This window comes from Shewanella sp. KJ2020 (genome assembly GCF_024197625.1).
Lineage (GTDB): Bacteria > Pseudomonadota > Gammaproteobacteria > Enterobacterales > Shewanellaceae > Shewanella.
This window is the reverse complement of the sequence record NZ_JAKUKD010000030.1, coordinates 1-115,343: the sequence shown is the minus strand read 5'-3', so window position 1 is coordinate 115,343 and position 115,343 is coordinate 1. Positions and strand designations below refer to the sequence as shown.

Sequence of the window (115,343 nt, the reverse complement as noted above, 5' to 3'; positions counted from 1 at the left end):
CGCCCTCGGGCATTTTGGGGTTCGCCACACGGATAAGCACTGTCATAAAACCAATCAGCGCGCCGTAGGCAAATTTGCCCGGGCGAGTGTAGGAGGTCGTCACGGGATCGGTCGCCATAAACATCATCGCGATAGCAAAACCACCTGTGACTAAATGCCATGTCCAAGGCATTGCCATCATTTGGTTAGTGCTTGAGCCGATAACATTACATAAAGTGGCAGTGGCTATCATGCCTAGCATAACGCCGACCACAATGCGCCAATCGGCTAGGCGAGTCAGGATCAGCAACAAACCACCCAGCAATACCGCCAGCGTGCTGGTTTCACCAATGGCACCCACGGTAAAGCCGAAGAAGTTATTCCACCAGTTAGGATCGCTAAAGGCGCTATACCAAGCGTAATCGGCAAACTCAAGCTTGCCCGCCGCCGCTTGTGCCAGCGCCGTTGCCCCGGAAAATCCATCAACCGCCACTAACTGCTTAACTGTGGTGACTTCGGATGGATAGGCAAAATAGATAAAGGCAAGGCCCGCCAGTGCAGGGTTGAGGAAGTTATACCCCATACCACCAAACAGCTCTTTGGCCACCACAACCCCAAAACTAATTCCCATGACCACCAGCCAGAGCGGAATTGAAACGGGTAAGATTAAGGTAAATAGCAGTGCGGTAACGAAGAAGCCTTCGTGCAACTCTTGGCCACGCACCCGCGCAAACACCACTTCCCAAAATAAACTGGTGAGCAATGCCGTGAGGTAAATCGGCAAATAAAAACTTAAGCCATAGAGGAACAGGCCAATCACGCCAGTCTCTGCTGTTAAGCCGCCGCTTAAGGCGTTAAACAGCGCCAGCTTCCAAGTGTCCGGTGTCGTTAATCCACCCGCTAGGGCAAGTTGAGCCTGTAAGCCTACGTTATATAAGCCAAATAAAATGGCGGGCAATAAACACAGGCCCACTAAGGTCATGGTACGTTTAACGTCAATGGCATCACGTACGTGTACTTTGCCCTTAGTGCTGCGGCCACTGGCGATCACCAATGAGCGCACAAAGCCCTTCATGGATTTGCCTGTGGCGTAATACTCTTGCTGCAAATCTGGGGCTTCCTGTAAATCAGGTTTTTTAGGTTGTGTCGTCATTAACCTTCCCTCTCGATAACATCTAGACAGGCACGTAGTTCTTTACCAAAGTCATATTTGCCGGGGCACACAAAGGTACAGAGTGCTAAATCTTCTTCATCTAGCTCCAATGCGCCTAAGGCCTGCGCCTCATCGGTATCTCGCACCACTAAATCTCGAACTAACAAGGTGGGTAAAATATCCAGCGGCATTACGCGATCGAGCTGACCAAAGGCCATCATGGCGCGCTGAGAGCCGCCTTGATGCGTAGTAAATTCAAAGGACTTAGTCATACCAAATAAACGGGACGTCACAGTACGAGTAATGGAAAATTTATCCGAACCACCCCGTACCCAAGGCAATACATGGTGCTGCGCATCTTCGGCGAGCACCGACACTTGGTTATGAAAACGCCCTAAAAAATCATGCACATCAGTAGCGGTATGGCCGGATAATACTGAGCCAGACACCACACGGTTATGGCCGGGTTTAATCTCGTCCGCCACGAGCGTGCTTAACTGAGCGCCAAGCTGAGTGCGCAGTAAACGCGGATTGAGCACGCTGGGGCCGCCCAAGGCAACGATACGGTCGGTATATAACTCACCGGTTTGGAATAATTTGCCATAGGCAATCACGTCCTGATAACCGATATGCCACACCTGACGCTCAATGCTAACGGGTAGAGTGAAATGAATATGGGTGCCCACTAATCCGGCAGGGTGTACGCCCGCAAAACGGCGCACTTCAACCTTAGGTAAATCGGTACCAACTAGGGCTTCACCCTTATCTTGGCAGAGGTAAACCTGACCTTCGGTTAAGCGAGTCAACACTTGTAGCCCAAGCTTAAAGGCATCGGTTTGCTCGGCAATAATCAACCGAGGATCTGCTGCCAATGGATTGGTATCCATTGCCGTCACAAAAATTGCCGCAGGTTGTGTGTCAAGCTCAGGTACCCTAGAGAACGGGCGAGTGCGAAGCGCGGTCCACAAACCGCTCTGCACCAGTTGCGCTTTAACCACATCGGCAGAAAGCGCCTGCACATCGTCGTGGATATCGAAACGGATCTGCTCATCGGCGTCTAAGCCATCACAGCGGATCACCACAGACTGCAATACCCGGCGCTCACCGCGGTTTATCGCCACGATTTCGCCGCTGGCGGGGGCCGTAAATAACACACCTTTAGTTTTTTTATCCTCAAACAAAGGTTGGCCTTTTTTGACCTTGTCGCCCACTTCAACCAACATAGTCGGTTTTAAGCCAACATACTCCTCGCCGAGCAGTGCCACTTGGGATGGCCTGTTACCGGGTTCGATGATCTGCCTAGGCTCACCCGCAATAGGCAAGTTGAGGCCTTTTTTGATCGTGATAATTTGGTTTGAAAGATCTGCCATCACAAATATCAACCATGAAAATTTTTAGATAAATTTAGGGTAGTGGTTTGTTAACAGATATTCCGATATTGGCGTCACATTCCGCGGCAAATTCGTAAGTTAGATACAAAATTTCACGCAATTTTGTGATGCTGATTCACTTGCTCAGGCACGCTAATCGATAAATGTAGTTTAATAACAATTTATTCATAAATTGTTTTCCACGGCTTAGCCGTGCCTAAGATCATCGAAAATAAGCAAAAATCCAGGTTTGGGGAATTGTTAGCGACATAAGTGCTAAAAAGACCACTTGGCGTATAAAATTCAACCTGCCATGCGCGTCAACATGGTGCAATATGGCCCTTGTCCATTGGTTGTTTTTCACGCAGTAGCATTTAGCCACATGCTTTAACCTTTGCTTTACCGCAAAAGCTTGATAGCCTCGAACTAAGAAGGTTTTCGTAGGAGAAATAGATGGAATACAGACGCATACCGCATTCTAATCTCGAGGTCAGCAAAATCTGTTTGGGCACTATGACTTGGGGCGAACAAAATACCCAAGCAGAGGCGTTTGCCCAACTGGATTACGCCATAGGTAATGGCATTAATTTTATTGATACGGCAGAAATGTATCCTGTGCCGCCTAAGCCGGAAACCCAAGGAGAGACGGAGCGGATCCTAGGCCAATATATCAAGGCCCGTGGTAATCGCGATGACCTAGTGATCGCCACTAAAATTGCCGCCCCGGGGGGCAAGAGTGATTATATTCGCAAGAATATGGCGCTGGACTGGAACAATATCCACCAAGCGGTCGATGCCTCACTCGAGCGGCTACAAATCGATACTATCGATCTCTATCAACTCCATTGGCCTGATCGTAATACCAATTTCTTCGGCGAACTTTTTTACGACGAGCAAGAAATTGAGCATCACACCCCGATCCTCGAAACCCTTGAAGCCCTTGCCGAAGTTATTCGCCAGGGTAAAGTGCGCTATATCGGCGTGTCGAACGAAACCCCATGGGGCTTGATGAAGTATCTGCAACTGGCTGAAAAACATGGCTTGCCGCGGATTGTGAGTGTGCAAAATCCCTATAACTTGCTCAATCGCAGCTTTGAAGTGGGCATGAGTGAAATCAGCCACCGGGAAGAATTGCCGCTGCTCGCTTACTCGCCTTTAGCCTTTGGCGCCTTAACGGGCAAATATTGCAATGGCCAATGGCCTGAAGGTGCGCGCTTAACCCTGTTTAAACGCTTCGCCCGCTATACAGGCTCGCAAATGGCTCTCGATGCCACGGCTGCTTATGTGGATTTAGCCCGTGAGTTCAAACTCACGCCGGCGCAAATGGCCTTAGCCTTTGTTAACTCACGTAAATTTGTCGGTTCAAACATCATAGGCGCCACGGATTTATATCAGTTGAAAGAGAATATCGACAGCCTAAAAGTCACGCTATCGCCTGAGTTGTTAGCGCGATTAAACGAACTGTCCGATCAATTTAGATTACCCTGCCCTTAGTCGATCAGCGGTTTAAATGTTGGATCAATAGCACCGGGCAAATGCACCTGATGCTATTGATTTTATTTAAATAAGCTCAAGGCCATTATTCACCCCTTTTCTCGTAGTCTCTATCTGGTTATAGCTTAATGGAAAAGCACGAACCTTATTCCGCTATTGCTGACTCAGCGCAACACTGCTGCATGAACCTCCAAAAATCTCCCAAGCAGAACCCTCAACGCAATCTTAAACGGTACCTCTAGGACCAAAAAGCCTAGGTTACATTCGGATACAAAGTCCTTTTAAGAACTGAAATATAGTGACCCCACAGTCACTAGACAGATATTTTAAGGATAGAAAATGAAAAAACTTTGCTTTGTCATCACAAGTATTTTGCTCTCCACTCATGCGTTTGCAGAAAGCAATACCTACATTCGTAACGGTAATATTTATAGTCATGAAAATCAGTTTTTTGCAGGTGTTGGTGTCGTTACTGGCAGCCAGTTTTATAAGGGACAAGATCACCAAACGCGTGCCTACCTCAATGGCGGCTACCACGGTGAAGACTTCAATGCCGATCTATCCGGTATTAACTATCGCATTTTAGGCACTAACGATAGTGCCATCAATTTCAGTGCTTTTGTAGTTGCCAATCCAGGTTTTAATGCCGATGATGCCGATATTTTAACTGGCATGAAGGATCGCAAATTCAGCGGCGATTTAGGGTTAAACGCCGACATTCATTTAGGTGCTGGTACACTCTCAACCAAATTCCAACACGATGTGACAAATGTTTATAATGGTTTTCAGGCAGATATTACCTATTACCATCCCATCAATCTGGGCTTTGGGGATCTCGTGCCCTATGCCGGTGTACATTACTTTAGTGAAGACTTTGCCAACTACTACACAGGTGTAAAGTCATCCGAAGCAACTGCGCAGCGCCCTGCATATCAGGCAGACGGCACCTTCGCCTATAAACTAGGTTACACCTTGGTCATGCCTGTCACTCAGCATTTAGACATTACACAAGCCACAGGTTACTCACTCATAAGTGCCAATATGGCCAATTCTCCGCTAATCGGCAGTCGTAACCAGTTGGCGACATACCTTGGTATTAGCTATAGTTTCTAAGCAACATCAAGATACAACATTATGATATATATCGGAAATTTTTATGTGAAGAATTAGTGCTGATGCTTTAAGCTTGCGCCACTTTCTATAGATACCGAAAAGCAATTTTGATCTTTCGGGAAGGAATTTGAAACCGTACAAATGGTGCCCAATAGCTGGCAGATAAGTGTTGTTGGCAATACCAACACAGACCGTGCATTGGCTCGAAAATACGTTATACGTAAATCAGCTAAGGTGTGCAGACAAGCGGGTTATCGCTACTTATCTTGTACTCGCGAGCAAACAGATCTTGGCACCGTGGACCAATTTGGCGTAGGTGCAACCGCAAATAAGGATATTCAGTGGGGCGTCGACGGTGAATAAGAAGACCTCTGTCATGGTTGAAGTCGCGGGTTTACAAAGCAAGCCAGAAAATACCCATTCACGTGTCTACGACACGGATTACATACTGAACAATGTCGACATAAAAAGTTAATTGTCACCCAAAGTGCATCAGTTTATATGCTAGCTGGTGCACTTTAATTCCCATCCGGCATCCCCCATGTGCGAATTCTGCTAAGTTATCGATTCTGAAGCGTAAACTTTAGTGACATGCGAGCACCACCGAGATCAGCAGAGCGTCCAATACATAATGGTGTGCCCATCCAACAGCCAATTCTATCGACAATTGCCAACCCCATACCATGGCCGGAATTGCCCCGGCTATGTTGACCACGTATAAAAGGTTTAATCACTTGAGCGGATTCATGTTCATCAATCCCCGGCCCATCATCGTCAACATGTAACCAAGTAGTGCCCTGTTCTACAGCTAAGCTCAGCCGGATCTTCGATTTACCAAAACGCAGTGCATTACTGAGTAAATTATTCACTTGCATGGATAAATACTTGGGATCCGTTTTGATGACAAGTGATGTGGGATAAGTAACCAATTCAACCGAAAAACCGGGGTATTCTTGGCCTTGGTATGTGGCAAGCAACCATGTATTTAGCTCAATCGACTGCCAATCTGGCTCGATATTCGCCTCATCGAGACGGGCATAACTCAGCAATGTCATCACCAAGTCTTCCATCGTGTCCAAATCGCGGTTCAAGCGCTGGAAATACTTGACTCTAAGCTGTTCGTTTTGGGTTTCCTCCAATGCCTCTATACCGAATCGGAGCCGCGCTATCGGGGTTTTTAAATCGTGAGAAACGGCCCGACTGAGTAATTTGTTATCATCGATTAATTGCTGAATGCGATCAGCCATACGGTTGAATTCGTTTTCAATTGTGCCTATGTACGACGTTTTTTGGACAGGAATTCGCTGTTGTAAATCCCCCATACCAAACGCTTGAGTCACTTTGCTAAGATTAACCAGCTGGCGGATTAAAGGAGATACCCAAACCAATAAAATCACCACCAAACCTCCATAGAAAAGCATGGTGTATAGCTTATTCAAGTCAAAGCTGACATCGGCCGGCGTGACAATATCGGTATTGATATTTAATACCTGCCGCGTTTTAGGCAGTAAATAATGCAAGGAGATGCCATCATCAGACTCGAGCAACAATGATTTTTCTGCATAAAACTCTGTTTTCAACCCTGAGGGTAAGACAAAATCGGCTTCACTCATCAAAGATAGTTGCTCTGAATTTAGCTGGTTCCAATTTTCTATAAAGCCATTTTGACTGGCACTATCCTCATCTAGCGTTCTAGCCAAAGTGCCTCCCAGCAGCTTTAATGCCGCTAGGTGAGTTGCAGGAGTTTGCGTGTCATTATCAGGATCTAGCAGGCTGGCAAACTCACTTATAGACCAACCTAGGCTTGCAATAGAAACCAAGACGACCAACACCAGAGAAGTGATTAACTTCTTCATAAAAGGTGCTCAGCCTCATCGCGACAAAAAAGATACCCCTTGCCACGGATGGTTTTCACTTTATAGGATAGGCTTGAGGCTTCCTGCAATTTTTTGCGTAAACGCGATATACGAATATCCACCGACCTATCCAAGCCATCGTATTCAAAACCTCGCAGCTGAGTCACTAACTCATTGCGACTGACAATTGTGCCCGCCTTGAGTGCCAGTAGCCACAAAACATCAAACTCATTGGCGTTTAAATCCAGCGGCTGTTTATCAATAGTGACCGATTTGGCTGTGGCATTGAGAACCAGAGAATCAAACACTAACAGCTGTTTTTGTTCTTCGTCCCCCACGCGGCGTAACAGGGCTTTTATCCGCGCTAACAGCACCTGTGGTCGAATAGGTTTAGTGAGATAATCATCTGCCCCTACATCTAATCCACGGATCTCATCCCCATCTTCGACACACGCCGTCATAAATAAAATCGGCCCAGAATAAAACGCCCTCGCCTCCTTACACACATCAAAACCATTTTTAACGGGCATCATCACATCGAGTAATACTAAGTCCGGTGTTTCTTCTGCAATCATCTCTAAGGCAAAATCACCTTGGCTAGCGACCGTCACACTATAGCCATGATCCAGTAAATAATCGCTAATCCACTCTGCCAGCGAGATATCGTCTTCGACCACTAAAATGTGCTTTTCAACTGACATATTAGAATAACCTCCAACCTGATTGACTCTGTTTAGGGGCCTTATAAACCCAAGTGACCACCACTTTGACTTGGGCGAGCGGTTGCACGTCATCATTACGGGTTAGAATAAAGGTCGCCGTTTTATTCCCTTCAAAACTATATTGGTATTCCTGTAACGAGTTTCCGCTCCAACAGGTTAGCTGGTGCTGGCTGTCTGCCAGGATAAGGCAATACTCGCCACTCGCCGGTGTTTGCCATCGAAAAAGCACATCTTGATAGCAGGTTTGCCCTTTATGTAGTGCAATACAACGTTCAGGGGTTGCTGTAAACATCACCGAATCGTCTTGACCCAAAGCAAAAAAAGGAGCATTCAGTAACACTAGCCATAGATAGAATCGCTTCATGCCCCCTCCCTAAAACACATAACTGATAGAGGCATTAAAGTACGATGTATAGCCAGCTTGATTAAAGGGACTATCGGTCACTTCTTTGGACAACAGGTTTAAGCGATACATGGCTCGAAAAACAACATTCTCACTGAGAGGATAAGCAACGCCTAGCTCCATACCGTAGTTAAAAGAGCTACTCGGACGATATTCGGGAAAACGTTCGGTTGCTTCTTCCTTACTAACACCAAAAAGATAACGATTCAAAGTGGCAGAGGAATAGCCAACGCTCCCCAATACGTGAAAATTCCAGTTACGAACCTGCCAAGACTTACCTAATCTGGCAGAACTCTGAATCCCTTGATCATCATAATAATCAGACACTAATCTGTATTGGAAAACGTAGTTATCATCCCAATAACGCGTGGCACGAAAACCAGCGCCAATATAAAGCGAATCTTCCGATAATAGATAAGCATTGCGACCCGCTTCATCGAGCGTGCTGGGGTCCACATCCGACGGACGAGCCCATGAGCCCTGTAAGTTCGCCAGTAACAGTTCTAAGGACCAATGTTCTGAGTTCCAAAGATTAACGCCAAGATTCACACCATCCTGAGATTGGTGAATCATCTCAATAAACAACCCTTTATACTGATACATGCCACTGACCAACAGTGATAACTGCGCAGTACCGCCTTCTGCTTGTCGGACATCAACTTGATTGACCCCATAAACACTCATACCCAGCTCAAAATCACCTCCGTCATCGAAGCGATTTGCGCCGCCATTCACGCTACTAGCAATATCTGATGCGACAACGGTACCGGGAAGAATGCTCAGTATTAATATAAGAAGCCAATGAATATGCATGCCCATTTAATTCACATTTTTAATCGTTATTTTGCGCTACATATTACAACAGTTTGTTAGAACGTGTGGGCTTTAGGGGTATTTCGATAACCATTTAGCTGATTTTTTAGGTAAAAAGTGCATCTAATGCCATTATTCTGCATAAGAGGATGCTAACTAAACCAACGCGGTCTGAGGAAGTATCTTGCAACTAATTGATCTGTATTTCTTTCATTCACACCATTCTTCCTTTGAGCGCATATCGATACATTACCCGACCACCTTGCTACTATAGCCTCAACGATTAAGGCTCAACGTTGAGAAACAAAGATGAAACAGAATATTGTTCATATTGCACTCGTGGTAAGAGATTACGATGAGGCGATTGATTTTTATGTCAATAAACTCAAATTCGAGTTGATTGAGGACTCCTATCAACCCGAGCAAGATAAACGCTGGGTCGTGGTTGCGCCGCCCAATACCCATGGTACGGCCCTACTATTAGCCAAAGCCTCCAAACCCGAGCAGGAAGCATTTATCGGCAATCAGGCCGGAGGACGGGTGTTTTTATTCTTAAATACCGATGATTTTTGGCGCGATTATCACTATATGCAGTCCATTGGGATCCGCTTTATTCGCGAGCCACAGGAGCAGGATTATGGCACTGTTGCCGTTTTTGAAGATCTCTATGGCAATCGCTGGGATCTGCTGCAACTTAACCCAAATCATCCCATGGCAAAAAGATAACTGTGGCGAAGTTCTAAACTCTTTTCTTTGAATGATATAAAAAATGCCACACATCTTAGATGAGTGGCATTCGTAGCGACAAGCTATCTTAACCTATAACTTAATGGGCTTACTTCATCGGCCATGCGCGGTAAGACTTACCTTTAATGCGGCCGCTAGTGAGTTTACTGAGGGCTTTTTTAGCCACCTTACGATTAACCGCCACATAGGCGCGATAATCGGTAACTTGGATTTTACCGACCTGTGAACCTTCGATACCATTTTCGCCCGTTAGTGCGCCTAAGATATCGCCGGGGCGAAGTTTCTCTTTTTTACCGCCATCGATCTGCAAAGTGATCATGGTTGGCGCGGCTGGTGTATTACCGAGCAGGCTTTCGGATGGCAGTGATTCGCTGGTGATTTCGCGATCTAAATACTCTTCTAATAAGGCAATTTTGTAACCGTCTTGGTCATTATAGAAGGTATAAGCGGCGCCTTTACTGCCAGCGCGCCCCGTGCGACCCACGCGGTGAATATGCACTTCGGTATCGTAGGCAACGTGATAGTTAAACACGGCATCGAGCGCGTCGATATCTAAACCACGGGCGGCCACATCGGTCGCCACCAGCACACAGGCGCTCTTATTGGCAAATTGCAACAGGGTTTCGTCCCTGTCTCTTTGCTCTAAATCGCCGTGCAGAGCCAATACGCTAAAACCTAAACCTTCAAGTTCATCGGCCACTTTTTGGGTTTCGCGCTTGGTATTACAAAATACTACGGCGCTTTCAGGCTTATGTTCTAGGAGCAATAATTGCAGCGCTTGCATGCGCGCTTTATCGTCATCGAGCTGATAGAAGTGTTGTTCGATGGTGTTTTTTTCATGGGTAACCGCCGCCTTAACCATGGTGGGGTTATACATGATTTGCTGAGCAATAGATTGAATTTGCTCGGGGAACGTCGCGCTAAATAGCAGTGTTTGGCGCTCACGCGGGGCCTGCTCAATAATTGCATCCAAGGCGGGTTGGAAGCCCATTTCTAACATGCGATCGGCTTCATCGAGCACTAACATGTTAAGGTTGCTTAAATCTAATCGATTGCGATCTAAGTGATCGACAATACGCCCCGGCGTTCCGACAATAATATGCGCGCCATGTTCGAGCGAGCCCACCTGTGGCCCCATAGGCACACCACCGCAAAGTGTCAGTACTTTAACGTTATGAATACCACGGGCAAGAGTGCGGATTTCCTGCGCCACTTGGTCGGCCAATTCACGGGTTGGACACAAGACTAAGGTTTGAATGCGAAAACGTTTTACATCGAGCTTATTCAGTAAACCTAGACCGAAGGCGGCCGTTTTACCCGAACCGGTTTTCCCCTGACCAATCACATCCTCACCCGCCAGAATGGGCGGCAAACTTTGCGCCTGAATTGGCGTCATTTCGTTGTAGCCCATTGAAGAAAGGTTCTCAAGCAATTCGGTTTTTAGCTTAAGAGTCGAAAAAGCCAGTGATGGAGTAGGCTTAGTATCTGAGTTGCTCAAAGGTGAATATCCTGTGGTGGGTAACGAAGCGGCTGCTAGGTTACTGAAATTGCGTTACTTATCGATTAAACGGGTATTTGTGGGCTTAAGGTTGCGCTTAACACCTGTGTCAGCACAATCTAAAAGCTTGGCTATTGTAACAACAAAAGCAGGCTTTTGCCTTAAGTCTTAAATAATCGCTACTAAGGTAAGCATTCCCTCTTTGCAACCCAAAACAATAGCCCTGTCATCCCGCAATCGAGTACACAGGGCGAACGGAGTTTCATTCTTTAGGCTATCAGGCAATTTGCCCAAAGCGCCCTTCTTGATAATCGCGGATCGCCTGCTGAATTTCCGCTTGGGTGTTCATCACAAACGGCCCCATTTGAACGATTTTTTCGCGAATCGGTTTACCCACAAACAGTAGCATTCCCGCACCGCGCTCATCAGCCTTAAGCTGCAATGGCGTTTGGCTATCGAGCACTAAAAACTCGCCATGATTGAATGACCACTGTGAGCCTTCGCCTTTACTCAAGCCACCTTGGTAAATATAGAGGGCGGCAAACTCATGCTTGGATAAATCGAGCTGCGCTTCACCATTCGCGTTTATCATCAAGTCGGCAATCGCCGCCTCACCCGCTAATCCTTGAATTGTGGCACTTATCGCGCTCTGACCAATAAAGGCCCAATCCCCCGCCAAGGCTTTTAGAGTTGCGCCTGAGTCGTTACTGGTTTCAACACTTGGGCTCGCTGCCGTATCCTGATAGGTTGCTGGGCGCAGTTTATCCTTGGCAGGCATATTGACCCAAATTTGGAACCCATGCAGACCATCAACAGCATCGGCCAGTGGCATTTCGGAATGCACTACGCCGTAACCCGTGCTCATCCACTGCACATCGCCAGCACGAATGGCTTTGACATTGCCCATTTGATCGCGATGTTCAAAACCGCCCTTACGAATATAGGTAAAGGTTTCCATCCCACGGTGGGGATGAGCGGGAAAACCACCGATAAAGTCCTGTTCATCATCGGATTTAATCTCATCCATCATCAAGAAAGGATCAAATTTAGTCGTCACAAAATCGGCGACACGGCGAATATTGACCCCATCACCATCCATCGCGGCTTTGGCGGAAAACTGATGTAATACTTTCATTGCGGCTCTCCAATTAGGTTAAGTAAAGCGATACGTGAAACGCCAAGATCATACGGCTAATGCAAGATGCAAACGCTTTGCTGATGGAAGCAGAATAACAAGGAAATTTACAAAAGAATAACGCGAAATCACGGCCTAAACATTCGAAAAAATAGAACAGTTGAAGATTGAGTACAAGGCGTTCTAGCTAGCTAAACGAGACTTATCACTTAAGCATTTTGAAAGAAAAACTGAATAACGTTCAATCACCGGTTCAGAGGTAATTGCCATTGTCTCCCCAGTGACACGCCGTAAACTCTTCCGTGAGGGCTCGACGGCGACATCTGTAGCACATGGAAGTGTAAATGCCGCGTTCACATGGATATGAAAGAGCGGCCATGTCGCCAACGGTCACAGGTACTTCAATGGCAATTCACACACTATATAACTATTTAGTCATCTCAAGATGGGACATAAATGAGTTAGGATTTTAACTCTAAATTAAGAGTTTCGGATAAAAATTTCTATAGCTTAACGCCGCAAGCTGCGGCGAGCGTTAGCGAGTCCAGCACCGAAGGTGCGATGCTGACTTGCCTTGTTAGTTTTTCTTAGTTTCACGCAGTTCTTGCTTGGCGGTTTCTGGATTAACCAATCCAAGCGAGTAGTTACCAGAAATACTGGCTACGCCCCCAATATAAGCTGCGTTATCAAGAGACGCAGTTAAGCGAACAAAATAAGTGTTATTGGCTTGTGCATCGAAAGATATCTGTAAGGGCCCGGCACGCCAGTTGGACATAAAGCCACCCTCTTTAACTGCAATTATTGTATTGCCTGGATTAAGGTCTAATACGTGGAAGCCACCATTACCTATCTCAAAACTATCGACGCCATTTATCTGCACCACAGGCGCTGCAGCGCCATCTAACATAGCCCAAGGACGATAAAAATACACTTTAGCCTTATTTACCTCTGGATCTTCAGTTTCAGTAAACTTAGGTCCTGTTGCACTACAACCAGTAAGTGACACAATAATTCCTAGCGCAAAAATAAACTTATTAAACATATACTAAGCTCCAACTCTACAAAAAACTAACTATGAGCGCACGCGCGCGAACCTCGGTGAGCGTCGCTGCTGTACCTACCACAATTGCCACCAACGCTTTTTCACACCATTGTGAGTTACTTTTAAATATTGTTGCTCGCTTCGACCTCCGTCTTTGGAGACTGCGATTATTTTAACGGTTATGTCTATAGGCTCCTGAAAATCTTTACCTGAGTAATCATCATCGCTACACAAAAATGCACGCCGAACAACGCGGCTACAGCAATGGTAATAGGGACTGATTTTAAAGAGGGATTCAAGACTTATCTGGGTTCTGCGAGGGTGCGGCATACAAACCTCCTTGTTTAATGCTTAACCAAAGCATAGTTGGAGATTAGCTACCGTCCCATTAAGTTCTTCCTAAGAACAAAAAAGCTAGCAAGAACTAGCTTTTTTATACGTCAATTTTCTTAGAGAACCTTAAAAATCACGCAAGCTCTGCACGACAATGTTTGCAAATCTTCGCTTCTGCTTTGACTAATTCAGCGCAATCTGGACATTTTTTCATATCACCGGATTGAATGGCATTGGCTTCAATCACTCCTTTTACTGGTGAAATAACTAATGCAATGATAAACCCTATAAGTGGAGAAAAAACGACCGCAAGAAGGAAAAATCCCAATCCAGATCGACCTTTGGTGTTCGCATATACACCCACTAGAATTGCCAAAATTAGCCATCCAAGAAACATAAACATAGTCATTTCCTTATTTACTTTAACTAACTCAAAATAGTCTTATTTATAAGCTATTGATTCATATCCGCGCGCAGTAAATACCGAACATCGATTTTTTGCAATAGCCGATTACCATCTAATGACTAAGATACAGGCAGTCTTACACCACCAGTTTATACATTCACGATTTAGTCAGGCTTAAACACCCCAATGACTGCGCCTGTGGCTTTTTCTGCGACCTTTTCATCGGTTTGCTGCTCGCGGTAATCGCACTCAGTGCATTCTACTGTTTCGATACCGTTTTCTTTAAACAGTAGAATACTGTCTTTGGCACCGCATTTTGGGCATTTTGCGCCTGCAACGAAACGCTTTTTGATTTTTGTTGTTGTCATACCTTGGACCAAATCGTTAGCTCTTGGGGCTAAATCATAAAAATTGTCGCTATTTTGCCACACTCCCTATCGATTACCAGCCTTACCTTAACGGCAAGCTATTTGCAGCAAAACCTAAGGTCAACTCCGAAAGCCAGCACCATCAGTTAAGGATTTACCTGACTAATAAAGACACTAGCTATGGTTTGCGATGGACATGTAGGCTATTATCCATGCCCTGACGAATTCACGTTCTTACCAAGTTGTAGTTAATGATCAGCATCAACCAAGCGCAATTAATCCGTGGCAGTAAAACCCTGCTAGATGAAGCCTCTCTGACGATTTACCCCGGTCATAAAGTCGGGTTAGTCGGTGCCAACGGCACAGGTAAGTCCTCATTGCTCGCATTAATTTTAGGTCACCTGAGCCTAGACAAGGGTGAGTTTAGCCTGCCATCGGGCTGGCAAATCGCCACCGTTGCCCAGGAGACACCTGCACTTGACGTATCTGCCTTAGAATATGTGCTTGATGGTGATAAAGAATATCGCCAGTTAGAAGCCGACTTACACATGGCTCAAGAACAAAATGATGGCCATGCGATTGCGACCTTGCACGGTAAAATCGATGCTATAGGTGGTTATGCTATTCGCGCCCGCGCGGGTGCACTGCTGGCGGGTCTGGGTTTTAGCGAAGCCGAGCAAAGCAATCCGGTGAAGAGCTTTTCGGGGGGTTGGCGGATGCGCCTCAATTTAGCCCAAGCGCTACTGTGCCGATCTGACTTATTACTCCTCGACGAACCCACCAACCACTTAGACTTAGATACCATGTACTGGCTCGAAGGTTGGATTAAATCCTATCAAGGCACTTTGATTTTAATCAGCCACGATAGGGACTTTATCGATGAAATCGTCGATGAAATCGTCCATGTTGAAAATCAAAAACTCAACTTCTACAAAGGCAATTACAGCGCCTTCGAACGTATTCGCGCCGAACGCATGTCACAGCAACAGGTAGCCTTCGAACGTCAACAAAAAGAACGGGCGCATATGCAGTCCTTCGTTGACCGTTTCCGCTACAAGGCGAGTAAGGCTAAGCAAGCCCAGAGCCGCTTAAAAGCGCTGGAGCGCATGACTGAGTTGCTACCGTCCCAGGCCGACAGCCCCTTTTATATGGAGTTTCGTCCACCCGAAGCCCTGCCGAATCCATTGATAAAAATGGAACAAGTGGCTGTGGGATATGGCGATAAGCAAATCCTGAGTAAAGTGCATTTAAACTTAGTGCCCGGTGCCCGTATTGGTTTGCTTGGCCGAAATGGCGCGGGTAAATCGACACTGATCAAACTGTTATCCGGCCAACTGTCCCCCATGACAGGACTCTATGAGCCTAATCCTGGCCTTAATATTGGTTACTTTGCCCAGCACCAAATCGAATTTTTACGTTTAGACGATACGCCACTGCAACATTTAGTGCGCCTTGCACCTAATGCCCGCGAGCAGGAGTTACGTAACTTCTTAGGCGGTTTTGGCTTTAATGGCGATATGGCGCTCTCTCCCGTGCGGCCTTTTTCCGGCGGCGAGAAAGCCCGTTTAGTGCTCGCCCTGTTAGTGTGGCAACGCCCTAACCTATTATTGCTCGACGAACCGACCAACCATTTAGACCTAGAAATGCGCCATGCCCTGACAATGGCCTTGCAAACCTTTGAAGGCGCAATGGTTATCGTATCCCATGATCGTCATTTACTGCGCTTAACCTGTAGCGATTACTATCTGGTTGATCAAGGCGAAGTACGTGCCTTCGAGGGTGATCTTGAGGATTACCATCAATGGCTGCTCGACGCGGCCAAGGCCAGCGCAAGTCAACCCAATAATAGCGATGACACTAAGCCCGCTGCCGATAAGAAGCTGCAAAAGCGCCTAGAGGCGGAGATCCGCCAGAAAGTGTCACCCCTTAAACGTAAGCAAGCCAAGCTTGAAAACGATCAGCAAAAGCTCAGTGAGCGCCTCGCCGAACTAGAACATTTGCTAGCCGATGGTGAATTGTATGAACAAGACAATAAAGCCAAACTCACGGCCGTACTCAATGAGCGTACCAGTTTGACGCAAACTCTAGAAGAAAGTGAAATGCAATGGCTTGAGTTACAAGAAGAAATCGATGCAATGGAACTTGAGGTTATGGCCCAGTAACCCATAATCTCCACCCTAAGCCTAACGTACAAGGAAATAGTATGTCGGATGTCATTCAGTTAGACGGCCATATTTGGCATTGGTGTGATATGAGCTATGGGCAAAATAAGGCCCTGTGTCTCGAATTGCAGGACAGCTGCCGAGTCAATGTGAATCTGTTACTGCTGGCACACTACCTAGATATCACCTTAGATGTTGCGGGTCCGAGGGAATACAGTGTTGAGCAATGGCAAATATTAGTGGCCGCCGTGAGCGAATGGGATGACAAATTCCTCACTCCCTATCGCCGCCTTCGTCGCCTTGCCAAAGCGAGCCTAAGCCAAGACGAATATCAGCAAATGCTCGATGTAGAACTGATGATAGAGCGTAAAGCCCAGCGTATTATTTTGAATGCTATCAATAATCTATCGCCCAAAGGTCAGCAGGCAAATCTAGTGAGTTATCTGAGTTTATTTGGGCTGGCTGAAGGGGATGTACAGCAACTTGGCCTGATCACCCCTTAGCTCAATGCTTCTTGCGGTATATCGCACTCGCAAGGTCAGGTGCTGCGGCCTTGGGGATAGCGTTTGCAGTTATCCTCAATCATTAACCAACTCACCTGATTATCGGTATAAATATGGTAATTCGGCTTAATACTGCTCGGATTATCTAGGCTGGCAATCGTTAAGGTTAAATAGTCTGGGTATTGAGTATGCCTGTAGGTGAGTGAGCAGCCACATTGCTGGCAAAATCCCCGCCTGACACTATCGGAGGAGGCAAACTCAGTCACTTGCCCCCTTAGCCAAATCACCTGCGGCACCTTAACATCCATCCAAGCACCAAACACGGCACCAATGCTCTTTTGGCACATGCGACAATGGCAATAATCGGCATCGAAGGGCTCCCCTTCAATCCGATAACGAATGGCGCCACATAAACAGCCACCCTCTCGCAAGATCTTAAACATACCCATCAACCTCATAAAGCAGATTTAAAGCTTAATACGATAAATCACCACAGCTGTCACCCACAAGATCATCGATGCAGGCAGTGGTAATATAGTGAACATAGGTTCTATGTGGGCGAAGCCAGCAGTAAAAAACGACTTTATCCCTGCGGCTGAGCAAGCTACACATAAATCATCATCCTTAGAAAAGGTTAAATCAGGTATAACACTATGCTTAATATGAACTTTAGTGAACGTATCTTTATCGATACCGAGTCACAACCATGGTTGCCAAGTCCTGCTCAAGGCGTGTGGCGCAAACCACTGGAGCGGGAGGCTAAAGAATCGGGACACACTACAAGCATAGTGAAATATGACCCGAGCTCCCAGTTTGCGACTCATGGGCATCCGCAAGGGGAAGAAATCTTTGTGCTCGAAGGGATATTTTCCGATGAAAACGGTGATTATCCCGCGGGCAGTTATCTTCGCCATCCACCCGGGAGTCAGCATGCGCCCTTTAGCCAAGAGGGCTGCGTCATCTTTGTAAAACTCAATCAATTCAATTCGCGAGATCTTGAGCTGGTCAGGATTAACACCCAACAGACGCCATGGTTACCCGGTATTGGCGGTTTACAGGTAATGCCGTTACACGAGTTCGAGCGCGAACATACCGCATTAGTGAAATGGCCTAAGGGAGAAAAGTTTCAACCCCATAGGCATTTTGGTGGTGAAGAAATTTTGGTGTTATCGGGCAAGTTTCAAGATGAGCTAGGAGAATATCCGCGCCACACTTGGATACGCAGTCCCCATATGAGCGGCCATTTTCCCTTTGTCGAAGAGGAGACCATTATCTTAGTAAAAACAGGCCATTTACCCATCAGCACGATTTAACCCTATCCGGCAGCAAATCGCTTTTGTGCCGCACAAGTGTTGATAGCACACTCCTGCGGCTTAGCAATTTATGCTCATCCAAGGCTTAGATACAATCACCTTCTGCCATCGGTTAGCCTTTGCGCCAATGCGGTTGCATTACGGGCGGTAATGCCATAAATCGACAACTGCGGATTAGCGCCAAGGCTAGTGGGGAAAATAGAGCCATCCATCACCGACAGATTTTCAAGATAATGCGACTGGCCGTAACTATTAACCATTGAAAGCTTTTCATCTTCGCCAAAGGGACAGCCCCCCATAACATGGGCCGATGCAACTACAGTACGCAGTGGCGCAAGTGACATCTGGGCGATACTTTCCTTGGCATCCTGCCAAGAGGTGAGATAGGGCATGCCATCACTGATCGGCAACACTTTTAATGCTCCAGCTGAAAATTGTAATTCCGCCATGCTGGCATAGGCGCGCCGCGCCGCCCGCCAAAACGCATCGGTCAGCGGGTAATCCAAGGTAAAGCCCGTCGACGTCAAATGCACTTGTCCACCTTGGCTATCGGGGTGATAGCCATCTCTCACTAAGGCAATAGTGACCTGCAATTGGTTAAATTGCGACATTAACTCGGCGTGGCTCGTGCCATAGCCCAATGTTTTTGAAGCGATTAATATCGGATGCACGGGTGGGACTTCGAGTTTGTACCCCAGTTCCCCCTCCGCGCCATCCCGCCATACAAATTCATCGGAGTAGATAGACTGGGGAGCGCCACTATGGGCATTTATCGCATCGCCAAATACGCCGCCAGAGAGCAACGTAGGGTGTAAAAAGGTACGTTTACCTAATAAACTATGGGGATCGGGCACTTGGGAGCGCATCATCAAGGTCGGTGTGTGGATAGCGCCAGCACTCAAAATATAATGCTTAGCTTTAAAAAGCAGCTCAACGTCAGTAGGCCTTAAATTCACATCCAGCGCCTGCGCCTTTAACGCAAACACTTGGCCATTATGGTGTTCAATCTTAACGACTCTTGCCCGGCTTATCAGCTGCGCACCTTTATCCAATGCCGCAGGAATGGTGGTGACTAACATAGATTGTTTCGCATTGACGGGGCAGCCCATGCCGCAATATCCCGTATTCCAACACCCCGCCACATTGCGTTTGATAACAGTGTAATCCCAACCTAGATTAATGCAGCCCTGCTTCAATGCCCCGTTATTACGATTGGGTTCGTAATTCCACTCATGGATATTAAGTCGCTGTTCCATTTGCTCAAACCAGGGATCTAAACTCTCACGATTTAATCCTGCAACCGACTTATGCTGCGCCCAAAAGGCCAAAGCCTCAGTCGGGGTACGAATCGAGGTCGTCCAATTCACCGTTGTTGAACCACCCACAGCGCGGCCCTGAAAAATACCAATGGCCTTGTCGGCGGTTTTCATCGCCGCCGCCTGCTGGTACAAATTGGGATAGGCGGTCCGCTCTTCCATATTAAAATCACTAGAAGATTTTAGCGGCCCCGCCTCAATCATGATCACGCTAAGCCCGGCTTGGGTGAGAATTTCCGCCGCCACACCACCACCGGCACCCGTACCGACAATGATAACATCAGCTTCAAAGCTTTGATTTTCTTGCAGTTGACTGGCATCGGTATGTAACCAACCCGAATTTAAACCATTCACTATGGGATCTATGATTGCCAAGTTATGTGCTCCATTGCCGCGGGAAGTCTTGCTCTCGATTGATGTGGACAGTGTTAGTTTTAATAATGCAAAACCGCTTTAGGACTTAAATAATTCTGGCTTGGCATAGTGCAGACGACTCCAATGTTCGGGGCAAGCGTAATAACTTGCCATCACCAACTCCCTCAAACCTAAATAAGCCGTTTGCAAGAGGGCAAAATAGCTGTGACGCCAACTTTCGAGCATTTGGGTTAACTCGGCAGGTGAGCGCAGCAGCAGTGGCGTCATACTCGAGGTCAACACCAATAACCCAAGACGATTTTCGAGCATAGCTAAGAGTTCAAATAACTCGGCCTGCTGCTCATCCGGCAGCACAGAAATCGATTGGTTGATGGCATCTAAAGTACGGTTCTGCGCCGCCAGTTTGTGAGTCGCCACATCGGGGAGTGCCCCTTCAAGCATCACAGGCAAGAGCACGCTAAATAACAGACGATAATCTTTAGCTTCATCCTCATCGGGCACACTAAACTCCGGAGAATAGAGGTTGACCCCTAGGGCTAATGCTGCCGTTCCGGCAAACGTGCCCAGTAAAAAGGTACGTCTATTCATCTCGTTCTCCTAAAACGTTTAGTGATAAACAATTGTGCTACAATAACCGCGGATCTAAATTAAACACACGTTTTAATTTTCAGCAATAGTCGATACCAAGATAAAATCCCATGTTAAATACCTTTATGCCGCCTTGGTGGGCCAAGAGTCCCCATATACAAACGATTTTGCCCGTATTCACTAAAGTGGCCAAACCTGTGCTGCAAAGACAACGCCTAGAGCTACCCGATGGGGATTTTATCGATCTAGATTGGCAAGGATCCCCACAGGAAGGCACGCCAATTGTGGTGATCATCCATGGTTTAGAGGGAAGTTCCCAGTCACATTATGCCAGACGCATACTCCTCGCCTGCAAGGAGAAACAACTCACCGCGGTAGTGCATCACCATAGAAGTTGTTCCGGTGAAAGCAATCGCCTCGCCCGCAGTTACCACAGCGGAGATACGGATGATTTGCAGTTTAGCCTATTGAAACTACAACAAAACTATCCTCAATCACCTCTACTCGCCGTAGGTTACAGCTTAGGTGGCAATGTACTGACTAAATACCAGGGCGAATATCAAGACGATAGCCTATTAACTCGAGCCGTCGTCGTCTCGGCGCCGCTACAATTATCGGCCTGCGCTAAACGCCTAGAGAATGGCTTTTCAAAAGTGTATCAGAGCCATTTAATCAAACAGTTACAACAAAAAATCAGCCAAAAGTTAGCCGATCCGGATTTGGCCGATACGATTTCCCTAAGTCAGATGCAAGTCGCTCAACTGCATACCTTTTATGACTTCGATGACAAAGTCACCGCGCCGCTACACGGTTTTGCAGGTGTTGATGACTACTATGCCCGAGCCAGTGGTTTACCCTTTGTTAGCCGTATCACAAAACCCACACTGATACTGCACGCCAAGGACGATCCCTTTATGACAGACGATGTGATTCCGCATCCTAGCCAAGTGTCTGAGCATGTTGAATATGAATTACACGCCTATGGTGGCCATGTCGGCTTTATCGAAGGTGGCACCCCATGGAAACCCCGTTACTTTCTCGAACGGCGCATTTTAGATTTTTTACTTGGCGATAATCATTAACGCTTTGCCACAAGGAAACCCTATGCTTGTTCCCTATGAAGCCCTTTTACAACTGCCAAATGAAACATTGGTAAATTTGATCCGTGAATATCTGTTTGGCCAAGTGGAGGATGGCAGCTTTGCCAGCCTCGATGAGCAGGAATTATCCCAAGCGATAGTTCAATGTCAACAAGCACTTAAACAAGGTAAGCTAGTGTTAGAATACAGTGAGGATGACGAATCCTTTGCCATACGCCCCGCTGATCAAATTACCAAACGGCAAGATTGACCCACACCGCCACTGTACCGTATAAATAGAACTCGTGGTTTTATCGCTTGCCATAAGCGGCTCTTTTGGTTCCCAGCTAGGTAGAAAAAATGTCAGCAAAACATCCCATTATTGCAGTTACTGGCTCGTCCGGTGCAGGAACCACTACAACGACAACGGCCTTTAGCCATATTTTTCGCCAACTCGGGATCAATGCCGCCTTTGTCGAGGGGGACAGTTTTCACCATTACACCCGCGCTGAAATGGAAGTCATGATCCGCAAATCCCAAGCCGAAAACCGCAACCTCAGTTACTTCGGCCCTGAGGCCAATAACTTTGCCCGTTTAGAACAATGCTTTCGCGATTACAGCGCCACCGGCCAAGGTGAAACCCGTAGCTATTTACACACCTTTGACGAGGCCGTGCCCTTTAATCAAATGCCCGGCACTTTTACCCAATGGCGGCCACTCCCTGAAAATACCGATATGCTCTATTACGAAGGTCTACACGGCGGCGTAGTGACGGCGGACGCCAATGTCGCCCAGCATGTCGATTTACTTATCGGCATGGTGCCCATTGTTAACTTAGAGTGGATCCAAAAAATTATTCGTGACACCTCGGAGCGCGGCCATAGCCGCGAAAAGGTCATGGGCTCAATTGTCCGCAGTATGGACGATTATATTAAGCACATGACGCCACAGTTTTCCCGCACCCATATCAACTTTCAACGGGTGCCGACGGTTGATACCTCTAACCCTTTCAGTGCAAAAGACATTCCTAGCCTAGACGAGAGCTTTGTGGTGATCCGTTTCCGCGGTATCAACAATGTCGATTTCCCCTTTTTCCTGAGTATGATCCAAGGCTCTTTTATGTCGCGGGTTAACACACTTGTTGTCCCCGGCGGCAAAATGTCCCTCGCAATGGAGTTGATCCTTACGCCATTAATTAAGGATTTGATGGAGAAACGCCAACAACTTAATACCCCTGAGGCGAATTAATCTAGCGCATATTTTCAGAGGGATTTGACTAAAGGCTAATGAAATAAAGTCTTTTTTAGCAATAGATTAAGCTTGATTTAAGCCATAGAAGTTACTCTTATCGGCATCGGGATTTCAGGCGAAAGAACGATAGTTGGCATACTCTTGGGAGTTAATTCCCCCATCTTGATCTGTTGATTCCCTTGAGTATGTCAGCAACCTTCAAAACAATTTTTAGCAGTTAATCCCACATCCATACTTGATCTCTTGATTTCCTTGAGTATGTCAGCAACTTTGAACAAAATAGGTTCTAGGTTCTAGGTTCTAGGTTCTAGGTTCTAGGTTCTAGGTTCTAGGTTCTAGGTTCTAGGTTCTAGCAACCCAGCTTCCTAACAGTTGCAAAGCAACGCCCTAGATTCTAGCAGCAGCGTTTTTTGCTGCGCCCTAGCCGCGAGCTTGCGAGCGTCCTAGAGCCACGCAGTGGCGGCCTAGTAGACCGAAGGTCGTTCTAGATTCTTATACATCACCATACACTCTAAGGCGATCCCCCGGGGTGAGCAGTAAATTGACTCCTCCTCCAAACCTTCACCACCAAAACCACAGTGGCGATAAAAATCCACCGCATTCAAGGTCGATTCCAGCCTGAGTTGGGCAATCCCCTGATTAAAAGCCATATTTTCAATAAATTGTAGCAGCGCCTTACCTACTCCGAGCCCCATGGCATCGGGGGAAACAAACAGCGCTTCTAACTGGGCATAGGGTGCATCGAGCATAGCTGTGCCTACGACTTTTTTATCCAGAGATTTATCCGTAAGTAGTTCAGCCAGATAAAAATGGGCATCGACGATACGACTAAACTGTTCAGTCAGTTCGCCTTCGGTCCAAATTTGCAGATCGCTGGCGGCATAAAATCCGGCGCAGCCTTTATTGATGGCGGCATTGCGGATATCCCAACAGGCCTGAGCATCGGCTTTAGTCGCTTTTCGTATTGTTATCATCACGTTTCCTGATAAAACATCTCTGCCGTAACATGCCATGAAGCCGTATAAACACCAAGTAAATGATTGGCCTAGCATTTCACCCAATAAAAAACCGCCCGAAGGCGGTTTTACATCAAGGCGGCAGAAACTTATGGCTCTACGCTAGCCTAGCTTATGGTTAGTTATAAGTTTGAGCAGCTATTAAGCTTTAATCAGTTCACTGATAGTCAATACGCCGTGGGTCGTTGCACCCGCGCCCCACAGTGCAGAAGCCGAATCTTCAAAAGCGCCAGCTAAATCAACGTGTAACCATTTAGCTTCGGGTGATACAAAGCGCCACAGGAAGCCCGCAGCATTGGAAGCCCCGCCCGCACCGCCGCCTTTGACCGGACGACTGTTCGCCGTATCGGCATAGGCCGATGGGCACATTTCTTTATGCCAAGGGTCAAGCGGCAGCGGCCATACGCGCTCGGCAACGCTAGTGGCCTTTTGCTGCGCCAATTGCAACACATCCGCCTGTGGTGAGAAAATCGCGTTGTAGTTTGAACCTACCGCCATCACAGCGGCACCTGTTAGGGTCGCCGCATCGATAATGAAAGGCGCGCCCGTGGCAGAGGCTGCTTGCAGACCATCGGCCAGCACTAAACGACCTTCCGCATCGGTATTGACCACTTCCACTGTCACGCCATTTTTATAGGTCAGGATATCGCCAAGTTTGTAAGCGCGGCCACTGATCAGGTTTTCAGCGCAACATAAGAAGAGTTTAATCCGTTTGTTTAGACCAGATTTGATCGCCAAACCGAGTGCGGCTGTGACTGTCGCCGCGCCGCCCATATCGCATTTCATGCCTAACATGCCTTCGGAGGCTTTGATGCTGTAGCCGCCTGAGTCGAAGGTGATACCTTTACCCACAAGCGCCACAGATACTGGAGCATCGGCGGCTAATGGGTTGAAATCTAACTCTAACATCGCCGGTGGACGCTCACTACCACGGCCCACAGCATGAATACCAATCCATTGTTCTTCGAGCAGCGCTTCGCCTTCGATAATCCGATAGCTGACCTTAGCACCACCGATATCGGCTAACCATTTGGCCGCTTGTTGGGCCAGTTTTACTGGCGATAGGTTTTCAGGCGTATCGTTGATCAGTTGACGGGCAAAGGTGGCCACATCCAGTCGGCGCTGTAATTCGGCTTGCACCGCATCATCACCACACCATTGAATTTGATAGCCCGTTTTCGCAGTTGCAAAACCTTGGGCGAACACCCACTGGCTATTCAGATCCCAAAGCTGTCCTTCCAATGCAACACTGCTAATGCCTTGGCTACGCAGCTTACGCGCCGCCATTTGAATTTGGCGCAGCTCATCGCCACCCGCTAAATGAATTTGCGCCCCTTCGACGCTAAAAGTCACATCGGCCTTGCCCCAGTGGGCTGCGGCGGTTTCTTTTGTTAGTCGCACTTTCATTATGTCGGTCACTTTTAGTTCACTCATTAGGGATCCTTATTTTTCGATTCGTTTTAGAATAATCAATCAGCACAATCAATCAGCAATCAGAACAAACTTTATGGCGGCAGTGTACTGCTAGCCGACGGCGACGCAAAGCGATTGGCGGAAGTTACTCAGGTAAAATCTGTAAACATTTGCGAAATTTGCTAGTCTTTGGGACTAATAATTATCGAGATAGGTTAAGGGCATGCGCTTTACTCCAGCACTAATGCAGGGAAAATTACTCAGGCGTTACAAGCGCTTTCTGGCCGACATCGCACTTGCCGATGGCACGGAAATCACCATCCACTGCCCCAATACGGGCTCGATGCGCAATTGCCTCTTTCCCGGCGAGCCAGTCTGGTTCTCAACCTCCGACAATCCTAAACGCAAATATGCCCACACCTGGGAACTGATGGGCACCCCAGAGGGTGGGCTCATCGGCATACATTCGGGGAATGCCAATGCACTGGTGGAGGAAGCGATTAAGCAGGGCATCATCAGCGAACTCTCGGGTTATGACAGCCTAAGGCGCGAAGTCAAATATGGTGATGAAAATAGCCGCATCGATCTTTTGCTCGAGGGGGCTCAAAAACCCGCCTGTTATATAGAAGTCAAAAGTTGTACTTTACTCGAAGGGGAGCAAGGCTATTTCCCCGATGCGGTGAGTCTACGCGGCCAAAAACATTTGCGGGAATTGATACAAATGGTCAACCTCGGACACAGGGCTGTGTTGCTTTTTGTGGTACAACACACACAGATCCACAGTGTCGCCCCCGCGGAACATATCGACCATGAATATGCTAAGTTACTGAAAATGGCGGCTTTAGCGGGAGTGGAGGTCTTGGCCTATCGCTGCGAAATATCCCCCACAGAGATACACCTAGCCCAAGCATGCCCAGTCCGAGTATGATGTTAAGATCCAGTAAATTTAAAATTAAATTCAATTAGCGAACATAGTCATAAATTTCAATGATGGCGAACTGAAAAATTTGCCTCGTTGTGAAGATTCTGATATAGATAGCGGCCGTTCTTAAGGACGCCCTACAAACGCAAATGATTACAGGAGATGCGTTATGCCTGAAGGCACCAAAAAACTTGGCGTACTCGCTATCGCAGGTGTAAGTCCCTACCAGGAAAAGCCGGGTGAGGAGTATATGAACGCTAAGCAACTGGGTCACTTCAAGACAATTCTTGAAGCTTGGCGCAATCAGTTGCGTGAAGAGGTCGACCGTACTCTGAGTCACATGCAGGATGAAGCAGCAAACTTTCCCGATCCTGTTGACCGTGCAGCGCAGGAAGAAGAGTTCAGTCTTGAACTTCGTGCCCGCGACAGAGAACGTAAGCTGATCAAGAAGATCGAAAAAACACTGCAAAAAATCGAAGAAGACGATTTCGGCTTCTGTGATTCCTGCGGTATCGAAATCGGCATCCGCCGTCTCGAAGCGCGTCCAACGGCCGATCAATGTATCGACTGTAAAACCCTTGCAGAGATCAAAGAAAAGCAAATGGCGGGTTAAGCTGCCAAACTGGGCGGGGTCTCCCCGCCTACTTGTTTTTAAAGGCTAGGTAATCCATCTAGTTTAAGCCACGCTCACTTCATTTTATTCCCCGATTCGCTTTTATCTTTGTGTCCCTCTAAAATACGTCCACTTTTTACCGTTGCAACTTTAAAACGCCATCTAGCAGTTATGTTAAAGCCATTGAATTCTAATTTATCAAGCCAGCCCTATGTCGGCCGTTTTGCGCCCTCCCCCTCGGGTGCGCTGCATTTTGGCTCACTGATCGCCGCCCTAGGTAGCTATTTACGGGCCCGCTCCCTCAGTGGTCAATGGCTTATCCGTATCGAAGATATTGATCCTCCTCGGGAAATAAAAGGCGCTGCGGACGATATATTACGTACCTTAGAAGCCTATGGTTTGGAGTGGGATGGCGCAGTGCTCTATCAAAGCAAACGCACTGAGGCCTACCAATCACACATAGATCTTTTACTAGCCCAGGATAAAGCCTATTTCTGCCAATGTAGTCGCAAGCTCATTCAATCTATGGGGGGTATCTACGATGGCCGTTGTCACAGCTTGCTACGAGCCCACACATTCGGCGCAGTGCGGATAGTCAATACGGCGCAAGTGCAAGAATTTGATGACAATCTAATGGGTCATATCTGTGTCGATACCCCATTTGCCACGGAGGATTTTATCATTAAGCGCAGCGATGGCTTGTATGCCTATCAGCTCGCAGTAGTACTGGATGATGCCTATCAGGGGATCACCGAAGTCGTGCGCGGTTGTGATTTAATCGAGGCCAGCTGTCGCCAATTAAGCCTATATCAGACCTTTGGTTTAACGGCGCCCGAGTGGCTACATTTGCCACTCGCCTGCCTGACACCTGGATTTAAACTTTCAAAACAAAACCATGCACAGGCCATAGATAAACAACACCCTCAAGCCAGTCTAAATGCGGCACTGGCGTTTTTAGGGCAAAAGCGCGTTGAAACCAGCGGCTCTGTGGCACAAATGCTTGAACAGGCCGTGGCCCAATTTCAGTTATCGGCCATTCCTAAACAAGCCGAGATACTGATTGAGCCCTAAAGCCATTCAATACTGAGCTAGCTTTACTTTCTGTAAATCGCGGTGTTCAGCGGATGCAAATGACTGCGTTCAAAAGATACAAATGACTGTGATCAACAGCAGGACTCTTGGCTTAGGGTAAACATAGCGATATACCCATTGGGCGACAATTGGTATATGATAGCCGCCAGATTTTTAATCACATAACAGATCACATTTCGAGGTGTCCCATTTTTCGCCGTATCAGCCAATTCTGCAAGCAGCTATTTGAAGACGCGCCTAAAACGACCGCTCCGACTCCAGCTCAGATTGAACCCCAAATCCCTGAAGTTTCTTCCGGTACCTTAAGCTTGGAGTTAGTGCCAAGAGATGCCCATTCCATCTCCCGCAAACAAATTAGCGAAAATGCACTTAAAGTATTGTACAGACTAAATAAATCTGGCTTTCAAGCCTATTTGGTCGGTGGCGGTGTGCGTGATTTACTCCTCGGGCTCGAGCCAAAGGATTTCGACGTTGTGACCAACGCAACGCCAGAGGAAATCAAAAAACTGTTTCGCAATTGCCGCGTTGTTGGCCGTCGTTTCCGCCTTGCCCATATCGTCTTTGGCCGCGATGTAATAGAAGTGGCGACTTTCCGTGGTCACCACGGTGAAAGCAACGAAAAAGTCTCTAAGGCCAATTCCGAAGGCCGCTTATTGCGCGACAACGTCTATGGCGAAATTGATGAAGATGCCGAGCGCCGCGATTTTACTGTAAACGCCCTCTACTACGATATCAGCGATTACTCCATCCGCTGTTACGGCGGTGGTATGAGCGACCTCAAAGCCGGCACCTTAAGGCTGATTGGCGATCCTGAAACCCGTTACCGTGAAGATCCCGTGCGTATGCTCAGGGCGGTGCGTTTCGCCACTAAACTCAGCATGAGTATCGAAGAAGTCACAGCTAAGCCTATCAAACAGTTGGCTCCGCTGTTAAAGGACATTCCCGCCGCGCGTATGTACGAAGAAGTGCTTAAACTCTTCTTTGCAGGCAAAGCCTTAGCCAACTTCGAACTGATGCTGGAATACAAGCTATTCGCGCCGCTGTTTCCACAAGTCGATGCGGTACTCAAAGAAGATCCCAAGGGTCCAGCGATGAAGATGGTGCAAGCCATCATGAAGAGCACTGACACCCGGGTAAACGAAGATAAACCCGTTACCCCTTCCTTCTTCTATGCCGCCATTCTCTGGTATCCACTGCGCCAACGCGCCGAAGATATCGCCGTTGAAAGCGGTTTGACCTTATACGATGCCTTTTTCGCCGCCATGGGCGATGTAATGGAGCAGCAATGCCAAACCATCAGTATTCCACGCCGTTTTAGTACGCCCGCGAAGGACATTTGGCAGTTGCAGTTACGCTTTGACCGCAGCCAAGGTACCCGCGCCTTTAAACTGATGGAACATCCAAAGTTTAGGGCCGCCTATGACTTACTATTACTTAGAGGCGAAGCCGAGGGCGGTAATGTCGCTAAGAGTGCTGCCTGGTGGCAACAGTTTGTCGAAGCCGATGAAAGCGAGCGTTTAACCATTGCGCGCAGCGGTAATAAGGCACCTGGGAATCGCAATCGTAACGCCACCCAGCGCCGTCGCCGTCGCCCCAGCGCACCTAAAGCGAACGCAGCAGAATAATGACCCGAGTGTTTGTCGCCCTAGGGGCTAATCTTGAGGATCCTAAGACGCAATTGGACAATGCCGCCGCCGCCTTGTCCGCCCTTGCGCAGGGAAATAGCCTAAAGGTTTCCCCCTATTATTGCTCGGCACCCATGGGGGATGTCGTCCAGCCAGACTATGTCAATGCTGTAGCCAGTTTTGAAACGGATCTCGCACCGTTGGCCCTACTCGATGCCCTGCAAAAGATTGAAAACACGCAGGGACGAGTACGTAAAGAACGCTGGGGGCCGAGAACCTTAGATCTCGACTTGCTGTTATATGGCGATGAAATCATCGACGAACCTAGGCTTAAAGTCCCCCATTACGGTATGAAGGAGCGCAGTTTTGTGTTAGTCCCTCTGGCCGCCATCGCTCCCGATCTTATCCTGCCCTGTAAAACTGCCCTTAGCAGTCTTATCAGTGAAAATATCTTGGCCGAGTTACAACTACTGGGCATTGATCATTGAAGTCCGTCCCCAGTTAGCTTATAACACCACTTCTATTTTGGTTTGAAGATCATCCATATGTCTAAAATTACTAGCTCAACCCTGTTGAAATACAAACAGGAAGGTAGAAAATTCACGGCACTGACAGCCTATGATGCCAGTTTTGCCAGCGCCTTTGATGGCGAAGGTGTCGATGTACTGCTTGTCGGCGACTCTTTGGGAATGGTTCTCCAAGGCCATGATGATACCTTGCCCGTGACCACGGCCGATATCGCCTATCACACCCGCTGTGTTCGCCGCGGTATCGAACGTGCTCTGCTGATCGCCGATATGCCCTTTATGAGTTACGCCACGCCGGAACAAGCTATGGTCAACGCCACTGAGTTGATGCAGGCAGGCGCGAACATGGTCAAAGTTGAAGGTGGCCACTGGTTACTCGAAACCGTCACTAAGCTCACCGAACGCGGTATTCCCGTGTGTGCTCACTTAGGCTTAACGCCTCAGTCAGTCCATGTATTTGGTGGCTTTAAAGTCCAAGGCCGCGATGCCGAAAATGCCCAGCGTATCCTCGATGAAGCGAAAGCCTTAGAAGCAGCCAGCGCTCAACTTTTGGTTGTGGAATGCATTCCTGCGCCACTCGCAGCGGCGATCACCCAAGCCTTAACCATTCCAGTGATTGGCATTGGCGCCGGCGCATCGACCGATGGTCAAATTTTAGTAATGCATGATGTACTAGGTATTTCAAGTGGTTATATTCCACGTTTCTCGAAAAACTACCTAAAACAAACCGGCGAAATTCGCTCGGCCGTGCGTGCTTATATCGATGAAGTTGCCCAAGGAACATTCCCCGGCGACGAACACACTTTTAACTAATAACCGATTTATGCAAGGTAAGGCCCAATGATCACTAGCGCCCATATTGATGATATTCGCACCCAAGTGCGTGCATGGCGTGCCAAGGGCGAGACAGTCGCCTTTGTGCCCACCATGGGCAATCTCCATCAGGGACATATCACTTTAGTGAAACAAGCGGCACAAAAGTGTGACCATGTGGTGGTATCGATTTTCGTCAATCCAATGCAATTTGGCCAAAACGAAGACCTCGATGCCTACCCACGCACACTGGAAGCCGACAGCCAAGCACTTATGGCTGCGGGGGCAAAGCTGCTATTCACGCCAACGCCTGCCATTATCTATCCTAAGGGATTGGCGCAGCAAACCTATGTCGAAGTGCCAGGTATTTCCGATGTGCTCTGCGGCGCAAGCCGTCCTGGGCATTTCCGCGGTGTTGCCACTATCGTCTGTAAGCTCTTCAACATAGTGCAGCCCGATGTGGCGCTATTCGGTAATAAAGATTATCAACAGCTATTAGTGATCAAAACTATGGTTGAAGATTTATCATTACCGATTGAAATCATAGGAGTAGATACCATACGGGAAGACTCAGGCCTTGCCATGAGCTCGCGTAATGGCTATTTAACGGCCGAAGAAAAAGCGGCGGCGCCCGCACTGAAAAAAGCCATAGATGCCATGGCGCAGGGGATTTTGCAGGGTGAAACGTTCGAGCAGGTCATTGACCTCGCAAAGGCTAGCTTAGTCGCGGCAGGCTTTACGCCGGATTACCTAGAAGTGCGCCACGCAGATACCTTAGCCAAAGCAGAACCTCAAGATAAAGCGCTGGTGATTTTAGCGGCGGCGTATTTAGGTAAGGCTCGCCTTATCGATAACTTAAGGTTTGACCGTTAATGGTGCAAACCCAGTGAAAAGGAGCTTAGGCTCCTTTTTTTTATGCCTAATACCAATTTGGTGCTAAATAAGGCTAACGTCAAAAAATATCCATAGTCAAAAAACTGGTGTTATTCTTAAACTTACGCCATAGTAATGGCTAATGTTAACACTAAGTAACAACTAAACCTGCTGTTATGGGTTCACGCCAACTATAGTGTTTTTATAGTACAACGGCTCAAATTCAATCAAGTACCATGCCGATACGATAAGTTAAGCTATCACCCAATATACAAAGGATTTGTAGTCGAATGGCTAGACTCATATTGACCCTTATTTGCGTTATGCTACCGACAGTGACCCAGGCCAATACTGTCTATAAATGCCGTAAGGACGACAAGGTCGTCTTTAGCCAAACCGCCTGCCCGCAGGAATATAGCCAACACAAACTTGAGTATCAGCTGGGTATAGTCACAGAAATTGATTCAGACAAACAGGATAAACCAGTCGATCCGCTGCAAGCCCTGCTAAATAATCAAACCCTCTCTAGGGAAAAACTACTGCAATTACTCGACGGAGAAGTCTACCGTCTTAAGCAGGAAAACAGTTACTTCGAGATACTTAAGATTAGCGAGCTGCAAAAGCTAGAGCGTCAACGCTATTGGCGCAACAAAGCGAAAGACGATCCGGACTATGTCAGTCAAATGAATAATATTAACGACCACTTCAATGGGCTGATCCTCAACAACGATACAGTGATGCAGCAATTATCCGCTCGAAAAACCCAAATCCTTACCGAAACTGACCCCAAACCCGAATAAATCCCCAGTAATAGAAAAGGCGACCCTAAGGTCGCCTTGTATTTAGAATTGAGCCACGATAGGGGCTGAACACAAAGTCCCTTCCGTTTCACACACTTGGTAAGTCACGCTGCTTGCCGTGGTTGTGAAACGATCACGGTAGTTACCATCATTTTCAGTGGTCGCTACCCGCTCACCATCACGATAAATCGCAACGGTTTCACCTAAGGCGCTGTCCCAAGCAATATCCACCATAGCGCTGCCACGGCGTGAGACTAATGCACGCGTGACCTCAGCATTGATGTTGTGTGCATAGACTTGCACTTCCATGGTGACAGTATTGCTGTGCTCTTGCGCGTCAGTCACAGTTAAAGCGACTGTGTAAGTGCCCGCTGCAGCAAACACATGGCTTGGGTTCATTTCTGTTGAACTTGAGCCATCACCAAAGTTCCAGCTATAGCTGACGATATCATCGTTTGCATCGGTACTAGTGTTCGTAAAATCAACACTTAACCCTTCGACGGCAAACTCAAAACCAGCGACGGGTGCTGCGGGCGAAGCCTCGCCTAAACCACTGATAACAAGGCCCCAGTTGTTGAGCGTACCCGTGTCAGCCGCGGCATTGTCATCCACAGTTAAGGACCAAGTCCCCTGTGCATTCTCACCGTCAAATGCACTCAAGTCCCAACTCTTAACGATATTGTCGGCGCTGCCACCATCACGGTTATGCAGTACGACTTCAGTTCCCGAAGGAGAGGTTAACACCACCCGTAGATCACCAATCCAAGTGTGACTGATATTCACATCGGCAGTCACAGCAAAAATCTGCACATCATCGGCCACTTCAATAGTGCTGACAATACCGTTGCTGTTGTTATCCGGAATAGCGACAGAGTTCTCATTGCCATAACTAAAGTCATTTAAGCCTTGCGGGAACACATTGAGTGAAACCACTTTAGACTTCTCGATCGCGCCATCATTGCCCGTCACGGTAATACTGTAATCCCCCCAAGCGGTTTGTGCGCTTGTCGCAACGTCTAAGGTAAATGAACCACCCGCTGATACGGTTGAGCTAGATAACGAAACGCCTTCGAGTGCAGGTGAAACACTGACAGTCAGTGCGACGTCACCATCCCAACCCGCTACACTGCCCACACTGAAGTTGTAGCTTGCTGTACTGCCCGCTTCGACCGATTGTGATGCCGGTGACACAGTGAACTTATAACTTGGTGAGGGATTGGCCTGCTCTAGGGCATTTGCCACATTGAGGCGGGTTCCGGCGACGGTTTTACCAGTTAAATCGGCGTTAGCATCGCCGGAGGCCATCAACAGTGCTTTCATCTCCACTGGCGTTAAGTCGGGGTTGAGTGACCAAACGAGTGCCGCAGCGCCCGTCACATGAGGCGTCGCCATGGATGTGCCGGAATAGGTAGCGTAAGCACCACCAGGAACCGTCGACAGAATCGCCGAGCCAGGCGCGCCCATATCCACACTCGTTAATCCCCACTGGGAGAAATCAGACATATGATCGTTGCGATCGGTACTGGCGATCGACAGCACTACATCGGAATCATAGCTTGAGGGATAGTGTGGGCTGACATCATTATCGACGGCATCGTTACCTGCCGCCGCCACAAATAAAATCCCCGCCTCTCCGCCAGCATCAATAGCATCCTTCAGGGCTTGGCTGAAGCCACCGCCACCCCAAGAGTTGTTGGTTGCTTTGATATCAACACCATGATTTACTTTTAAATTTGTGAAGTAATCAATACAAGCAATAGCCCCCGCCGTTGAGCCGTAACCATCGGCATCGAGGAACTGGCAAGCCGCAATTTTCACGTCCCAGTTTACCCCAACCACACCCACACCATTGTTACCCTTAGCCCCAATAGTGCCGGATACATGGGTGCCGTGACCGTTACCATCCATTGGATTACCGTTATCATTTACGGCGCTGTAACCGTGAATATCATCGACCACACCGTTACCATCGTCATCCACACCATTGCCTGCAATTTCGCCCATATTGACCCACATATTGGCTTGCAGATCTGTGTGGTTATAATCCACACCCGTGTCGATCACGCCGACGACCACATCTGCACTCCCTGTGGTGATATTCCATGCTTCCACCGCATCGATATCGGCGTCGGCGCTGCCGCCGCTCTGGCCAGTATTATTCATGCCCCAGAGGCTCGCAAAACTCGGGTCATCTGGGGTGCCAATCGCTTTGAGAATGTAGTTAGGTTCGGCATATTTCACTGCGGGATGACGGCTGATCACCTTAATGGCATCTTCAATATTGGCGCCTTTACGCAGTGCCAAACGAGCCAATTTTCCGTTTAATAGATGGCTGAATTTATCATCCACGCCGTCGGCATTAGCGTCGGTTAAAGTGCCGCGGATCAAACGCTGGGCAGCGGTTCGCTCCGCCTTGGTGGCATTGTCTTTATACACCACAAGAATCGAGTCTTTTTCGTAGACAGGGGCATCCTTAGCCATTGCGGGTAACGCTGAAAACGTCATCGCACCCGCAATTGCTAGGGCCAGTGGTGAGAGTTTTATCGACATAACAAATTTCCTATAGTCCTTTACTTTGAGGTTCCGGCACCACAATCCCGCAGCGTCCTCCAATAACAGAGTGCCAAGGAGAACTGACAAGGTAATAACCGGCGTGTTTACCTGCAAATTGTTGCCATAATGTTTCAGTTTTAAAAAGGTGCCGCTGAGTAAATACGACTTAACTACTAGACCTAGTTGGCTAGATAAAACCCCCAATTTAATCGCAAATCCTAAATAAACAAATTTAGATTCAATTAATTAGCCAGAGATAATCCCGCTGAGATTTAACTTAGACCTAGATAAATAAATACCCTTTCGGCCAATTGTCTCTCCCCACTATGACTCGTACCTTGGTGCCTGAGTTGAAGGGGTTATATTCGCCCCTTCCCAAACACCTATGCATACAAGGGGTCTTTTGTGCCAAATCCATATTCACGCTTTTTGGTACTGCTCATCTTGTTATGTAGTTGTATGACATCGTCCCATGCAGCCGATGTCAGCGAGTTGCCAATCACTCTGCAAGCTCTTCTGGAACGTTCTGGGCGCGATAATCTTATCGACCTAGTGCAGCAAGGAAGCGCGAATCAGAGTTTACTGTTCCAATCCGGCAGCAATAACGACGCCTATGTGACGCAAGTGGGCATGGATAACAGCGCCCTTGTGACTCAGATTGGTTCAGATAATGAAGTCCAACTACTGCAAGTCGGCACTCAAAATACGGCTTCGATTACCCAGATTGGCAACGACAATCTGGTGCAATTGAACCAACTAGGAAGCGGCAATTTTTCGATAGAGCAGATTGCAGACGGTGCTGCAATCACAATTACTCAATATTAAACAGGGAGAGTCACATGAAATCACAAGCTAAAAAGTCATTAATTGCGTTAGCGATCACGGCGGGTTTAAGCGGTCATGCACTGGCAGCAAGTTCCGTCAGCGATATAGGTGTTACCCAAACAGGCCAAGGCCAAGAAGCACTCGTGGCTCAAACGGGCCTGCTCAATGCCACTTCTCTGGTACAAACGGGTAATGACCAAACCGCAACCGTACTGCAGGATGGGGTATGGCACGAGGCTCAAGTTAACTCAACTGGCGATGCCAACGATGTGACTGTTAGCCAACAAACCGATTGGCATGTGGCAAGTGTGAATGTCACTGGCAATAACAACGAAGCCGAAGTGACTCAGGATGGTTTCTACAACCAAAGCAGCAACGATGTCGTTGGCAATGACAACCTGGTTTCTGTTAACCAATTAGGTGAAGTTAACGAAAGCTATGTTGAAATCACAGGTCATCAAAACAGCGCCTTTGTAGAGCAAGAGGGTGATACCAACTTAGCCGTATTCCGTGTTCAAGGCGATAATAACGATGGCGACATCAAGCAATACGGTGACAACAACCAAGCGGGTTTAATTGCACTCGATCTGACCGCGAACGTTGGCAACAATAACGATGTGTCTGTTGAGCAAATTGGTAATAATAACTTTGGTGCAGCTAAAGGTATTGCAGGTGACGACAACAGCGTTGATATCTATCAAAAAGGTGATAATCACACTGGCTTTGTTTACGCATTAGCGGGTAGCGAAAACGATATCACTATGAAGCAAGAAGGCAGCAATAACACTGCTTATCTTTCAATGACAACAGGTGATGACAACAGTGTCGATATCGCCCAAGACGGCGATAGCAATACCGTAGGCGATACCTTAGTGGCCGATATTCAAGGCAACGATAACGACATCAGCATCAAGCAACAAGGCGACAGCAACGGTGCTGAGTTCCAAGTATGGGGCGATAGCAACGACGTTGACTTAAAACAGCGCGGCGATACTAACTTCGCCACCTTTGGCGCTTATGGCAACGACAATGACTTCGACCTATCTTCTAAGGGTGATAACAACGAACTCGTTGCCTTCGCAACCGGTGGAGACAACAGCATTGAAATCAGCCAAGAAGGTAATGTGAACTTTGCCTATGTCGATGCAACGGGTAACGACAACGAAGTCGATGTGGAACAAGATGGCGACCAAAACGAAGCCATTATCACAGTGGTAGGTAATAACAATGCCGATGTGACCGCGCTGCAACATCGTGGCGATCTGAACCTTATCGATTTGATTATTGAAGGTGATGAAAACTCAGCGCAAATCACTCAATCAGGCAATGGTAACTGGGTGGGTGGCGATAGCGGTAGTTCATTCGCGGCCAGCTCATTTGCTGTCAGTGGCGATAACAACAGCTTACTCATCAGCCAAACAGGTAATGATAACTTAGTGTTAGGCTCGCAAGCGGGTGATAACAACAGCATCAGCGTGACCCAATCGGGTGATATGAACGTTGCGACTGTAGTGCAATACTAATCTTTATCGATAAATCGCCTTTAGATTAAAGGCTGTCAATAAAAACGGGAACATTATCAATGTTCCCGTTTTTATTTATGTATGGGTTAATCGCTTATCTTTTAACTACAACTGCGGGATTATGATAACGGCAAAAGCTCGCCCTAACTGCAAAACTCAAAATGGGTTTGGTAGGTCTGCGCCCAACGTAACAACTCAACACGGTTACGGGATTGGGTCTTGCGGAAAATAGAAGAGATATGCGCTTTCACTGTATGTTCGCTAATGCACAATCTGTGGGCGATTTCTTTATTTCTTGCGCCACTGGAAACGAATTGAATAATGGTCCGCTCACGGGATGTTAGCATTTGCAGCATAGCCACAGTATCGGCGGGTATCTCATTGTTACCATCTAACTTTTGTACGACGCGGCGAAACATTTTGCTCAGTAGGGTTCTATCGTACCAAAGCTCATCGGCCACCATTTTACGTAGCCCAGTCAACATCAAATCCATCCGCTGATCAGCAAATAAAAGACCACGAATACCGAGTAACATAGCAGACTCTTGATCTAAGGAATTGCGTTCAACTTGATAGAGTGCAACGGGAAAATGGGACACTAAACGGGACGCCAACAGAGGAATACCTTTGTTGTCTAATGCCGCCCCTTTTTGCGCGATCAGGCAAAAACTGTGGGGGCTCTTCTCTAAATTCAATTCAGCAGCGTGTTTAACTATCCGTGTTTTTAGTCCCATGGACTCTGCGAGTATCGCTAAATGGCAAGGTGCAGCCACTTGATGTAAGAAAACCAACTCATTGATTGTGCTCACTTAACTCTTCTCCCTGAAAAGTACTTGTTTCTCTTTTGCATGAAACTGATGAAAATTGCCTGCAACGCAGGCATTAAACATTTCATTAACCTAGCCATTTTGACTAGTTACCCAATGAATGCCATAGCCCAAATGTACTAATAATCACTATTTATATGTAGTACGTTCGACTAACTCACTAAGATATACAGCCTATAGAGTGATAAATACTAAACCGTGACAAAGAAGATGTCAGTCACTACACATTAGCCTATACCCAAACAACCTGAAGATGCAGGATTCAGCGGGAATTTAACGCACTTTAGGCAAGGCGGTTATTTGCAGACCTAGCGGGCTAAGTTAAAAATAACCAACGCTGAATAAAGTGCGTTAAAACCCGCCGGAACGGAGCGCCTAGGGCACTCCACTTCCGTGTTGCATCAATTCAAAAGGTGGCCGACATTCTTTCATTGATGCGCCTTGAATTGAAGCACCCTCGGCGCTCTGAAACTCGTATCTTCAGGTAGCTTGGGTATATATAAACATCAATCGAAAGTTTACACAAAAATTTAACATTAAGTTCTGTGTTCTGGAGAGTGGTAATGCCCTAAAAGTCAGCACTTTGAGGGCATAAATTCCCATATTAAGAGTAATTAACTAAGAGTAACTGGCTAGGAGAACTGGCTAGGAGTGTGCCAACAGCTTAGCGATTTGCTTATCCTGCTGGCGAGATAACAGCAGCAACGCCACTATCGCACCTATTAATGCTAAAAACATATCGGATTGGGTATCCCATACATAACCTTGGGTGCCTAAAAAGGCCTCGGCGCCCTCACCCGTTGCAGCCGCAACCCACCATTCAATCAACTCATAGAAAGCTGAAAATGCTAATACAAAACAAGTCACCAAAAATGCACACCAAGCACCAGGCTTAACGGCTTGATTACGTAACATAATTTCACGCGCCAACAGCGCAGGGATAAAGCCTTGGGCAAAATGACCTACCTTATCGTAATTATTGCGCTCCGATCCCATCCACTGGGCAATAGTGTCGAACAAAGGCACCTCGGCATAGGTGTAATGGGCGCCCACAAATAAAACACTGCAATGTACTAGGATTAGAAAATAGACTAAGGGTGTGAGTGGAAAGCGTTTACGAGTAAAAAATAAAATGGGTACTGCCACTAATGCGGGCAAGGCTTCGAGCCACCAGGTAAAAGGATCTGCGGGATTTATCGCCGACCAGACGAGAACTGAGAGGTAAATACCGCACCAAGCAATTTTGTTATTCAATGTTTTTTCCTCTTATGCGATATTGTTCTAAATTTAGAATATTAACTTTAGCCATCTAGCCCTCCACACTGAGCAAAAAAAGTGCTACTTTGGTGGAGGAAGGCTGTCAGCATATCATAAGAAACATTTCTATTAATTAGAGGGTACCCATATCATGGCGAAACATTCGCTGGACAAGGATAAGATCAAGATCCTGCTGTTGGAAGGCGTCCACCAATCTGCGGTCGATGTACTTGAGCGTGCTGGATACACCAATATCGAATACCACAAAGCCTCTTTAGGCGATGAAGCATTAATTGAATCCATCAAGGATGCGCATTTCGTGGGGCTTCGTTCGCGTACTCAATTAACTGCCGAAGTGCTGAAACGTGCCGAGAAGTTGATCGCGATTGGCTGCTTCTGTATTGGTACTAACCAAGTTGATCTTGCCACCGCCGAATCCCTGGGTATTCCAGTGTTTAACGCGCCATTTTCTAACACTCGCAGTGTTGCCGAGTTAGTGATTGGTGAAATCATTATGCTGATGCGTGGGATCCCTGAGCGTAACGCCATCGCCCACCGTGGCGGCTGGATGAAGACCGCCGCAGGCAGCTACGAAGTCCGTGGTAAAACCTTAGGTGTGATTGGTTACGGCCATATTGGTACTCAACTGGGTATTCTGGCTGAGACGCTAGGTATGCGAGTGGTGTTCTTCGATATCGAAGACAAATTACCTTTAGGTAACGCGCAGCAAGTGCATTCAATGGAGCAACTGCTGGCACAGGCTGATGTTGTGAGCTTACACGTCCCTGAAACCCCTCAAACTAAAGACATGATAGGCGCCGCCGAATTTGCCGCTATGCGCAAAGGCAGCATATTTATCAACGCCTCACGGGGTACTGTGGTCGATATCGATGCCTTAACCGTTGCATTAAAAGAGCGTCACCTCGCGGGCGCCGCAATCGATGTGTTCCCCGTCGAGCCGCAATCGAATGACGATGAATTTATCAGCCCACTGCGCGGTTTAGATAACGTATTGCTGACGCCGCATGTGGGTGGCAGCACGGCTGAGGCCCAGGAAAACATTGGTATCGAAGTCGCCGGCAAGTTAGCTAAGTATTCAGATAACGGTTCGACCGTGTCTGCGGTTAACTTCCCTGAAGTGTCACTGCCCATGCATAAAGGCACCTCGCGCTTACTGCATATCCACCAAAACCGCCCTGGCGTGCTGATCAAAATCAACCAAGCCTTCTCGGAAAAGGGCATCAACATTGCCGCGCAATATCTGCAAACCACCGCAGAGATTGGTTATGTGGTGATGGAAGTCGACACTCACCAAGCCGAAGAGGCCTTGGTAGAGTTGAAGGCGATTGAAGGCACATTGCGTACCCGCGTGCTTTTCTAGTCTGTAAAATCGCTCGCACACTCGCTTCACCTAAGGCGCACATTTCATTCTAAGATATGTGCGCCTTATGCTTTTGAGCCTACAGGAATTCCGTTACAATCTAGCCTCTCACATCGTCTTCATTTTCAGGATCTCGCTATGACTATTTCTGTTTCTACACCCCATTGGGATCTGGACGCTTCCTTGCCTCCACTTATGCTTGCCAACTTATCCCATATGGGCCTTATCAAAGTGGTTGGAGAACAGGGCCGCAGTTTTATCCATGGCCAAGTGACCGCAGATATCAGTTCATTAGCCGCTAACCAATGGCGCTGGGGCGCTCATTGTGACCCTAAGGGTAAAATGTTGGCCAGTTTTAGAACCTTTGCCATCCAAGAAGCGCTCTTTATGCTGATGCCAAGGGATGTTATCGAAGTCGATTTACCCCAACTGCAAAAATATGCCGTATTTAGCAAGGCGACCCTAAGCAATGCATCCGCTGAATGGACTCTGCTCGGTGTTGCTGGCGAACAAGCTAGCCTGTTCGTAGGCGAGCATTTTGGTGAGGTAACCCAAGAACTGACCTTGGTAGATCAGGGGGCGATATTAAAAGACGCTGATCGTTTTATCTTAGTATTAACCCCAGAAGCCGCAGCGGCTTTAGTGGCTCAATCACAGCTGAGCGTATTTGATGCCTGTGCTTGGCAGGCGTTAGAAATCGCTGCGGGCTATCCAAATATTACCGCTAGCCATGCTAGCCAATACGTACCGCAGATGTGTAATCTACAAGCGGTCAACGGTATCAGCTTCAACAAGGGCTGCTACATGGGGCAAGAAACCATAGCGCGGATGAAGTATCGCGGTGGCAATAAACGCGCCCTGTATATCTTGCGTGGCCATACTGATCAGCAAATCAGCCTAGAGTCGGCCCTTGAAATTGAAATGGAAGAAGGTTTTCGCCGTGGTGGCCAGATTATCGAATTTGTACAACGTGGCAACCAAGTCCTATTGACCGCAGTGCTCGCCAACGACACAGAGAATACAGCCAAGCTGCGTTTCGCAGACGACGAGCAATCTAGCTTACATATTCAAGCATTGCCCTACTCCCTCGAAGATGAATAGTTTACAGCAGTTAAGCTAACAAGAGTTTGAATTGAAAAGGCGCCTAAGGCGCCTTTTGTTTGTTAATGTTCAAGATAGGTATCTCTAATGGCGACCACCTCTGGCAAAATTAGCTTAAATTCCTCCACCAATTTAGGGTCAAAATGCTGCCCAGCTTGGCTTTCAAGCAATTCCATTGTCGCTTCAATCGTCCAAGGTTGTTTATAGGGACGCTGGGATGTGAGCGCATCAAACACATCCGCAATGGCGGTGATCCGTCCCTCTATGGGGATCTCCTCCCCCACTAACCCATTGGGATAACCTGAACCATCCCACTTTTCATGGTGGGTTAAGGCGATGCGGCGAGCCATTTGTAATAAGGGGTCGCTGTGCTCACCGATGATCTCAGCACCTATGGCCGCATGTTGCTGCATAATTTTCCATTCTTCCCCATCCAGCTTACCGGGCTTTTTAAGCACGGCATCTGGGGTCCCGATCTTGCCGATATCATGCATTGGCGCCGCATTATAGAGTATGTCGCAGAAGGTGCTTGGCAGCCCCAGTTTGATGGCGAGTAAACGTGCATAGTGACTCATGCGCACTACGTGCAAACCCGTTTCGTTATCTTTATATTCGGCGGCGCGGCCTAGACGGCGAATAATCTCGAATCGAGTATCTTCAAGCTCCTGAGTACGCTCTTTAACCTGTTGTTCAAGAAGACGTTTTTGATCGTATAGCGCAAGATGAGTTTTCACCCTTGCCTTCACGATTGGGGCACTCACAGGCTTAGTGATGTAATCCACCGCACCCAGTTCAAATCCTTGGGTTTCATCAGCTATCTCGGATAGTGCGGTCACAAAAATCACTGGAATATGGCAGGTCAGCGGCTCCTGTTTTAGCAGCTTACACACCTCGTAGCCATTCATGCCCGGCATCATGACATCGAGCAAGATCAGATCTGGCTGTGCTTTTGCCACCAGCGCCAACGCCCTTGGTCCATCGATAGCCACTTTGACTTTATAGTCGTCCCCGAGAATTCCCACTAAGATATCGATGTTCTCAGGGGTATCATCGACGACTAAGATCGTTGCCTTTTCCATGTTCAACTTCACCTCACTCTATGCTCTTCTTTATACCCAAGCCGCCTCAAGATACGAGTTTCAACATCTTCAGATTATTTGGGGATACACCCATGTGCTGCAGGCTTTATCCGTAAACTACAGCGCTAATTCAGCGATAACTTCATCAATCAAATCGACCGCTTCATCGAACTGATATTGATTGATCATAGTCAGTGCGGGGCTTAACTGCCGCCATAACTGGACACTCACTTGGGGTTTTAATGCATTAATTTGCGCTACGGCCTGGGAATCAGCGTCCTCTAGACTCTGGCGCAATCGTTTTAGCGCCGCGCTCAAAGATGCTGGAGGTAACAGATCCGTTTCGTCCGTTGGCGTATCTTGAGCCCCAGAATCCGAGTTAACTTTCTCTATGGCCTCACAAATCGATGCCACTAGTACTTGAATTTGATCAAGTTCGGCCTGGTATGGGCTACCTTCACTCAAATGTAATTCTAGCTGACGAGCAAGCTCGGCTAACTTGGTCGAACTTAAATTGCCTGCTAAGCCCTTGAGAGTATGGGCAATCCTAACGGCATCTTCGGGTTTATTGGCGGTAACGGCCTTATTTATCGCCTCAACGACATTACGTTGACCACTTAAAAAACGATCAAATATTCGTTGATATAAACGACTGGAATGTTGTACTAGCTGTAATCCCCTATCGATATCCAATTCGGGATGCTCTGGCCACTTCACTACTGATGCAAGATCGGTATTGCTGGCTTTAGCTTTAGCCTCGCCGCCCTGTACTTGGCCGCTGGTGCCGCCTAAGCCATTAACATTACCAGTGTCCGTATTGATCATCGCATGGCTATCCGCCGCCAGATACTTAAGCAGCGTCAGGTAGAGAATGTTCACTTCGATAGGCTTGGCGATATGATCGTTCATTCCAGCGCGAACGCACATTTCCTTGTCACCTGCCATCGCGTTTGCCGTCATAGCGATCACGGGCAGTTCGGCAAGCTCAGGGCGTTGCCGCAATGCCTTAGTGGCTTGGTAACCGTCCATAACCGGCATCTGGCAATCCATCAGCACTAAGTCAAAACTCTGCTGTGTTAACTTATCTAAGGCAATTTGGCCATTGGTTGCTATGGATAAAATAATCCCAACTTGTTCTAAAAACTCGGTCGCCACCTCAAGATTCATCTCATTATCTTCGACCAAGAGGATACGTTTACCCTTAAGGGGCAAGAGGATCTGAGGATCGAGCGCCTCATTGTGCCGCCTGACAGGCAGAACTCCCGCACGGCCAAGTGCGTTCATAATGCCATCGAGCAGGCGTGAGGCACTAATGGGCTTGCTGATATATCCCGCTAAACCTAACTGCTCTATCTGGGTTAAAAAATCTTGATTAGCATGGGCCGATACCATCAAAATCCGAGGCGGTGTTTTTGTCTGTTGTAGGATTTGCCGTGCCGTATCTAATCCATCTAAATTCGGCATTTTCCAGTCGATCAACGCCACCGCATAGTCCTGCTGAGCGCAGCGATTAACGGCCTCTTCCCCAGAACGAACCGTATCGACCAAGAATCCCATCCCTTCTAGGGTGGTACGCATAATGTCCCTTGCGGTGGCATTATCGTCGACCACTAGCACAGACATGCCTTCAAGCTCTTGGCCTACCGCTAATTTTTGACCGCTCGAGATTTGTAATTTCACTGTGAAGTAGAAGGTACTGCCATGTCCAAACTGGCTCTCAACCCCAATACTGCCTCCCATAAGCTCGACTAACTGCTTACAGATAGCTAAACCTAGGCCTGTACCACCGTATTTACGTGTAGTGGATGTATCGGCCTGACTGAAGGATTGGAATAATTTTGCTTGCTGCTCATTGGTTAAACCTATCCCGCTATCCCGTACGCTAAAACGCAGGGTCACATCGTCGTTTTGCTGCTCGACTAAGTTTAACGACAACAACACTTCGCCACGCTCAGTAAACTTAATCGCGTTATTCATCAAGTTAATTAGCACTTGACCCAAACGCAGTGAGTCACCAAATAGGTGCCGAGGCACATTAGGGGCGACGGCAAATAACAACTCCAACTGCTTATGGGCAGCTTTTTCAGAGAACATATCACTGAGGTCCTCCAGCATAGTGTCGAGCTGGAATGGCACAGATTCTATATCGAGCTTACCCGCTTCGATCTTAGAAAAATCGAGGATGTCATTGATAATCGAGAGTAAAGATTGCGAAGCCCGCTCTATTTTTTCAACATAGTTTTTTTGCTTCTTATCGAGTTCGGTCTGCAAGCATAGCTGTGACATACCGATAATGGCATTCATAGGAGTGCGAATTTCGTGGGACATATTGGCAAGGAAATCCCCCTTAGCCTTACTGGCTGCATCGGCCTCTTCCTTGGCGACCAGCAATTGGTCCGATAGCAATTTAATCTCTGTCATATCGACCATGCTCATGACCGCAGAGTCAAACTGTCCCTTAGTGTTCAAGAGTGCCGACACATTGACCATCATCCACAAAGGTTTGCCCGAGGGATTAATAAAGCGACGCTCACCACGGTAATGATCGATCTCGCCCTCGGCCAACTTATTAAACTGCGCCTTAGCAATCTCTTTATCATTCGGATTAAGTACCTCGAAAATAGACGTATTGCGTAGTTCATCTTGGCTCTGGCCTAGATCCTTACAGAATTGCTCATTGCAATCGAGGATCACACCTTTAGTATCCACGTTCACTATGCCAATGGTCGCACCATCGAACAGTGCCTTAAAGTGAGCTTCACTGACCGCAAGCTCTTCTTCAATCGCTTTACGTTCGGTAATGTCCATCAAATAACCATTCCAAATGATCGCGCCATCCTGCGTCATATGGCCACTAGCACCCGCCTCCAGCCAACGTATGCTGCCATTAGGGTGACGATAGCGGAACTCACGTAACCATTGCAGCTTATCATCGCTCTTGCCCGCCAGTGCCCGCACAACATCGGGACGCTCTTCATCAAAGATCCGCTCGGCGATAATATCGAAGTCATTCATCAAATCATCGCGGTGCAGCCCTAACATACGGATAGCAGCGGCGGATAGGAAGGTAAATGTGCGGTCTGATGGTGAATTCCACCGCAGTTGGTACACAATACAAGGGATTGACTCAGTGATATTCGTTAGTTGCAGACGCGAGGCCTCAAGCTCGACTAAAGCGAGTTTACTTTCGGTAATATCATCGATACTGCCATCAAACCAAAGAGGGAAACCGTCCTCGTTGTAACTTGCCTTACCTTTTTCGTGCACCCAACGAATGCTGCCATCGCGGTGGCGAATACGGTATTCCACCTCGAAGGTTTCCTGTTGTGCCAGTGCCCTGTCGATATGGCTATGGCACAGGGCCAGATCATCCTCCAAAATCAAGGAGGCAAATGTGCGTTGGCGGTTCTCAATAAATTGGCTTGCGGCGTAACCAGTAATATCGGCGATATTGTCGCTGATATATTCCATGACCCATACATCGCCGATCCGAGTGCGATATACGGCACCCGGAATATTGGTGACTAGCCCTCGGAAACGTAGTTCACTGTCACGAATTTTTTGCTCAACCGCTATTTTTTGGGTCATATCCCGGATGGATGCGGCCACCTGTCGACTGCCATTAATATCTGCGGGAAGCATACTCAAGGCGATTTCAGCGACAAACTCGCTACCATCGGCCTTTAAGGCCCGCACATGGCGCGCATTGTCCACGGAGCGAGCACGCCTCTCGAGCAACTTATCGTGCCCTTGTATATTCCCCAAGGCTTCGGGTAATAAGGTTTCGACCTGTAGGCCCAGCATGGCCTGTAAGTCATAACCAAAGAGCTGCTGGCAGCGGGTGTTGGTAAACACTATCTTACCCGCTTGGTCGACAATCAACATGGCCTCGGGTGCCGCCTCTAGCACGGCATTAGACCAAGCGGCGGCTGAAAATTGTTCGGTGACATCGGTAAACAACATTTCCACCGACATTAATTCACCCGTCTCTGAGACTAAGGGCTGCATAAAAACATCGAGTCTTCTTGGGTGGCCTTTACCATCGAGCATTTCGACCTGATGCGAAGGAACATTTTGGCCTTTTAATGCTAAATCCGTGTATTCCCAGTTTTTTTCATTAAGCGGATGGGCCGAGAAGAGCCTTTGATATTTGCGCTTTAAGAGATCAGGGGAAATGCCCAGCACCTTAGTCACACCCTCGCTCACTTGAGCCAACTGCCCCAAGGGGTCGAGTGAGCAATAGAAGGACTTTTCGCTCATGCCATCGATCAAACGGGCAAAACGATTACCACGGGAATCGAGTATCGCCTGTTCGCGCTCAGCCAATAACTCGGCCATCTGGTTAAAGGTGTGACTCAGAGTCACTATTTCACTGACGGCGCCAGGGGGAATAACAAGCTGCTGCGCTTTACCTTGGCCAAAGGCCAGGATACCAGATTCAAGTAATTCTAAGGGACGGGTCAGGCGTTTAGCGGCGATATAGCAGGTCAATAGCAGCAACAGGGTCAACAGGCTAAGGTTAAGCACGATAGAGGCAATATCATCGTGCATTGAGGTAAATAACTCCTGCTGCGGCACCATAACGAGCACGCGCCATTGCAGCTTAGGCACGGTTGCCAGACTGGCAAGATAGACTATGCCTTTGTCATCAATAAAGCTTGCTTGCCCATTGAGGCTTTTTTCCAGCAGAGCCCAAAATTCTTGATTTTTCTTGGCGTGCTTATCGAGCCATTCAGATGAGGTCATAGCGAGCACTTTATTCTTATCGCTATGGAAGATAAACCGCCCCTGCTCGTCTAATACCACTAACCTATCTGAAGCTATCCCTAATTGTTCAGGCATCCTAGACAAGGCTAAGTCAACGGTCACCACCCCAAAGTAATGGTCATCAGGCCCAAAGGGAGCCGAGTAAGTCACCATTAAGGTATTTCCAGCATCCTCATCAAAATAGGCCTTCGACCAATACCCCTCCGCTTGATTGATCGCCTTCGACCACCAATCCCATGAACCATCGGTATAATCATATCCCTCTGCACCTATATCCAAATAACGAAATTCATCACCATCGCGGTATACATAGGGGGAAAAGAGTCTTTTATCGGCAAAAGTGTTAGGTTTAAACGCAACGGCAGAACCATAAAAATCAGGGTTACGTTCGAGACGATTCGTTAACATCCGAGTGATGTTATCAACATTATTAATACTTTCTTTATTTGGTATAAAATCAATAAAATCAGCAACACCTTGGGTATTAGTTTGGGCATTCTCGAGGATAAGTTGTAAGCGATAAGCCGAATCGCTAGCCTGCTGTTCTAATTTTTTATATAGCGCTTTTTCTACTGCTTGATATTTAAACCAAGAATTTACGCCATAAACCCCCGTCATAATTAAAATCAACGGCAGGGCAATATGCGATAAAATCCTGCTGCGAAAGGTACGAAGTTTACTTCTGTCCATGGCGTCGCCCCAAAGTTCCAACGTTTAAAAGTACACATTTTTTAAACAGCACTTAATAAAGTAAACGAAGAACCTAGTGGCGACAATGTCAAAGTTAAAATAATGTGAACTAATATATTGTTTTCAAAACATTAATAAGCCGTCTCTAACGCAGAGTTTGGCAACATGCGGGCAAAATAGCTTTGGGTTTCGGCAATAATGATATGTCTCAAACCCACAATGGCGATCAAGTTCGGAATCGCCATCAAACCATTAACCGTATCCGCCAGCAGCCAAATCACATCGAGCTTGATAAAGGCACCGCCCGCGATCAGCACTAAAAACACCACTTGATACACGCGTAAACCGCGCTCGCCGACTAAGTAGTACCAACAGCGCTCGCCATAATAGTGCCAGCCTAAAATGGTGGTAAAGGCAAAACACACCAGCGCAATCGTGACCAAATACTGGCCCACAACCGCAGAACCACCGAGGGCGAACGCCGCACTCGTCATCGCCGCGCCGGCAGTTTCACCACTCCATACGCCTGTGATGATCAGCACTAAGCCCGTCATAGTGCAAATGATAATGGTATCGAAGAAAGTGCCCGTCATACTGACCAAACCTTGCTCCACGGGTTCATTGGTCTTAGCGGCAGCGGCTGCAATCGGCGCGCTACCTAGGCCTGACTCATTGGAGAATACCCCGCGAGCAATACCGATTTGAATCGCCTGGGCAACCGTCGCTCCTAAAAATCCCCCCGCCGCCGAGAGTGGCGTAAAGGCCGATTCCAGCACTAAGCCTAAGGCGGGTAAAATTTGTTCGGAAAAACCGACTAAGATCCACACACAGGCCAGCACATAACCAATCGACATGGCAGGTACCAGCTTTTGCGCCACATTGGAAATCCGCTTAACGCCGCCCAAAGTCACGGCGGCAACTAACAGAGTCAGCAGGGTCGCGGTCAACCAAGTCGGCACCTCAAAGGCAATCGTCAGCGCATCGCTGATGGCGTTGACCTGTGCAAAAGTCCCGATCCCGAAAAAAGCCACGCCAACCCCGAAGAGAGCGAACAATTTCGCCATCCACGACATGCCTAAGCCGCGCTCGATATAGTACATAGGGCCACCAGCAATCTGCCCGCGGGCATCGGTAGTACGGTATTTTACCGCGAGCATACACTCGGCATATTTAGTCGCCATACCGAAAAATGCCGCCAGCCACATCCAAAATAACGCCCCTGGGCCACCCATTTTGATCGCCGTCGCCACGCCAACAATATTGCCCGTGCCTATGGTTGCGGACAGCGCAGTGCACAGCGCGGCGAAGGAAGATAAATCCCCATGACCTTTTGCGGGTTTGAACAATAATCCCAGCGCCATAGGCAGACGAAACACTTGGATAAGCTTGAGGCGCGCGGTGAGATAAACCCCTGTGCCCACCAGCAAACAGAGGGTGATTGGCCCCCAGACGATGCCATTAATACTGGCAAGAAAAGCTTGAAAACTCATGATATTCCTCGAATATTAAACAACAAAATTAATAAACGGAGGAGGAAAAGAAATGGCTGTGACGCGCCGCAGTCGGACGCTATTGCAAACTATTTTGACCTGTTCTCGACTGAGATCCACTCCAGCTGAACGCAAAAAGCGTAGCAAGCGAATGCTCTATACGAGTGCTGTGGATAGATGCAAAAGTGCGCCATCACCAGCAAAGATAAAAATAGCCCACGACGACAAACGACAGGGACTGTGCAGTCATCCTCTCCTCTGTCCTTTTGCCTGAGCGTTTCGCGCCGCAGATTAATTACCCACGACACTTTCGCCTTCGGCGCCACCTGATTGCACCTTTTAAACTAAGTGCAATTGGCAGTCTCTCCAGAGGCTCGTCCAGTAACAGTCCACGCCTTACGGCACCTGAAAGAGTGCTTTGTTTTTATTGGAAGACTCACTTCGATAAAAGCGTCGCGTCAATAAAACCAAAGTTGCCTCGTCGGTGTGGGGTTAAATCCCCACTCTCCTGCTACCTTCATCCGAACGGATTGTTAGCTTGAATCTTGCACTCAAGCTAACAGGACGCACAGCATGCAATAAACGCGGCGCCAGCTCAAGCCCGTTTGCTCACAGTTCATGAAGGATTTCATTCAATTGATGTTTTTTGCAACAGATGCTGGGTTGTGTTTTGTTATCCCTTTAATGATCCCATTCGGAGTGAAATCAGTATCTCTATGAATAAAAAATGCTTTATCTTAGGCACTCGGTGACAGCCACTCAATTTGGCTTAGCCAAGATGCCACAAGTTGCCAATGGATATAAAGGAGTAGCTCAATGGCCAACCTCGCTAAACTAAATCCTGTCGCTAAGCTTAATCAAGTGAGCAAGGGCTTTCGCGATGGTGAGCAATATCATCAAGTGCTGAATGCGGTCGAATTGCAGATCAATAGGGGCGAAACCGTGGCGCTCACTGGCCCCAGCGGCAGCGGTAAGAGCACTTTACTTAACCTGATCGCCGGTTTTGAAATGCCAGATTCGGGGGAGATCCTACTCGATCAAGCGTCCACTTCAACTTGGCAAGACAAAGATTGGAGCCGTTTTAGGCGCAATTCCCTAGGCGTCGTATTTCAGCAATTTAACTTACTCACGCCCCTCAATGTGCAAGACAATATCGCGTTTTCCTTAAGTTTAACCGCGCAGCCGTGGTCAGCTTGGTGTGACTATCTGGTTGAAAAACTTGGGCTGACACTACTACTTCACCGCCAAGTGGAAGCTTTGTCAGGTGGTCAACAACAGCGGGTCGCCATCGCCCGCGCCTTAGCCCATAAACCCAGTCTACTACTCGCCGATGAACCCACGGGTAACTTAGATGATGTTTCGGGTAAGCAAGTGATGGCGCTGCTGTGCGAGCTTGCCCAAGAAAGCCAAACCAGTATTTTGATGGTCACCCACAGTGAAGAATGCGCCGCCTTTATGCAAAAGCGCTGGCATTTATCCCACGGTGCTGTGGCGATTTACGGATAAGGAGCGGCAATGCGGCAATCGGCTTGGCATGACCCTTTCATTGCCTCTCGAAGCGGTTCGATGCAACGTATCCTACTGAGTCTTAGGATATTTTTCGCCCACTATCGCAGCGCTCCGCTACAGGCGGGGGCTACCTTGCTCGGTATCGCTCTGGCAGTCACTTTACTTATCGGCGTAAAAGCCACGAATGACAATGCCATCCGCAGTTATAGCGAGGCCACCGAACTCTTAAGCCAAAGGGCGGACATCCTACTCACGGCTCCCTTGGGGCAGGAGAGTCTACAAGAATCGGTGTATTTCGCCCTAAGGCAAGCAGGATTTAGCCAAAGCCTTGCCGTGGTCAACGGCCGAGTCGCAGGCAAGGATGGACAATACTGGCAGATTGAAGGCAGCGACTTAATCGCCGCCCTTACGCTCAGGCAAGCTCAAAAAAAGTCGGACAGAGATGAAAGTGTTTCCCTTGGAGAGCTACCGCTTGGTGAGTTACTCAGCGGCGAACCTCTGGTTATCATGGGCCACAGTTTAGCGTCTAAAATTGCCCCCAAGGGCGAGCTTGAACTGGCGCACCTCACGCTGAAGGTTTTCAGCATCGATGATAAATGGGGCCTTGGCAGCGCGATCTTGGCCGATATTTCCCTCGCCCAAGCCCTGCTAGGTTTACAGGGAAAACTCAGCTATATCGCCCTATTCAGTGATAGGGATAAACTAGCGGAGGTAAAAAATCGGCTCGAACAGCTTGGCATTACACCGCAACAAGCCAGTTTTAGTCAGCAGGATCAAGGCCAAGCCCTAATGGCACTCACCCGTAGTTTTCATTTAAATCTCAACGCCATGAGTATGCTCGCCTTTGTGGTCGGCCTCTTTATCGCCTATAACGGGGTTCGCTACAGCTTGATGAAACGCCAAAAACTGCTCATCCAGCTACTGCAGCAAGGCATAGAACGTCGAGTGATTATGGGGGCACTGCTGGCGGAATTGACTGCCCTAGTGGTTTTAGGCTCGACTATCGGCTTTATCCTAGGCTTACAACTCAGCCACTGGTTGCAACCTATGGTGTCTATGACATTAGAACAAATGTATGGCGCCCACTTACTACCGGGCGCCTGGCAATGGGCTTGGCTGGCGCAGGCCATCGGCCTCACGTTAGTTGCCGCCTTAGCCGCTTGCCTGCCTTTATATATAGACTTAACCCGCCAATCCCCCGCCCAAGGTGCGAATCGCTATCAACAAACTCTGGCACACAGTAAGATCCACAGTCGGCAATTTGTTATCGCCTGTGGCCTATTATGCCTTGCCGCAATATTGTTCCCCTTCAGCCAGAGCTACAATATCAGCCTAGTATTACTGGGGGTTGTCACTGTTGCTATTCCGCTATTATTGCCGCAGTTACTCCATTGGGGGGTAAATGGTCTAATGCCATTAGCTCGCCCAGGATTATGGCAATATCTGCTCGCCGAAACCCGCGAGCTTATCGCGCCACTCTCCTTGGCTATGATGGCAATTTTACTGGCACTCAGTGCCAATGTGTCGATGAATACCTTAGTGGGTAGCTTTGAGCAAACCCTGCGGACTTGGCTAGAAACCCGCTTACATGCCGATCTCTATATCCGCCCACCGAGCCAGCGTATCGATGCGATTCAAACCCAACTGATGCGGGATCCCAGAGTCAGCGGTCTTTATCAGCAATGGCAGATTGAAGCCCAGCTTTCACTGCCAGCATCAACGGATAAGCCGAGTGAGCTAACAATTCCAATAAACCTACTGAGTCGTGATGACTATTCGATTCGCCACACCAGCACCCTGAAGGAAAGCCTGCCCACATTGTGGCAATCCTACTTTAACGCTCCCACTAACACCCCCACTATCCTAGTGAGCGAGCCCCTCGCCGTGAAATATCAATTGCAACTTGGCGATAGCGTATCCTTGGATGTACTGGAGCAAACGGGTAACAGCCAAGCCATTATCGGCGGCATTTACTACGATCACGGCAATACTCGCAACGAAGTCATCATCAGCCATGGGCTCTGGCAGCAAGCACAGTTGCCCAGACACCCCATCAGCCTCGCGGCAAGTTTTTATGGCAAAGATAAGCACAGCAAGCTTACTGAGGCAGAGCTTGAGCAACTTCAAATGCAACTTGCCACAGAGTTAGATTTAGCCCAAGCACAAATCTACAGCCAAACGAAGATTAAAACCCAAGCTATCGCCATGTTTAAGCGGACGTTTTCGATAACCTTAGTGTTGAATAGCTTGACCTTGATTGTCGCCGCGATTGGCCTCTTTAGTGCCTGTTTAATGTTAACTCAAGCACGGCAAGCGCCACTGGCTCGACTCTATTCCCTCGGGGTAAGCAGAAGCGAACTCCGCAACATGGTATTTATCCAAATGTTGCTTGTGGTGCTGATCACTTGCCTTATCGCCATGCCAACGGGTGCGCTGTTAGGGTATCTGCTTATCAACAAAATAACCCTGCAAGCCTTTGGCTGGACAATACAAATGATTTGGGATTGGCAAGCCTATGCAAAGGCGATATTGATTGCCCTAATCACTTGTACTTTCGCCGTGATCTTACCCTTATATTGGCAAACCCGTAAGCCGTTAGTCTCCAGTTTGCAGCAGGAAACCCTATGATGAAGATAAGAATATCAAGCAGGGCAACACTACACTTGTTGGCAATACTGTTAGTGTCCGTTATGGGCTGCGATCATCCACCAAAGGCGCCAGATACAGACCCTAAATCCATGGCCGATGTGCTAGGGCAAGCCGCAAATGATGCAAATGACAGCACATTTGCCCCCGTCGTCTTAGGCTACCAATTCGACTTTCCACGGGATCACTTAGCCCACAAGGGTTTTAGGCAGGAATGGTGGTATCTCACGGCCAATTTAACCACGGAAAATGGAGAACAACTGGGTGCCCAATGGACTCAGTTTCGGGTTGCACTTAAGCCCCCAAGATCATCCCTCCAAAAACCATCCCTCCAGAGTCAATCTACCTGGGCAAGCGAGCAGCTTTATTTCGCCCACAGCGCCTTAACATCGAGTCGCGACCATCTTGCCCATGAAAAATGGTCACGCGGCCACACTGAACTTGCTGGCATAACGGCCAGCCCCTATCGCATTCACTTAGATAACTGGCAATGGCTGAGCGAATCGGAGGAATTATTCCCCGCCACATTAACGGTGGAGAATCTGGATTTTAGTTACCGACTTAAGCTGAATAGCCAAGCGCCATTACAATACCAAGGCAAACAGGGCTACAGCATCAAGAGCCGCGACAGCCAAGTGGCATCTTACTATTACAGCCAACCTTTTATTGAAATCAGTGGTGAAATCAACCGCAACGGCAAAATAGAGCGAGTCACAGGCCAAGGCTGGCTCGACAGGGAATGGAGCTCACAATTTCTCACTAAAACGCAACAGGGTTGGGATTGGTTCGCGCTCAGATTAAACGATGGCTCGGCGCTGATGTTGTTTCAATTGCGGGATCAATCTCCAGCAGAGAACTCAAAGAAGGCTCCCATCTCGGCCTTTTATAGCGCCAGAAGAATGTTTGCCGATGGCACGGGGCGCAATATCAACTCCACCGACAATCCTAATGACATTCAGATGACACCACTCAAATGGCAACACACAGTCAATGGTGACTATCCCGTCAGTTGGCAAGTTAACATCCCCAGTGAGAATATCAGTCTCACCATCACGCCGCTCAATCCTAATAGCGCAATGCCGCTATCGACCTTTTATTGGGAAGGCCCGGTAGAGATCCTTGGCAGCCATACAGGCACGGGTTATATGGAACTGACGGGATATTAATCTCTGCTATCAATTATGTTTTATCCATTCGCACTCGATTAGCTAGACATGGTGAAAACAAAGTAAAAATAGAATGACTTTTGTCACTGGTGGATTAGCGTTAACTTGAGCATACTTATTTTCATGCTCTGATTACCATTCAGACTCAGCGAATAACCATGCCCCAATAGATAAAGGAATCCTATTATGAATACTGGAACACTCGCCTTACTTATCCCCATATTTGCCATTGTCGGTGGCTATGTAGTGGCAATTATGAAAATTCGCGGGAAGCAAAGCATAGCAAATAGTGCACAAACCGCAGAAAACCAAGCATTAAGGACCGAGTTAGAAGCCCTACGCCGCCGAATTGAAGTGTTAGAACAATTAGTGACGGATGATGGTTTTCAATTGAAGCGCGAATTTGATAGGGTTTCTTAGCACACAAGCCTGTGGGGATATCACACAGAATAAACACAACCCATACCCGATTGGCTTTACAAATATCCCCATAATGTTACTTTGTACGGCCTTATTGCACTCAAGTCATCGGGTGAGTTAAATACCTAAATTAAGGTAGACTCGTGATAAATTTGTTATCAATCCTTATCTTGAGCCATTTTAAATAGAGTTTATATGTTTCTAGCGCCTTATTTTTCCAAGCAAAATCAAGCTATTTCCGTTTCAGCCCAACAAGCCAGTGACTTCGCGAAGAAAATTGCGCAGGACTTTAACCCCATTCACGACGTGGGTGCTAAGCGTTTTTGTGTGCCAGGTGATTTGCTGTTTGCCTTAGTATTAACCCAGTATGGCTTAAGCCAAAGCATGAAGTTTAGCTTTGCGGGTATGGTAGGAGATGGCGTTGAGCTGCAATTCCCGGAGCAAGTCAATGCACATTTTTCGATTTGTGATAACCGCGATAAAACCTATTTGAATGTAACCCGCCAAGGTGATGTCAGCTGCTGCGATGCGCAGACAGAATCCTTTATCCGCAATTATGTAGCGTTTTCTGGGCACAACTTTATCGATATCTTGATCCCGCTGATGAAACAACATCAAGTGATGATCAACCCAGAACGGCCCTTAGTGATTTACGAGAGCATGTCCTTCGACCTCAGCACCCTCGATTTTGTAGAAGTCACCCTATCCCTCGTAGGCCAAGATCTGCAGATAGATGGCAAACGTGGTGATGTGACCCTGCACTTTGAATTGCACAGTGGTGAAACCTTAGTAGGTACAGGCATTAAGACATTAGTGATGAGTGGCCTACGTCCCTATGATGAGGTTCTGGCTCAGCAAATGTGTGCAACCTATGAAGGTCGCAAGACTGACTTCTAATTGCGTAGGATTAAGCTAGGTTCTTTCAGCAAGACTCTTCCAGTAAGTTACCGCTAACAGTACGTCACAGCTAATAACTCACTTCCGGTCAAGAACAACCAATAAAAATGCCATTCGCCCTTAAGCGAATGGCATTAGATTAATATCGATTTACGCGTATCTATATCCTATTGGACATTAGAAGTCGTAACGTACACCGACAGAAACTACGTTGTCGTCTTTCAGATCAACTTGAGCGCCACCGTTTAGCCCAAAATCACCTTTGTACATGGCATATTGACCATATACCATAGTTGATTTAGATAAACGGTAGTCAGCACCAATGTTAAAGTTTTGAACATTAATGTCTGTATCTGTGATAGCTAGGTTAGCAGTAGTGTCCTTTCTGAAGTCAACTCCAGAAAGGTTTTTGAAATAAGAGCCATAACCAGCTTCATCTACACCATATTCAGCTTTTAGGTTAACACCGTTCAGATCATAAGATACGTTAACGAAGTAAGTATTACCGTCAATTGCACTATTGAAAGTGCTTTCTGAGTTTTGGAATAAACCACCGAGTTTAAACTGACCAAATTTAACCTGAGCCACACCACGGTATGCATCAACAGTATCGATACCTTTGTTGTATGCAACGGCTACATAGTAGTTTTGCTCTTTGAACTTGCTATCACCCAGAGTCGCACTCAGAGCGTATAAGCTTTCATTTGTTGTTGCGGTAGTGTCGTTATCATCGAACAGATAAGTTGCGTTTAATGTCACTAAATCAGCGATTTTTGGTGAGTAGTACCATACGCCATCAGCGCTACGAGTTTGAGCGCTAACTAAACGGTCGATATCGGCGTTGGTGTTACCGAAAATATCTACGTTACCTTCTGCTTGTTTAAATACTGTGTCATTACGACCGAATAATACTGTACCAGCGTTAGTTTTTAAGCCTAAGTAAGTATTACGAGCTTTGAACACATCACCTTTGCTGGAAGTGTTCTCAACTTGGAATTCCATTTGGTAAATAACGTCAAAGCCATCAGCAATTTTTTCTGTGCCTTTAACACCTAATAGAGAAAAGTTATTTTCTAAATAAGTGCCGCTTTCGCCCAAATCAACACCATTGGTGCCAGTTTGTAGAGTTGCGCCTGTATCAGTATAAGTTGTTGCAAGCTCTAAACGACCATAGAAGCTTGGGCCTTCGGCTAGCGCACCGAATGAAGCCAATGCCAGTACTGATGCAACTGATGCAGAGATGAATGTCTTTTTCATGTTTTGTGCTCCCTCGAACCTAAGTTCTTATCCATTTTTCATGGTTTTTGTGTGGTTTAAAACATTTGCTACTGAAATAGGTAACAAAGTTGCCGCCGATTTTTACAGTTTTACGACTCGCAGGCTGTGGCGCAGATCATGTTTTTGGCTCTCCTTGTCCGCATTCGGGCTTTTTTAGGATATTTCCGTATATCTCGACCGCAAATTGACGTGAAAGTGGTAAAACGGCGTGTTTCACTTACTACTAAAGAGGTAGATTAGGCGCTAAGGCCCAAGTGAGTCGGCGAGGCTAACTGTAGCATATACTAATACTGTAGCAAGTTTGCCATATAGGGGCTCAATGAGTGGGATTTGCAAAGCTGCCAATAAAAAAAGCGGCATAAGCCGCTTTTTTATCAAAATCTATTTCGGTTTAAGCTAAATAATCTATTTAGAAATCAACACGTAAACCAACAGTAAAGATATTGTCATCTAGGTCTTGTAAAGTACCGTCTAACATAAGGTCACCATCAAAGCGAGTGTAATGACCATAGACCATAGTATTAGTGCTAAGTCGGTAATCGGCACCCACACTGAGCTGTTGCAGGTCAACATCACTCACTTGTTCTAACCCTGCATTATTCTGATCGCCCACATAACGACTCACATATTTACCTAAACCCGAGTCATCTTTGCCGTACATCATTTTCAATTTAAGATCGCCAATCAGGTAGGCAGCGTTAACAAAGTAGGTGTCACCGGACAGATTGGAGAATTTATCATCCACATGTTCGCTGTGCTGATATAGCGCCCCTAAAATCAAATCACCAAACTTGACTTGAGCGACTCCGCGATAGGCTTCTACGTTCTCAATGCCATCATTGTATGCGGCGGCAACATAGTAGTTTTGTGTTTTAAGACTTTTATCCCCTAAGGTGGCGCTCAGGGCGTACATTTGATCTTTGCTGTAGACATCATTGCCATTGCTATCTACTTGATCATAGTTATCGCTCATTAGATAAGTCGCGTTTAGGGTGATCAAATCGGCAATTTTAGGAGAGTAGTAAGAAATGCCATCGGCCGAACGTGTTTGACCTGCAACCAACAAATCGATATCGGCATTGGTGTTACCGAAAAGGTCGAAGCCACCTTCTGCAGCCTTAAAGACTGTGTCATTACGACCCACTAACGCCGTACCCGCTACACTTTTAACCCCGAGGAAAGTGTTACGAGCATTAAAGGTTTTATTCGAGTTATCAAAGTTATCAACACCAAACTCCATTTGGTAAATGATATCAAAATAAGGGCTTACGGTTTCAGAACCCCTTACACCTACCCAAGAGAAGTTGTTTTCAAGCACAGTGCCATCTTTTTGATTTTGAGTGGCGTAACCCTTTTCTGAGTCGGTAATACTCAAATCAGCATGGCCATAAAACTCTGGACCGTCCGCGAGCGCAGTGAATGAGCAAAATGCTAGGCAAGAGGTAATAGCCGTCGTGAGCAGATTCTTTTTCATCTTCAGTTTCCTGTTCTTATGTCGCTGTTTTATGCGCGGTTAAACGAGGTTATCCGCAGTACGTGGTTAAGCTTTGTGCTGCGAAGTGTGCACAGGCTTTTGAATGAAAAGCGTGATCCAGATCAACTTTCATTAAAACAAGGTTGTTTTCAACATATTGTTTTACAAAGAAAAAACAATGATTAAATGACTTTTTCACCAGAATACCCCGAGCGCCATGCAGCCTGTCTTCATTTATTACATTTGCACGGTATTCGTATCGCTCTGCATCTTTAATGTTGATTTAGGAGATTGATTTCGATTTTCACGCTAAATCGTTTAGAATCCACGGCGCATTTTTAGTGTGCCCTAGTGTGTTTTAGGTCGTAGCCCAAGGTGAGTAAGGTGGGTTTGTTTGCTGTTGTTAGGTCAATATAAGGTACGCATTTATGACTGAAGCCTATCAAAATCGCTTTAGCGGAATTGGCCGTTTGTACGGGCAAAAGGCGTTAGCAAAATTTGCCCAGTCCCATGTAGTAGTGATTGGCATTGGTGGCGTAGGCACTTGGGCCGCCGAAGCCTTAGCGCGTAGCGGCATAGGCCAAATATCTCTGATTGATTTAGATGATATTTGTGTCACTAACACCAATCGTCAAATCCATGCGCTGGCTTCAACCATTGGCAACTCGAAAGTGGCTGTGATGGCACAGCGGATCCGTGAGATCAACCCAGATTGTCAAGTCAATGAAATAGAAGATTTTATTACCCTAGATAACCTAGGTGACTATTTGCTCGGCCCCAAGACGGGCGGCAATATTGATTATGTTGTTGACTGTATTGATGCGGTGAAGCAGAAAGCGGCACTGATCGCTTGGTGTAAGCGTCAAAAAATCAAAATCGTTACCGTTGGTGGGGCCGGTGGGCAAACGGATCCGACTCAAATCCAGTTGGCCGACCTTGCTAAAACCTATCAAGATCCCTTACTGGCAAAGGTGCGTAACCTCCTGCGCCGCGAATATAATTTCTCAAAAAATGTGCAGCGCCGTTTCGCCGTCGATGCCGTATTTTCCAGTGAGCAATTAGTGTATCCCCAAGCCGACGGGACTGTGTGTAGCACTAAAGCGACGGCCGATGGCACTATGCGTATGGACTGCGCCTCAGGTTTTGGCGCTGTCACTATGGTGACGGGTACCTTTGGATTTGTGGCGGCGAGTCGCGTACTGGCACGATTGGCACAAATGGCCAATGAGTCTTAGCGCTATCCTAAGCAGAGTGTATTGAAAGAAGAGTGTATTGACATCCACGGCCAACTGCCGTGGATGTTTGTTTTAGGGTGAAAATCGTGTTCCTAGAGCGAGTATCTGTGGCCAGTGGTGTTAGGTCGCCAGTTGTACAAACTCACAGGGGACTAAGGGAAAACGGATATTGAACTGCGCTCCACCAAGGGTCGAGTCGGCCTGATAACTCATAGTACCTTTCAATAAAGTGGCGGCATTGAAGGCTGCCGATAAACCCAGCCCAGTACCGCCTTTATTCCTATTGGTGGTAAAAAAGGGTTCAAACATATGTTCGGCAACCTCAGCAGGGATTGCTAATCCATTGTTTTGAATGCTAATAGTGACATAGTTATCATCAATATCCGCACAGATCTCAACGAGATTATCTTCCCTATTTTGAAACGCATGGGTGAAAGCATTGGATAAAATATTGCTAACCATTTGATTGAGTAAGCTAATATTTGTTTTAACGTTTAATGTCGGTTCCACTGTGATCTGTGTTTTGGCATTAACATTGGGATGCATGATCAAGGTCGACTCTAAAATCTCGTTCAACTGATCCTTTAGATTGACGCATTGATGCTCTTCGTGGCTGCGATCGATGGCAATCGTTTTGAATTTTTGAATTAAGCCGCTGGCTTTAGTGATATTACGGACGATAAGCTCACAGCTTTCCTGATACTCATCCAAAATAGCATTGATCTCATCGAGTGTGGCTTCATCGCTATGAATAAGCTCTATCAGCTCTTCGATATGGTTTAACTGTGTGCTCGCGGCCGTCAAACATATGCCGATTGGCGTGTTAATTTCATGGGCAACTCCAGAGACTAATCCGCCTAAGGCCGCCATTTTTTCCTGCTCGACCAATACCTGCTGGGCCCGCTTCAGTGCCGTGAGAGACTGCTCTAATTCCAGAGTCCTTTCTTTGACTTGCCTTGCCAACTCTTCTTTATAGCTGCGCTCCAACTTGAGTAAGCGTTCACGGTCTTCTAGGGCAGTTTGTAACGCGGATTTAGAGTTTTTAAGATCGTCAAAAGAGCTGCGCAACTGATGTTGCATGCTATTGATGGCATCGGCCACCTGTTTAAACTCATCGACTTTTTCTTTACGCTCAAATTGGAGTGGTTCGTAGTCAGCGTCAAGATTAATGCGTTTACAATAATTACTGAGTTTGTCCAAATGTTTAGTGATGTTATACCAGACCAAAAAAAGAATAAATCCAGCGACTAAAAAGGTTTTTATACCATTGGATAGCAAGATCAGCATCGCCTTATCGTACAGGCGTTGATAAATCGCATCCATATCGGCTTGCACTTCTAGCGTCCCCACGTTAATGCTTTCTGTTGGGGATTTATAGACTAAAGGGAAGCGCTTATCGAGTGCGCGCTCCTGCTTTAGGTTACCTGAACTCCAGGATTGGCCACTGTCGTCTTTTATTGAAATATAATTAATATCAGGCAGTTGAATTAGACCATTCAGTTGGGTATTGATCAGTCTCTCATCAATAACCCAAATACTCGCCGCTAGCACTTCGAGGTTGGCTTTTTCAATATTCGAAAAGACTCTATCGATACGACTAACGTCGCCACGGTAATCATTCACAAGCTGATAAGCCGTCGTCATTAAGGTGATTAATGAGCTAAAGAGGATAATAGACAAGGTGAGATGCCTGCCTATGGGGCTTTTAATAAATTGGCTAAAGAATGTCAGCATCTTAAATTTTCTATATGCAATAGCGGCTTGAGATGCCTATAAGCATAGACTCCATGTTTAAAATTGTGCATTTTCTCGAGGTGAAATATCCCGAAAGTCTTACTTTAGTTATGGCATTAAATTTGCTTACTCATCAACAGGTTCAATTTTTTGTCACAGGGATAACACTATGTTCAAACTCAAGCTGGATTCAGTTAAGTTTTTTAGTCCTAAGAAAATGATGTTTAGAGTCATGCTCTGGCTAATGGTGAGCTGTGCTGTCTTATTATCGATTCCATCCAATGCGTTAGCTATTCTGGCCCTCGATAAATTTGTGCCGGAACACGCCCACTTTATCGGTCTAGGTCTGATTATCGCTATCGCGTATTTCCTCAGCCAGTTGTTAAATCTGGGCTTAGATGAGTCGATCCGTCACTTGAGTGATAAACGCATCACAGAGACCATTGAAGCCAAAGTTAACCTTCTGGACCGTGCGGAACGAGCATTACTGCGCGAGTTCTTCTTACAGGGCGCCACCATTTTGACTCTGCCGCAAAATGAGCCCGCGGTAAAGAGCTTACTCAATGCTTGTATTTTGGAACACCTTGGCAATGAACGTCATTACGCCATTCAAGGTCCAACGGCCGATTACAAAATTGCGATGAAGGCACGTATGTATCTCAATCGTGATGTTTTACGCCTGCCCGCGGGTGAGCCAAGCCAAGAAGAAATGCAGCATTTGATTAAGGCGCGGCCACAATTTTTGAATGGATTAGTACAAAACCGCAAACATGCGGCCTAGTCAGAGGCCTAGATTAAGCTATTGGAATGGTTTGTAAAAATTCAAATATAAAAAATGGGGGTATCCAAACCCCCATAATAATGTGCAATTTTTACAAAGAACAGAATAAACAAATGGAAGCAAAAACTACGGCTGTTGTGCAGACTTCACAATAAACATCCAAGTGATATATGAGACTATCCCTATTGTGCTAAAGATAACGATCATTGAGAGTAAACCTATAGGGTTACCAAACATTAAATCTAACCAAAATGCCATGATTGAAATCCTCTTTCCTGTGAAGTCCCCCCTAAATTAGCTGTCCTCCGCAATAAAAAAACTGATCCTGATCAATAAAAATTCGACACCAGTAAACAAAATTGCAACTCTCGCTTAACTATGTGATAGGGGTCAAATTTAGCACCCGGTAAATGAGGTGTCAGCTCAAGGGGTTTGGTTTTGTTTCTTATTGCGTTAGCAACTAGGATTAGTCATATCCATTGCAAAATGATTCTAAGATCTGTGCCTAAATTTAGACCTGAGCACATTTTTGAAGGAGCCCCAAAATGGCCAACAGCCGCGTACAAAAGGGAACTATGGGATACAGTTTCATTTTCGCACCACTGATATTACTGATTTATCCTCTGTACTGTTTAGTGATTAGCCAAGATATTGTTGCCCTCCTCTGCTTGCTCGCACTGGCCATCATTCTGATTGTTAACATCAATAAACTCATCCGTAATTTAGGCCTACTCGAACATGCCGCCCGCCATTTAGGTGATGGTGACTTGAGCTATCAGCTCGATGAAAAAGAGGCTGGGGTGCTTATTAGCGTGGTGCATAGCATTAATCGAATGGGAGAAGACGTGAGTCGCACCATTTTATCGCTGGTGGACACTAGCGAATGGATGAAAAAGGTCGCTTCCGATATCAAACAGATCAGTGAACAAGCCAAACAGGGTGTGCTAGAGCAGGAACGTCAGACTGAACTTGCCGTAACGGCAATGACACAAATGGTTTCAACGGTGCAAGAAGTGTCACAAAATGCCCTAAGCACAGCACAGGCGGCCGATATAGCACAAAGCTCAGCAAAACACGGCGATCAAATAATGGGAACTATCGTCCATAAAATCAAAGATATGACCCAAGAAATTCACCAAACTAAAAGCGTCATTGAACATCTGGCTGCCGATAGCAATAACATCAGCAGCATTATAGAAACCATCTCCCAAGTTGCCGAACAAACTAATCTGCTCGCCTTAAATGCGGCGATAGAGAGTGCAAGAGCCGGTGAAAATGGCCGTGGATTTGCCGTTGTCGCTGATGAAGTCCGTAATCTCGCCAAACGGACATCCGAAGCCACGGTCGAAATCCAGCAACAGATTGTCGCCTTACAGAAGGGTGCAAGCCAAGGCGTTGAAGTAATGCTGAAAAATGTCACCATTGCCGATGAAACCGCGCTCATGGTTGGACAAGCCCACACAGCCCTCGGTGATATAGTCACCCAGATTGAATCCATTACCTATATGTCCCATCAAATCGCGACAGCCTCAGAGCAACACCATGCAGTAGCAGAGGAGATAAACAAAAATATCAGTGTAATGGCCGAGTTAGCGTTAAAAAACGCCCGTCATACCAACGACACTAATCTATCGAGTCTGAAGATTTATAATATGTCGCAGGAGATTGGCTCCCTCTTAAATCGATTCCATGTAGATGCTCAATTATTTAACTCCAACCAAGCACAGAGCAAACTCTTTGTAAAATGGGGGCCCGAGCTTGATATCGGCATGCCTGAAATTAACCGTCAGCACCTGCGTTTAGTCTCACTGATTAACGAACTACACCGCACCCTAAGTGAAGCCTATGGTCTTGAGGCGATAAAACGTATTATCCAAGGGCTGGTGGATTACACCGCAAACCATTTTTCCTATGAGGAAGAGTTATTTGCTCGTTTTGGTTATCCCCAAACCGCAAGCCATAAAGAGAAGCACGGGCAACTTGTAGCTCAAGTGCTTGATTTCCAGAAGCGGGTTGGCCGAGGAGAAGATGTTGCCGATGAACTCATGGCCTTCTTAAAGTCCTGGCTGGTTAACCATATTCAGAAAAGCGATAAGGAATACACGCAGTTTTTGCTTTCCCATGGCGCGGAGTAAATTCAAGAGTCTGATTTTTGAGCGGTTAAATATAATTTGCATACATGCCCCCCTAAAAGGGCTTGCCATTGTCACGGGCAAATGTATAATTCCCAGCACTTAGAGCCAGCCAGTTGTTTTTGTTGAATCTAAGCGCAATTTAGCAATGCCAGTGTGGTGAAATCGGTAGACACAGCGGATTCAAAATCCGCCGCCCTTAAAAGCGTGCCAGTTCGAGTCTGGCCACTGGTACCATCTCTTTAAGAGATACAAACCGACCTTAGCGTCGGTTTTTTTGTCTCTAAAATTCAGTCATGTTAGGTACTATCACCAGTTTTGTTTTCAGATATTTGCCTCTATTTTTCGCATTCACCACTCTGCGCATCCCTATTTAGGTTAGTTCTTTAATCGTGGTGGTTTTCCCATTCTCCATTACCAACTTGATCCAGTTATCCCTCGCAGCCTTGCTCGAATACATTTGGCTAAAACCAATGATCTGATGATTTGCTGCTATAAGGTTGAAATATGGCTTATCGTTTTTCGCCATTTCTTTGGCATATCTGGCTTCGATTGGGAGGTTGGTTTAAACGGATTCAATGCCATTTAATGCACCACGACATCTGAGTCTGTATCGAGAAAACTGGTATTCCATCACCGAGTTCAGTGCGTCAAACCCTTGCCGATAAACGCTTACCTTACGCCTTATATCCCCGCCCTCATCGGGCGGGAGTCTATGGCGAAATTGCTAAGCGATTTAATCCTCTTAGCTGTGGTTACAAAACGTTAATAGAGATCAAAAATCGTAACGCATACCAAGGCTAACAATGGTGTCGTCAAAGTCATTATATTGCTTCACATCAAACTGACCAATTTCGGTGTGTAGCCGTGTTGACTTACTCAATTTATATTCAGCACCAATCGCCCACTGAGAGATTTCTGGCACCTCATCAATTAGGGTGCTTTTACTGGCATAAACACGATTAGCGATTAATCCGGTACCAGAGTTATCAAATCCATATTGGGCCTTTAATGATAATTGGCCTAATTGATATTTGGCACTAACGATAACACCATCACCTTCACGCTGTTGCCAATCGGTTTTATCGGTATTCACCAATTTTGAATGTTGTAGCATTGTCGCAAACTGCCACTTATCCCACTTATATTGGACAACGCCACGATAAGCTTCAATATCTTCCACACCATCACTGTAGGCAACAGCAGCGTACACATCACCCGTTTTAAAGAACTTATCACCATAGGTAACCGCTAACTGGTAATTGCCATTATCACGGCGGTTATCATTATTAGTGTAATGATTGTCCTCCAATAAATAGCTCACACCTAATTGCAACTTATTCCAATGGGCGGATTTGTATTCAAAGGAGTCACCCCAACGCTTATCACCGGCAAATAAACGGTCATGTTTTAAGGAATAATTGTCCATTACATCAGACATCCCCTTAGCCATTTTAAATACCGGATCAATCCGTCCAACCGCTAAGGCACCATAAGTGCTGTGCTTCACACCAATAAATGTTGGGCGTGCTGAGAATGGTTTATCGCCACTATCTTGGCTCTCACCATTTACGCCAACCTCAATTTGGTAAAACAGTGAGGTACTGTCGGTTAATTGGCTAGCGCCTTTAATACCGATGCGTGTAAAGTTATTTTCTAATACGGTGCCGCTTTTATTTTTATGCGTCGCACTGCCACTATCGGAATTGGTTACCGAATAATCGATACGACCATAAAACTTATGTTCATCGGCCACGGCCTGTGTAGCACATAGCGCCAAGGTAAGCATCGAAATAGCAAATGATTTATTCATCATGTTAGGTATCCAATATTACTGAGCAGGTAAGGCATGTTCATTAATCACACCATCGGCACGCATTTGCTTGTACAACACATCAGCGAGTCGCAGATAGTTGTCCCAGGCATCTGAACGCTTAGTAAAGCCGGTTTGGGCGTAACTACCGGTATCACCTGCTGCAGGTAAATCATTAATATTGAACAGCGAACCACCCTCTTTTAGATGCGAAGATAAGGCATCAATCATCACGTTAAATCCGATACGCGCGGGCTCAACATAATTAATCGAGTCATATTTGGATTGACGATAAAATGCTTTCAATGAGGCGTCTTGGATATCTTTCTTCTCGTCAGCAAAGATTTCATCGTAATGGGCATGGGTAATTTTGTGGCTATTTTTATCAACCACTAACCGCAGCATCGCAGTAACGCCTGTCCAGCGACCTTTTTCATCGAGCAATTTTTCTGCTTGCTGATAAAAAAGCGCATCACTCGCTCCAGCTTGAATCCGACTATGGATCTTAGCTGTCAAGGGGATCATCGATTGCTGAATGCTGTTTGAGGCGCCAGCAACAATATCAATACCTTGATATTTTAAGCGGTTAGGCTCGCTGAGCTGGTTGCCTAACTTAGGATCGTAGTGAGGATTTAACTCAAAGGTAAGCTGGTCTTTTTCCATCATTAACTTTTCCATGGTTAATGCGGATTGTACCCATGCGGTACCTTTCTTTTTGCCCATAGAGAAATTGTATTCAGACATACGCTTAGGCACATTTTGGTAAAGGCGAGTGTAATAATTCGGACGACCACTTTCATTAAACTCGGCCAGAATCACATCCTGAAGGTTATTTGAATCCACCACCACCAACATGCTACCCATATGCCCTTGGCGGAAACGGGCTTCTTCAAAGTAGTAATCACCTTTCACTAAGCCTAAACGCGGTTGGATAGACCATTTCAGTTTAAAATCATCATCCCCTGTTTGGCTGCGAGCACCCACGCTTTGATATTCAGGCTTACTGCCATCTACACGAGGTAAATCATTGATTGATTTTAAAATACCATTGGATGAGTAGGTTGCGCCTGAGATGGCATCAATCCCCTCATGACCATTACGGCTCACAATCTCGGGTAGCAAACGCTCAGCATTAAGGTACAGTGACTCGGTTTCTTTATGTGACAGAGTTTTTACCTGAGTGATATTCCCCTGCTCAACCTTAACTTCAAGGGTAATGTCGCTCTTTTTACCCTTACCACTGACATGATGGACGCCATCAATATATTTCCCCTGGGGTGCGGTATTAGCACAACCTGCTAAGGCAAATGTTGCGAATGCAACCGCACTAACCAGCAAACTTTTTTTAAAATGTAATTCAGTTTTCATCATATAACGCTCTTCAACTAATGAACTTGCCGCCAGCATAGACCTCGGAAAGAATTCGACAATTGCGGATAACCGCAATATGCAGACCTCAATTCAAAATAGTTGAGTTAGCTAACACTTTGCTGATTGATTACTGTCATCAACTGAAATTCATGCTACTAATTTAATCGTCATCAAGATGGGGGATGTATGAAATATTTATTATCCTTTACTGTATTAATTTATCTCTTTTTTACGCCAACAATGGCAAATGCGACTTTTTCACCATTCGACTGCAATACCAATGCAACATTTAATTATGAGCACGGGAAAAGCAGTATGAATACGTTAAAATATTTTGGCACATCTATTACCATTGATATTTACGAAGCGGATAAAGACAAATCCTATTTAGCATTATGCCATGCACTTAATGTGGTGCAGGAATATCATTATTTAGCATCAAACTTTAGCACTTACCCTGGCTACACCAATATCCAGACTATCAATAACAATCCTGAAAAATTACACCATATCGATGCAAAACTCACCGAATTATTAGCAACCAGTATTGAATGGCATGGCATTACCCAAGGCCGATTTAACGTTGCCTTAGCCCCCGTGTTAGAAGTTTGGCGAAGCTATCGTAAACGTTGCCAACAGGGTGGCGCATGCGAACTACCCAGTGATATCGAGTTAGCCAACGCGGCAAAACACATTGATATAAAACAGATAAAACTCGATGTAAACAATAATACCATTCAAATGAAACCAGGAATGAAGCTGGATTTAGGCGGTATAGCCAAAGGTTGGATGGTTGAAAAAGTGTACGACCAATTAAAAGCCGATAATATTACTGCCTTTATGATTAATGCCGGTGGAAATATTCGCCATTTTGGCACCCACCCAGATGGCCGCCAATTTATTACAGCAATCGAAAACCCATTAATCCGCAAATATCAACTAGAACATAAAGATAATATCGAGATTAATAGCGGTGATATTTACCATGAAATCATTCAAGGTGAAGATATAACCATTGTATCGAGTGGAAATTATCTCAATTATTACACTGTGAATGGCCAAGAGTATCATCACATTATTGATCCAACGACACTCTATCCGAAAAATGAAGGTATCTCAGTATCGGTTATTATGAAGAATAAACCCATTCTTGCTGATGTGATTTCAACCAGTCTATTTTTATTACCGATGCCTGAAGCGCAAGATCTCATAAAGCGTATTGGCGATATTGAAGCGGTATGGTTTCTGGATGAACAAGGCACTAAAATCGCCACCCCACAATTTGAACAATATCGCGCTAAACTCACCCCTTAGGCTAATGTGTGAAGCGGCTCAATACATCAGCAATCACTAATAGGCATAATATAGCCACTATTTTTGGCCATCAGCTCAGCATCGCGCAGCCTATTTTACAGCGATGCTGTAACGTCTTGTTGTGTTAACCACTAAATCAAATCGCCCAGCTAGGTTTAAATCATGTATCAATTCTTCACTCGATTAATGTTTATCCTGGCCCTTTTTATCGGCTTTGAGCTGCCTGCCATTGCCGCCGATAGCCATACAAGTGATCCAGTGCGAATAGGCATAATGGCGTTTAATGAACCCGATGAAGTCATGGCCAATTGGCAGCCTACCGCTGATTGGTTGAGCCAGCAGCTGCATCGTCCGGTACAACTCACGCCATTAACGCCAACTCAATTAGATGAAGCACTCGCTAAGCAACGTATCGACTTTTTAATTGGCAATGCCCTCACCACGGTCGCATTTAAAAAAAACTATGGTACCAGTCACTTACTCACCCTAGTCCATAACCGCGTGCATTCACCCGAACAGAGCATCGGCTCTGCCATCGTCACGCGAATTGACAACAACCTGAGCCAATGGGCACAACTTAAAGATGAAAAGTTGGTATCAAGCGACCCACAAGCCTTTGGCGGATTCCAAATTTTTGCAGCGACGATGGCAACCAAAGGCATCAATGCCTACCGTGATATTCCCCAGCTGCGCTTTATTGGTTTTCCACAGCAAAAACTATTGCGAATGCTGTTATCGGGTGAGGCTGATGTTGCGGTATTACCTAGCTGTGTGTTGGAAAACGCACAAGAGCGAGGACTCATTCCAGCGAATAAATTAAAAGTGGTCCTTAAGCAACCGCATCCTGATTTTGCCTGCGAAGTGTCCACTCAGTTGTATCCCGGCTACGCCTTAACCAAATTAGGCCATACGGATCATAAACTTGCTACCCAAGTGGTCACCAGCCTGTTGCAAATACCCCCAGAGAGCCAAGCGGCGGTGCAAGGAAGATATCAATATTGGTCGGCTCCCGTGGACGATAGCCCGGTATTTGAACTGTTAAAACAATTAGAGCAATGGCCATTTGTCACTAACTGGCAGCGATTACTGCACAATGCCTTACCTTGGGGTGCAAGCTTCATTTTTGCCTTGCTACTGGGCTATATTCATCACTTAAGGGTTAAACGTTTAGTGGTCAAACGCACCCAAGCCCTATCTGCCGAAATAACCCATCATCAGCACACCCAAAAAATCTTACTCGAGCAACAACAACAGTTTTACCGCGCCCAACGGGTACTGCTGACGGGCGAAATGGCCTCAGGCATTGCCCACGAGCTAAAACAACCCTTGGCCGGTATTCGCTATCTCACCCAAGGCTGTTTATATCGGCTAGATAGTACCCAAACCGAACTTGCTACCGCGCTCAATAAGGTCATAAATCAAGTCGATAGAGCCCAAACCACTATCCATCGACTGCGCACATTTTGCCAACAAACCAGTGATTACCAGCCCTGTGATTTACGCGCAGTGATAGAAGAAACCTTGACCTTGATGCAATCTGAGTTTCTGCGGCTCAAACTCAGTCCCCAGATAAACTTACAAGCCTTACCCGTATTTGCCGATGCCAGTTTGATCCAGCAAGTGCTGGTGAATTTATTACGCAATGCCCTAGATGCCATGGAAAACAGCCCCCATAAGTCATTGATTATCGACACAGGTACCACAAGCGAAAGCGTCTATATTCATATCACTGACTCGGGTTGCGGCCTGAGTGATAACGCCCTCGAACGCTTATTCTTTCCCTTTGAAACCTCCAAACCCCAAGGGCTTGGCCTAGGCATGGTTATCTGCAAACGCATTATTGAGGAACACAAAGGCAAAATTGAAGCACAACATGCCGCGCCGGGGTTAACGGTAAAAGTCACCCTGCCACTCAACCAGCCATCAGCTTAAGAGAGCTCAAATGACACCACTTTACCTTGTAGATGATGATCAAGATGTACTGGATTCGTTAAGCTGGATGCTTGAAGGGATGGGGCTTAACTGCAAAGGCTTTAACGCTGCGGATACGTTTTTAAAAAGCGTTGATATCAAGCAACCCGCCGTACTTTTGCTCGACATCAAAATGCCAGGTATGGATGGCGTCGCACTGCTAAGCCATTTAAATCAAGCGCAAAGTGTAATCAGCGTCATCATGCTCACCGGTCACGGCACTATTGCCATGGCCGTAGACTGCATCCAACAAGGCGCACTCAATTTTCTTGAAAAACCCGTTGATGGTGAGAAGCTATTTCAGCTTTTAACCCAAGCCCAACAACATACTGAGCAAAAATGGCAACAACAAAATTTGCAATTAGACATCGCCAATCGACTCGCCACCCTCAGCCAGCGTGAAACGCAGGTGATGGAAGGCATACTGGCGGGGAAAATGAACAAAGTCATTGCGGCGGAGCTGGATATCGCGCAGCGAACCATTGAGTTGCACAGGCAAAAAGTCATGCAAAAAATGCAGGTGAGTAACGCCGCCGAACTCGCTTGGTTGCTGGCAAATAATAAACCTTTATAGCTCATATACTGGGTTTCAGACATAGCCCTTAAATGCAGCCTCGCTGTTTGTAACTAGCTTGCCACTCTTTGAACTGCTTAGTTTGTTTGCCGAAGTAGAGCTTAACGCCAGAGACGTTCTTTTGGTTTTTACTTTGGATTTAGTTTTGGCTAGGTCAACACCCGACAGCTCTTTACTGTACATCTTCGGCATCATGTATCTGTAGTGTTATTTAATGATGGCAATACTGGTACCGCATTGTTTAGGCAAGATCTCCACATTCACGCCAGCCTGTAGCTGCTATGTAATGTAGGAATGACGTTATGTAATGTAGGTATGACGTAAAAAGTAAAATGTTCTCAATACCATGTAGCGATTCCTTTAAGTCTGCTTCGGTTAAGACTTCGTCAAATTTATTCGTTAACCATCTGATTTAACTACCATCTACTAATAAGAATAACTTGCCAGTCCATTTGCGTTTTAGGAACTGTTCTCTCAGCTCTTGTATGCTCGAGAATATTTCATCGCGGCAAACGACTTCCCGAGTACCTGTGTGTTTAACTGTTTAGCCTTTAGTGACGGTGATATAGAAAATAAATTCCACTGCAATTCCCCTATTTAGCAGACGAGTCACTGGTAGCCTTGATATTGCATCAAAGGGGCTGACTGCTTAAATTTCAAACTGAGAGTTAGATCACGCGTAAAACTTTGATCCGGATCGACTATCCCTTCCAATACCCCTTCGGAGGTATACCCACAATTTTTATCAGGTCTAGACTCGCCAATATCAACACTCAGCTACCCCGTTTTTATCTCCAGTAAATGAGTGAATACCACTTAAAGGTCACCCGCTATGAGTCAGGAATACCATGTCACCAGCCTTGTGGTACATGCTGCCCCCAATGCCTTGCAACAGGTTGAGGCCAATATTGCTGGGTTAGCAGGCTGCGATATTCATGCCGTGACACCCGAAGGTAAATTGGTTGTCACCCTCGAAGGGGATAGCCAAAAAGCCATTCTCGACAACGTTGAAGCCATCAATGCCCTGTCCGGCGTGCTATCCGCCAGTTTGATTTACCACCAAGTAGAACCCCTAGAACAAGAACTGTTAGAAAAAGAGAGTGAGGAAACACTATGAGCATTAGCCGCCGCGAATTTCTCAAGGCTAACGCAGCGGTTGCCGCTGCGACGGCCGTTGGCGTAACGCTTCCCGTGAAAATGGTTGAAGCCGCCGAGTCAGATAATATCAAGTGGGATAAAGCCCCCTGCCGTTTTTGCGGTGTGGGTTGTAGCGTATTAGTCGGTACCAAAGCGGGTAAAGTGGTTGCCACTAAAGGCGATCCTGAAAGCCCAGTTAACCGTGGATTAAACTGTATTAAAGGTTACTTCCTGTCGAAAATCATGTACGGCAAGGACAGATTAACCACACCGCTGCTACGGATGAAAGATGGCAAATACCACAAAGAAGGCGAGTTTACTCCAGTAAGCTGGGATGTCGCCTTCGATACTATGGCCGCTAAGTGGAAACACAGTATAGCCACTAAGGGCCCGACTTCTATCGGTATGTTCGGCTCGGGCCAATGGACCATTTGGGAAGGTTATGCCGCCTCTAAATTGCATAAGGCCGGATTCTTAACCAACAATATCGACCCCAACGCCCGCCATTGTATGGCATCGGCCGTGGGTGGCTTTATGCGCACCTTCGGTATCGATGAGCCTATGGGTTGTTACGATGACTTAGAAGTAGCCGATCATTTTGTGCTCTGGGGCGCCAACATGGCCGAGATGCACCCGATCCTGTGGGCACGTTTATCCGACCGCCGCTTAAGCCACAAAGACTGCCGCGTACACGTGCTATCCACCTTCGAGAACCGTAGCTTCGACTTAGCGGACAACCCTATGGTGTTCCGCCCACAGTCTGACTTAGTGATCCTCAACTATATCGCCAACTACATCATCCAAAACAAAGCCGTAAATACCGACTTTGTGACTAAACATACTAAGTTTGCCCTAGGTGTGGATGATATCGGCTATGGTCTGCGCCCGGATCATCCATTAGAGAAAAAAGCCAAAAACCCTGGCAATGGCAAATCTAGCCCTATCAGCTTCGAAGAATACGCTAAGTTTGTCAGCACCTATACGCTGGAATATGCGGCGAAGATGAGTGGCGTAGAGCCTGAAAAATTAACAACCTTAGCCAAGGCCTATGCCGATCCTAAGGTGAAGATCATGAGTCTGTGGACCATGGGTATCAACCAGCACGTACGTGGTGTATGGGCAAACAACATGCTCTACAACATCCACTTACTCACAGGCAAAATCGCCACACCGGGTAATAGCCCGTTCTCACTGACAGGCCAACCTTCAGCCTGTGGTACTGCCCGTGAAGTCGGCACCTTCGCCCACCGCTTACCCGCGGATATGGAAGTGACCAACGATAAACACCGCGCCATCACTGAAAAAATGTGGCAGGTTCCAGAAGGCACGATTCCACCCAAACCAGGCTTCCATGCCGTGCTGCAAAGCCGGATGCTTAAAGACGGTAAGCTAAACTGTTACTGGACTATGTGTACCAATAACATGCAAGCCGGCCCGAATATTAACGATGAAATTTACCCAGGTTTCCGTAACCCTGAAAACTTTATCGTGGTATCCGATCCTTACCCAACAGTTACCGCCATGGCGGCTGACTTAATTCTGCCAACCGCTATGTGGGTCGAGAAGGAAGGCGCCTACGGTAACGCCGAGCGCCGCACCCATATGTGGCATCAACAGGTCAAAGCGCCTGAAGGTGCCAAGTCTGATCTCTGGCAATTAGTCGAGTTTTCAAAACGCTTTAAAGTGTCTGAAGTCTGGCCTGCTGAGCTTATCGTCAAACAGCCCGAATACGCTGACAAGACCCTCTATGAAGTACTGTTTGCCAATGGTGTCATCAACAAATTCCCGACTACCGATTGCAAGGGCGACTTAAACGACGAAAGCGCGCACTTTGGCTTCTATCTACAAAAAGGCATCTTCGAAGAATATGCCGCCTTCGGTCGCGGCCATGGCCATGATTTAGCCGACTTTGACCGTTACCACGAAACCCGCGGCCTACGCTGGCCTGTGGTCAATGGCACAGAAACCCTGCGCCGTTTCGTTGAAGGTAGCGATCCTTATGTTAAAGCTGGCGAAGGCTTTAAATTCTACGGTAAACCCGATGGCAAAGCGGTAATTTTCGCCCTGCCCTATGAGCCTGCAGCAGAAGAGCCTAACTCAGAATACGATCTGTGGATGTCAACCGGCCGAGTACTCGAACACTGGCATACAGGTTCGATGACCGCCCGCGTGCCTGAGCTTTACCGCGCCTATCCCGATGCACAAATCTTTATGCATCCAGAAGACGCTAAGGCCCGTGGAGTACAACGTGGTGATGAAGTGATCGTCGCTTCTCCCCGTGGTGAGGTCAAAACCCGTGTCGAAACCAAAGGCCGTAACAAACCGCCACGCGGCGTGGTGTTTATGCCCTTCTTCGATGCGCGTCAGTTAGTCAACAAGTTGATTCTGGATGCAACCGATCCACTGTCAAAAGAAACTGACTATAAGAAGTGCCCCGTAAAAGTAATGAAGGCGTAAGCCCTCATTTGATAGCGATTGCGTTATTTGATAGCAATTAAGGAGTCTAAGGTGAGTCAGCAAGCTAAGAGTGCATTCACAGCCAAACAAGTCAACCGTCGCCAATTTTTGGCAACGACGGCTAAGGCTGGCTGTGTAATGGGGCTCGTGGGATTAGGTTTAACGGCAACGGCAAAAAGCCAAGGCCAGCTCGCCTCCCAAGCTTGCAGACCGCCGGGCGCCCTTGAAGAAAGCGATTTTCTCTCGGCCTGCGTGCGCTGCGGTTTGTGTGTTGAGGCTTGCCCCTACGACACGCTATCGCTGGCACGTTGGTTCGATGGTGCCGCCACTGGCACACCATTCTTTACCGCAAGACGCATTCCCTGCGAAATGTGTGAGGATATTCCCTGCATAAAAGCCTGCCCATCGGGTGCGCTTGGTCCTCAGCTTGAACACATTAATGATGCAAAAATGGGCGTTGCGGTACTGATCGATGAGAAAAATTGCCTGAACTTTAAGGGATTACGCTGCGATGTCTGTTACCGGGTTTGTCCGTTAATCGATGATGCCATCACCTTAGAGCGCCAGCGCAACAGCCAGAGCGATCACCACGCCATGTTTTTACCCACAGTCAACAGCGATACCTGCACGGGTTGTGGTAAATGCGAGCACGCCTGCGTGCTCGATACCGCCGCAATAAAAGTCTTACCGACGGCATTAGCACTCGGTAAAGCCGCGGAGCATGACACTTATCTCAACACCGAGGAAACCACCCTAGAGATGTTGAATAAGGGGCTGATGTTATGAGCAATGAGTCTATGAGCACAAAAGCTGTGAACTCAAAAGCCCAAGCTAACATGCAGGGCGAGCATGCCGCCGCCATTGCTGAACTCGGCTGGTTTGGTGCACATAAATATTTGCTGCTACGGCGCACTGTGCAACTAGGCCTTTTAGGCTTATTTGCACTGGGGCCGCTGCTGGGGATTTGGCTCTTTAAAGGTAATTTATCGGCCAGCTTACTGCTCGACACTATTCCCTTTGCCGATCCACTGGCGAGCATGCAATTGCTGTTAACAGGACATATTCCAGAACTCAGTCTATTAATCGGCGCGGGCCTAGTGACAGCGTTTTATGCCCTAGCCGGTGGCCGTGTTTTCTGCAGTTGGGTGTGTCCAGTTAATCTCGTCACCGACATGGCAAGCTGGCTCAGACGTAAACTCAAGCTTCCTCGCACCAGCGAGTTACCGCGCAATTTACGTTACTACCTGTTAGCTCTTGTGCTGTTATTGCCACTGCTCACGGGCAGCTTGATTTGGGAATGGATTAATCCCGTGCCCTTAGTCTATCGCGCCGTGCTATTTGGCAGTCTTAGTGGTTTATGGATCTTAGCGGCAATATTTCTGCTGGATCTATTTATCGCCGAGCGCGCTTGGTGTGGTCATCTGTGCCCAACGGGCGCCCTATTTGGCTTAGTTGGCAAATGGAGTCCCATCAAGATAGTCGCCAGCAAGGCCAGTGCCTGTGACAACTGCATGGACTGTTTTGCGGTTTGCCCCGAAAGACAAGTACTAAAACCAGCACTCAAGGGGGCGAATCCCATCATCCTAAGCCCAGATTGCACCCAGTGCGGACGCTGTATCGATGTTTGCGCTAAACGCGTATTTCGCTATCAAACCCGCTTTACGGCCACTCAGACTCAACTAAATACAGGTGACTCGACTAATAGTCAGCCACCATCTAACTCTTCACCAATTCGTCAACACATTGCCCCCAAGGCGGAGAATGACCAATGAAAAAAATACTCACCTCAGCCGCGATTGTATTAGCCATCGGCGGCTGCTCAGGCCAACAAGCTGACACACAGGCAGCACCTGTAAATATCAAATCCCTCGCGGGTGATAGCGCAATAACCGATATCCGCCCAGCCGATGCTATGCCAGTGTATCCAAGTCGTGGAACCGCATTAGCGCGTAGCTTTAGCGATCAACCGCCACTTATCCCCCATAAGGACGATTACAAAATCACCTTAGATAAAAATGGCTGCTTAACTTGCCATAGTTGGGATAAAGCCAAACGCATGAAGGCAACCCCAGTGGCTCAATCCCATGTGCTTGATGATAAAGGCACTGTTAAGGGTCATAACTATTTCTGTACCCAGTGCCACGTAGCACAGGCGGAAAACAAGACGCCCTTAGTCGAGAATAAATTCTCAAACCAATAAACTCTACTCCCCTGCCCGCAAAGCCACTGCTCACCCAGTGGCTTTTTACTTTTTAAGTATTGCTAACTGCCCCTTGAACAATAAGCATTGAAAAATGAGCCTTGAAGAATAAGCGGCATCTGGGCGTAAAGCGCTGGGAAAATGTGAGAGTCAGGAAGCAAAAATAAGATGGGGAAAAAACGCGTAGAAATCGAAGAAGGCTTAAAAGTAGAAACCCAGCCTAGGCTGGGTTTACTTGTTGTTTTGCTTTGTGCAAACCACCCGCTGGAGCCGTTTGTGTCGCTTGCGCCGCTTTAGCTTTTTGCACTTCCTTTGCAACAGGCATAGCCGCCTGCCACAAAGCACCTACCCATAAACTTGACATTGACTTCATTGGTAAATCTCCTGTTCTGTTAACAAGCTCAAAGTAATACTTAGGCCATCATCAGTAAAATGAATTAACGCCATACAATGGATTCCATTTAAGCATGAATATTCCAATCAAGACCTTGCAGTGTTTTCTGACCCTAGTGGAGACAGAAAACTTTACCCGCGCCGCCCAAAAATGTTTTATCACTCAGCCGACGCTGAGCAAGATCATCCAAAGGCTAGAGGAGAGCCTAGGGGAGACATTACTTATTCGGAATAATCAAAAGGTTGAACTAACCCAAGCGGGCCAGATATTTGAGCACAGCGCCCGGGAGATTTTGGGCCAATGGCATAGATTGCAAGAGGATATGAGTAACCTGAGTGGCCTTAAAACCGGCAGATTAAGATTAGGTGTATGCCCTATGATGAGCAGCCTGATTATCGGCCTACTTACCAGCTTCCGTAAGCGCTACCCAGGCATCGAACTGCAGATGTATGAATATGGCGGCTTTGGCTGTGAGCAGGCGCTGCTGAATAACAGTTTAGATATCGCCTTTACCGCACTGCCAACAACCCATGAAACTGAGCTAGTCAATCAACCTCTAACGAAGTATCCATTACTCGCTTGTTTGCCTGAGGGACATCCCCTAGCCGATAAGCCCCAGATCCAATGGCAGGATTTTGAGCCCTATCCTTTTATCCTCTATAACGAAGATTTCTCCCTCGCTAAACTGATAAACCGCCTAAGCCGTAAAGCAGGGGTGCAACTCAATATTGCCTTTCGTAGCGGTCAGTGGGACTTTCTAGCGGCTATGGTGGAGGCCGACATGGGCGTCGCGATTCTACCAGAGCCGATATGCCATAGATTAAGCACCAGTAAACTCGTCTTCAAACCAATGCAACCCGCGTTGACTTGGGATTTAGCACTGATTTGGCGCCAGAGTTTACCCTTAACCCCCGCGGCCAATGCCTTGCTGGAATTAAGTAAACAAAAAGCGTAAATGGTGAATTCTTGAACCGTCTACCGTCTACCGTCTACCGTCTACCGTCTACCGTCTACCGTCTACCAGAATGTATCGCCCATAAAAAAACCGCTGCTAGCCTAGGGCTTAGCAGCGGTCTCTATTGGTGTTGAGTTAAGAATTACTTCTTAGCTTCAGCAGCTTTACGCTCTTTAACTTGCTCAACAACTTTTTCAGATACGCTGTTTGGACATGGCGTGTAGTGTGAGAACTCCATAGAGAACTGACCACGACCAGAAGTCATTGTACGTAGTGAACCGATGTAACCGAACATTTCTGATAACGGTACGTCAGCCTTGATACGAACACCAGTCACACCAGCGATTTGGTCTTTGATCATACCGCGACGACGGTTTAAGTCACCGATCACGTCACCCACGTTGTCTTCTGGGCTGAACACGTCAACTTTCATGATTGGCTCAAGAAGTTGTGGCTTAGCTTTAGCGATAGACTGACGGAATGCCGCTTTAGCAGCGATTTCGAACGCGATAGCTGATGAGTCAACTGCGTGGTAAGCACCGTCAGTTAATTCGAACTCTACGTCTAACACTGGGAAGCCAGCGATAGTACCAGTGTTCATCATGCTCGCGAAACCTTTCTCAACTGCAGGCCAGAATTCCTTAGGAACGCTACCACCCACAACTGAAGATTTGAATACGAAACCAGAGTTTGGCTCACCAGGACGGATGATGTATTCAATCTTACCGAATTGACCAGAACCACCAGATTGTTTCTTGTGGGTGTATTGGTCTTCAACCATTTGAGTGATTGTTTCACGGTAGGCCACTTGTGGCTCACCTACGATCAGCTCAACACCGTAAGTACGTTTCAGGATGTCTACTTTAATATCTAAGTGAAGTTCACCCATACCTTTAAGGATGGTTTCACCAGAATCTTCGTCGGTTTCTACGCGGAAAGATGGATCTTCAGCGATCATCTTACCGATAGCGATAGCCATCTTCTCGCTGCCGCCTTTATCTTTTGGCGCTACTGCGATAGAGATAACTGGCTCTGGGAACACCATGGCCTCTAATGTACATGGGTGCTTAACATCACACAGAGTGTGACCAGTTTGCACGTTCTTCATGCCCACGATAGCGATAATATCACCAGCTTCAGCTGATTCAATTTCGATGCGGTCGTTTGCGTGCATTTCGCACATACGGCCGATACGTTCAGTCTTACCAGTTGCACTGTTAAGAATGGTATCGCCTTTCTTCAAACGGCCAGAATAAATACGTACGAAAGTCAGAGCACCGAAACGGTCGTCCATGATTTTGAACGCTAACGCTTTTAATGGCTCATCGGCAGAAACGATAGCGTGTTCGCCAGTTTCGTTACCTTCTTCGTCAGTTAAAGGCTGTGGATCAACTTCGTTTGGCGCTGGTAAGTAATCAACAACAGCGTCAAGAACCAGTTGCATACCTTTGTTCTTGAACGCAGAACCACAGTATGTTGGGAAGAATGCCATAGTACGAGTACCCGCACGGATACAACGCTTCAGGTCTTCAATAGATGGCTCTTCGCCTTCCATGTAAGCTTCCATCAGAGCGTCATCTTGCTCAACGGCAGATTCGATCAGCATTTCACGGTATTCTTCAACTTGATCAACCATGTCAGCTGGAACGTCAGTCACAACGAAGTTTTCTGGAATACCAGAATCATCCCATATGTAAGCTTTACGGGTTAATAGGTCAACAACACCTTTAAACTCGTCTTCGATACCGATAGGCAGAACCATAACAATTGGGTTCGCAGCTAAAACGTCTTTAGTTTGCTTAACAACGCGTAGGAAGTCAGCACCCATACGGTCTAACTTGTTTACGAAGATGATACGAGCAACTTCAGATTCGTTAGCATAGCGCCAGTTAGTTTCTGATTGAGGCTCAACACCACCAGAACCACAGAATACGCCGATACCACCGTCAAGCACCTTCAGAGAACGGTAAACTTCAACTGTGAAGTCAACGTGCCCAGGGGTGTCAATAACGTTGAAACGGTGATCTTTCCAGAAGCAACTTACGGCAGCAGACTGAATGGTAATACCACGCTCAGCTTCCTGAACCATGAAGTCTGTTGTTGATTCACCATCGTGAACTTCACCTAACTTATGGATTTTACCGGTTAGCTTGAGGATACGCTCGGTGGTCGTGGTTTTACCCGCGTCAACGTGAGCGAAGATACCAATGTTTCTGTATTTGGATAATTCGGTCATGATTCAACTTTAATGATTAGTTTAAGAAGTAGACGGAGTATGCGACAAACAACCGACACACCGCACATCAGATTATTTTAGGCGCATATTGTAAATTGGAACCTAGCTCTGCGCAAATGGCTCTTGCACTTTTTCACAATAAAGTGGCGGTAAAATTGAAAAATATTCGAAGAAAAACATATAAAAACAACCAAGTAAAATACTTTAGCTTAAATTTCAAACAATTGATAAAAACCTTAGAAAATAGTGGATTTCAAATAATATTGACGTTTTTCCCATCTTTTATCGCCTACGGGTGCACTAAAACAACAGCCAATGCCCCCTACCCGCTACGACAACGATAACCAATTAACACTAAACTCGGGTCAATTAATCGGATAAATGCGGGTTCACTTAATTAAAATGACCCATGTCGATGCAATACCCAAGCAACCCGAAGATACGAGTTTCAAGCTTGTTTGGGTATAAAGCACAGATTGCCGTTAAATTTTCAAAGGTTAGAGCACTTCATCGACACAAACTCGATCTCTGCCTTGTAGTTTAGCTTGGTATAATGCCCTGTCGGCTCGCTCGAAACAGGATTGCATCGGCTCATTTTCCATCAGCTTTGCTATGCCAAAACTGCAAGTTAAACGTACGCCATCACTAAATTCATGCTCCCTTATCGTCCCTGCAATCCTTTGACATAACGATTCAACCAAGGGGATAGAAGATTGATGGCAAAGGATCACAAACTCTTCCCCGCCCCAACGCGCGACCACATCGCTATCACGCACACAGCGTTGCAATAGCACTGAGAGTTCAATAAGAATTTTATCGCCTATAGTGTGCCCATTGGTGTCATTAATTTCTTTAAAATAGTCGATATCCACCATCACTAGGCACATGGCGGGATCTACCTGCTCAGATACCCGATGATCATCCATAAAATATCGATTGAAGTAATGTCGGTTGTAAAGCTTGGTCAGGGGATCGTGGGTCGATAAAAACTCCAGCTCGGTATTCTTCAGCTCAAGTTGCTGATGCAACCTTTCTAGCTGTTGGTTCTTGTCAGTTAATCTATGGTTATACCGACCCATTAAGTAAGTACGTGATCCAAGGATAAAGATTATAAGCAAGGTCGCGGCAATAATTTGGTAAATCAGTAAATAATTGGTTTCATCGATAATAGTGACATTATTCCATTTTCGGTAAATCCCAATCCGTTCCAGTTCATCGACAGCCTCTAGGGCTCGATTGATGATGGGCAACAATGCCTCATTCCCTAAACTGACCCCTATGCGTAATTCATCTTCAGGCCCACCCCAACCAGCAATTTTAAGGCCATTAAACCCCGTTTGCTGGATATAGGCGTTTACGGAATACATTGAACCCACAAACAAATCCGCTCGTTTAGCAAGCACAGCCTCAAGCCCCTCAGGCTCACTATCCACTGTGATAGTCCGAACTTGGGGATAATATTGATGGATATATTCCGCCAATCGATAACCCTTAGGCACTGCTAAAGTACGCCCACCTATATTGTCAAATCCCTGCAAAAATGGTTGTTCTTTCAGCGAAACCAGCACATTCGGTGAGCGGAAATACACCTGACTAAAGTACAAATACTGCTCCCGCGAAGCGGTTTTATTCAGTAATGGAGTCAAGTCACAACGCCCATCCTTCAAGAAAGACAAGGTTTCGCTCCAGGAATGGGTGATCACTAAACGGAATGTTAATGGCGAGTGGGATTGAATGTATTGGATATAGTCGGAGGATATTCCCACATGCTTGCCGTCACGAATGGCCTCGTAGGGCAACCAGTCAGGATCAACGCAATAGCGAACAACCATTTCACTGGTTTCGGTACTTTCCTGTGTCCCCCTTAAATTGGTGAGCTCCAAGTGCTCGGCATATGCCTTCAAAGGTGAAAACAGACACAAGGCTAGCAACCAATACCGACTATTCATCAATATTCTCAAGTAAACGCAAGACTTAGCTGATTTAGATTTAAAAGTGTATATGCGATGCAGGGATAATACCAATCGGCCTCCCAATCGCCTTAACGAGCAGATAAAAAAATACCCGCCAAATTGGCGGGTATTAAATAAGGTTCGGCTAGGTATTTATGCCTCTACTGGTGATACCACAAACAGTAAGTCACCTTGCGACACTTGCTGACCATTGCTGTTCAGGATGCGCTCGATGCGATACTTCTGATCCTCAGGATAGAGTACGGCGCCCTGGCGGTTAAAGCCGGCCAAGTTGACCTGCGAGAACATCTTCATCGCTTCGGTCAGCGCTAAGGTTTGCTCAACGGTAACAATATCGCCTTCTTTCACGAAATCAGGTTCACCCGGTGCAGGCGAGGTATAGAAGATACCCGCGCCTTGGGCTAACACTTTCAGTTCGTTACTTTCACCCACACGTAGGGACTCAGTATCGACACTTACGGTTTCTGCCGCGGCTTCCATTTCTGCGATCAGCGCAGGAATATCAAGCTCAGCCATAAAGCGTGGCAAGTAGTTAGTGTCGTATACGCCTTCCTTGAAGGTGCCATCATTTAAGATGAGCTTCAGTAACGGAATGTTTGTCGCGATACCTTTCAGCACTACGCTATCCAGATAAGCATGTAATTTGGCAATCACATCTTCACGGTTTTCACCGCGCATAATGATTTGCGCAATCAAGCTATCGTAGTATGGCGAGACTTCTTTGCCTGGCGCGGCAATTGAAATAATTTCTACATCCGGATGATCAGGGAACACACATTCAGTGATCTTGCCTGGATTTGGGATCAACTGCAGTATGCCATGGCTATCGAGCGCTGCCTTTTCAGCGGTCACACGCACTTCCATCGCATAGCCAATTTCTTTCGGCTCTAAGTGCTCAATCGAGCGGCCCGCAGCGATATCAAACTGTGCGCTGACGATATCTATGCCCGAGGTCGCTTCAGTCACTGGATGCTCAACCTGCAGACGGGTGTTCATTTCCATGAAGTACACTTCGTTTGCATCTAAGTTATAGATGAACTCGACGGTACCTGCGCCCATGTAGTCAGTCGCATCACCTAGAGCACGGGTATAAGCCAATACCTGCTTTTTAAGCTCCTCTGGCAACATGGTTGAGCCAGATTCTTCAACGACTTTTTGGTTGTTACGTTGTACCGAACAGTCACGCAGACCTAACACTTTGGCGTTGCCAAACTTGTCACGCAGTAATTGCACTTCGATATGACGCAATGAAGTCACATACTTTTCTAAGTACAAGTCGCCGTTACCGAAGGCCGCAGCCGCTTCGGTAGCCGTCTTTTGGAATAATCCAATCATGTCTTCAGGGCGTTTAACGACCTGAATACCTTTACCGCCACCGCCTTGTACCGCTTTAAGCAACACTGGATAGCCAATTTCGCTCGCCACATTCACCGCTTGTTCGGCGTTGGTCAGAATACCGTGTGAACCTGGTACTACTGGCACATTTTGCGCTTGCGATGTCTTAATTGCGTTCGACTTGTTACCCATAGTCGTCATTGAATGCACGCTAGGGCCAACAAAGTTAACACCGTTATTGACACACAAGGCCGCAAATTGTGGGCTCTCGGATAGGAAACCGATACCAGGGTGCAGTGCATCAACTTGCTCGTATTCGGCCACTTTCAGCACTGAGTAGGCGTTCAAGTAACTTTCATCCGAGGTGTTACCACCAAGGCAAACTAACTTGTCGGTGTCTTTCAGCATATCCGCTGGCACTGAAGTCATATCCGGATCCGACGCCACTAATACCACATTGATATTATTATCATGGGCCTTACGGATCAGCTTCACTGCGGTACAACCACGGGCATGAACCAATACTTTGTTGATTGGCTTCATCAGCTTACGAGGATCGCTTTGGACGATCACATCATCTTCAACTGGTGCTTCAACCACGAGTCTCGACAGTGCGTTGATGATAACGTCGTTAATTTTGGCCGTAGGCATTGGCATCAAAGGATCTATGCTCGCCAACTGGCTATCTAAGGTTGTGCTAAATGGGTTATGGACTAAGCCCGCCATCGCACCTGGCACTTTCGACAGGTAGTTAGACAGAGTCGCAGTCGACGGCAAGTAAGCCGGAACCACCATTTGCCCCGCGAATGGCATGTTAGTGCCAGACAGGTAGTAAGTTTGCACTAATGGGTGAGTCACAAAACTCGCCTGCGCACCACCGGTACAATCGCCAAAACCAAACATCAGTACAGGCAATTCGTTATCACGAATAAAGCGCGTGATACGGTCGTTCACTACCGCCATAGAGAAGAGCGCCGCAGCACCTTCTTTAGTCTGCATACCACCTGAACTGATAAAGCACACTACGGGTAGTTTACGTTTAGCACATTCAATCAACAGCGCAGAGAATTTCTCGGCACTCGCCATATCGAATGCACCCGCTTGGAATGCGGTGTTAGACACAGCCACACCCACACGGACTTTTTGACCTTTTTCTTTAAAGTCAGCAATACCTGTGATCAGACCACAAGGACGAATGCCTTTGTCCAATGCATCTTCGATTGAGAGACGGAAACCAGGGAAGTTCAGCAGGTTAGCCGACATTTTGTCGCCATTGATCTCATCGAAGCGAGTAAAGAATTGCTTGATGATATTTTCCCAGGTCATATTGCCGGCACGTTTTTCGTCACGTAGCACTTTTTGGATTAACAGATCCTGATAACCCATGGTCAAACGGTTCCAGAAGTCCTTGCGACGACCGATACGCACAGGGTTGATCGCGCCAGTGTACTTGCTGGTATCGCTTTCGCTGTCAAAATACTCGGGTAACAAACGCTCAAAGAAGTAAGTCAATACCACGAATAAACTGTCGTTAAGTTGCGGGAAACCCACACTCTTCCACTGCTCTACGCGCACCAATAGATCGGCGCGGTTAGATTGACCCATAAAGTATTTGAGCCACTTGTAGAATTTGGCTTTATCATTTGCGGTATCTTGGGTCGACAACGCATGGTCAATCGACTTATGCAGCAAATTGTTTACTGAGTTACGGGAAAGGCTTTTCGACATCATGGCTTCTTTAGCAATTGACGCTAAGCTGCCGACGACGTTGTCGTACAAGGCATTAAAAATCAGGATGTTATGGCATTGCCAAATAAAGTCTTCACGCAGTTCTTCATTGACTACTACATCGAGCACTGTCAGCTGGTTTAGCTCAGGCCATTTAGCTTGAGTGACTGACTTTGGCAGATTTTCTAAGTGCTGAATAAGCCCTTTGAAGTTGTTTGCCGCATTGCTCTTCCAGCGGTGATACAGAGACCAACCAATGTTAAATAACAAGGCCTTACGCGCTTTTTTATAGTTTTCTTTCGGTTCACCCAAAATCAAACGAGTCAACATATTACGCTCGGTCGATACCTCATCACGCTTAGTAACAAAGTTAGCCCACAGCTTGTTTAAGTCTTCGTCGTAAACCAATTTATCTGGGCTTGATAACCAAGCTTGGAATACGCGGTCCTGTTCCTGTTGGATACGTGCTAACAAGTCGCCTTCTGGCACACTCGCACGGGACAGACGACCATACTGCTCCTGGGAAATCGAATGGATACGGCTACGAAGTGTTAAATAACGCAGGTAACGGTAGGCACTACCAAACAGGTTTAGATGCATGGTTGGGCTGCTGGCTACGGCCAATTCAGCGTTCAATTCCAAGGCCATCAGATTCTTCGATGGATTGAGGAAACGCGCCAAACTACGGTCATAGTGCTCACGTAAATCACTCGATTCACGCACAAAATTCATTGCGGCACGTTCAACGGCTTCGATACTACTGATAATGGCGCGGCGTAAATTGTGTTGACGCTCATCACGATCACTCGGTGAAAAGTCAATAATGCCGTCGATACAACCCGAGGTATAAAGCTCTTCTGGCGATACACCCACCGATTTAGCACATTCTTGCCAGGATAAATTGTATTTACGGGCAATACTTTGCAGACCCTGTGGCTGAATCGTGTTGAAAATACCATCACGCAGTGACAACAGAATATTGGCTGCGGCTAATGGAATCGCGCCGCCAGAGTAACCGGCACCGATAACGATACCGACTGTCGGTACGTCAACGTTGGCGCTTTCTGCGATGGCTTTAGAAATAGAATGGGCTTGGTTTTGGCTGTTGGCGATTTCGCCCGCATCCGCCCCTGGGGTGTCAATTAAATAGATAATTGGCATAGACAATTCGGCAAAATGACGAATCGCCTTACAGGCGGCGTAGTGATGCTCAGGCATCCAAGCACCGTTTGCAGTAGTGCGCTCTTGGGCGATAAAACCAACACGACGAGTGCGCGAACCAAAGTTCAACTCAATCTCAGCACTATAAAAAGAGCCCAAGTGAGTTTCAGTAATCAAACGGCCCTTAAGATCGGCGATGATACGCTTAGCACCCGGACGACCTTTATCTTGGGTCGGCTGGATCACTTTCGCAACGTAACCATCGACATCTAAAGATGCCAAGTCTTTCAAGTTTGCCTGAATGGCATCCTCGCTTAAAAGACCTTTAATTTCATCTGATAAGCTCTGTTTACTGTGTTTAGGAAACAGAGAAAAATCCTTTGCCAAATGCTCGGCTTGTAAAAAAAGTGGATCGGGCGTTTGGGCTTGAGTCATGTGTGTGGGCTGATTATTGCTGGTCATCAAAAGATCCTCTGCTTAGCCTCTGAAAATTTTTAGCCAATAAATATAACTTTGTTATCCCGTCAAATGCCATTAAACTGCATAAGACGCTTTGTTCCAAATATGAGACAGTGGGAAAAACATGCCAGATTTAAACGGTATGATGCTATTTGCAGCCGTAGTGAGAGCGAAGGGATTCTCCCAAGCTGCACGTGAAACAGGCCACCCAAAATCCACCATCAGTCGCAAAATCGCGCAGCTTGAAGAACAACTTGGCGTGCGATTATTACAGCGCGACACCCGCAACTTAAGTTTGACTCAAGTCGGGGCACTCTTTTATCAACACTGTGATTCCATTCGCAATGAGGTGGAAGCGGCCAAGGCTGTTATCGAGAATACTCACGATGATGTGTCAGGGTCATTACGGATTGCGATCCCTGTGTCATTTAGCCAAGAATTAATCGCTAACCTCTGTAGCGGATTTATGCGTTTATATCCCAATGTGGAATTAGATGTCCAGTTTACCGACAACGATATAGGTTTGGTGGGTGAAGGATATGACATAGCTATCAAATATGGCCCACTGCAATCCTCTGATCTCGTCGCCCGCTTACTGTTTGAACGTCAACCTATTCTAGTGGCAAGTCCGGGGTATTTAAAACTCAGGGGCACCCCTGCTACGCCGCAGGAACTCAGTCAACACAGTGGCATTTTATTAGGCACCTCGCGCTCGGCACCTATCTGGCCCTTAGGTAAGGGAACCCGTAAAACCATGGTTAACTTTCAGCGTAAAGTGCGGGTCAATAGCCCCGTCATGGTAAAACAGCTCGCCATTGATGACTTTGGCATCGCCATGCTGTCAAATTCTGCCTGTAAGAATGAGCTCGCCAATGGACAGCTGGTCCCTATTTTACAGGAATGGCCAATCGAGCCCTTTAAGGTCTACGGTGTGTATTCCAGCCGTCGCCAACTCGCCACTAATATCAGCGTGTTTTTGGACTTTTTTGTAAAACGTTTTAGCAGCCAAGAAAGCCTGCAATCGTTAATGGGTTAACATTTTTCCCTTAGATAGCAAAAGCCTAGCTTTATCCGCTAGGCTTTATTGTTTGAACTACTGGATATAATCCTTGCAGCTAAGGGATAATTTTTTCCTGTTTCAATACGGCCTTAGTGATGGCTTGACGTAATGACAAATCATCCGCCGATGGCATATCGATATTCATTGCAAAAAACCACACATTATCATCGAGTTCTACCCAACCGACCCACCAGCCAATTTTAGGCTCAATTCTGGTCGAGTATCCGGTTTTGGCTCGGATAATATAGTCGCCATTCGCTTCGGTCAGCATGGCCTGTTTAACGATACGTTGACTGCGCTCAGACACATGCAGTTTGTTGTGATACAGCTTACGCAAAAATTCGATTTGCTCAGTGGCAGAGATCCGTATATTACCATCTAACCAAAAGCTGTCTAAGTTTCCCGAAATATCCTCATTACCATAATCGAAGGCATCAAGCATTTTGCCCATGCGAGCTTCGCCGATTTGACGAGCAAAATCTTGATAGATGGGCACGACCGAATACTTCATCGCGGTAATCAAGTCATGGTCGCGGTTCCAAGCGGCAATATCGCGGTTTTTACCATCCCATTTAAAGACTTGGTGCTCATTCTTAACAACCCCAAGATCGAGGGCAATCAAACTGTTGGGGATCTTAAAGGTCGATGCGGGTAAATAGCTATGGTTGGCACGTTTAAGATTATTGCTAAACCCTTGCTGCGTATTTTCGTTCCATAACACCACTACGCCCTGGACTGGTTTTGGCAGAGCTTGTTGTGACATAGCTTGCTCGGATTGAGTATGCTGCTGAGTAAAAATGGCATCCCAAGCACGGGTTTCTTGCCACTCCTTCTTAGCCGCAGTAGAGGCAAAAGCTGGGGCGACCAAGATAGCAGACGCCACCAGCGCAGCTGATATAGCGAACAAACGCATAAATTCTCCTTGTCGAAACACAAAAATCCAATGAACTAAAAAAGTGATTAAGGCTATCACTTAGCGTTTTTCCCTTCCCTAGCAAACTGCTGACCAATTGTGGCAAAAAAGAGGCAAGCAAGTTCTGTTATCGATGGACTGATGCCAGCTTGGTACGCTTTGGTATAGAAGATATGGATATAAGATGATGAAGATCACTGAGGTTAACTTTATTCCCCCTAGCTTGTGGTGCATACTTTTTAGCATAAGAGCCCTTCGCAGGATGAGCTAGCCATTTTTTGAACGAAGAACTTTCAATTAAGAACTTTCAACGCACAACATAGAATAACTACAGGGAAATCAAAAATGTTGAAGCCAGTATTAACACTCATCCTCGCCAGCAGCTTAATCAATACAGCCAGTGCCATCCCCTTATTAGGAGATGTGGAAGTGTCCCGCCTACCGACCGCCGAACAAACCTTGGGTGAAGTGGTAACACGCTATCAAGCCTTAAATGAAGGTTTAGCTCAACAGTTAACGGCACAGAAGAACGAAGTCGACGCCACCCAATTAGCGGCGCGCCAAGGCCATAGACTATGGCAACAGGCAGTGCGCGATGTGCAGTCGGGCCACTTTGACGACCGACCTTTATATTGGGCGCGTCTTTCGATGTTAAATAGCCTAAAAACCACCAGTGCCAGCTTTAACATGGCCGACTGGCAACAGGATATTTTGGCTCGCGCGGTTGAAAAGGCCTCACGGGGTTTTAGTGATATTCAATACGGTGATGATGTCCAAATCAAAATCTTCCTCACGGGTTTCGATCCCTTCTTCCTCGACAAAGATATCAGCCAGAGCAATCCTTCCGGCTTAGTCGCCCTCGCCTTAGATGGTTTCCGCTTTGATGTGAATGGTAAAACGGCGCAAATCGAAACCGCTATGGTGCCAGTGCGTTTTGAGGATTTTGATCAAGGGCTTATCGAATCGCTACTGAGCCCAATTTACCGCGATCCTAAAACCCAATTTGTATTTACCGTCAGCATGGGCCGCACTGACTTTGATATCGAACGCTTTCCAGGACTCAATCGCAGCGCAGCGGCACCCGATAACCAAAACGAGCTCACCGGCGGCACTAAAACCGCACCCGTTGCCCCAAAGCTTAATGGTAAAGATTTTATCGGCCCTGAGTTTGTGGAATTTTCATTGCCCGTCGCTGCCATGCAAGTGAAAGACAGCCAATGGCAAGTCAATGATAACCATACGGTCACCACCCTTGCTCGCGGCGAATTTAGCGCGACGTCATTAAACGAGCTGCAAAACGAAACCTCAGTCGAAGGCTCTGGCGGCGGTTATCTCTCTAATGAAATTTCCTATCGCGCCATAGTGTTGCAGCAAAAGTTTAATAGTTCAGCTAAGGTCGGCCATATTCACACCCCAAGGGTCAAAGGCTATGACGCAGATACCGAACAAGCGATAGTCGAACAAGTGCGCACTATGGTGATGCAAGCCGCGGCGAGTTTATAACCCAGCCACACTGGCTGAAACTGGCCGAAACTAGCAATGTCAGATAGCGTTCGCTATGATGCGAACGCTTAGGATTGGCTTAATCACCGATAAGTTTTAAGCACGCAATTTTTACTTTAACCGACGAGATCCAAAGCTCACCCTATGCTGAAACCCGCTGACTTACTCAATGCCTTACGCCGTCGCAGCAGTGAAGCCCTTGCCCCACTGACAAAATCGACATATGCAGCCTTAAGCCAAAGCCAAGATGAGTCGCAGGTGATAACGAGCCCACTAGCACCAAAAGCGGCACAGGCGCATATTTTTACCGGTTCATCGCGCCCACTCTCGTCACTGCAATTACAAGTGCTCGATCGAATTGAAGCCTGCTATCAAGAGGCAGAGGCATACCTCAAACGCAATTTCCCAAGGCCAGTGACGCAATTTAGCCTAAGGGGCAAGAGCGCGGGTACGGCGCATTTGCAGCAGAATCGCCTGCGATTCAATCCAGTGTTACTACGGGAAAACAGCGAAGCTTTTCTGGCTGAGGTCGTGCCCCACGAAATTTGTCATTTACTGTGTTTTCAGCTTTTTGGCAAAACCAAACCCCACGGTAAAGAATGGCAATCTTTGATGCTAACGGTATTTAAGGTCAATCCCAGTACCACCCACAGCTTCAATACCGCATCGGTTGCGGGTAAAGATGTTGAGTATCGCTGCGCCTGTGGACCCATACGCCTGAGTATTCGTCGCCATAATAAGGTGTTGCGTGGTGAAAGCCGTTATCTCTGTAAACGCTGTAAGACCCATTTAACGGCGGCTTAGTTTAATCGAGATATAAACACGCGTTAGCAAGAATCCCTCAACCTAAGTACGACTCAATTTGCATAAGCAACGGCATTTCCCTTAACATCACAGCATAAAAGACGGGCCAAAGGCTCGCGTAGTGTTTGTTATTTTGGGATAAATCTTGAACAAAGCTTCTTTAACCGTTAATTCACGGCGCCTCTTGCTGTGCCTAATCACTTGGGCGGCAACCTTATCTGTGCCAGCTGGCGCCTCAGCGTCACATCCCAGCAGTTTTAGCCAAGCGAAAACCAAGTCGCAGGCGCTCTACGCCGGCAGTCGCCAAGGTACGCTGCCCGCCGTCAGCTTTTACTGTGGTTGCGATATTCAGATCAAAGGCAAATCCTGGAAACCCGATCTCGCCAGCTGCGGTTATCGAGTACGTAAACAGGAAACCCGCGCCAACCGTATTGAATGGGAACACATAGTGCCCGCCTGGGAATTTGGCCATCAACTCCAATGTTGGCAAAAGGGTGGCCGTAAAAACTGCGCCGATAACAGTAATGAATTTAATAAGATGGAAGCTGACATGCACAACTTAGTGCCCGCCATCGGTGAGGTCAACGGCGATCGCAGCAACTTCCGTTTTAGCCAATGGAACGGTAAGGCCGACCAATATGGCCAATGTGCTATGGTTATCGATTTTAAGAATCGTCAGGCACAGCCCCCCGCCAATGCCCGCGGTAAAATAGCCAGAACCTACCTCTATATGCAGCAAACCTATGGACTTAAAATTGCTTCGCAACAATTAAAATTGTTTAAGGCATGGGATAAAAGCTATCCAGTTGATACTATTGAATGCAAACGCGATAACGCCATAGCGCAAACCCAAGGCAACCATAACCCCTTTGTGCAGAATGCCTGCAATGCGCCACCACTGCGTCAACAACTAGCCGAGTAAGGTCGAATGAGAGTCCCAAGAATTTATCAACCTCAGCCATTAGCCATCCATCAACAGCTGAACCTAGACGAAGATGGCGCGGCCCATATCGGCAAAGTGCTGCGTATGGGCAACGGCGAACAGATCAGTCTATTCAATGGCGATGGCAATGATTATCTGGCTGAAATTGTCGATGCGGGTAAAAAGCATGTCACAGTGAAACTGCTTTCCTGTGAGGCGAACCGGTCTGAGTCGCCACTTAACTTGCACTTAGGTCAAGTGATTTCCCGTGGCGATAGAATGGAATTCACCATTCAAAAATCGGTCGAGCTGGGGGTTAATACCATTACGCCGCTGTTTTCCGATCGCTGCGGCGTAAAACTCAACGGCGAACGCCTAGAGAAAAAAATTCAGCAATGGCAGAAAATCGTCATCAGCGCCTGTGAGCAATCGGGCCGCAGCCAAGTGCCAGTGGTTCGCCCGGCGATGGACTTGCACGATTGGTGCAGCGAGCCAACTGAAGCGCTTAAACTTAATCTGCACCCAAGGGCCGCACACGGTATCAATGGCTTAGATTTATCCCATACCCGCGTACGCCTATTAATTGGCCCAGAGGGCGGTTTGTCGGCGGAAGAAATCGCCATGACGGAAACCTATCAATTTACCGATGTATTGCTTGGCCCCAGAGTGCTACGCACCGAAACCGCCTCGCTCACCGCCATTACGGCGCTGCAACTCAGATTTGGTGATTTAGGCTGATCGACACACAACAGCTAATCAATGCATTTTTGCCTGCAAACGGCGACAAATAAGGAACAGATTAATGATAAAACTCGGCATAGTGATGGACCCCATCAGTGAGATCAACATTAAGAAAGACTCCAGTTTTGCCATGTTAATGGCCGCGCAGGAAAGAGGTTATCAGCTGTTTTATATGGAAATGGCCGATCTTGCCATGGTCAATGGCGTGGCGATGGCCAATATGCGTCCGTTAACTGTCATCAATGATGCGAGCAAATGGTTTGAACTCGGCGAAGCGCAAGACACGCCGATGAGCGAACTCGACGTGATCTTAATGCGTAAAGACCCGCCATTCGATACTGAGTTTATCTACGCCACTTACATGCTGGAGCGCGCCGAAGAGCAAGGTGTGTTGATCGTCAACAAGCCGCAAAGCCTACGTGATGCTAACGAAAAACTGTTCACCGCATGGTTTAGCGAATTCACCCCAGAAACGATCGTCACCCGCGATGCCAAACGTATCCGCGCCTTCCACCAAGCTAAGGGCGATATCATTCTTAAGCCACTTGATGGCATGGGCGGCACCTCGATTTTTCGCGTGAAGCAGGATGACCCAAACCTTGGGGTGATCATCGAGACCTTGACCAGCTATGGCCAACAATATGCGATGGCGCAAGCCTTTATCCCTGAAATTACTAAAGGCGATAAACGCATTTTAGTGGTCGATGGCGAGCCTGTGCCCTACGCGCTGGCGCGTATTCCCATGAAAGGCGAAACCCGTGGTAACTTAGCCGCCGGCGGTAGCGGTGTGGCGCAGCCTTTATCCGACAGCGATTGGGCAATTGCCCGCGCCATTGGCCCTGAACTTAAAAAACGTGGACTGATTTTTGTTGGCCTAGATGTGATTGGTGACAAGCTGACTGAGATTAACGTCACCAGCCCAACCTGTATCCGTGAGATCCAAGCGGCATTCGATGTCGACATCACGGGCATGTTAATGGATGCTATCGAAGCACGCATTCAAGCCAAAGCATAAAAATTTACCAGCGAGTTTGTTGATTGTAAGGCGCTTTGAGAACACAAGCGCCCAGCTACTTCTAGGGATCTGATATGAGTTTCATCAAAGCGCCACTGTTATTGCTCGGCACTAGTCTGCTGTTATCTACCCTCTCCTTTGCAGATGAAGCGGGGGCAGATAAAACGGGGCCAACCAAGGCACCATCGCGACCGAAAAATATTGTCATCATGGTCGGTGATGGCATGGGGCCGTCTTACACCAGCGCCTACCGCTATTACAAAGACAACCCAGATACCGAAGAAGTCGAGCAAACCGTGTTCGACCGTTTATTGGTTGGCATGGCGAGCACTTATCCCGCCAGCGTCAGTGGCTATGTTACGGACTCAGCCGCGGCGGCAACTGCGTTAGCGACGGGAGTTAAGTCCTATAATGGGGCGATTTCAGTCGATACCCAAAAGCAACCGCTGCCGACCCTCCTCGAAAAAGCTAAATCACTTGGTCTGAGCACAGGTGTCGCCGTCACCTCACAGATCAACCACGCCACGCCAGCCGCCTTTTTAGCCCATAACGAGAGCCGTAAAAACTACGATGCAATCGCACTCAGCTATTTAGACACCAACGCCGATGTGTTTTTAGGGGGTGGCCAGAAGTATTTTTCACCCGAGCTATTAGCCCAATTCACCGCCAAAGGTTATCAACATATTACGCGTTTTGAAGATCTCGCCACTATCACTCAACCTAAAGTGTTGGGCCTGTTTGCCCAGGTGCAATTACCTTGGGCGATTGATGAAAAAGATGCGAAAAAACTCAGCACCTTAACCCAGAAAGCTCTCAGTTTGCTGTCACAGAATGAGCAAGGTTTTGTGCTGTTAGTCGAAGGAAGTCTTATCGACTGGGCGGGCCACAATAACGATATCGCCACGGCTATGGGTGAAATGGATGAATTCTCCAATGCTATTGAAGTAGTTGAGCAATTTGTGCGTGAACACCCCGATACCCTGATGGTGATCACCGCCGACCATAATACTGGCGGCCTCTCGATTGGCGTCGATGGCAACTACAACTGGAACCCCGAAATCCTGCGCAATATCTCTGCCAGCTCCGACACTTTGGCCTTAGCTGCCATCACTGGTGAACAATGGCAAGCCGATCTTGCCCGCGGTTTAGGATTCGAGCTGACTGAAGAAGAAATCGTCAATTTAAACACCGCCAGAATGCAGGGTGTAGAGACTATGGCAGTGGCGATTCGCCATGTGATTGATAAACGTACCGATACGGGTTGGACGACCGACGGCCACACGGGAACCGACGTGCAAGTCTTTGCCGCGGGCCCCGCCTCTGAACTGTTTAACGGCCATCAAGATAATACCGATATCGCCAATAAGATTTTTAGCCTATTACCTAAACCGAAAAAACCTAAAAGCTAAGCGTTAATCGATTCTATTTATTAAAGGCAACCGCATAATGCAGTTGCCTTTTTTATTGGGTCTTAGCGCTAGGCTCGATGCAAACTGGCTCAGGCGTGAATAACGGGTATAATGCCCACACTTAAGTTTATAGGTGCCTGCAACTGTGTTAACCAATCCATCGCAAGTCATTATTCGTAATCAAGACAGCCTAAGCCAACACAAAGTATTAGTGCTCAATCATGAAGCCGATCTCCTGCCCAAAGCCCTGCTCGATGTCACGGCCTCGGTCGATGCACTCGCCTTGGATTACCACCATTACTTGCACTTAGCGCCGCACGCCAACTCAAAGCTACGTTGTTATTTCGGCCATGAACTGCCAAACCAAGACCCAGTTGAGCGAGAAAAATACGATACCGTTATCGTTTATTTCCCCAAAGCCAAGCCCTTAGCACCTTATCTGTTTAACCTCGCCGCCAATCATCTTGTGCCTAATGGCCAACTGTTAGTCGTGGGGGAAAACAAGGGCGGGATTAAGTCTTTAGTGAAGCTTTTACCCGAGTATTTTGCGACTGGGATGAAACTCGATAACGCCCGCCATTGTCTGTTGTTTGGCAGCAGCTTAGAGGGCAGCGCTCCGGCGATGAAGCTTAGCGATTGGGTCAGCCAATATCGACTCACTACGCCACAGGGCGAAGTGACTATCTGCAATCTTGTGGGGGTTTTTAGCGAGAAGCGCTTAGATCAAGGCACCGAACTATTACTCTCGCACCTGCCGACACTCTCTGGCCGGGTACTCGATTTTGGCTGCGGTGCCGGCGTGATCACCGCAGCACTGCTCAAGGCACAGCCAAGCCTATCCTTAGAATGTGTCGATATCAATGCGATGGCGCTCGCCTCATGCGAACTCACGCTTGCGGCCAATGGCATGACGGCCAAGGTCTATCCCTCCGATGGATTGGCGCAAACTACAGGGAAATTTAACGGCATTATCTCTAACCCACCGTTCCACGATGGCCTTGCCAGCACCACCAACATAGCGCATAACTTTGTCAGCGATAGTGCTAAACAATTACAACATAACGGTATTTGGCAAATCGTCGCCAACCGCCACTTACCCTATTCGGATACCATTGCCGCAGAATTTGGCCAGTTAAAAGTGACCGCCGAAAACAATAAATACAAACTCTATTACTTTCAACAGGCTTAACCTTAAGTCCCACTCACTCGATTAGACACCAAGGAATAAGCACTCCTTCAGCATCACGAAAATATAGGCGTATCCGATTGGAACGCCTATTTTGAAATCAAAATGCACCATTTCGTGTTTAGGCTCATTAGCTCAAACGAAATTTCGCCGTCAATACAGTGGTATAAGTGGCCGTTGGGATGCAATGTGTGAATTTAAAAAGCAGCATAACAGCGGCAAATGGTGTAAAGGCAAAGCGTCAAGCCAAGCGTTACATCCTTAAGTTCGTCACTGCTCACGATTCAGTGCTTGGGATTATTGAAGAGAACCCCGCGAAAAATTCAGCTCACTTTTGCCCCCAAAGCGTACCACCTATGCCTTTAAAACCTACAGATTACGCTAATGACATCGCGACATTTGCGAATCCTTTCGCATCAAAAGGGGCGGTCCCGCATCCACAGATTGACTAGAACAACGTCCTTGTTTAACGGCCAGTGCGCCATCTGATTAGGCAAAACGCCTGAATGTCGTGCAGGGATACATGAGAACGACCATGGCTCTCGTTCATAAACGTAGAAACCCTATCCTCTTAATAGCTCTCAATAAAGTCGTGATGTGCAATCGTACAGTTGCCGCTGTCGAGGCAAGCTTTTTATGGTTTTGTGAACAGTATCAAATGCAGTAAGCGCTAAATTATCAGGGGGGGTTGCCCTATCGTTCTAATCCCTAACATACGGGTTAGCGTTGTAAAGTTTAATTTTTTGTTAAATACAAATATCAACCAGCTTTATGTTCATGCTAGCGAGCAAGTGAAAAACCAAAGGTAACACTAAGTTACCGTCAATATCTCTAATAAAATCGAGTTAAAAACCAACAGGTAGACCATTTACAATAAAATAACAACATTTGCTGTTTTTACAGCCAAAAAAGGCTTCTTTGCGCAAAGTCTCTACTGTTATACTCAAGCCAGTGTCGCACATAATAATAAAATTAATGGGTAGGAAGCTCTTTATGTTGGACCCTGAACTCCTTGAGCTAAACAGTGATAAAACCAAGGCTGAACTCCGCCTTATCCCCAATGTCCATGGCCCAGTCACCCATGATGACATCATGCGCCTATTGTCTTTACCTGAATTTTCATCCCTGTTTCCACTAGAGCCAGCGATCGCTAAGACCATCGCCCAAATCAACTCACTCTGTCACCAGGACGATGGTAAGTTTGAGCTATTTGCGGTACTGGCCGAGCGACGCGATGGCACTGTCACGATAGAAATCAGCCCAGATAAAATGCAAGCCACTATGATTTTAACCGCCCCCTGGGGAGGAAAATCCGTCGACCTACCCGAGATTCTGACTCAACTAAAAAAACACAATGTGAGCATGGGCTTAAGTAAGCTCAAAATCCAAGCGCTGCAACAGCAACTCAGTAAACTCAAACCAGGCGAAAGTTGTCAGAGTGAAATTGCCCATGGCAAGCTCCCCGTCAATGGTCAAAATGCGGTGCTTGAACGTAAAGTATCCCTAGCGAGGGAACGTTTACTTCAGCCACAGGAGCGTGAAGACGGCAGTGTCGATATGCGTAACCTTGGCTCGATGATCATGGTAAAACCCAACGACCTCTTAATGATCAAACACCCAGCGACCGAGGGTACTCCCGGCTACAACATTCATGGTGAAGTCCTTAACCAAAAACCGGGTAAAGATATTGCCTTTCAAGCGGGTACAGGCACAGATTTTCATCCAAGGGATCCCAATAAACTGATTGCGACTGTTGCAGGCCAGCCGGTTGAAACCCGTACAGGGATGAATGTGGATGATGTACTGCAACTTAAAGATGTGGATATCAGCACAGGCCATGTCACCTTTAAGGGCAGTATTTTAATCACGGGTGATGTCCACGAAGGCATGCTAGTCAAAAGCTCCGGCGATATTACCGTCATGGGATTTGTCGACTCGGCAACCTTAGAGGCCGATGGCGATGTCACTGTAAGTAAAGGGATCATTGGCCGGCAAATTAAAGCCAACGAGTTTTCTACCAATATTCGGGCCCAGGGGCATATCAGTGCGCAATTTGTGCAATATTCCCACTTAGTCGCTAAGGGCAATATCTTAGTCACTAAACAACTGTTGCACAGCAACAGTAAAACTAGCGCAAACTTAACCGTCAGCGATCCCAGCGGACGCAGGGGCGATTTAGTAGGAGGAGTCGCCCATGCGGAAAAAGGTATCACCGCCGTTGTTATAGGTGCGACTGCAGGCACTAAGACCGAAATCTTTTGTGCTATGACACAAAACGAGCTTAAACAGGATCTTAAACAGCTCGATGAGGGTGTTAAGGCCATGGTTGTCGCCAGTTTAGATATCGAATCGCGCCTTAAGAAGTTACCGCCTAAAACAGAATGGCAAAACGATCCCGTGATGATCGAGCAGATCAAGATGATGCTCGATGAGAAAAATCGCATTCTCGATGAGCGCACCCGGGAGGAGTTAGAATTCGACAGCCTAAAACAGGAGGTGGAAGGCTACTATGAAAAGTACCGCATCGATGTGCTCAAACACGTATTCCTCAATGTGGAATTCCATATAGGCCCAGCGAATCATAGAACGACCCGCGAACACGGCACTTGCAGTATTGCCAATGTTAATCAAGAGATTAACTTCGACTATAACGCCAAAGCTAAGGCTGCAGCCCCAGCCAATTAATGAATTGAACCTAATGATGCGCCATTACTGGGTATTGAGTGTCCTCCAATTCAAAGCCGCCAGCTAGACGCAAGCATAAGGCGCAGGAATTTTCCCTGCGCCTATATCAATTCACTCTCAGCATGGCATACTGCCAAACTAGGGCTAGCGGAACTGTATTTGCAGGTATCCTTATATTTTTCCCGTTGTAGTAGCAGCCTTCTGCGCACCGAAAAGTTTAACAACCTCCCCAATAACCCATGGAGTAATAATGACCTGCGTGAAAATGTCGGACATTGAATGGCCCGCCGTCGTCAAACTCTCCCAAAATGATGAGTTACTTTACCTCGCCCATCAGCGGGATTGGTTAGAACTAGCCTGCCTGTACCAACATCACTTTACCGAGGAAGATCAATTGCTCGACAGCGCAGGGCACCGCTATCTGATCAGTGCGAACCCGCGCACAGTGCACGAAGATCCCGTGGGTGAACTGCCCCAATTGTTACAGCAGGAGCAAAACCTGTCCCTGACCGACTTTATTAAGTGGGTACAAAACCATGCCACCGCCCAAGGTCAGTGCTGTGTTGCTAAGCTTGCGTTCACTACCATAGGCCAAGGAATGGAAATTGTGCGTACCTTAGAAGAATAACGGCGGCCCTAAAAGCGACAAATAACGAGATGCCCCTAAAAGCTAATATCCTCGCCGTAAATTCACAGGCATAATTTATAACGAACAAAATTTCAGATCTGCAGTAACGGACGCTTATTGACGTCCCCAAATACCCATACAGTGACGCGTCGCGCCCGCTAACAAGTCACACAGATCACGAACAAATGGAACCGAAATTGGAACTACTTAAGATTGACTGCTTAGGCAAACAACTGCGCTTAGAAGGCTCACTCGCAGGCTGGCAACAGCTCTTCTGGGACAACAACTTAGTCTCACAAAAGGCGGCTTCTGTCGATAATGGCGGCCTAAGAGTCCATGAATTTGAACTCACCCAACATCGCCAGCCACTGGCGGTTGAACCGGGCGAGCCGAGCAGTCTAGACACAAAAATCATTATTCGTCTCGAAACCGATCTAGTATGGCAACCCTTTCGCCTCGACTATCGCCTATTACAGGATGATGAAGTCATAGCCCAAGGCTCGCGCAGCGAGAAAGATATCGAGCGGCAAACGCCTGAAGTCCCTCCGGTTAAGCAACAAAAAATCAGCCTAGTCGGGCTCGCGTCCCTCGGTTTTAAGCTGCTAAAAAGCGCCAAAGTTATCAAAGTCGTATTAGCGGGCGCCAGTGTCGCCGCCTATTCCTGGCTGTTTTCCTTCCAATTTGCCCTCGCGCTTATCGCCTGTTTGGTCTTCCACGAATACGGCCATATCCGCGCGATGAAATATTTCGGCATGAAAACGAAGGGAATTTACCTTATTCCCTTTATGGGGGGGCTCGCCCTCTCCGATGAAAAGATCAACACCCGTTGGCAAGATGTGGTGATATCCATCATGGGGCCTACCTTTGGGCTTTTCATGTCTATAGGTTCACTCATCGCTTACCATGCTACTGGCAACGTGTTTTTTGCTGGCCTTGCCGCCTTTAATGCTCTACTTAACCTATTTAATTTATTGCCTATTTTGCCACTCGATGGCGGCCATATTTTAAAGAGCATCAGCTTTTCGATGAACAGCATTATGGGCTTGGTCGCCTGCGCCGCGGGAGCCGCCTTCGGTGTGTATATCAGCTACACCTTAGGCCTAGCGCTATTGGGATTTTTGCTATTGATAGGCAGTTTAGAAATCATCTTCGAGTGGCGAACTCGCCATCAAAGTCACCTATTGCCATTAGACAGATATGGGCAAATCTTCTCCACTATCTGGTACTTACTCACGGTTGGCGCCTTAGTCGGTATCATCTGGCACTTAGCTGGCACGGGCGATGATATGCTCAGCCTGCCACTGCAAATATTGCGCAGCTAGTCCGTTTAACCTCTGGACGTCAGCACAGGATGTAAAGTAAAAGATGTAAAGCATAGGATGTAAAGCACAGGCTCAAAACGAATCCCGAGCGATGCAAAAACAAAAACCGCTATTAATAGCGGTTTTTGTTTTTCTGTAGCGCACTGTTTTTCTAAAGTGCGGCTATCCCTTTACTAAAGCGCTGCTATTTCTTGGCAAAAGGTGGGGCGATATCACTGCCCCCAAGGGCTTGATACAGGGTTGCTTGGGCAGTGAGTTGGTTGTAACGATTCTCGAGCAAGGCTGCTTCGGCGCTGCGGCGATTCTCCTGGGCATCAATCCAGCTTTGAATACCAATAGCCCCATTGCGATATTGGCTCTCATAAATGGCTTCAACGGCCGCCGCCGCGCTAAATTGCTGCGCCAACTTATCCCCTTGATAACGATATTGCTGCTTGGCCGAGATGGCGTTATCCACATCCTCAAAGGCGGAATAGAGGGTCTTGCGATAATTCACTACTGCGGTTTGATAATCGATATCGGCAATGTCGTTATTAATTTGCATTTGATTCCACTGCAAAAAGGGCAAGACTAGCCCTGCGCCTAAACTGCCAACGGGGTTGCGTAATAGCTCCTTTAACTCCGAGGTCGACTCACCGACACCCGCCGTTAAACTTAAGGTTGGAAAGTAGCTCGCATAGGTCGCATCTTTACCGGCAAGCGCCGAACGCAATTGATATAAGGCCGCCTTCACATCGGGGCGCCTCACCAGTAAATCGGCGGGAATCCCTACGGCCACCTCGGGCACTGCAACCTCGGGGAGACGCTTTATCTCGACTAAGGCTTCCCCCGGCGCACGATTTAACAAGATAGCGAGGGCATTTTCAGCCACGGTTAATTGCTGCACTAGCTGGCTATGGGCCGCTTCCTGCCCCGCCAGGCTGCGCTGTGATTCAAGCACATTGACCTGTGTCACGGCGCCGGAATCATACTGCCTTTGGGTTAAGGCAAGTGTCTGCCGGCTGTATTCGATACTTTTCTCACTCAACTCAATCCGTTGATGTAAATAGCCAATTTGCCAATAGAGGGACGCCGTTGTCGCGACTAGGCTTTGGGTGGTACTTTCCCTATCTTCGGCGCTCGCCAGTGCCGCCCATTGGGCTTGATCTATATTTGCCGATACTTTACCCCACAAGTCCACCTCATAACTGACGGACAAGTTGGCTTGATAACTCTGAGTCCCATCGCCACTCTCGAGCGGTTGATTACGGGAGGCCCCCAAATTTGCCGATAACTGCGGGTACAAGTCATCCTGCGCCAACCCTGCCTGCAGGCGGGCTTTACGCAATGTTAAAGTTGCTAAGGTTAAGTCATTGTTAGTGTTCAATACTTGGCTAACTAACTTATCCAGCTCAGCTTGATGAAACTGCTGCCACCAGGGGTCGAGTTGCACTTGCTCGTTCACTGTGATGTTTGGCCAATGGGCAGGAATAGCCAACGCGGGCGGCTCAAAGTCCGAACGCATAACACTGCCACAGCCACCGAGCAGGGTGATTCCTAAAGCCGTGCCCAATACAGGGCCTAGGGCAATAGCACTGTGATGAAGCGAAAAGGGTCGATTAAAAATTTTAGATTTCATGGTGTTATTACTCTCTGGCTAATGCATCAACGGGATCTAAACGCGCCGCATTGCGGGCGGGTAAGAAACCAAACAGCACACCAATTAAGGTCGAACAGGCAAAGGCGGCAACGATGGAGGTGGTGGAGTAGATCATTTGGAAACTGCCACCCGTTTGAGCAAACACCACACCAATCAAATAGGCCAAGGCGATGCCCAGCGCGCCACCACAGAGACAGACGAGTACCGCCTCGATAAGGAACTGGCGCAAAATATCACTCTGGCGCGCCCCCACCGCCATGCGCACCCCAATTTCACGGGTCCGCTCGGTCACTGAAACCAGCATAATGTTCATCACACCTATACCGCCCACAATCAAAGAGATCACCGCTATCGCCGAGATCAGTAAGGTCATAGTCGCGGTGGTTTTTTCGATATTTTGCCTAATGGTATCGGTATTGATAGTGAAAAAATCCTGCGTGCCGTGGCGCATTTTAAGCAAGGCAATAATCCCCTGCTCTGCCGCATTACTCGGCACAGTTTCATCGAGCCGCACTGTAATCCCATCCAAATAGTTTTTACCCACCATGCGTCCAGACACCGTCGTATAAGGCACCCACACATTGAGCGCATCGCTATTCCCAAAGGCACTTTCTTTGGGCTGAGTCACGCCGATAATACGCACGGGTAAATCCCCAAGGAAAATCACTTGGCCTATCGCCGATTGATTAGCGCCAACGCTGTTTGGGAATAGCTCTTTACGAGTGTTATCGTCGATCACCGCATCTTGGGCGAGTGATGCAACACTGGCATCATCCCAAAACTGCCCTTGGGCTAACTCATAGCCACGTACTCGAAAGTATTCTGGCCCCACCCCAGTAACAGATGAAGTGACGGCTTTATTGCCATAACGTATCGTGACGCTGGACCCAATACTTGGGGTTACGCTATCGACATAGGGTAGATTTTTAAGGGCGTTGGCATCATTCGCCGTTAAGGTCCGCACCTTGGCCGAACGCCTATCGCCAAAGCCAGAACCGGGCCGAATATCGATCGTATTAGTCCCCATCGAACTGATGCTTTTAAGAATAGCCTGCTGCGAACCTTCACCTAGAGCCACCACTGAGACCACAGAGGCGATACCGATAATAATCCCAAGCATAGTAAGAAAAGTACGTAATCTGTGGGTCGACATCGCCAGCAGCGCCATTTTCAGCGCCTCGACATATCTGTCCCAGGAAGCCACGCGGGCACTGCGGCCACTTTTGAGCTCAGCATTAATGCTGGCGTTAAGCGCCATATTGGCGGTAGTAGGTGCGTGGGGGGCTGTGCCAGCGGGATGCTTTTTATCTAGATGACGCTCATCGCTGATAATCTCGCCGTCTTTGATCTCGATAATACGGTCGGCATATTGGGCCACATGCATATCGTGGGTCACAATGATGATGGTATGGCCATCACTGTGCAGCTCCTGCAATAATCGCATCATCTCTTCGCCACTGTGGCTATCCAGCGCGCCTGTAGGCTCGTCGGCGAGGATCACATCGCCACCATTCATCAAGGCACGCGCCACACTGACCCTTTGCTGCTGGCCACCGCTAAGCTGATTAGGTTTATGGTCGAGCCTGTCACCAAGGCCTAAACGCGTTAACAACCGTTCGGCTCTGTCTTTGCGAACCGTGCGATCCTTACCCGCATATACGGCGGGCACTTCGACATTACCTATGGCATTAAGATCGCCAAGCAAATGATAACGCTGAAAAATAAAACCAAAGTGCTCACGGCGCAGCTGCGCAAGCTCATCAACATCCATTTTAGAGGTGTCTTGACCATCGATTAAATACGCCCCCTTAGATGGTTTATCCAAACAGCCAAGAATATTCATTAGGGTCGATTTACCTGAACCTGAGGCCCCCACTATGGCCACCATCTCGCCACGCTCAATCGACAAATGCACATCTTTTAACACTGTGAGTTGCTGCTCACCCGCCTGGAAGGTGCGGTAACAACCTGAAATTTCAAGTAATGCCCTTGTCACTGTTAAAACCTCACACTAGGTGGGCGGCGGGTTTGGCTGCTACCAGTAGATGGCATGCCGATAACGACAAGATCGCCCTCTTTTAAACCTGTGATGATTTCGGCATTGATTTTATTGTTGATCCCAACCGTCACATCCACATATTCCACGCGATTATCCACTAATACTGGCACTTGGTACTGTGGACCTCTGCTGGCGTTAGGCTTGTTAAGCCCTTGCTGGTTTGGCTTAATGCGAAGGACCTGTGAAGGCACCAGCAACGCATTATCGGCCTTAGCTAATACGATAGAGATCTGCGCCGTCATACCGATACGCAATGTTCTATCTGGGTTTTCCACATCGAACAAACCGTGGTAGTAAATAGCTTCCGAGTCACTCGAACTCATATTGCTATCATCGCCATCCATCGAAGTCGGCCCGGGTTCTATCGCCCTTAAAATGCCACGGTAGGGATGATTAGGTTTCCCTAGAATGGTGAAATACACGGCTTGACCAGGCTGAACATTGACAACATCAGCCTCTGAAATCTGCGCTTTGACCGTCATAGTATCCAGCTGCGCCATTTCGACTATGGTCGGTGTCGTTTGATTGGCGTTAACGGTTTGGCCCACTTCGACTGCGGAGTAGACGACAGTGCCATCCATAGGTGCGGTGATCTTGGTGTAGCCCAAGTCGATTCTGGCACTGTCGACATTAATTTCAGCCTGTTGTTTTTGAGCCTCTAATTGCTCAAGCTCGGCTCGATAGACAGTTAAATTCGCTTCGGCAGCCTCATAGTCGGCACGGGAGCTAGCCCTGTCGGCAAGCATTTCTTGCTGACGGATAAATTCAAGCTCAGCCTGATGGATCTGCGCCTGTTTGGCACGGTACTGGGCATTAATGCTCTTCAAGGAGGCGAGCGCTTCTTTTAAATTATTCTGTTGGGCAAGGCTATCAATTTGAGCGATCAAATCGCCTTTCTTCACCTCATCCCCCAATGCCAGTGGCAAACTTTGGATCTGCCCCGACACCTGAGCACCCACATTCACCAACTTGGACGCCTGTAACATGCCATTGGCTAACACTGAGTTTTCAATATCACCACGGTGTACGGGCTCAGTTACATAGACTGGTGCAGGCTCGGGCGTATACCAGAGGAAAAATGCACCACCACCGAGGAGGATCAGGCCGCTCAATGCGAGCAGCAGTTTACGCTTTGAGGATTTTTTCATGGGTATTGTCGTGTCCATCGATACTAAAAACAGCAAGCATTGATCTTGCAAGAGTACGAAAATTGTCTCGACAGTATATAGAGTTAGCTCACGACAGTAGACGAAGGAAGTGTCGTAAATAGGTAAAGATTTGCAAATATCCGTGTAGAAATTTGCCAGATTAACACTGCTGGGTGGGATTCCCCATACCCGAGCAGAGGGGATCAACAGTCATTCCCCTCTTGCTCTCCCTTGCCACCATAGCGAGATTAAATACCTTGATTAATAGCTTCGTGCCTTTTAAAAAATAGCGAATCATCGACACTTGAATATCTGGGATATACAATCTCTCCTAAGTAACTGATAATCTATGATTTTCACGCTTATCAGCAAGAGGTAAGGATAACCCAATAGGAAGGCTTGGCATGGATGTAAAACAAAGACTTCAGACGCATATCAAATTTCTAATGAATACAAGGGAGTTTCAATTCAGCTGGAGCACCAGTGGAGGAAAGATACCTGCACAGTATTTCTTCAATACAGAGAATATTTTCCTGACTTTTAACTAAAAACTATTAATTGCAGATACGAGCTATCCTATGAAAAAAATAATATCACTGATTTTTTTTGTTATGTCAGGCTGTTCAAATGACTATGTTACCGATGATGAGGTTATACAACATTTTAATGAAAACTCAGCAGTATATGATGAACTAGCAAAGCAAGCATGTTCTCAATTTAAAGATATTACTGACTATAAAGTAATAGAGATCACTAGCAATAATACCAAGCATCCGGATATCGCTAACCATTTAAAAATACTTGGAAGAGACTCTATTTATATTCAACGTCAAAATGGAAAATGCCGATTACAACTTATTTATTTTGGTGAAGGTACATTTAACGCAGCCACGATATTTTCATTAAATTTTAATATACAGAATCCGAAGATATACGATGACAAAACTGATAATTTTAAGGTAAGAAAGAGTTTGAAACGCTATTATTTTGATATGCCGCTATCAAATGGTTGGTATTTTTCTTATCAGAGTGAGTAATTTTATGCCTGACACGACCTAACCAAAACCCACTATTATATTTTGTATGCTCCACTGTTAGCCTGTGATAGCGGCAGTTTTTTGTGCGTAGTTTTGCCACAACTTTACCAACTCCAATACCAATAAGGGGATGGCGCTGATCACCAGCAATAGCAGGCATTCCTCTAACGATAAAAATGTGATTTTTAAAAATAACCCCAGAGTGGCATTCTGATGGGCCCATACCTGCAATCCAATAATTAAACATACCGCAACGACCAAAGAGAGATTTGTCCGCAGGGGGATCCGCCATAGCGCCTTAGTTTCGCTGCGGGCACCAAAGGCGCGCAGTAGTTCGGCAAACACTAAGGTGGTAAAGGCGTTGGTACGCGCAAGTTCTACACTCCCGGTTTGCAAGCTATAGAAATAAATAGCAAAAACGACTCCCGCGGTCAGTAGCCCAGTCAGAAACATAGTGCTCAAAAAATGATTCGCGGCAATGGGTTCATCACGGGTGCGCGGACGTTGTTGCATCACATCAGGGTCAATGGCATCTGTGGCTAGGCAGAGCGCGGGGAATCCGTCGGTAACAAAGTTAATCCAAAGTAAATGTATCGGTAAGAGCGGCACTGGTAAGCCGATAAAGACGCACAGCGTCATCAATAGGAGTTCACTGGTATTCCCCGCCAACAGATACTGCAGGGTTTTACGGATATTGGCGAAAATGCCGCGCCCTTCCTCAACTGCCGCAACTATAGTGGCAAAGTTATCGTCGATGATGATCATATCGGCCGCTTGCTTGGTCACTTCGGTACCGGAGCGCCCCATAGCAATACCGATATCAGCACCTTCAATGGCTGGCGCGTCGTTAACACCATCCCCCGTCATTGCCACTACAGCACCATTGGCTTTCCACGCATGGACTATGCGTAACTTGTGTGCGGCAGTCACCCGTGCATAAACGGCGATAGTTGGCGCACGTTGTACTAATTCAGCTTCACTGATGTTATCTAATTCGGCCCCTGTCACCACTGTGTCCGTCGCTGTGGCAATGCCAAGATCTCGGGCGATAGCCAGCGCAGTTTGTGGGTGGTCGCCCGTGACCATAACGGCACGGATCCCCGCGGCAACACACTTAGCCACGGCCGCTTTTGCCTCTGCCCGAGGGGGATCGACCATGCCGCTCAAACCGACAAAGACCAAATTCTGTTCTATCACCGCGGGGCTGAGATCTGTGGGTAAGGTGTGCCCAAGGTCGAGATAGGCAGAGCCCAACACCCTTAGTGCCTGTTGCCCCAAGAGGGTATTTTGTTGATGGATCCGTGCCCGGTCGGCCTCAGTGAGTGGCTGCTCGCCATTGGCGGTATAAACCCGATTGCAGAGCTGCAGCAACATATCCGGCGCACCATTGATCATCGCACGCAGAGTGCCATCTTCTCGCCGGCGAATAACGCAGCTTCGCTTACGATCTGAATCAAAGGGAATTTCATACTCTATGGGGAATCTCTGCGCAAAATGTGCTAATTCACTGCCCGCTTGGCCGCGAAAGACTTTGTGAGCCACCGCCAATAACGCACCTTCGGTGGGATCACCGATCACCCGCCATTGGCCATTATCCTCCACTAAATGCGCGTTATTACAGCCGATTAAAAGCGTTGCAAGTTCTTGTAAACCAGCAAAATCTTGCCTATTCACAGCATGGTTGTTAAGTAAAATATCCCCATGGGGAGCATAACCTTCACCTGTGACAGTAAAAGCTTGTTCGCCGACATATAAAGCACGCACTGTCATTTCGCCCACAGTTAATGTGCCGGTTTTATCGGTACAGATAACCGAGGTGGAACCTAAGGTTTCTACTGCCGGCAATTTACGGATCAGAGCATTGCGCCGGGACATACGCATCACTCCCATCGCCAATGCAACCGTCACTATAGCGGGCAATCCTTCGGGAACGGCGGCAACGGCAAGGCTGACAGCAGACATCACCAGCTCAAGTGGCGCACTACCACGCCACCAGCCCAGTATAAACAGCAACATTACTATCGCCAGCGAAAACCACACCAATATGCGCCCAAAGGCATCCAGCTTTTGTTGTAAAGGTGTGCTTTCAATATGACTGGCATCCGTGATTAAACGCGCTATTTTCCCAAGCTCAGTGTTCATGGCCGTGGCAACCACGAGCGCTGTGGCAGTGCCTGCGGCGGCGCAGGTCCCCGCAAACACCATATTATCGCGGTCACAGAGCGGAGTATTGACGGATAACAGTTTATTAGCTTGTTTATCAACAGGTTCGGATTCACCGGTTAAGGCGGCTTCGGTCATTTTGAGGGAGGCAGACTGCACTAGACGCGCATCGGCGGCAACTAGATCGCCGGCCTCCAGCACAAGGATATCACCGACCACTATATTGGCTGCTGGCACAATAATTACCCGATTATCGCGCTTTACTTTCGCCTGCGGTGCGGTCATGTTTTTAAGTGCCGCTATGGCTTTTTCGGCTTTATATTCCTGATAAAAACCGATAATCCCATTGAGCATCACAATGGCGACTATGACCACAAAATCGATCGTGTCTCCCAAGACTGCTGAAATTAGCGCGGCGACCAGTAGCACCCAAATAATGACACTTTTGAACTGTGCGGCCGCAAGCTTAACGACATTAGTGCCAGCCGCTTCCTGCAAGCTATTCGCCCCCTCTAAGCTTAAATACTCAGTCGCCTGCGCCGTCGAAAGCCCCTGTTCACCCGTATTCAATTGTAAAAATAGGTTAGCAGGCATCTGTTGCCAGGGAGCGGTGACAGTGCGCGGCACATTTGTCCTCTGGGATGCAGGCACACGCTTAGATTGGGCATCAGACTGAGAAGTGGATTGGGGAGGTTTATTCACCGGATTTTTCAAGTTCATAGCCTAGAACCTGTTTCATTTTTAGCGATTAGGGAAGGAACCGCGGTCAAGTTGTGTCCATATCACCCACGATAAACACACGAAATGACCTATATCATCGAGAGCAACAGTCATCACCACGCTGATCCTGCCGTGATACACAAGCAATTCTAGTTCAGTAACCCCATGATTCCCATTTCTAGAGGAGTAAAAACCACAATATTAATTTTAAAATTATGAACTAAATTAATTTCTTAATTCATACTAGCGACAATCACTTGCGTTGCATCAAAGCAGGCAAAACAGGGCTCGCCAACCACTAGCGCCTGAGTTTGGGTGAGTGGCATCACGGAATAAATGATGTCTTTACCATCAATATCAATGCTGAGTTCAGCCCTATCACCCAGCTCGGTGACACTCAGCAAACGCCCAGTTAGGCAATTTTGCCCGCCGACATTACAGGCTGTAGAACTTGCCACCACGGCAGGTGCCTTAAATAGCAAAAGTACTGACTTATCAATGGCTAATTGCAAGCGTTCGCAGCTCGAATGGGTCACTGAAATCTGAATCTGTTGTCCACCCGCTAAAACCACGCCAATATTGTCATTTAATCCATTTGAATCAATACCCTTAATACGACCAGTTAGCTGATTGCGGGCGCTGGTGTTCAGGGAGAAATGCGCCATCACATCCAACAGGCTATGCATATCGACGGAGTCGTCGAGCAGAGCCGTTAATGCCATCCCTTGCACTTGGGAGGTGATTGAATAAACCTTAAGCAAACGCTCGCCAAATTCGGTGAGTTTCGCCCCGCCACCGCCTTTGCCGCCCTTTTCACTGCTCACTACGGGTTCGGGCATTAGGCTGTTCATCTCATTAATAGCATCCCACGCCGCCTTGTAGCTTATCCCTGCAAGCTTAGCACCTTGGCTTATCGATCCTGTACTCGCTATCTGTTCGAGCAGGCTTATCCGCCTAGGATTGGCAAAGAGTTTGTCCCCGAGGGAAAGAGTGAGTAATGCTTGTAAATCCATTGTTTATTCAATACCTAAGTCTAACTTGAGCCTATTGTCCCCCATCGACTATAGGATACCAATAAGATTGCCAAGATAATTCCCACCAATCATCTTAGAAACCACACAGAGATCACTAATTGATGATATAGGACTTGAATGATCGATATATAGATTGGTATATAACGATCACTTTTATCACGGAGGAATCCCAATGAAGTTAACTCGCCTTAAACAATTACTCGGTTTAACAACGGCATCTATACTGTGCATGGCGCTCATATCTAGCCCAAGTTTTGCCACAGAGAATCAACAAGTCACCGTCTTTGCAGCAGCATCCCTAACCAATGTACTGGATGAAATTGGCCAACAGTATGAAAAGGAGCACCAGACAAAGGTGGTGTTTTCCTATGCATCGTCTTCCACCTTAGCCAAACAAATCGCCAACGGAGCCCCCGCCGATCTGTTTATTTCAGCAAGTCAAAAATGGATGGATTACCTCGCCGATGCTAAGGCAATTGATGTCACTAGCCGCAAAACCTTGCTCAAAAATACCTTAGTGCTCATTGCCGAAAAAAATAGCCCAATAAATGAAGTCGTACTGAATAGTGATTGGGATATTAAGGCGGCATTAGCGGGAAGTCGCATGGCCGTTGGCGATCCGGCTCATGTTCCCGCGGGGCAGTATGCCAAGCAAGCACTTGAAACTCTGGGCCTCTGGCAAGTTGCCGATCCATTACTTGCACGGGCCAATAATGTGCGCGCCGCCCTTGCACTGGTTGAACAGGGTGAAGCGCCACTAGGGATTGTTTATTCCACCGATGCTAAGGTTGCCCAGAAGATCAAAGTTGTCGCCACCTTCCCGGCCTCTAGCTACAGCCCTATCGAATACCCTATCGCCTTAGTCAAACAGGACGCGTCCACCGGAGCCAAATCCTTTAATGCGTACTTACAAAGCCAAGCTGCTAAAGAGGTATTTGAAAAATATGGCTTTGGAGTGAATTAGGGTGCTGAGTGGCTCTCTTTTAAGCGACTATGAAACGGCCGCGCTCTTACTCAGTTTAAAGGTGTCAACCATAGCAGTGATCGCCAGCTTACCCTTGGGTATTGTATGTGCTTGGTTACTGGCGAGAGTTGAGTTTCCCGGTAAGGCAATTTTCGATAGTCTGATCCACCTGCCACTGGTGCTACCGCCAGTGGTTGTGGGTTATCTATTGTTAATCACTATGGGAAGAAAAGGCGTTATCGGGCAGTTTCTGTTCGATTGGTTTGGTATCAGTTTCAGCTTTAGTTGGCGCGGCGCCGCCCTCGCGTCGGCGATTGTGGCCTTCCCCTTAATGGTCAGAGCCATACGCCAATCCTTTGAAACGGTTGATTTAAGGCTGGAACAGGCTGCCCGCACTTTAGGCAGTAGTCGCTGGCGTGTGTTTGTCACTATCACACTGCCGCTCACCTCTCCGGGGATTGTCTCGGGTATGATCATCGCCTTTGCCCGAAGTTTAGGGGAATTTGGCTCGACCATTACCTTTGTCTCGAATATCCCCGGTGAAACCCGCACCATTCCACTAGCCATGTACTCTTTTATTGAAACCCCAGGGGCCGAATATCAGGCAATGCGATTATGTATTATCTCCATCGTCATCGCATTAATGTCTTTGCTGGCATCGCAATGGCTCACTAACAAGGCCCTTAAAAGAACCGCAAGTGTATGTTAACTATCAATATTGAAAAACAACTTGGCCAACTCCAGTTGCAGGTTGCTACCCAATTGCCCCTGCAGGGTGTGACGGCTGTTTTTGGGCGTTCAGGGGCGGGTAAAACCTCCTTGGTCAATCTTCTTGGGGGACTAGCAACCCCGGATAGGGGAGAAATCAGCCTTGGTGACCAACTGCTCTACCAGAATGGAAAAGTGAACCTCCCACCAGAGAAACGTAACATAGGTTATGTATTTCAAGAGGCTAGGCTATTCCCCCACTACAGCGTGAAGGGCAATCTTAACTATGGCGTACGTCAAGCAAAGCCTGTTTTATTCGATAAAATTGTGCAGTTACTTGGGATTGAAAAACTGCTAAATCGTTATCCAAATACCTTGTCTGGCGGAGAAAAACAACGTGTGGCTATTGGCCGCGCGCTACTCACATCACCCAGTATGCTATTGATGGATGAGCCCTTAGCTTCACTGGATTTACCCCGCAAGCGCGAATTACTCCCCTATTTACAAACCCTCGCCCAAGAGCTGAAATTGCCCATAGTCTATGTTAGCCACAGCCTAGATGAGATCCTCCAACTGGCTGATCATATGTTAGTTTTGCATCAGGGCAAGGTGATAGCCCAAGGTCCATTGAGTGAAGTATGGAATAGTGAACAGATGCGCCCTTGGGTCCCACTCGAAGAATTAAGCTCACTGCTACGGGCCACTGTTGCTGAAAAGCACCCCGATTATCCGATGACTAAACTGCTTATGGATGATGGCAACCACCTATGGGTGAGCGGATACCTTGAAAAAACCATCAATGCCGACACAGAGAAAAAACTCAATGTGCGCATTCAAGCCAATCATGTTTCCCTCTGTACCCAAGTGCCTCTGGACTCCAGTATTCGCAATCTGCTCAAGGGGGAAATAAAGGGCTTGTATCCAAGCGACAATGGAGCCCAAGTTCAAGTGAAAATTGCCCTAGGGCACGATGAACTTTGGGCCAATATTACCTCTTGGGCAGGGCGGGATCATACTTTGTTAACAGTAGGGAACTTCTTCGTATCTGCATGATCTGATCGGGCATGTTATTCTACTGAGCCTAATCCATGTCCTTATTTGAACACTTGAAACTCATCGAAGACCCT

92 protein-coding genes, 1 tRNA gene, 3 pseudogenes and 1 riboswitch (1 of these 97 running past the window's edge) are annotated in these 115,343 nt (G+C 47.3%); of the genes and pseudogenes, 56 read left to right on the top strand and 40 right to left on the bottom strand.

Annotated elements, in window-relative coordinates; all coding sequences use genetic code 11:
• A protein-coding gene (locus MJO46_RS15910; RefSeq protein ID WP_253990164.1) for an NADH:ubiquinone reductase (Na(+)-transporting) subunit B crosses the window boundary here: on the bottom strand, nucleotides 1-1,132 show its 5' portion. It extends 101 nt beyond the left edge of the window; only the first 1,132 of its 1,233 coding nucleotides appear in the window; its start codon is at nucleotides 1,130-1,132; its stop codon lies off the left edge, out of view.
• Complete coding sequence (locus tag MJO46_RS15905; RefSeq protein WP_253990163.1) at nucleotides 1,132-2,502, bottom strand: Na(+)-translocating NADH-quinone reductase subunit A; 1,371 nt, start codon at nucleotides 2,500-2,502, stop codon at nucleotides 1,132-1,134. Before MJO46_RS15905 ends, MJO46_RS15910 begins: the two co-directional genes overlap by 1 nt.
• A 453-nt stretch (nucleotides 2,503-2,955) precedes the next feature.
• Between MJO46_RS15905 and MJO46_RS15900 the strand changes: the two genes are divergently transcribed.
• From MJO46_RS15900 to MJO46_RS15890, 3 genes are all read left to right on the top strand, one after another.
• Complete coding sequence (locus tag MJO46_RS15900) at nucleotides 2,956-3,996, top strand: NADP(H)-dependent aldo-keto reductase (RefSeq protein ID WP_198782381.1); 1,041 nt, start codon at nucleotides 2,956-2,958, stop codon at nucleotides 3,994-3,996.
• A gap of 339 nt (nucleotides 3,997-4,335) precedes the next feature.
• Nucleotides 4,336-5,109, top strand: coding sequence for an outer membrane protein OmpV (ompV, locus tag MJO46_RS15895; RefSeq protein ID WP_253990162.1), 774 nt, complete (start codon nucleotides 4,336-4,338; stop codon nucleotides 5,107-5,109).
• 141 nt (nucleotides 5,110-5,250) lie between these two features.
• Nucleotides 5,251-5,472, top strand: a complete 222-nt coding sequence (locus tag MJO46_RS15890; protein ID WP_253990161.1) for a hypothetical protein — start codon at nucleotides 5,251-5,253, stop codon at nucleotides 5,470-5,472.
• 197 nt (nucleotides 5,473-5,669) lie between these two features.
• On the opposite strand, the gene MJO46_RS15885 is transcribed toward MJO46_RS15890, so the two are convergent.
• Genes MJO46_RS15885 through MJO46_RS15870 form a run of 4 tightly spaced genes read right to left on the bottom strand, consistent with a single transcriptional unit; the run spans nucleotide 5,670 to nucleotide 8,909 of the window.
• A complete protein-coding gene (locus MJO46_RS15885; protein WP_253990160.1) occupies nucleotides 5,670-6,965 on the bottom strand; it encodes an ATP-binding protein in 1,296 nt (431 codons plus the stop codon).
• Nucleotides 6,962-7,666 carry a response regulator transcription factor gene (locus tag MJO46_RS15880; RefSeq protein ID WP_253990159.1) on the bottom strand — a complete coding sequence of 235 codons (705 nt, stop codon included), beginning with the start codon at nucleotides 7,664-7,666 and terminating at the stop codon, nucleotides 6,962-6,964. The genes MJO46_RS15885 and MJO46_RS15880 overlap by 4 nt, the downstream gene beginning before the upstream one ends.
• A 1-nt stretch (nucleotide 7,667) precedes the next feature.
• A complete protein-coding gene (locus MJO46_RS15875; protein ID WP_253990158.1) occupies nucleotides 7,668-8,051 on the bottom strand; it encodes a DUF3019 domain-containing protein in 384 nt (127 codons plus the stop codon).
• Between the two features lie 9 nt (nucleotides 8,052-8,060).
• Nucleotides 8,061-8,909 carry a MipA/OmpV family protein gene (locus MJO46_RS15870; protein WP_253990157.1) on the bottom strand — a complete coding sequence of 283 codons (849 nt, stop codon included), beginning with the start codon at nucleotides 8,907-8,909 and terminating at the stop codon, nucleotides 8,061-8,063.
• A gap of 303 nt (nucleotides 8,910-9,212) precedes the next feature.
• On the opposite strand from MJO46_RS15870, the gene MJO46_RS15865 reads away from it, so the two are divergent.
• Nucleotides 9,213-9,629, top strand: a complete 417-nt coding sequence (locus MJO46_RS15865) for a VOC family protein (RefSeq protein WP_253990156.1) — start codon at nucleotides 9,213-9,215, stop codon at nucleotides 9,627-9,629.
• A 109-nt stretch (nucleotides 9,630-9,738) separates the two neighbouring features.
• Here the strand turns inward: MJO46_RS15865 and dbpA are convergent, their stop codons facing one another.
• The 6 genes and pseudogenes from dbpA to MJO46_RS15835 form a co-directional block, all read right to left on the bottom strand.
• Nucleotides 9,739-11,148, bottom strand: coding sequence for an ATP-dependent RNA helicase DbpA (gene dbpA, locus MJO46_RS15860; RefSeq protein WP_253990155.1), 1,410 nt, complete (start codon nucleotides 11,146-11,148; stop codon nucleotides 9,739-9,741).
• A 277-nt stretch (nucleotides 11,149-11,425) separates the two neighbouring features.
• A complete protein-coding gene (locus MJO46_RS15855; RefSeq protein WP_253990154.1) occupies nucleotides 11,426-12,283 on the bottom strand; it encodes a pirin family protein in 858 nt (285 codons plus the stop codon).
• Nucleotides 12,284-12,860: 577 nt separating this feature from the next.
• Complete coding sequence (locus MJO46_RS15850; protein WP_253990153.1) at nucleotides 12,861-13,325, bottom strand: DUF2846 domain-containing protein; 465 nt, start codon at nucleotides 13,323-13,325, stop codon at nucleotides 12,861-12,863.
• A gap of 198 nt (nucleotides 13,326-13,523) precedes the next feature.
• Nucleotides 13,524-13,655, bottom strand: a pseudogene (locus tag MJO46_RS15845) (transposase); the annotation flags it as partial.
• 136 nt (nucleotides 13,656-13,791) lie between these two features.
• Complete coding sequence (locus MJO46_RS15840) at nucleotides 13,792-14,061, bottom strand: hypothetical protein (protein WP_198782377.1); 270 nt, start codon at nucleotides 14,059-14,061, stop codon at nucleotides 13,792-13,794.
• Between the two features lie 167 nt (nucleotides 14,062-14,228).
• Nucleotides 14,229-14,432: a YheV family putative zinc ribbon protein gene (locus tag MJO46_RS15835; protein ID WP_253990152.1), complete on the bottom strand. Its 204-nt coding sequence runs from the start codon at nucleotides 14,430-14,432 to the stop codon at nucleotides 14,229-14,231.
• A gap of 251 nt (nucleotides 14,433-14,683) precedes the next feature.
• On the opposite strand from MJO46_RS15835, the gene MJO46_RS15830 reads away from it, so the two are divergent.
• Nucleotides 14,684-16,594: an ABC transporter ATP-binding protein gene (locus MJO46_RS15830; protein WP_253990151.1), complete on the top strand. Its 1,911-nt coding sequence runs from the start codon at nucleotides 14,684-14,686 to the stop codon at nucleotides 16,592-16,594.
• A 41-nt stretch (nucleotides 16,595-16,635) separates the two neighbouring features.
• Entirely contained in the window at nucleotides 16,636-17,097 is a 462-nt protein-coding gene (locus MJO46_RS15825; protein ID WP_253990150.1) for a DUF2390 domain-containing protein, read from the top strand.
• 35 nt (nucleotides 17,098-17,132) lie between these two features.
• Here MJO46_RS15825 and MJO46_RS15820 read toward each other — a convergent pair whose 3' ends face one another.
• The gene (locus MJO46_RS15820; RefSeq protein ID WP_253990149.1) at nucleotides 17,133-17,546 is read right to left on the bottom strand and encodes a GFA family protein; all 414 of its coding nucleotides are present in this window, start codon (nucleotides 17,544-17,546) and stop codon (nucleotides 17,133-17,135) included.
• 204 nt (nucleotides 17,547-17,750) lie between these two features.
• Between MJO46_RS15820 and MJO46_RS15815 the strand changes: the two genes are divergently transcribed.
• Nucleotides 17,751-18,410, top strand: a complete 660-nt coding sequence (locus tag MJO46_RS15815; RefSeq protein WP_253990148.1) for a cupin domain-containing protein — start codon at nucleotides 17,751-17,753, stop codon at nucleotides 18,408-18,410.
• Between the two features lie 95 nt (nucleotides 18,411-18,505).
• Here the strand turns inward: MJO46_RS15815 and MJO46_RS15810 are convergent, their stop codons facing one another.
• Nucleotides 18,506-20,101, bottom strand: a complete 1,596-nt coding sequence (locus MJO46_RS15810) for a GMC family oxidoreductase (protein ID WP_253990147.1) — start codon at nucleotides 20,099-20,101, stop codon at nucleotides 18,506-18,508.
• Nucleotides 20,102-20,179: 78 nt separating this feature from the next.
• Nucleotides 20,180-20,689 carry a TAT leader-containing periplasmic protein gene (locus MJO46_RS15805; protein WP_253990146.1) on the bottom strand — a complete coding sequence of 170 codons (510 nt, stop codon included), beginning with the start codon at nucleotides 20,687-20,689 and terminating at the stop codon, nucleotides 20,180-20,182.
• 110 nt (nucleotides 20,690-20,799) lie between these two features.
• On the opposite strand from MJO46_RS15805, the gene MJO46_RS15800 reads away from it, so the two are divergent.
• The 3 genes from MJO46_RS15800 to MJO46_RS15790 all read left to right on the top strand — a co-directional run bounded on the left by MJO46_RS15800 (nucleotide 20,800) and on the right by MJO46_RS15790 (nucleotide 23,016).
• Nucleotides 20,800-21,771, top strand: a complete 972-nt coding sequence (locus tag MJO46_RS15800; RefSeq protein WP_253990145.1) for a hydrolase — start codon at nucleotides 20,800-20,802, stop codon at nucleotides 21,769-21,771.
• Nucleotides 21,772-21,793: 22 nt separating this feature from the next.
• On the top strand, nucleotides 21,794-22,039 hold the full coding sequence (locus MJO46_RS15795) for a YheU family protein (RefSeq protein ID WP_253990144.1): 246 nt from the start codon (nucleotides 21,794-21,796) through the stop codon (nucleotides 22,037-22,039).
• A gap of 89 nt (nucleotides 22,040-22,128) precedes the next feature.
• Nucleotides 22,129-23,016, top strand: coding sequence for a phosphoribulokinase (locus MJO46_RS15790; protein WP_253990143.1), 888 nt, complete (start codon nucleotides 22,129-22,131; stop codon nucleotides 23,014-23,016).
• A gap of 467 nt (nucleotides 23,017-23,483) precedes the next feature.
• Here the strand turns inward: MJO46_RS15790 and MJO46_RS15785 are convergent, their stop codons facing one another.
• Nucleotides 23,484-23,993, bottom strand: coding sequence for a GNAT family N-acetyltransferase (locus MJO46_RS15785; protein WP_253990142.1), 510 nt, complete (start codon nucleotides 23,991-23,993; stop codon nucleotides 23,484-23,486).
• 183 nt (nucleotides 23,994-24,176) lie between these two features.
• A complete protein-coding gene (gene pepB, locus MJO46_RS15780) occupies nucleotides 24,177-25,469 on the bottom strand; it encodes an aminopeptidase PepB (protein WP_253990141.1) in 1,293 nt (430 codons plus the stop codon).
• Between the two features lie 202 nt (nucleotides 25,470-25,671).
• Here pepB and sfsA point away from each other — a divergent pair, with 202 nt between their 5' ends.
• The 8 genes from sfsA to MJO46_RS15740 all read left to right on the top strand — a co-directional run bounded on the left by sfsA (nucleotide 25,672) and on the right by MJO46_RS15740 (nucleotide 32,713).
• Nucleotides 25,672-26,376, top strand: a complete 705-nt coding sequence (sfsA, locus tag MJO46_RS15775) for a DNA/RNA nuclease SfsA (RefSeq protein ID WP_253990140.1) — start codon at nucleotides 25,672-25,674, stop codon at nucleotides 26,374-26,376.
• Nucleotides 26,377-26,539: 163 nt separating this feature from the next.
• Entirely contained in the window at nucleotides 26,540-26,983 is a 444-nt protein-coding gene (gene dksA / locus MJO46_RS15770; RefSeq protein WP_007644947.1) for an RNA polymerase-binding protein DksA, read from the top strand.
• A 171-nt stretch (nucleotides 26,984-27,154) separates the two neighbouring features.
• A complete protein-coding gene (gene gluQRS / locus MJO46_RS15765; RefSeq protein WP_253990139.1) occupies nucleotides 27,155-28,054 on the top strand; it encodes a tRNA glutamyl-Q(34) synthetase GluQRS in 900 nt (299 codons plus the stop codon).
• 149 nt (nucleotides 28,055-28,203) lie between these two features.
• Nucleotides 28,204-29,700 carry a polynucleotide adenylyltransferase PcnB gene (locus MJO46_RS15760; RefSeq protein ID WP_253990138.1) on the top strand — a complete coding sequence of 499 codons (1,497 nt, stop codon included), beginning with the start codon at nucleotides 28,204-28,206 and terminating at the stop codon, nucleotides 29,698-29,700.
• Complete coding sequence (gene folK, locus MJO46_RS15755; protein ID WP_253990137.1) at nucleotides 29,700-30,188, top strand: 2-amino-4-hydroxy-6-hydroxymethyldihydropteridine diphosphokinase; 489 nt, start codon at nucleotides 29,700-29,702, stop codon at nucleotides 30,186-30,188. Before MJO46_RS15760 ends, folK begins: the two co-directional genes overlap by 1 nt.
• Nucleotides 30,189-30,245: 57 nt before the next feature.
• Nucleotides 30,246-31,040, top strand: a complete 795-nt coding sequence (panB, locus tag MJO46_RS15750; protein WP_253990136.1) for a 3-methyl-2-oxobutanoate hydroxymethyltransferase — start codon at nucleotides 30,246-30,248, stop codon at nucleotides 31,038-31,040.
• Between the two features lie 27 nt (nucleotides 31,041-31,067).
• Nucleotides 31,068-31,913 carry a pantoate--beta-alanine ligase gene (gene panC / locus MJO46_RS15745; protein WP_253990135.1) on the top strand — a complete coding sequence of 282 codons (846 nt, stop codon included), beginning with the start codon at nucleotides 31,068-31,070 and terminating at the stop codon, nucleotides 31,911-31,913.
• Between the two features lie 290 nt (nucleotides 31,914-32,203).
• Nucleotides 32,204-32,713 carry a DUF4124 domain-containing protein gene (locus MJO46_RS15740; protein ID WP_253990134.1) on the top strand — a complete coding sequence of 170 codons (510 nt, stop codon included), beginning with the start codon at nucleotides 32,204-32,206 and terminating at the stop codon, nucleotides 32,711-32,713.
• Nucleotides 32,714-32,755: 42 nt separating this feature from the next.
• Here MJO46_RS15740 and MJO46_RS15735 read toward each other — a convergent pair whose 3' ends face one another.
• The gene (locus MJO46_RS15735) at nucleotides 32,756-35,263 is read right to left on the bottom strand and encodes a S8 family serine peptidase (RefSeq protein ID WP_253990133.1); all 2,508 of its coding nucleotides are present in this window, start codon (nucleotides 35,261-35,263) and stop codon (nucleotides 32,756-32,758) included.
• A gap of 408 nt (nucleotides 35,264-35,671) precedes the next feature.
• On the opposite strand from MJO46_RS15735, the gene MJO46_RS15730 reads away from it, so the two are divergent.
• Both MJO46_RS15730 and MJO46_RS15725 read left to right on the top strand, forming a co-directional pair.
• Nucleotides 35,672-36,091 carry a curlin gene (locus tag MJO46_RS15730; RefSeq protein WP_253990132.1) on the top strand — a complete coding sequence of 140 codons (420 nt, stop codon included), beginning with the start codon at nucleotides 35,672-35,674 and terminating at the stop codon, nucleotides 36,089-36,091.
• 14 nt (nucleotides 36,092-36,105) lie between these two features.
• A complete protein-coding gene (locus tag MJO46_RS15725) occupies nucleotides 36,106-37,614 on the top strand; it encodes a curlin (RefSeq protein ID WP_253990131.1) in 1,509 nt (502 codons plus the stop codon).
• 143 nt (nucleotides 37,615-37,757) lie between these two features.
• On the opposite strand, the gene MJO46_RS15720 is transcribed toward MJO46_RS15725, so the two are convergent.
• Both MJO46_RS15720 and MJO46_RS15715 read right to left on the bottom strand, forming a co-directional pair.
• A complete protein-coding gene (locus MJO46_RS15720) occupies nucleotides 37,758-38,423 on the bottom strand; it encodes a LuxR C-terminal-related transcriptional regulator (RefSeq protein ID WP_253990130.1) in 666 nt (221 codons plus the stop codon).
• A 663-nt stretch (nucleotides 38,424-39,086) separates the two neighbouring features.
• Nucleotides 39,087-39,695 (bottom strand): DUF2238 domain-containing protein, encoded by a 609-nt coding sequence (locus MJO46_RS15715; protein WP_253990129.1) that lies wholly within the window; start codon nucleotides 39,693-39,695, stop codon nucleotides 39,087-39,089.
• 154 nt (nucleotides 39,696-39,849) lie between these two features.
• Between MJO46_RS15715 and serA the strand changes: the two genes are divergently transcribed.
• Together serA and ygfZ are read left to right on the top strand one after the other, a co-directional pair.
• The gene (serA, locus tag MJO46_RS15710; protein ID WP_253990128.1) at nucleotides 39,850-41,079 is read left to right on the top strand and encodes a phosphoglycerate dehydrogenase; all 1,230 of its coding nucleotides are present in this window, start codon (nucleotides 39,850-39,852) and stop codon (nucleotides 41,077-41,079) included.
• A gap of 138 nt (nucleotides 41,080-41,217) precedes the next feature.
• The gene (ygfZ, locus tag MJO46_RS15705) at nucleotides 41,218-42,180 is read left to right on the top strand and encodes a tRNA-modifying protein YgfZ (RefSeq protein WP_253990127.1); all 963 of its coding nucleotides are present in this window, start codon (nucleotides 41,218-41,220) and stop codon (nucleotides 42,178-42,180) included.
• Nucleotides 42,181-42,242: 62 nt separating this feature from the next.
• Here ygfZ and MJO46_RS15700 read toward each other — a convergent pair whose 3' ends face one another.
• The 3 genes from MJO46_RS15700 to MJO46_RS15690 all read right to left on the bottom strand — a co-directional run bounded on the left by MJO46_RS15700 (nucleotide 42,243) and on the right by MJO46_RS15690 (nucleotide 50,206).
• Nucleotides 42,243-43,259, bottom strand: coding sequence for a two-component system response regulator (locus MJO46_RS15700; RefSeq protein ID WP_253990126.1), 1,017 nt, complete (start codon nucleotides 43,257-43,259; stop codon nucleotides 42,243-42,245).
• A gap of 117 nt (nucleotides 43,260-43,376) precedes the next feature.
• Nucleotides 43,377-48,716 (bottom strand): PAS domain S-box protein, encoded by a 5,340-nt coding sequence (locus MJO46_RS15695; protein WP_253990125.1) that lies wholly within the window; start codon nucleotides 48,714-48,716, stop codon nucleotides 43,377-43,379.
• 131 nt (nucleotides 48,717-48,847) lie between these two features.
• Nucleotides 48,848-50,206: a sodium:alanine symporter family protein gene (locus MJO46_RS15690; protein WP_253990124.1), complete on the bottom strand. Its 1,359-nt coding sequence runs from the start codon at nucleotides 50,204-50,206 to the stop codon at nucleotides 48,848-48,850.
• 248 nt (nucleotides 50,207-50,454) lie between these two features.
• Nucleotides 50,455-50,586: riboswitch (glycine riboswitch) on the bottom strand.
• A 436-nt stretch (nucleotides 50,587-51,022) separates the two neighbouring features.
• Here MJO46_RS15690 and MJO46_RS15685 point away from each other — a divergent pair.
• From MJO46_RS15685 to MJO46_RS15665, 5 genes are all read left to right on the top strand, one after another.
• On the top strand, nucleotides 51,023-51,712 hold the full coding sequence (locus MJO46_RS15685; protein WP_253990123.1) for an ABC transporter ATP-binding protein: 690 nt from the start codon (nucleotides 51,023-51,025) through the stop codon (nucleotides 51,710-51,712).
• 60 nt (nucleotides 51,713-51,772) lie between these two features.
• Nucleotides 51,773-54,343, top strand: a complete 2,571-nt coding sequence (locus MJO46_RS15680) for an FtsX-like permease family protein (protein WP_253990303.1) — start codon at nucleotides 51,773-51,775, stop codon at nucleotides 54,341-54,343.
• Nucleotides 54,340-55,527 carry a lipocalin-like domain-containing protein gene (locus tag MJO46_RS15675; protein WP_253990122.1) on the top strand — a complete coding sequence of 396 codons (1,188 nt, stop codon included), beginning with the start codon at nucleotides 54,340-54,342 and terminating at the stop codon, nucleotides 55,525-55,527. The genes MJO46_RS15680 and MJO46_RS15675 overlap by 4 nt, the downstream gene beginning before the upstream one ends.
• A gap of 186 nt (nucleotides 55,528-55,713) precedes the next feature.
• A complete protein-coding gene (locus tag MJO46_RS15670) occupies nucleotides 55,714-55,947 on the top strand; it encodes a hypothetical protein (protein WP_253990121.1) in 234 nt (77 codons plus the stop codon).
• 195 nt (nucleotides 55,948-56,142) lie between these two features.
• Nucleotides 56,143-56,844 (top strand): DUF3581 domain-containing protein, encoded by a 702-nt coding sequence (locus MJO46_RS15665; RefSeq protein ID WP_253990120.1) that lies wholly within the window; start codon nucleotides 56,143-56,145, stop codon nucleotides 56,842-56,844.
• A gap of 177 nt (nucleotides 56,845-57,021) precedes the next feature.
• On the opposite strand, the gene MJO46_RS15660 is transcribed toward MJO46_RS15665, so the two are convergent.
• Together MJO46_RS15660 and MJO46_RS15655 are read right to left on the bottom strand one after the other, a co-directional pair.
• Nucleotides 57,022-58,101, bottom strand: coding sequence for a porin (locus tag MJO46_RS15660; RefSeq protein ID WP_253990119.1), 1,080 nt, complete (start codon nucleotides 58,099-58,101; stop codon nucleotides 57,022-57,024).
• 430 nt (nucleotides 58,102-58,531) lie between these two features.
• Nucleotides 58,532-59,596 carry a porin gene (locus MJO46_RS15655; RefSeq protein WP_253990118.1) on the bottom strand — a complete coding sequence of 355 codons (1,065 nt, stop codon included), beginning with the start codon at nucleotides 59,594-59,596 and terminating at the stop codon, nucleotides 58,532-58,534.
• A 428-nt stretch (nucleotides 59,597-60,024) separates the two neighbouring features.
• Here MJO46_RS15655 and tcdA point away from each other — a divergent pair, with 428 nt between their 5' ends.
• Nucleotides 60,025-60,831: a tRNA cyclic N6-threonylcarbamoyladenosine(37) synthase TcdA gene (gene tcdA, locus MJO46_RS15650; RefSeq protein ID WP_253990117.1), complete on the top strand. Its 807-nt coding sequence runs from the start codon at nucleotides 60,025-60,027 to the stop codon at nucleotides 60,829-60,831.
• Between the two features lie 120 nt (nucleotides 60,832-60,951).
• Here tcdA and MJO46_RS15645 read toward each other — a convergent pair whose 3' ends face one another.
• Nucleotides 60,952-62,565, bottom strand: coding sequence for an ATP-binding protein (locus tag MJO46_RS15645; RefSeq protein ID WP_253990116.1), 1,614 nt, complete (start codon nucleotides 62,563-62,565; stop codon nucleotides 60,952-60,954).
• A 169-nt stretch (nucleotides 62,566-62,734) separates the two neighbouring features.
• Between MJO46_RS15645 and MJO46_RS15640 the strand changes: the two genes are divergently transcribed.
• Nucleotides 62,735-63,346: a superinfection exclusion B family protein gene (locus MJO46_RS15640; protein ID WP_198782339.1), complete on the top strand. Its 612-nt coding sequence runs from the start codon at nucleotides 62,735-62,737 to the stop codon at nucleotides 63,344-63,346.
• A gap of 126 nt (nucleotides 63,347-63,472) precedes the next feature.
• Here the strand turns inward: MJO46_RS15640 and MJO46_RS15635 are convergent, their stop codons facing one another.
• Nucleotides 63,473-63,604: a DUF3149 domain-containing protein gene (locus MJO46_RS15635; protein ID WP_007644900.1), complete on the bottom strand. Its 132-nt coding sequence runs from the start codon at nucleotides 63,602-63,604 to the stop codon at nucleotides 63,473-63,475.
• Nucleotides 63,605-63,891: 287 nt separating this feature from the next.
• On the opposite strand from MJO46_RS15635, the gene MJO46_RS15630 reads away from it, so the two are divergent.
• On the top strand, nucleotides 63,892-65,481 hold the full coding sequence (locus MJO46_RS15630; protein WP_253990115.1) for a bacteriohemerythrin: 1,590 nt from the start codon (nucleotides 63,892-63,894) through the stop codon (nucleotides 65,479-65,481).
• 147 nt (nucleotides 65,482-65,628) lie between these two features.
• Nucleotides 65,629-65,715, top strand: a tRNA-Leu gene (locus MJO46_RS15625).
• A gap of 136 nt (nucleotides 65,716-65,851) precedes the next feature.
• On the opposite strand, the pseudogene MJO46_RS15620 reads toward MJO46_RS15625, so the two are convergent.
• From MJO46_RS15620 to MJO46_RS15610, 3 genes and pseudogenes are all read right to left on the bottom strand, one after another.
• Nucleotides 65,852-66,070 (bottom strand): annotated as a pseudogene (locus MJO46_RS15620) (YegP family protein); the annotation flags it as partial.
• 183 nt (nucleotides 66,071-66,253) lie between these two features.
• Nucleotides 66,254-67,294 carry a porin gene (locus MJO46_RS15615; RefSeq protein WP_367880936.1) on the bottom strand — a complete coding sequence of 347 codons (1,041 nt, stop codon included), beginning with the start codon at nucleotides 67,292-67,294 and terminating at the stop codon, nucleotides 66,254-66,256.
• 15 nt (nucleotides 67,295-67,309) lie between these two features.
• Nucleotides 67,310-68,662 (bottom strand): FMN-binding protein, encoded by a 1,353-nt coding sequence (locus MJO46_RS15610; RefSeq protein WP_253990113.1) that lies wholly within the window; start codon nucleotides 68,660-68,662, stop codon nucleotides 67,310-67,312.
• Between the two features lie 315 nt (nucleotides 68,663-68,977).
• Here MJO46_RS15610 and MJO46_RS15605 point away from each other — a divergent pair, with 315 nt between their 5' ends.
• The 8 genes from MJO46_RS15605 to napB all read left to right on the top strand — a co-directional run bounded on the left by MJO46_RS15605 (nucleotide 68,978) and on the right by napB (nucleotide 78,315).
• On the top strand, nucleotides 68,978-69,976 hold the full coding sequence (locus tag MJO46_RS15605; RefSeq protein ID WP_253990112.1) for an FAD:protein FMN transferase: 999 nt from the start codon (nucleotides 68,978-68,980) through the stop codon (nucleotides 69,974-69,976).
• Nucleotides 69,977-70,138: 162 nt separating this feature from the next.
• Nucleotides 70,139-71,908, top strand: a complete 1,770-nt coding sequence (locus MJO46_RS15600; RefSeq protein ID WP_253990111.1) for a PhnD/SsuA/transferrin family substrate-binding protein — start codon at nucleotides 70,139-70,141, stop codon at nucleotides 71,906-71,908.
• A 10-nt stretch (nucleotides 71,909-71,918) separates the two neighbouring features.
• Nucleotides 71,919-72,521 carry a response regulator transcription factor gene (locus MJO46_RS15595; RefSeq protein ID WP_253990110.1) on the top strand — a complete coding sequence of 201 codons (603 nt, stop codon included), beginning with the start codon at nucleotides 71,919-71,921 and terminating at the stop codon, nucleotides 72,519-72,521.
• An 832-nt stretch (nucleotides 72,522-73,353) separates the two neighbouring features.
• On the top strand, nucleotides 73,354-73,638 hold the full coding sequence (locus tag MJO46_RS15590; protein ID WP_253990109.1) for a chaperone NapD: 285 nt from the start codon (nucleotides 73,354-73,356) through the stop codon (nucleotides 73,636-73,638).
• Complete coding sequence (gene napA, locus MJO46_RS15585) at nucleotides 73,635-76,115, top strand: nitrate reductase catalytic subunit NapA (RefSeq protein ID WP_253990108.1); 2,481 nt, start codon at nucleotides 73,635-73,637, stop codon at nucleotides 76,113-76,115. Before MJO46_RS15590 ends, napA begins: the two co-directional genes overlap by 4 nt.
• 51 nt (nucleotides 76,116-76,166) lie before the next feature.
• A complete protein-coding gene (gene napG, locus MJO46_RS15580) occupies nucleotides 76,167-76,901 on the top strand; it encodes a ferredoxin-type protein NapG (RefSeq protein WP_253990107.1) in 735 nt (244 codons plus the stop codon).
• A gap of 11 nt (nucleotides 76,902-76,912) precedes the next feature.
• Nucleotides 76,913-77,887 carry a quinol dehydrogenase ferredoxin subunit NapH gene (napH, locus tag MJO46_RS15575; protein ID WP_253990106.1) on the top strand — a complete coding sequence of 325 codons (975 nt, stop codon included), beginning with the start codon at nucleotides 76,913-76,915 and terminating at the stop codon, nucleotides 77,885-77,887.
• Entirely contained in the window at nucleotides 77,884-78,315 is a 432-nt protein-coding gene (gene napB / locus MJO46_RS15570; RefSeq protein WP_253990105.1) for a nitrate reductase cytochrome c-type subunit NapB, read from the top strand. Before napH ends, napB begins: the two co-directional genes overlap by 4 nt.
• A gap of 220 nt (nucleotides 78,316-78,535) precedes the next feature.
• Here napB and MJO46_RS15565 read toward each other — a convergent pair whose 3' ends face one another.
• Nucleotides 78,536-78,688 carry a hypothetical protein gene (locus MJO46_RS15565; protein ID WP_253990104.1) on the bottom strand — a complete coding sequence of 51 codons (153 nt, stop codon included), beginning with the start codon at nucleotides 78,686-78,688 and terminating at the stop codon, nucleotides 78,536-78,538.
• 94 nt (nucleotides 78,689-78,782) lie between these two features.
• Here MJO46_RS15565 and MJO46_RS15560 point away from each other — a divergent pair, with 94 nt between their 5' ends.
• Nucleotides 78,783-79,664, top strand: coding sequence for a LysR family transcriptional regulator (locus tag MJO46_RS15560; RefSeq protein WP_253990103.1), 882 nt, complete (start codon nucleotides 78,783-78,785; stop codon nucleotides 79,662-79,664).
• 142 nt (nucleotides 79,665-79,806) lie between these two features.
• On the opposite strand, the gene fusA is transcribed toward MJO46_RS15560, so the two are convergent.
• The 3 genes from fusA to MJO46_RS15545 form a co-directional block, all read right to left on the bottom strand.
• Entirely contained in the window at nucleotides 79,807-81,900 is a 2,094-nt protein-coding gene (gene fusA, locus MJO46_RS15555) for an elongation factor G (RefSeq protein WP_253990102.1), read from the bottom strand.
• Between the two features lie 497 nt (nucleotides 81,901-82,397).
• Nucleotides 82,398-83,849, bottom strand: a complete 1,452-nt coding sequence (locus tag MJO46_RS15550) for a diguanylate cyclase (RefSeq protein ID WP_253990101.1) — start codon at nucleotides 83,847-83,849, stop codon at nucleotides 82,398-82,400.
• A 156-nt stretch (nucleotides 83,850-84,005) separates the two neighbouring features.
• The gene (locus MJO46_RS15545; protein WP_253990100.1) at nucleotides 84,006-88,559 is read right to left on the bottom strand and encodes a biotin carboxylase N-terminal domain-containing protein; all 4,554 of its coding nucleotides are present in this window, start codon (nucleotides 88,557-88,559) and stop codon (nucleotides 84,006-84,008) included.
• A gap of 121 nt (nucleotides 88,560-88,680) precedes the next feature.
• On the opposite strand from MJO46_RS15545, the gene MJO46_RS15540 reads away from it, so the two are divergent.
• Nucleotides 88,681-89,592 carry a LysR family transcriptional regulator gene (locus tag MJO46_RS15540; protein WP_253990099.1) on the top strand — a complete coding sequence of 304 codons (912 nt, stop codon included), beginning with the start codon at nucleotides 88,681-88,683 and terminating at the stop codon, nucleotides 89,590-89,592.
• A gap of 79 nt (nucleotides 89,593-89,671) precedes the next feature.
• On the opposite strand, the gene blaOXA is transcribed toward MJO46_RS15540, so the two are convergent.
• Nucleotides 89,672-90,529, bottom strand: coding sequence for a class D beta-lactamase (gene blaOXA, locus MJO46_RS15535; RefSeq protein ID WP_253990098.1), 858 nt, complete (start codon nucleotides 90,527-90,529; stop codon nucleotides 89,672-89,674).
• A gap of 345 nt (nucleotides 90,530-90,874) precedes the next feature.
• On the opposite strand from blaOXA, the gene MJO46_RS15530 reads away from it, so the two are divergent.
• The 11 genes and pseudogenes from MJO46_RS15530 to MJO46_RS15480 all read left to right on the top strand — a co-directional run bounded on the left by MJO46_RS15530 (nucleotide 90,875) and on the right by MJO46_RS15480 (nucleotide 102,744).
• A complete protein-coding gene (locus MJO46_RS15530; protein WP_253990097.1) occupies nucleotides 90,875-92,032 on the top strand; it encodes a hypothetical protein in 1,158 nt (385 codons plus the stop codon).
• A 144-nt stretch (nucleotides 92,033-92,176) separates the two neighbouring features.
• Nucleotides 92,177-92,836: a SprT family zinc-dependent metalloprotease gene (locus MJO46_RS15525; protein WP_253990096.1), complete on the top strand. Its 660-nt coding sequence runs from the start codon at nucleotides 92,177-92,179 to the stop codon at nucleotides 92,834-92,836.
• Between the two features lie 142 nt (nucleotides 92,837-92,978).
• Nucleotides 92,979-93,758: an endonuclease EndA gene (gene endA, locus MJO46_RS15520; RefSeq protein ID WP_253990301.1), complete on the top strand. Its 780-nt coding sequence runs from the start codon at nucleotides 92,979-92,981 to the stop codon at nucleotides 93,756-93,758.
• Between the two features lie 6 nt (nucleotides 93,759-93,764).
• Complete coding sequence (rsmE, locus tag MJO46_RS15515; protein WP_253990095.1) at nucleotides 93,765-94,496, top strand: 16S rRNA (uracil(1498)-N(3))-methyltransferase; 732 nt, start codon at nucleotides 93,765-93,767, stop codon at nucleotides 94,494-94,496.
• A gap of 64 nt (nucleotides 94,497-94,560) precedes the next feature.
• On the top strand, nucleotides 94,561-95,514 hold the full coding sequence (gene gshB / locus MJO46_RS15510) for a glutathione synthase (RefSeq protein WP_253990094.1): 954 nt from the start codon (nucleotides 94,561-94,563) through the stop codon (nucleotides 95,512-95,514).
• A 74-nt stretch (nucleotides 95,515-95,588) separates the two neighbouring features.
• A complete protein-coding gene (locus MJO46_RS15505) occupies nucleotides 95,589-96,923 on the top strand; it encodes an alkaline phosphatase (protein ID WP_253990093.1) in 1,335 nt (444 codons plus the stop codon).
• 145 nt (nucleotides 96,924-97,068) lie between these two features.
• Complete coding sequence (locus MJO46_RS15500; protein ID WP_253990092.1) at nucleotides 97,069-98,112, top strand: methyltransferase; 1,044 nt, start codon at nucleotides 97,069-97,071, stop codon at nucleotides 98,110-98,112.
• 139 nt (nucleotides 98,113-98,251) lie between these two features.
• Nucleotides 98,252-98,374, top strand: a pseudogene (locus tag MJO46_RS15495) (transposase); the annotation flags it as partial.
• 728 nt (nucleotides 98,375-99,102) lie between these two features.
• A complete protein-coding gene (locus MJO46_RS15490; RefSeq protein WP_253990091.1) occupies nucleotides 99,103-100,794 on the top strand; it encodes a DUF342 domain-containing protein in 1,692 nt (563 codons plus the stop codon).
• Nucleotides 100,795-101,044: 250 nt separating this feature from the next.
• Nucleotides 101,045-101,422: a DUF4144 domain-containing protein gene (locus MJO46_RS15485; RefSeq protein ID WP_198782316.1), complete on the top strand. Its 378-nt coding sequence runs from the start codon at nucleotides 101,045-101,047 to the stop codon at nucleotides 101,420-101,422.
• 185 nt (nucleotides 101,423-101,607) lie between these two features.
• Nucleotides 101,608-102,744, top strand: a complete 1,137-nt coding sequence (locus tag MJO46_RS15480) for a site-2 protease family protein (RefSeq protein ID WP_198782315.1) — start codon at nucleotides 101,608-101,610, stop codon at nucleotides 102,742-102,744.
• A gap of 184 nt (nucleotides 102,745-102,928) precedes the next feature.
• On the opposite strand, the gene MJO46_RS15475 is transcribed toward MJO46_RS15480, so the two are convergent.
• The 3 genes from MJO46_RS15475 to MJO46_RS15465 are packed head-to-tail and all read right to left on the bottom strand — an operon-like array spanning nucleotide 102,929 to nucleotide 107,590.
• Nucleotides 102,929-104,362, bottom strand: a complete 1,434-nt coding sequence (locus MJO46_RS15475; protein WP_253990090.1) for an efflux transporter outer membrane subunit — start codon at nucleotides 104,360-104,362, stop codon at nucleotides 102,929-102,931.
• Nucleotides 104,363-104,369: 7 nt separating this feature from the next.
• Nucleotides 104,370-106,379, bottom strand: coding sequence for a MacB family efflux pump subunit (locus MJO46_RS15470; protein ID WP_253990089.1), 2,010 nt, complete (start codon nucleotides 106,377-106,379; stop codon nucleotides 104,370-104,372).
• 2 nt (nucleotides 106,380-106,381) lie between these two features.
• On the bottom strand, nucleotides 106,382-107,590 hold the full coding sequence (locus MJO46_RS15465) for an efflux RND transporter periplasmic adaptor subunit (RefSeq protein WP_253990088.1): 1,209 nt from the start codon (nucleotides 107,588-107,590) through the stop codon (nucleotides 106,382-106,384).
• A gap of 578 nt (nucleotides 107,591-108,168) precedes the next feature.
• Here MJO46_RS15465 and MJO46_RS15460 point away from each other — a divergent pair.
• Entirely contained in the window at nucleotides 108,169-108,627 is a 459-nt protein-coding gene (locus MJO46_RS15460) for a hypothetical protein (protein WP_253990087.1), read from the top strand.
• Between the two features lie 57 nt (nucleotides 108,628-108,684).
• On the opposite strand, the gene MJO46_RS15455 is transcribed toward MJO46_RS15460, so the two are convergent.
• Complete coding sequence (locus MJO46_RS15455) at nucleotides 108,685-111,510, bottom strand: cation-translocating P-type ATPase (protein ID WP_253990086.1); 2,826 nt, start codon at nucleotides 111,508-111,510, stop codon at nucleotides 108,685-108,687.
• A 233-nt stretch (nucleotides 111,511-111,743) separates the two neighbouring features.
• On the bottom strand, nucleotides 111,744-112,523 hold the full coding sequence (locus MJO46_RS15450) for a TOBE domain-containing protein (RefSeq protein WP_253990085.1): 780 nt from the start codon (nucleotides 112,521-112,523) through the stop codon (nucleotides 111,744-111,746).
• 193 nt (nucleotides 112,524-112,716) lie between these two features.
• Between MJO46_RS15450 and modA the strand changes: the two genes are divergently transcribed.
• From modA to modC, 3 genes are read left to right on the top strand one after another with little or no spacing between them, the layout of a single operon-like run.
• Nucleotides 112,717-113,508, top strand: coding sequence for a molybdate ABC transporter substrate-binding protein (modA, locus tag MJO46_RS15445; protein WP_253990084.1), 792 nt, complete (start codon nucleotides 112,717-112,719; stop codon nucleotides 113,506-113,508).
• Nucleotide 113,509: 1 nt separating this feature from the next.
• Nucleotides 113,510-114,217 (top strand): molybdate ABC transporter permease subunit, encoded by a 708-nt coding sequence (gene modB, locus MJO46_RS15440; protein WP_253990083.1) that lies wholly within the window; start codon nucleotides 113,510-113,512, stop codon nucleotides 114,215-114,217.
• Complete coding sequence (modC, locus tag MJO46_RS15435; protein WP_253990082.1) at nucleotides 114,211-115,269, top strand: molybdenum ABC transporter ATP-binding protein ModC; 1,059 nt, start codon at nucleotides 114,211-114,213, stop codon at nucleotides 115,267-115,269. Before modB ends, modC begins: the two co-directional genes overlap by 7 nt.
• Nucleotides 115,270-115,343: the final 74 nt, after the last annotated feature.

What these genes read in the sequence shown, in the direction of transcription:
- MJO46_RS15905 (WP_253990163.1), bottom strand. Translation starts at nt 2,502, where the DNA reads ATGGCAGATCTTTCAAACCAAATTATCACGATCAAAAAAGGCCTCAAC.
- MJO46_RS15900 (WP_198782381.1), top strand. Translation starts at nt 2,956, where the DNA reads ATGGAATACAGACGCATACCGCATTCTAATCTCGAGGTCAGCAAAATC.
- ompV (WP_253990162.1), top strand. Translation starts at nt 4,336, where the DNA reads ATGAAAAAACTTTGCTTTGTCATCACAAGTATTTTGCTCTCCACTCAT.
- MJO46_RS15890 (WP_253990161.1), top strand. Translation starts at nt 5,251, where the DNA reads ATGGTGCCCAATAGCTGGCAGATAAGTGTTGTTGGCAATACCAACACA.
- MJO46_RS15885 (WP_253990160.1), bottom strand. Translation starts at nt 6,965, where the DNA reads ATGAAGAAGTTAATCACTTCTCTGGTGTTGGTCGTCTTGGTTTCTATT.
- MJO46_RS15880 (WP_253990159.1), bottom strand. Translation starts at nt 7,666, where the DNA reads ATGTCAGTTGAAAAGCACATTTTAGTGGTCGAAGACGATATCTCGCTG.
- MJO46_RS15875 (WP_253990158.1), bottom strand. Translation starts at nt 8,051, where the DNA reads ATGAAGCGATTCTATCTATGGCTAGTGTTACTGAATGCTCCTTTTTTT.
- MJO46_RS15870 (WP_253990157.1), bottom strand. Translation starts at nt 8,909, where the DNA reads ATGGGCATGCATATTCATTGGCTTCTTATATTAATACTGAGCATTCTT.
- MJO46_RS15865 (WP_253990156.1), top strand. Translation starts at nt 9,213, where the DNA reads ATGAAACAGAATATTGTTCATATTGCACTCGTGGTAAGAGATTACGAT.
- MJO46_RS15855 (WP_253990154.1), bottom strand. Translation starts at nt 12,283, where the DNA reads ATGAAAGTATTACATCAGTTTTCCGCCAAAGCCGCGATGGATGGTGAT.
- MJO46_RS15850 (WP_253990153.1), bottom strand. Translation starts at nt 13,325, where the DNA reads ATGTTTAATAAGTTTATTTTTGCGCTAGGAATTATTGTGTCACTTACT.
- MJO46_RS15840 (WP_198782377.1), bottom strand. Translation starts at nt 14,061, where the DNA reads ATGTTTATGTTTCTTGGATGGCTAATTTTGGCAATTCTAGTGGGTGTA.
- MJO46_RS15835 (WP_253990152.1), bottom strand. Translation starts at nt 14,432, where the DNA reads ATGACAACAACAAAAATCAAAAAGCGTTTCGTTGCAGGCGCAAAATGC.
- MJO46_RS15830 (WP_253990151.1), top strand. Translation starts at nt 14,684, where the DNA reads ATGATCAGCATCAACCAAGCGCAATTAATCCGTGGCAGTAAAACCCTG.
- MJO46_RS15825 (WP_253990150.1), top strand. Translation starts at nt 16,636, where the DNA reads ATGTCGGATGTCATTCAGTTAGACGGCCATATTTGGCATTGGTGTGAT.
- MJO46_RS15820 (WP_253990149.1), bottom strand. Translation starts at nt 17,546, where the DNA reads ATGGGTATGTTTAAGATCTTGCGAGAGGGTGGCTGTTTATGTGGCGCC.
- MJO46_RS15815 (WP_253990148.1), top strand. Translation starts at nt 17,751, where the DNA reads ATGCTTAATATGAACTTTAGTGAACGTATCTTTATCGATACCGAGTCA.
- MJO46_RS15805 (WP_253990146.1), bottom strand. Translation starts at nt 20,689, where the DNA reads ATGAATAGACGTACCTTTTTACTGGGCACGTTTGCCGGAACGGCAGCA.
- MJO46_RS15800 (WP_253990145.1), top strand. Translation starts at nt 20,800, where the DNA reads ATGTTAAATACCTTTATGCCGCCTTGGTGGGCCAAGAGTCCCCATATA.
- MJO46_RS15795 (WP_253990144.1), top strand. Translation starts at nt 21,794, where the DNA reads ATGCTTGTTCCCTATGAAGCCCTTTTACAACTGCCAAATGAAACATTG.
- MJO46_RS15790 (WP_253990143.1), top strand. Translation starts at nt 22,129, where the DNA reads ATGTCAGCAAAACATCCCATTATTGCAGTTACTGGCTCGTCCGGTGCA.
- MJO46_RS15785 (WP_253990142.1), bottom strand. Translation starts at nt 23,993, where the DNA reads ATGATAACAATACGAAAAGCGACTAAAGCCGATGCTCAGGCCTGTTGG.
- pepB (WP_253990141.1), bottom strand. Translation starts at nt 25,469, where the DNA reads ATGAGTGAACTAAAAGTGACCGACATAATGAAAGTGCGACTAACAAAA.
- sfsA (WP_253990140.1), top strand. Translation starts at nt 25,672, where the DNA reads ATGCGCTTTACTCCAGCACTAATGCAGGGAAAATTACTCAGGCGTTAC.
- dksA (WP_007644947.1), top strand. Translation starts at nt 26,540, where the DNA reads ATGCCTGAAGGCACCAAAAAACTTGGCGTACTCGCTATCGCAGGTGTA.
- gluQRS (WP_253990139.1), top strand. Translation starts at nt 27,155, where the DNA reads ATGTTAAAGCCATTGAATTCTAATTTATCAAGCCAGCCCTATGTCGGC.
- folK (WP_253990137.1), top strand. Translation starts at nt 29,700, where the DNA reads ATGACCCGAGTGTTTGTCGCCCTAGGGGCTAATCTTGAGGATCCTAAG.
- panB (WP_253990136.1), top strand. Translation starts at nt 30,246, where the DNA reads ATGTCTAAAATTACTAGCTCAACCCTGTTGAAATACAAACAGGAAGGT.
- panC (WP_253990135.1), top strand. Translation starts at nt 31,068, where the DNA reads ATGATCACTAGCGCCCATATTGATGATATTCGCACCCAAGTGCGTGCA.
- MJO46_RS15740 (WP_253990134.1), top strand. Translation starts at nt 32,204, where the DNA reads ATGGCTAGACTCATATTGACCCTTATTTGCGTTATGCTACCGACAGTG.
- MJO46_RS15735 (WP_253990133.1), bottom strand. Translation starts at nt 35,263, where the DNA reads ATGTCGATAAAACTCTCACCACTGGCCCTAGCAATTGCGGGTGCGATG.
- MJO46_RS15725 (WP_253990131.1), top strand. Translation starts at nt 36,106, where the DNA reads ATGAAATCACAAGCTAAAAAGTCATTAATTGCGTTAGCGATCACGGCG.
- serA (WP_253990128.1), top strand. Translation starts at nt 39,850, where the DNA reads ATGGCGAAACATTCGCTGGACAAGGATAAGATCAAGATCCTGCTGTTG.
- ygfZ (WP_253990127.1), top strand. Translation starts at nt 41,218, where the DNA reads ATGACTATTTCTGTTTCTACACCCCATTGGGATCTGGACGCTTCCTTG.
- MJO46_RS15700 (WP_253990126.1), bottom strand. Translation starts at nt 43,259, where the DNA reads ATGGAAAAGGCAACGATCTTAGTCGTCGATGATACCCCTGAGAACATC.
- MJO46_RS15695 (WP_253990125.1), bottom strand. Translation starts at nt 48,716, where the DNA reads ATGGACAGAAGTAAACTTCGTACCTTTCGCAGCAGGATTTTATCGCAT.
- MJO46_RS15690 (WP_253990124.1), bottom strand. Translation starts at nt 50,206, where the DNA reads ATGAGTTTTCAAGCTTTTCTTGCCAGTATTAATGGCATCGTCTGGGGG.
- MJO46_RS15685 (WP_253990123.1), top strand. Translation starts at nt 51,023, where the DNA reads ATGGCCAACCTCGCTAAACTAAATCCTGTCGCTAAGCTTAATCAAGTG.
- MJO46_RS15680 (WP_253990303.1), top strand. Translation starts at nt 51,773, where the DNA reads ATGCAACGTATCCTACTGAGTCTTAGGATATTTTTCGCCCACTATCGC.
- MJO46_RS15675 (WP_253990122.1), top strand. Translation starts at nt 54,340, where the DNA reads ATGATGAAGATAAGAATATCAAGCAGGGCAACACTACACTTGTTGGCA.
- MJO46_RS15670 (WP_253990121.1), top strand. Translation starts at nt 55,714, where the DNA reads ATGAATACTGGAACACTCGCCTTACTTATCCCCATATTTGCCATTGTC.
- MJO46_RS15665 (WP_253990120.1), top strand. Translation starts at nt 56,143, where the DNA reads ATGTTTCTAGCGCCTTATTTTTCCAAGCAAAATCAAGCTATTTCCGTT.
- MJO46_RS15660 (WP_253990119.1), bottom strand. Translation starts at nt 58,101, where the DNA reads ATGAAAAAGACATTCATCTCTGCATCAGTTGCATCAGTACTGGCATTG.
- MJO46_RS15655 (WP_253990118.1), bottom strand. Translation starts at nt 59,596, where the DNA reads ATGAAAAAGAATCTGCTCACGACGGCTATTACCTCTTGCCTAGCATTT.
- tcdA (WP_253990117.1), top strand. Translation starts at nt 60,025, where the DNA reads ATGACTGAAGCCTATCAAAATCGCTTTAGCGGAATTGGCCGTTTGTAC.
- MJO46_RS15645 (WP_253990116.1), bottom strand. Translation starts at nt 62,565, where the DNA reads ATGCTGACATTCTTTAGCCAATTTATTAAAAGCCCCATAGGCAGGCAT.
- MJO46_RS15640 (WP_198782339.1), top strand. Translation starts at nt 62,735, where the DNA reads ATGTTCAAACTCAAGCTGGATTCAGTTAAGTTTTTTAGTCCTAAGAAA.
- MJO46_RS15635 (WP_007644900.1), bottom strand. Translation starts at nt 63,604, where the DNA reads ATGGCATTTTGGTTAGATTTAATGTTTGGTAACCCTATAGGTTTACTC.
- MJO46_RS15630 (WP_253990115.1), top strand. Translation starts at nt 63,892, where the DNA reads ATGGCCAACAGCCGCGTACAAAAGGGAACTATGGGATACAGTTTCATT.
- MJO46_RS15615 (WP_367880936.1), bottom strand. Translation starts at nt 67,294, where the DNA reads ATGATGAATAAATCATTTGCTATTTCGATGCTTACCTTGGCGCTATGT.
- MJO46_RS15610 (WP_253990113.1), bottom strand. Translation starts at nt 68,662, where the DNA reads ATGATGAAAACTGAATTACATTTTAAAAAAAGTTTGCTGGTTAGTGCG.
- MJO46_RS15605 (WP_253990112.1), top strand. Translation starts at nt 68,978, where the DNA reads ATGAATACGTTAAAATATTTTGGCACATCTATTACCATTGATATTTAC.
- MJO46_RS15600 (WP_253990111.1), top strand. Translation starts at nt 70,139, where the DNA reads ATGTATCAATTCTTCACTCGATTAATGTTTATCCTGGCCCTTTTTATC.
- MJO46_RS15595 (WP_253990110.1), top strand. Translation starts at nt 71,919, where the DNA reads ATGACACCACTTTACCTTGTAGATGATGATCAAGATGTACTGGATTCG.
- MJO46_RS15590 (WP_253990109.1), top strand. Translation starts at nt 73,354, where the DNA reads ATGAGTCAGGAATACCATGTCACCAGCCTTGTGGTACATGCTGCCCCC.
- napA (WP_253990108.1), top strand. Translation starts at nt 73,635, where the DNA reads ATGAGCATTAGCCGCCGCGAATTTCTCAAGGCTAACGCAGCGGTTGCC.
- napH (WP_253990106.1), top strand. Translation starts at nt 76,913, where the DNA reads ATGAGCACAAAAGCTGTGAACTCAAAAGCCCAAGCTAACATGCAGGGC.
- napB (WP_253990105.1), top strand. Translation starts at nt 77,884, where the DNA reads ATGAAAAAAATACTCACCTCAGCCGCGATTGTATTAGCCATCGGCGGC.
- MJO46_RS15565 (WP_253990104.1), bottom strand. Translation starts at nt 78,688, where the DNA reads ATGAAGTCAATGTCAAGTTTATGGGTAGGTGCTTTGTGGCAGGCGGCT.
- MJO46_RS15560 (WP_253990103.1), top strand. Translation starts at nt 78,783, where the DNA reads ATGAATATTCCAATCAAGACCTTGCAGTGTTTTCTGACCCTAGTGGAG.
- fusA (WP_253990102.1), bottom strand. Translation starts at nt 81,900, where the DNA reads ATGACCGAATTATCCAAATACAGAAACATTGGTATCTTCGCTCACGTT.
- MJO46_RS15550 (WP_253990101.1), bottom strand. Translation starts at nt 83,849, where the DNA reads ATGAATAGTCGGTATTGGTTGCTAGCCTTGTGTCTGTTTTCACCTTTG.
- MJO46_RS15545 (WP_253990100.1), bottom strand. Translation starts at nt 88,559, where the DNA reads ATGACCAGCAATAATCAGCCCACACACATGACTCAAGCCCAAACGCCC.
- MJO46_RS15540 (WP_253990099.1), top strand. Translation starts at nt 88,681, where the DNA reads ATGCCAGATTTAAACGGTATGATGCTATTTGCAGCCGTAGTGAGAGCG.
- blaOXA (WP_253990098.1), bottom strand. Translation starts at nt 90,529, where the DNA reads ATGCGTTTGTTCGCTATATCAGCTGCGCTGGTGGCGTCTGCTATCTTG.
- MJO46_RS15530 (WP_253990097.1), top strand. Translation starts at nt 90,875, where the DNA reads ATGTTGAAGCCAGTATTAACACTCATCCTCGCCAGCAGCTTAATCAAT.
- MJO46_RS15525 (WP_253990096.1), top strand. Translation starts at nt 92,177, where the DNA reads ATGCTGAAACCCGCTGACTTACTCAATGCCTTACGCCGTCGCAGCAGT.
- rsmE (WP_253990095.1), top strand. Translation starts at nt 93,765, where the DNA reads ATGAGAGTCCCAAGAATTTATCAACCTCAGCCATTAGCCATCCATCAA.
- gshB (WP_253990094.1), top strand. Translation starts at nt 94,561, where the DNA reads ATGATAAAACTCGGCATAGTGATGGACCCCATCAGTGAGATCAACATT.
- MJO46_RS15505 (WP_253990093.1), top strand. Translation starts at nt 95,589, where the DNA reads ATGAGTTTCATCAAAGCGCCACTGTTATTGCTCGGCACTAGTCTGCTG.
- MJO46_RS15490 (WP_253990091.1), top strand. Translation starts at nt 99,103, where the DNA reads ATGTTGGACCCTGAACTCCTTGAGCTAAACAGTGATAAAACCAAGGCT.
- MJO46_RS15485 (WP_198782316.1), top strand. Translation starts at nt 101,045, where the DNA reads ATGACCTGCGTGAAAATGTCGGACATTGAATGGCCCGCCGTCGTCAAA.
- MJO46_RS15480 (WP_198782315.1), top strand. Translation starts at nt 101,608, where the DNA reads ATGGAACCGAAATTGGAACTACTTAAGATTGACTGCTTAGGCAAACAA.
- MJO46_RS15475 (WP_253990090.1), bottom strand. Translation starts at nt 104,362, where the DNA reads ATGAAATCTAAAATTTTTAATCGACCCTTTTCGCTTCATCACAGTGCT.
- MJO46_RS15465 (WP_253990088.1), bottom strand. Translation starts at nt 107,590, where the DNA reads ATGAAAAAATCCTCAAAGCGTAAACTGCTGCTCGCATTGAGCGGCCTG.
- MJO46_RS15460 (WP_253990087.1), top strand. Translation starts at nt 108,169, where the DNA reads ATGAAAAAAATAATATCACTGATTTTTTTTGTTATGTCAGGCTGTTCA.
- MJO46_RS15455 (WP_253990086.1), bottom strand. Translation starts at nt 111,510, where the DNA reads ATGAACTTGAAAAATCCGGTGAATAAACCTCCCCAATCCACTTCTCAG.
- MJO46_RS15450 (WP_253990085.1), bottom strand. Translation starts at nt 112,523, where the DNA reads ATGGATTTACAAGCATTACTCACTCTTTCCCTCGGGGACAAACTCTTT.
- modA (WP_253990084.1), top strand. Translation starts at nt 112,717, where the DNA reads ATGAAGTTAACTCGCCTTAAACAATTACTCGGTTTAACAACGGCATCT.
- modC (WP_253990082.1), top strand. Translation starts at nt 114,211, where the DNA reads ATGTTAACTATCAATATTGAAAAACAACTTGGCCAACTCCAGTTGCAG.